The sequence below is a fragment of the Sphingobacterium sp. NGMCC 1.201703 genome, assembly GCF_047784615.1.
Lineage (GTDB): Bacteria > Bacteroidota > Bacteroidia > Sphingobacteriales > Sphingobacteriaceae > Sphingobacterium.
Genome location: NZ_JBLOHD010000002.1, coordinates 692,059 through 782,000, shown reverse-complemented (window position 1 = coordinate 782,000; position 89,942 = coordinate 692,059). Strand labels below are relative to the sequence as shown.

General features: G+C 39.5%; 70 protein-coding genes, 4 tRNA genes and 1 rRNA gene (1 of these 75 running past the window's edge). 48 read left to right on the top strand and 27 right to left on the bottom strand.

What is annotated here, in order from left to right; all coding sequences use genetic code 11:
- The first annotated feature begins 172 nt into the window (after positions 1-172).
- From rrf to ACK8HY_RS08515, 9 genes are all read left to right on the top strand, one after another.
- Positions 173-284, top strand: a 5S ribosomal RNA gene (gene rrf, locus ACK8HY_RS08555).
- Between the two features lie 770 nt (positions 285-1,054).
- Complete coding sequence (ccoN, locus tag ACK8HY_RS08550) at positions 1,055-3,193, top strand: cytochrome-c oxidase, cbb3-type subunit I (protein ID WP_416133367.1); 2,139 nt, start codon at positions 1,055-1,057, stop codon at positions 3,191-3,193.
- A gap of 4 nt (positions 3,194-3,197) precedes the next feature.
- Entirely contained in the window at positions 3,198-3,392 is a 195-nt protein-coding gene (locus ACK8HY_RS08545) for a hypothetical protein (RefSeq protein WP_077432449.1), read from the top strand.
- A 3-nt stretch (positions 3,393-3,395) separates the two neighbouring features.
- Positions 3,396-4,289 (top strand): cbb3-type cytochrome c oxidase N-terminal domain-containing protein, encoded by an 894-nt coding sequence (locus ACK8HY_RS08540; protein ID WP_416133366.1) that lies wholly within the window; start codon positions 3,396-3,398, stop codon positions 4,287-4,289.
- Between the two features lie 15 nt (positions 4,290-4,304).
- Positions 4,305-5,693 carry a cytochrome c oxidase accessory protein CcoG gene (gene ccoG / locus ACK8HY_RS08535; RefSeq protein ID WP_416133365.1) on the top strand — a complete coding sequence of 463 codons (1,389 nt, stop codon included), beginning with the start codon at positions 4,305-4,307 and terminating at the stop codon, positions 5,691-5,693.
- Positions 5,694-5,703: 10 nt separating this feature from the next.
- Positions 5,704-6,126, top strand: coding sequence for a FixH family protein (locus tag ACK8HY_RS08530; protein ID WP_077432452.1), 423 nt, complete (start codon positions 5,704-5,706; stop codon positions 6,124-6,126).
- 9 nt (positions 6,127-6,135) lie between these two features.
- Positions 6,136-6,825 carry a sulfite exporter TauE/SafE family protein gene (locus ACK8HY_RS08525; protein ID WP_077432453.1) on the top strand — a complete coding sequence of 230 codons (690 nt, stop codon included), beginning with the start codon at positions 6,136-6,138 and terminating at the stop codon, positions 6,823-6,825.
- A 57-nt stretch (positions 6,826-6,882) separates the two neighbouring features.
- Positions 6,883-8,346 (top strand): cardiolipin synthase, encoded by a 1,464-nt coding sequence (gene cls, locus ACK8HY_RS08520; RefSeq protein ID WP_077432454.1) that lies wholly within the window; start codon positions 6,883-6,885, stop codon positions 8,344-8,346.
- Positions 8,347-8,464: 118 nt separating this feature from the next.
- Entirely contained in the window at positions 8,465-11,188 is a 2,724-nt protein-coding gene (locus ACK8HY_RS08515) for a carboxypeptidase regulatory-like domain-containing protein (RefSeq protein ID WP_416133364.1), read from the top strand.
- Between the two features lie 354 nt (positions 11,189-11,542).
- Here the strand turns inward: ACK8HY_RS08515 and ACK8HY_RS08510 are convergent, their stop codons facing one another.
- Positions 11,543-12,133 (bottom strand): thymidine kinase, encoded by a 591-nt coding sequence (locus tag ACK8HY_RS08510; protein WP_077432456.1) that lies wholly within the window; start codon positions 12,131-12,133, stop codon positions 11,543-11,545.
- A gap of 230 nt (positions 12,134-12,363) precedes the next feature.
- Between ACK8HY_RS08510 and ACK8HY_RS08505 the strand changes: the two genes are divergently transcribed.
- Positions 12,364-13,353: a hypothetical protein gene (locus ACK8HY_RS08505; protein WP_416133363.1), complete on the top strand. Its 990-nt coding sequence runs from the start codon at positions 12,364-12,366 to the stop codon at positions 13,351-13,353.
- 89 nt (positions 13,354-13,442) lie between these two features.
- Here ACK8HY_RS08505 and ACK8HY_RS08500 read toward each other — a convergent pair whose 3' ends face one another.
- Positions 13,443-14,069 (bottom strand): hypothetical protein, encoded by a 627-nt coding sequence (locus tag ACK8HY_RS08500; protein ID WP_416133362.1) that lies wholly within the window; start codon positions 14,067-14,069, stop codon positions 13,443-13,445.
- Between the two features lie 99 nt (positions 14,070-14,168).
- On the opposite strand from ACK8HY_RS08500, the gene ACK8HY_RS08495 reads away from it, so the two are divergent.
- Together ACK8HY_RS08495 and ACK8HY_RS08490 are read left to right on the top strand one after the other, a co-directional pair.
- Positions 14,169-14,474, top strand: coding sequence for a YbaB/EbfC family nucleoid-associated protein (locus tag ACK8HY_RS08495; protein ID WP_416133361.1), 306 nt, complete (start codon positions 14,169-14,171; stop codon positions 14,472-14,474).
- Between the two features lie 4 nt (positions 14,475-14,478).
- Positions 14,479-15,168: a metal-dependent hydrolase gene (locus tag ACK8HY_RS08490; protein ID WP_317041783.1), complete on the top strand. Its 690-nt coding sequence runs from the start codon at positions 14,479-14,481 to the stop codon at positions 15,166-15,168.
- An 82-nt stretch (positions 15,169-15,250) separates the two neighbouring features.
- Here the strand turns inward: ACK8HY_RS08490 and ACK8HY_RS08485 are convergent, their stop codons facing one another.
- The 3 genes from ACK8HY_RS08485 to ACK8HY_RS08475 all read right to left on the bottom strand — a co-directional run bounded on the left by ACK8HY_RS08485 (position 15,251) and on the right by ACK8HY_RS08475 (position 19,164).
- Positions 15,251-16,072 carry a UDP-2,3-diacylglucosamine diphosphatase gene (locus ACK8HY_RS08485; RefSeq protein WP_077432460.1) on the bottom strand — a complete coding sequence of 274 codons (822 nt, stop codon included), beginning with the start codon at positions 16,070-16,072 and terminating at the stop codon, positions 15,251-15,253.
- A gap of 259 nt (positions 16,073-16,331) precedes the next feature.
- A complete protein-coding gene (locus tag ACK8HY_RS08480; RefSeq protein ID WP_077432461.1) occupies positions 16,332-17,195 on the bottom strand; it encodes an N-acetylglucosamine kinase in 864 nt (287 codons plus the stop codon).
- A 241-nt stretch (positions 17,196-17,436) separates the two neighbouring features.
- Positions 17,437-19,164, bottom strand: a complete 1,728-nt coding sequence (locus tag ACK8HY_RS08475; RefSeq protein WP_416133360.1) for an MFS transporter — start codon at positions 19,162-19,164, stop codon at positions 17,437-17,439.
- Between the two features lie 295 nt (positions 19,165-19,459).
- Between ACK8HY_RS08475 and rho the strand changes: the two genes are divergently transcribed.
- Positions 19,460-20,959: a transcription termination factor Rho gene (rho, locus tag ACK8HY_RS08470; protein ID WP_416133359.1), complete on the top strand. Its 1,500-nt coding sequence runs from the start codon at positions 19,460-19,462 to the stop codon at positions 20,957-20,959.
- Between the two features lie 174 nt (positions 20,960-21,133).
- On the top strand, positions 21,134-21,820 hold the full coding sequence (gene pssA / locus ACK8HY_RS08465) for a CDP-diacylglycerol--serine O-phosphatidyltransferase (protein WP_416133358.1): 687 nt from the start codon (positions 21,134-21,136) through the stop codon (positions 21,818-21,820).
- Here pssA and ACK8HY_RS08460 read toward each other — a convergent pair.
- Together ACK8HY_RS08460 and folK are read right to left on the bottom strand one after the other, a co-directional pair.
- Complete coding sequence (locus ACK8HY_RS08460) at positions 21,817-22,161, bottom strand: Hpt domain-containing protein (RefSeq protein WP_077432465.1); 345 nt, start codon at positions 22,159-22,161, stop codon at positions 21,817-21,819. The two genes, pssA and ACK8HY_RS08460, sit on opposite strands and share 4 nt — an antisense overlap.
- Complete coding sequence (gene folK / locus ACK8HY_RS08455) at positions 22,142-22,645, bottom strand: 2-amino-4-hydroxy-6-hydroxymethyldihydropteridine diphosphokinase (RefSeq protein ID WP_416133357.1); 504 nt, start codon at positions 22,643-22,645, stop codon at positions 22,142-22,144. The genes ACK8HY_RS08460 and folK overlap by 20 nt, the downstream gene beginning before the upstream one ends.
- Positions 22,646-22,766: 121 nt before the next feature.
- Between folK and sppA the strand changes: the two genes are divergently transcribed.
- The 3 genes from sppA to ACK8HY_RS08440 all read left to right on the top strand — a co-directional run bounded on the left by sppA (position 22,767) and on the right by ACK8HY_RS08440 (position 27,071).
- Positions 22,767-24,533, top strand: a complete 1,767-nt coding sequence (gene sppA, locus ACK8HY_RS08450) for a signal peptide peptidase SppA (RefSeq protein WP_416133356.1) — start codon at positions 22,767-22,769, stop codon at positions 24,531-24,533.
- A 111-nt stretch (positions 24,534-24,644) separates the two neighbouring features.
- Entirely contained in the window at positions 24,645-25,835 is a 1,191-nt protein-coding gene (locus ACK8HY_RS08445) for a phosphoglycerate kinase (protein WP_416133355.1), read from the top strand.
- Between the two features lie 393 nt (positions 25,836-26,228).
- Entirely contained in the window at positions 26,229-27,071 is an 843-nt protein-coding gene (locus ACK8HY_RS08440) for an endonuclease/exonuclease/phosphatase family protein (protein ID WP_416133354.1), read from the top strand.
- Here the strand turns inward: ACK8HY_RS08440 and ACK8HY_RS08435 are convergent.
- The gene (locus tag ACK8HY_RS08435) at positions 27,068-29,917 is read right to left on the bottom strand and encodes a hypothetical protein (RefSeq protein ID WP_416133353.1); all 2,850 of its coding nucleotides are present in this window, start codon (positions 29,915-29,917) and stop codon (positions 27,068-27,070) included. The two genes, ACK8HY_RS08440 and ACK8HY_RS08435, sit on opposite strands and share 4 nt — an antisense overlap.
- A gap of 645 nt (positions 29,918-30,562) precedes the next feature.
- Between ACK8HY_RS08435 and mgtE the strand changes: the two genes are divergently transcribed.
- The 5 genes from mgtE (at position 30,563) to ACK8HY_RS08410 (ending at position 33,534) form a co-directional block, all read left to right on the top strand.
- Complete coding sequence (mgtE, locus tag ACK8HY_RS08430) at positions 30,563-31,939, top strand: magnesium transporter (protein ID WP_416133352.1); 1,377 nt, start codon at positions 30,563-30,565, stop codon at positions 31,937-31,939.
- A 258-nt stretch (positions 31,940-32,197) separates the two neighbouring features.
- A tRNA-Asn gene (locus ACK8HY_RS08425) sits at positions 32,198-32,271 on the top strand.
- Positions 32,272-32,320: 49 nt separating this feature from the next.
- A tRNA-Asn gene (locus ACK8HY_RS08420) sits at positions 32,321-32,394 on the top strand.
- 94 nt (positions 32,395-32,488) lie between these two features.
- A tRNA-Asn gene (locus ACK8HY_RS08415) sits at positions 32,489-32,562 on the top strand.
- A gap of 57 nt (positions 32,563-32,619) precedes the next feature.
- Positions 32,620-33,534 carry a PfkB family carbohydrate kinase gene (locus ACK8HY_RS08410; RefSeq protein WP_416133351.1) on the top strand — a complete coding sequence of 305 codons (915 nt, stop codon included), beginning with the start codon at positions 32,620-32,622 and terminating at the stop codon, positions 33,532-33,534.
- On the opposite strand, the gene ACK8HY_RS08405 is transcribed toward ACK8HY_RS08410, so the two are convergent.
- The 3 genes from ACK8HY_RS08405 to murB form a co-directional block, all read right to left on the bottom strand.
- Positions 33,529-33,786 (bottom strand): cytochrome b5 domain-containing protein, encoded by a 258-nt coding sequence (locus tag ACK8HY_RS08405; protein ID WP_416133350.1) that lies wholly within the window; start codon positions 33,784-33,786, stop codon positions 33,529-33,531. The genes ACK8HY_RS08410 and ACK8HY_RS08405 overlap by 6 nt on opposite strands.
- A 32-nt stretch (positions 33,787-33,818) precedes the next feature.
- On the bottom strand, positions 33,819-34,328 hold the full coding sequence (locus ACK8HY_RS08400; RefSeq protein ID WP_077432474.1) for an RNA polymerase sigma factor: 510 nt from the start codon (positions 34,326-34,328) through the stop codon (positions 33,819-33,821).
- Between the two features lie 261 nt (positions 34,329-34,589).
- A complete protein-coding gene (gene murB / locus ACK8HY_RS08395) occupies positions 34,590-35,606 on the bottom strand; it encodes a UDP-N-acetylmuramate dehydrogenase (protein WP_416133349.1) in 1,017 nt (338 codons plus the stop codon).
- A gap of 104 nt (positions 35,607-35,710) precedes the next feature.
- On the opposite strand from murB, the gene ACK8HY_RS08390 reads away from it, so the two are divergent.
- Positions 35,711-36,325, top strand: a complete 615-nt coding sequence (locus ACK8HY_RS08390; protein ID WP_077432475.1) for a TetR/AcrR family transcriptional regulator — start codon at positions 35,711-35,713, stop codon at positions 36,323-36,325.
- On the opposite strand, the gene ACK8HY_RS08385 is transcribed toward ACK8HY_RS08390, so the two are convergent.
- Positions 36,322-37,308: a YpdA family putative bacillithiol disulfide reductase gene (locus ACK8HY_RS08385; RefSeq protein WP_416133348.1), complete on the bottom strand. Its 987-nt coding sequence runs from the start codon at positions 37,306-37,308 to the stop codon at positions 36,322-36,324. The two genes, ACK8HY_RS08390 and ACK8HY_RS08385, sit on opposite strands and share 4 nt — an antisense overlap.
- 30 nt (positions 37,309-37,338) lie before the next feature.
- Entirely contained in the window at positions 37,339-39,531 is a 2,193-nt protein-coding gene (locus ACK8HY_RS08380) for an FUSC family membrane protein (RefSeq protein ID WP_416133347.1), read from the bottom strand.
- Positions 39,532-39,787: 256 nt separating this feature from the next.
- Between ACK8HY_RS08380 and ACK8HY_RS08375 the strand changes: the two genes are divergently transcribed.
- From ACK8HY_RS08375 to ACK8HY_RS08340, 8 genes are all read left to right on the top strand, one after another.
- A complete protein-coding gene (locus ACK8HY_RS08375; protein WP_416133346.1) occupies positions 39,788-42,364 on the top strand; it encodes a phosphoenolpyruvate carboxylase in 2,577 nt (858 codons plus the stop codon).
- 75 nt (positions 42,365-42,439) lie between these two features.
- Positions 42,440-42,985: a hypothetical protein gene (locus ACK8HY_RS08370; protein WP_077432478.1), complete on the top strand. Its 546-nt coding sequence runs from the start codon at positions 42,440-42,442 to the stop codon at positions 42,983-42,985.
- A gap of 394 nt (positions 42,986-43,379) precedes the next feature.
- On the top strand, positions 43,380-44,258 hold the full coding sequence (locus ACK8HY_RS08365; RefSeq protein ID WP_077432479.1) for an exopolyphosphatase: 879 nt from the start codon (positions 43,380-43,382) through the stop codon (positions 44,256-44,258).
- Positions 44,259-44,332: 74 nt separating this feature from the next.
- Positions 44,333-44,416: transfer RNA gene (locus ACK8HY_RS08360), tRNA-Leu, on the top strand.
- Positions 44,417-44,864: 448 nt separating this feature from the next.
- A complete protein-coding gene (locus tag ACK8HY_RS08355) occupies positions 44,865-45,074 on the top strand; it encodes a hypothetical protein (RefSeq protein ID WP_077432480.1) in 210 nt (69 codons plus the stop codon).
- A 5-nt stretch (positions 45,075-45,079) separates the two neighbouring features.
- Positions 45,080-47,776 (top strand): DNA ligase D, encoded by a 2,697-nt coding sequence (gene ligD / locus ACK8HY_RS08350; protein ID WP_416133345.1) that lies wholly within the window; start codon positions 45,080-45,082, stop codon positions 47,774-47,776.
- Between the two features lie 46 nt (positions 47,777-47,822).
- Positions 47,823-48,008 carry a hypothetical protein gene (locus ACK8HY_RS08345; protein ID WP_077432482.1) on the top strand — a complete coding sequence of 62 codons (186 nt, stop codon included), beginning with the start codon at positions 47,823-47,825 and terminating at the stop codon, positions 48,006-48,008.
- 30 nt (positions 48,009-48,038) lie between these two features.
- Entirely contained in the window at positions 48,039-48,302 is a 264-nt protein-coding gene (locus ACK8HY_RS08340) for a SemiSWEET transporter (protein ID WP_077432483.1), read from the top strand.
- Between the two features lie 211 nt (positions 48,303-48,513).
- Here ACK8HY_RS08340 and ACK8HY_RS08335 read toward each other — a convergent pair whose 3' ends face one another.
- The 3 genes from ACK8HY_RS08335 to ACK8HY_RS08325 all read right to left on the bottom strand — a co-directional run bounded on the left by ACK8HY_RS08335 (position 48,514) and on the right by ACK8HY_RS08325 (position 54,838).
- Complete coding sequence (locus ACK8HY_RS08335; protein ID WP_077432484.1) at positions 48,514-49,164, bottom strand: response regulator; 651 nt, start codon at positions 49,162-49,164, stop codon at positions 48,514-48,516.
- Positions 49,165-49,233: 69 nt separating this feature from the next.
- Positions 49,234-52,233 carry a two-component regulator propeller domain-containing protein gene (locus ACK8HY_RS08330; protein WP_416133344.1) on the bottom strand — a complete coding sequence of 1,000 codons (3,000 nt, stop codon included), beginning with the start codon at positions 52,231-52,233 and terminating at the stop codon, positions 49,234-49,236.
- A gap of 190 nt (positions 52,234-52,423) precedes the next feature.
- Positions 52,424-54,838: an outer membrane beta-barrel family protein gene (locus ACK8HY_RS08325; RefSeq protein ID WP_416133343.1), complete on the bottom strand. Its 2,415-nt coding sequence runs from the start codon at positions 54,836-54,838 to the stop codon at positions 52,424-52,426.
- A 611-nt stretch (positions 54,839-55,449) separates the two neighbouring features.
- Between ACK8HY_RS08325 and ACK8HY_RS08320 the strand changes: the two genes are divergently transcribed.
- The 8 genes from ACK8HY_RS08320 (at position 55,450) to ACK8HY_RS08285 (ending at position 65,546) form a co-directional block, all read left to right on the top strand.
- On the top strand, positions 55,450-56,088 hold the full coding sequence (locus tag ACK8HY_RS08320) for a hypothetical protein (protein ID WP_077432487.1): 639 nt from the start codon (positions 55,450-55,452) through the stop codon (positions 56,086-56,088).
- 23 nt (positions 56,089-56,111) lie between these two features.
- Positions 56,112-56,531: a nuclear transport factor 2 family protein gene (locus ACK8HY_RS08315; RefSeq protein WP_077432488.1), complete on the top strand. Its 420-nt coding sequence runs from the start codon at positions 56,112-56,114 to the stop codon at positions 56,529-56,531.
- A gap of 76 nt (positions 56,532-56,607) precedes the next feature.
- Entirely contained in the window at positions 56,608-57,399 is a 792-nt protein-coding gene (locus ACK8HY_RS08310; protein WP_416133342.1) for a hypothetical protein, read from the top strand.
- A gap of 75 nt (positions 57,400-57,474) precedes the next feature.
- The gene (locus ACK8HY_RS08305; protein ID WP_077432490.1) at positions 57,475-58,734 is read left to right on the top strand and encodes an OmpA family protein; all 1,260 of its coding nucleotides are present in this window, start codon (positions 57,475-57,477) and stop codon (positions 58,732-58,734) included.
- 102 nt (positions 58,735-58,836) lie between these two features.
- Complete coding sequence (locus ACK8HY_RS08300; protein ID WP_416133341.1) at positions 58,837-62,037, top strand: SusC/RagA family TonB-linked outer membrane protein; 3,201 nt, start codon at positions 58,837-58,839, stop codon at positions 62,035-62,037.
- A 99-nt stretch (positions 62,038-62,136) separates the two neighbouring features.
- Complete coding sequence (locus ACK8HY_RS08295; protein ID WP_077432491.1) at positions 62,137-63,609, top strand: SusD/RagB family nutrient-binding outer membrane lipoprotein; 1,473 nt, start codon at positions 62,137-62,139, stop codon at positions 63,607-63,609.
- A 25-nt stretch (positions 63,610-63,634) separates the two neighbouring features.
- Entirely contained in the window at positions 63,635-64,132 is a 498-nt protein-coding gene (locus ACK8HY_RS08290) for a lipid-binding protein (protein ID WP_175991921.1), read from the top strand.
- Between the two features lie 103 nt (positions 64,133-64,235).
- Positions 64,236-65,546, top strand: coding sequence for a hypothetical protein (locus ACK8HY_RS08285; protein WP_077432493.1), 1,311 nt, complete (start codon positions 64,236-64,238; stop codon positions 65,544-65,546).
- A gap of 365 nt (positions 65,547-65,911) precedes the next feature.
- Here ACK8HY_RS08285 and ACK8HY_RS08280 read toward each other — a convergent pair whose 3' ends face one another.
- Together ACK8HY_RS08280 and ACK8HY_RS08275 are read right to left on the bottom strand one after the other, a co-directional pair.
- Positions 65,912-66,361, bottom strand: coding sequence for an SRPBCC family protein (locus tag ACK8HY_RS08280; RefSeq protein WP_416133340.1), 450 nt, complete (start codon positions 66,359-66,361; stop codon positions 65,912-65,914).
- Between the two features lie 4 nt (positions 66,362-66,365).
- Positions 66,366-67,037 carry a DinB family protein gene (locus ACK8HY_RS08275; protein WP_254846146.1) on the bottom strand — a complete coding sequence of 224 codons (672 nt, stop codon included), beginning with the start codon at positions 67,035-67,037 and terminating at the stop codon, positions 66,366-66,368.
- Positions 67,038-67,363: 326 nt separating this feature from the next.
- On the opposite strand from ACK8HY_RS08275, the gene ACK8HY_RS08270 reads away from it, so the two are divergent.
- The 9 genes from ACK8HY_RS08270 to ACK8HY_RS08230 all read left to right on the top strand — a co-directional run bounded on the left by ACK8HY_RS08270 (position 67,364) and on the right by ACK8HY_RS08230 (position 79,253).
- The gene (locus ACK8HY_RS08270) at positions 67,364-67,972 is read left to right on the top strand and encodes a TetR/AcrR family transcriptional regulator (protein WP_282253434.1); all 609 of its coding nucleotides are present in this window, start codon (positions 67,364-67,366) and stop codon (positions 67,970-67,972) included.
- Between the two features lie 76 nt (positions 67,973-68,048).
- On the top strand, positions 68,049-70,802 hold the full coding sequence (locus ACK8HY_RS08265; protein ID WP_416133339.1) for a TonB-dependent receptor plug domain-containing protein: 2,754 nt from the start codon (positions 68,049-68,051) through the stop codon (positions 70,800-70,802).
- Between the two features lie 27 nt (positions 70,803-70,829).
- Positions 70,830-72,104 carry a parallel beta-helix domain-containing protein gene (locus tag ACK8HY_RS08260; protein ID WP_077432497.1) on the top strand — a complete coding sequence of 425 codons (1,275 nt, stop codon included), beginning with the start codon at positions 70,830-70,832 and terminating at the stop codon, positions 72,102-72,104.
- Between the two features lie 2 nt (positions 72,105-72,106).
- Entirely contained in the window at positions 72,107-73,183 is a 1,077-nt protein-coding gene (locus ACK8HY_RS08255) for an SO2930 family diheme c-type cytochrome (RefSeq protein ID WP_175991922.1), read from the top strand.
- 39 nt (positions 73,184-73,222) lie between these two features.
- Positions 73,223-74,620, top strand: a complete 1,398-nt coding sequence (locus tag ACK8HY_RS08250; RefSeq protein ID WP_077432499.1) for an aldehyde dehydrogenase family protein — start codon at positions 73,223-73,225, stop codon at positions 74,618-74,620.
- Between the two features lie 24 nt (positions 74,621-74,644).
- Positions 74,645-75,235 (top strand): TIGR00730 family Rossman fold protein, encoded by a 591-nt coding sequence (locus tag ACK8HY_RS08245; protein ID WP_416133338.1) that lies wholly within the window; start codon positions 74,645-74,647, stop codon positions 75,233-75,235.
- Positions 75,236-75,368: 133 nt separating this feature from the next.
- The gene (locus ACK8HY_RS08240) at positions 75,369-77,528 is read left to right on the top strand and encodes a TonB-dependent siderophore receptor (protein ID WP_416133337.1); all 2,160 of its coding nucleotides are present in this window, start codon (positions 75,369-75,371) and stop codon (positions 77,526-77,528) included.
- 7 nt (positions 77,529-77,535) lie between these two features.
- A complete protein-coding gene (locus ACK8HY_RS08235) occupies positions 77,536-78,555 on the top strand; it encodes an ABC transporter substrate-binding protein (RefSeq protein WP_416133336.1) in 1,020 nt (339 codons plus the stop codon).
- Entirely contained in the window at positions 78,552-79,253 is a 702-nt protein-coding gene (locus tag ACK8HY_RS08230) for a class I SAM-dependent methyltransferase (RefSeq protein ID WP_077432503.1), read from the top strand. The genes ACK8HY_RS08235 and ACK8HY_RS08230 overlap by 4 nt, the downstream gene beginning before the upstream one ends.
- Positions 79,254-79,642: 389 nt before the next feature.
- On the opposite strand, the gene ACK8HY_RS08225 is transcribed toward ACK8HY_RS08230, so the two are convergent.
- The 9 genes from ACK8HY_RS08225 to ACK8HY_RS08185 form a co-directional block, all read right to left on the bottom strand.
- Complete coding sequence (locus ACK8HY_RS08225) at positions 79,643-80,437, bottom strand: (Fe-S)-binding protein (RefSeq protein ID WP_077435643.1); 795 nt, start codon at positions 80,435-80,437, stop codon at positions 79,643-79,645.
- A gap of 7 nt (positions 80,438-80,444) precedes the next feature.
- Positions 80,445-81,743 (bottom strand): 4Fe-4S dicluster domain-containing protein, encoded by a 1,299-nt coding sequence (locus tag ACK8HY_RS08220; RefSeq protein ID WP_416133335.1) that lies wholly within the window; start codon positions 81,741-81,743, stop codon positions 80,445-80,447.
- Between the two features lie 282 nt (positions 81,744-82,025).
- Positions 82,026-82,697 (bottom strand): TetR/AcrR family transcriptional regulator, encoded by a 672-nt coding sequence (locus tag ACK8HY_RS08215; protein WP_077432505.1) that lies wholly within the window; start codon positions 82,695-82,697, stop codon positions 82,026-82,028.
- Between the two features lie 453 nt (positions 82,698-83,150).
- Positions 83,151-83,717 carry an OmpH family outer membrane protein gene (locus ACK8HY_RS08210; protein WP_416133334.1) on the bottom strand — a complete coding sequence of 189 codons (567 nt, stop codon included), beginning with the start codon at positions 83,715-83,717 and terminating at the stop codon, positions 83,151-83,153.
- Between the two features lie 104 nt (positions 83,718-83,821).
- On the bottom strand, positions 83,822-84,355 hold the full coding sequence (locus ACK8HY_RS08205; protein ID WP_077432506.1) for an OmpH family outer membrane protein: 534 nt from the start codon (positions 84,353-84,355) through the stop codon (positions 83,822-83,824).
- Between the two features lie 385 nt (positions 84,356-84,740).
- The gene (bamA, locus tag ACK8HY_RS08200; protein WP_077432507.1) at positions 84,741-87,305 is read right to left on the bottom strand and encodes an outer membrane protein assembly factor BamA; all 2,565 of its coding nucleotides are present in this window, start codon (positions 87,303-87,305) and stop codon (positions 84,741-84,743) included.
- Between the two features lie 115 nt (positions 87,306-87,420).
- Positions 87,421-88,158: an isoprenyl transferase gene (locus ACK8HY_RS08195; protein WP_077432508.1), complete on the bottom strand. Its 738-nt coding sequence runs from the start codon at positions 88,156-88,158 to the stop codon at positions 87,421-87,423.
- Positions 88,159-88,394: 236 nt separating this feature from the next.
- Positions 88,395-89,279, bottom strand: a complete 885-nt coding sequence (locus ACK8HY_RS08190; RefSeq protein ID WP_077432509.1) for an NAD kinase — start codon at positions 89,277-89,279, stop codon at positions 88,395-88,397.
- A gap of 51 nt (positions 89,280-89,330) precedes the next feature.
- Positions 89,331-89,942, bottom strand: the 3' portion of a protein-coding gene (locus tag ACK8HY_RS08185) for a CBS domain-containing protein (RefSeq protein ID WP_077432510.1). The gene runs 51 nt beyond the window's last position; only the last 612 of its 663 coding nucleotides appear in the window; its start codon lies beyond the right edge, outside the window; its stop codon occupies positions 89,331-89,333.

Sequence of the window (89,942 nt, the reverse complement as noted above, 5' to 3'; positions counted from 1 at the left end):
GGTACTAATAGCCCGAAGCTTTCTCAAGCAGACAGACACTGTTGTCTTCCTCTTTAATTTTTGCAACACTCTTTCAGTATATATGTCAATATAGTTTGAGCTATAGGATGTGTATTTCCCTGCAAAGGGATCTAAATACTAACATCTGACTACTTGATACTATAAAAAAACTTTAGGTGCCTATATCGGCGGTGTCTACCTCTTCCCATTCCGAACAGAGCAGTCAAGCCCGCCAGAGCCGATGGTATTGCCGTAACAGGTGGGAGAGTAGGTCGGTGCCTTTTTTTACACGGAAGCCCTTGCTGGAAACAGTCAAGGGCTTCTTTCGTTTGTATACTTTTGCCGGAAACCGGCGGTAACAGTAGCCGTAAAACCAACAACAAGAACCGTAGCGGCAAAGACACCAGCAGTCGCATCAGCAACAGCATTCCCTCCGGAGTTTTCTCTTCTCCTCTTTTCTGCAGCCGGCCAGCCGGGCTGGATAGGGAGTTCCGTACAGTCCCTTTATTCCTGCAATTGGATTATTGGACAATCGTTTAGGAGCAAGGGTAACAGCAGTCGTAAAACCAACAAAACCGTAGCGGCAATAGCTGTAGCAGCAAGAGTGATAGCAGCAAGGGTAACAGCAGTCCCACCGGAGTTTTCTCTTCTCCTGCTTTTCTGCAGACGGCCAGCCGGGCTGGATGGGTAGTTCCTACTGCCAATACTATGACTGAGAAGTGCTGCGATATATTCCAAGTTTAGAAACTCCTCTAAATCGTTCCCAGAGAGAAAGTCCTAATTTATCTATCATATACTTTCCACACGCGTGAAGCACACTTTTCTCCTAGATGAAAGTGACAGCCATCACTTTTATTGTCAAAATAAATCGCAATAATTGTTTTTTTTTCTCCTTTTTTGCTTTAAACCGCTTAAAATCAGTGGCTAGGGAGTGGATATCTGTTCATTTGACCTATAGAAGCAAGGTGACGTAGATCACTTCTGCACGCATTGTCTATCATTAGATTGTCATAAAATGCTGCTTACTTTTGATTCAGAATCAACAATTTAAGTAATGCAGTTAGAGCAATTTAATTACGACAATAGAATTGTCAGAAATTTCGGAATCGCTACCATTATTTGGGGGATAGTTGGTATGACCATAGGATTGCTTGTGGCAACGCAGCTTGTTTGGCCTCAGATGAACCTCGGATTGCAATACACCACATTCGGCCGTGTGCGGCCAGTACACACTAATGCGGTGATATTTGCTTTCGTAGGTAATGGTATTTTCATGGGGGTCTATTACTCCTTACAACGTGTACTCAAAGCGAGAATGTTTAGTGATGCTTTAAGTAAGCTCCATTTTTGGGGTTGGCAGTTAATTATTGTCGCCTCGGCTATCACTCTTCCGCTAGGACTTACTTCAAGTCACGAGTACGCTGAAATGGAATGGCCAATTGATATCGCAATTACCCTAATCTGGGTGGTGTTTGGGATCAATATGTTTGGTACAATTATCAAAAGGCGTGAACGTCATATGTACGTGGCAGTTTGGTTCTACATTGCTACATTCGTTACAGTAGCGGTGCTACATATCGTCAACTCCATTCAGCTGCCTGTAGCAGGATGGAAAAGCTACTATGTTTATAAAGGTGTGCAAGATGCGCTCGTGCAATGGTGGTATGGCCATAATGCTGTCGCATTTTTCCTAACGACTCCTTATTTGGGTATGATGTACTACTTCTTGCCGAAAATGGCTAATCGTCCGGTTTATTCCTATAAATTAAGTATCCTGCACTTTTGGTCATTGATCTTTATCTATATCTGGGCCGGCCCTCACCATTTGTTATATACGGCATTACCAAGCTGGGTTCAGTCCCTGGGTGTAGTATTTTCGATTATGCTGATTGCGCCTAGTTGGGGCGGTATGATAAACGGGCTGTTGACACTGCGCGGTGCTTGGGATAAAGTACGGACCGAACCTATGTTGAAATTTATGGTCGTCGCACTGACCTGTTATGGTATGGCAACGTTTGAAGGTCCAATGCTGTCGTTAAAGCAGGTAAATGCAATTGCTCACTTTACAGATTGGATCGTTGCGCACGTACACGTGGGTGCATTGGGCTGGAATGGTTTTATGACGTTCGGTATCCTCTACTGGCTAATACCACGTATTTATAAAACAGAACTTTATTCGAAGAAATTAGCCTCAACCCACTTTTGGATCGGTACACTTGGAATTTTGTTTTATGCTATTCCGATGTATTGGGCAGCAGTCGTACAAGGGCTGATGTGGAAAGAGTTTACACCGGAAGGCGTTTTGAAATATCCAAACTTCTTAGCAACTACATTGGAAATTCTACCAATGCATATGATGAGAGCTTTAGGTGGTGCACTTTACTTATCAGGTGTCTTCCTGATGACCTTCAACCTGATTAAGACGATGAAGCAAGGAAGGCTGATGGCTAATGAGCCCGCCGAAGCGCCAGCTCTATTACCGGTTCAGGTCAATGAACAGTCCCAGCACCGACGTCTGGAACGTAAACCGATCTTATTTATGGTATTGGCACTTATCGCAATCCTAATCGGTGGTATGGTTGAGATGGTTCCTACATTCACCATTTCCAAAAACGTGCCGACAATCGCAAGTGTACAGCCTTATACAGCATTGGAGCTGCAGGGACGCGACCTTTATGTCAGAGAGGGCTGTGTCAACTGCCATACGCAGGCAATCCGTCCTTTTAGGTCAGAAACTGCCCGTTACGGCGAATATAGTAAGGCTGGTGAATATGTCTACGATACACCGTTCTTATGGGGCTCCAAACGCACCGGACCTGATTTGCACCGAATTGGCTCAAAATATCCCAATAAATGGCATTTTGATCACCTTTTGGATCCAACCATCACTTCCCCGGGAAGTATTATGCCTTCATATCCTTGGCTAATAGACCAGCAATTGGACAACGCTATTTTGAAAGATAAAATGGAGGCCCTCCGCAAATTGGGAATTCCTTATACGGACGCTGCGATAGCAAATGCGGAACAGGATCTGCACAGACAGGCACAGAAAATTGCCGACGATCTGAAACAGAATCAAGTCAATGTATTAGCCGACCGTGAGATTATAGCCGTAATTGCTTATTTACAACGATTGGGAACGGATATAAAAGCAGCTCCGAAAGTGGCTCAGGAAGTTAACGCAAATCAATAATACTATGTTTAAACAGATCACAAATTTGAACGGAAGTGAGCTTTACCTTATTGTATCACTTTGGATATTCCTGATTTTCTTTATTTCGGTCACAATCATGTTGTTTCGCATGAAAAAGGACTATGTGAACTATATGAAGGAACTTCCTTTGGAAGAGGAAACCGAAAAGGAAATGAATCATTCACCTGAAAGTATATAGTATATGAGTTTATTATTAGATACTGCACCTACCGTGGTAGAAGCTGTTCAGTCTACCTGGGGTTTTGGTACGGATAATTTATACACAGACATCTTAATTATCGTATTGATTGTCGTGATGTTGGCCCTTCTGGCCTCGGCATTGATGGTCAACCGCGCGATGAAATCCATCATTAGGATTACGATGCCTGAATTGGTCAAAGAAGAACAGCTCAAAAAATTGGCCAATAAGGGATGGTTGAAACGATCCTGGAACAAGATCATGGGAATAAGACCTATTTCAGAGGAAAAGGACATTGTTATCGATCACGAATATGATGGTATCCGCGAACTGGACAATCCCATTCCTATCTGGTTTAATTTTTTATTCTACGGAACGATCTTCTTTGGAGTGGTCTACTTATTCATCTATCAGGTTTCTGGGATCGGTATGAACCAGGACCAGGAGTATGCACATGAAATGGTTGTCGCAGAAAAGGAAAGACAAGCGTATCTAGCTGCTTCTGCGAGTAATGTAGATGAAAATACGGTAGAATATGAACCAGATATGGCGGTTGAAGGGAAAGCAATATTCGCTGCAAACTGTGTCGCCTGTCATGGTGGGAGTGGGGAAGGTGGTATTGGCCCCAATTTGACGGATAAATTTTGGTTGCATGGCGGTGAGATTAAAGACCTCTTCAAAACTATTAAGTATGGTGTGCCGGATAAAGGAATGGTTCCTTGGGAGCAAACCTTGAGTCCAGCGCAAATCGCACAGGTGGCGAGTTACATCGTTACCCTGAGAGATACACATCCTGCCAATCCAAAGGAACCACAAGGAGAAGAAGTGACTTATGGGAATGCTGAGGATGCCGCAAAGCCAAATGATGGCACAGGGACAGAAAAAAAGGCCGAATAGTAAATCAAGATAGCAATGAGTACAGTAGCAGTTAATAATGCCAATAATGGTGGGTCTAAGTCAAAAAAGAGACAGTGGATCTATGCCAAAAAACCGCAGGGAGCACTCTATAAAAAGAGACAATGGGTTGGTTATACACTGCTACTGTTCTTATTTGTGGCTCCTTTTCTTAAGGTAAATGGCGAGCCGTTCTTGATGTTCAATATTATCGAACGGAAATTTTCGATTTTAGGAAACCTTTTTTACCCACAGGACCTTTATATTTTCGTCTTTGGGATGTTGATCGTCATGGTATGCGTGGTCCTATTTACCGTGGTATTTGGACGTGTTTGGTGTGGATGGACATGTCCACAGACGATTTTTCTCGAGCTGATTTTCAGAAGGATTGAATATTGGATTGAAGGGGATTGGCAGCAACAGAAAAAAAGTGATGAAGGCCCCAACACGGATCAGAAACAGATGAAGAAGCTATTGAAGCATAGCATATTTCTGATTATTTCGTTTTTTATATCGAACATCTTTTTGGCTTATATCATCGGTTCAGATGCATTGATTAAAATAATTACCGATCCATTGGATCAGCATATTGCCGGCCTAATTTCCATTATCTTATTCACCTTGGTATTTTATGCTGTATTTGCCTATATCAGAGAAATTGTATGCATTGCAATTTGTCCCTATGGAAGATTGCAAGGCGTCCTGCTGGATGATCAAAGTATTACAGTAGCTTACGATCATAGACGGGGTGAACCCAGAGGAAAGCAGCAAAAAGGTGCTTCCACTAAACAGGGGGACTGTGTGGATTGTAAACTCTGTGTGCACGTTTGTCCAACAGGAATTGATATCCGCAAAGGCCTACAATTGGAATGTGTGAGCTGCACCGCATGTATTGATGCTTGTGATGCTGTCATGGAAAAAATCGGAAAGCCAAAAAAACTGATCGGTTTTTACCCCATGGGGGAGATTGAAGGTACAGTCAAGAAGAAAAGCAACGTGCGGGCGGTGGCATATTCCATTGTTTTGGTGCTGCTGATGTCGGTATTTGGTTTTTTGCTGTTCAATCGCTCTCAAGTTGATGGACGATTGTTAAGGGCAAAAGGAAGTACCTACCAGCTTCGCGAGGATAAGACAATCAGTAATCTTTACGCCTTGGAGTTAATTAACAAATCGGGTAAAGAAATGCCTTTTCGACTGGTATGTGAGGATCCGAGACTCAAAATCCAACTGGTCAACCCCATCCAAAAGCTCAGTAAAGACGGGCATGCTACCTTAAGTTTCTTTTTGATTATCGCGAACAAGGACGTCGAAACATATAAAAGTAATATCAAATTATCCATCTATTCGGGAGATAAAAAAGTGGAGAGTCTAAAAACTACTTTCATCGCTCCTCCTGGAATGAATTAAAAATAAAACAATGAATTGGGGTACAAAAATTTTTTTGAGCTTGGCGGTATTTATGTTGTGCATCGTTGCTGCCGGATTTTACATGGTTACCCATGATACAGACAGCTTAGAAGAGGATGATTATTACGAGCAGGGGCTGAATTACGACAAAGCTTATGAGAAGAAGCAAAATGTGCTGAATATGAAAGAATCGCCAACTGTGGAAATCAGAAAAGATACACTCTACATACATTTTGTCTCCAAAATAAACAAAGGGAAACTATTGTTCCGTAAGCCTTCGGATAATAAGCTGGATAGGGAGTTGCCATTTCAGACAACGGCTAATCTGTTTGTATTGCCTATCTCTACATTCGACAAGGGAATGTGGAATTTGTACGTGGACTGGAAAAGCGAAGGCAGGGATTTTTTATTTGAGGAACATATTTTATTTTAAACCGGGAGCATGAGCTATACCTATTTTGCATTCTTTATGGGGCTATTTGGAAGTATCCACTGTGCGGTCATGTGCGGTCCTCTAATTTTTGCGATTGAGGGCAGGCAAGGCCTGAGTTGGTCTAATTTTTTAAATAAGGTATTGTATCAATTAGGCCGGGTTTTGACTTATGGTGGTCTGGGATTTCTTTTGGGAACCATTGGTACATTTGCACAAATTCAAGGATGGCAACGTGCATTAAGCTGGATCACAGGAATAATATTGGTGCTGATTGCAGTGTTCCAGCTTGTAGGGAAAAACAACCGTACCATTGCCCATTTACAAACCCGTTCGGTGCAGCCGGTTGTCAAGTTATTGTCCCAATGGCTGTACAGACCCGGAGGAAGTTTTGTCGCGGGCATATTGAACGGCTTGTTACCCTGTGGTATGGTGTATATGGCTTTAATGTCAGCAATGAATGCGGATAGTTCGCAACAGAGTTTCCTATTCATGCTCTGCTTTGGATTGGGGACAATACCACTTTTATTTCTGTTTTCCTTTTTGGGGAACTTCTCCAGATCTTTCAAAATTGGCTTTTCGAAATGGATGCCTTTTCTATATTTTCTGCTTGGAATTTGGTTTATACTTCGTGGGGCGAACTTAAATATCCCTTATTTAAGCCCGCTGATTCATATTGAAGGTGCGATAAACTGTGCTTGAAAGCAAACAATTTGTCAGGGCTAAGTATTATATTTGATATTAAACTTAGCACATCATATGGAGGTACTTCATCATATTTTACAAATTGCTTTACAATATTACTGGATTCCCTTACTCATCTTATATATCGGTGTCATCGGCACCATCTTGATTGAAAACCGTAACCCTGCCAAAACGATTGCTTGGATTATGGTGATTGTTTTTCTACCTGTAATCGGTCTGCTCAGCTACTATTTCTTTGGCCAAAAATTTAAGAAAGTTAAAAGAATGAAGCGAATGTACCGCGAGCAATCAAAAAAATTACTCGATGCCTGGCGAAAAGAATCGGAGATTATGGAGGAACATATTGATACCCTGAATGAACGTATAGGGAGTTTGGCCATGGTCTATCGATACCTTAAAAATCAGAAAATATCCACATTCTCGCTGAATAATGATGTCACTCTGTTTATTAATGGTGAAGAAAAGTTTCCGGTATTGATTCAAAAATTGAAGGAGGCAAAACATTCGATTCATATGGAGTATTATATCTGGGAAATGGATGAGATCGGACGTGAAATATTGGATATTTTGGAAGAGCGGGCAAAAGCTGGAGTGAAGGTACGTCTGATTTTAGATAGTTTTGGCGCACCGGATGTGATTAAATATTTACATAGACATAAGCCCGATTTTCTGTTTGAAGCGTTTTTGCCAGTTACCTTTACTTCATTGGCTAACAGCAACTACCGAAATCACCGTAAAATTGTAGTGATTGACGGAAAAGTTGGTTTTGTAGGTGGGATCAATATCTCGGATCGTTATATCAACAATGGGAAAAACGATATTTACTGGCGCGATACAGCGATGATGATCATTGGAGCTGCCGTTAATACCTTACAAATTCAGTTTTGGAACAGCTGGAACCAGACGGATGGGGAATCTTTTGAGTTGGGGAAAGGTTATTTAAATCGATTTCCTGTGACCGATGAAGACGAAAGTGGGGTTGGTTTTACAGCGAGTGACCCGGGGTCTCCTGCTCCTTTTAATATGGAGGCAATTATAGCCGGTATCAACGAGGCAAAGGAGTATGTTCAATTGTGTACGCCCTATTTTATTCCGAGTGATCAACTGACGACAGCGCTGATGCTGGCGGTTTCTTCGGGGGTGCGCGTTGATCTGATGTTACCCGCACAATCTGATTCCTTTTTTGTACAACATGCTTCGTTTTCTTTTATTAAACCATTACTTGAAAGGGGGGTGAATGTATATCTTTATACGAAAGGATTTCTCCATGCCAAAACGATCTGTATCGACAGTAAACTAGCCTATATCGGCACAACTAACCTGGATATCAGAAGTTTTTATATCAATTTTGAGATATCGGGAATAGTCTCCGATAAAGCGCTTTGTGAACGCATGAACAATCAATTTCTTGCAGATATTGAAGCTTCAGATTTAATTACAATGCGTAAATGGATGCAGCGAAGTCGATGGAAGCGAGGAGTGGATTCCATTTGTCGTTTGCTTGCACCTTTATTATAACTGGCTCCTGAGTGCGGTTACAAATGGTATAATAAATGTTAAAAATGCCGGAGTAGGATTGGTCTTTGCTTAAAATTGAATATATTTAGCTATTCTTTTTTTAATTCTAAGACTTTCAATGAAGCACATCAAACTATTGACTTTATCGATAGGGATTTTAGGAATCGGGTCAACCTATGGACAGACTGCACCTACATTGCCTATTAATACGATCGTAGAACGGGTTCAAAAATATTTTCAGGGTTACCCAACAGAAAAAGTACACTTGCACTTTGACAAACCTTATTATGCAGTAGGGGATACCTTATGGTTTTCTTCGTATTTATCACGTAATCTTCCAGAATACGAACCCAGCAAAATTGCCTATGTGGAGGTTTTGAATAGCCGTGACTCGCTGATCCAAACATTTAGAATCCCATTGGATAAAGGTGTTGGAAGTGGGCAGATGGTCCTCGATCCGCAATTCATGACGCAGGATAATTATCGTTTCAGGGCTTATACAAAATGGATGTCAAACTTTGATGCATCCTATTTTTTTAACAAAATAGTTCCGATAGGGGATGTGATCAATAAAAAATTGATCACAAATATCGAGTTTCAGAATAATCTCAATGGAAATAAGAGTCAGGCCGTCATACAATTCAGGGATCGCGCCGGCAAACCGATGATCAATTCAAAGATCAATTGGGAATTTGTCGCCGGATGGGAAACAGTAGACAAAGGGAAAGGTGAAACAGATGCGATGGGTAAGGTGACAATCAGCTTATCGGCAAAGGAAAGGGCTGATTTGGAGAAGGGGCAACTAAAGGTTAGTATTCAGGAAAGCAAAAATGAAAAACCTTTGTCCAGTTCCTTCCTGCTTAAAAATGCCCTTTGGGATGCTGACGTACAGTTTTTTCCCGAAGGCGGAGATTTAATCGCCGGATTTGCCAAGAAAGTCGCCTTTAAAGCTGTTGGATCTGATGGTAAGGGGTTGAAAGTGAAAGGCACAATTCTCGATTCAAAAGGTAAATCGGTTGCAGAATTTGAAGATCTGGGATTGGGTATGGGCTATTTCTCTTTATTGCCCTTAGCTGGAGAGAACTATCAGGCAGTCATAAAATTTAATAATGGACAGGAACGCAAGTATAAGCTTCCCGCGGTTGTTAACGACAAAGCAAACGTTGTATTTGTTAAGCAGGATGAAAAGAATATAGAATTTGCTGTGGTGACCAGCGAGGAGAGTTTTTCTAAAAACCCAGCACAATCTTACTATGTATTGGTTCAGTCCAATGGACATCTTTGTTTTGGCGCTCAGGTAAACTTAAAATCGTCATCTGCCCTGGTCAATATCCCAAAAGAACGTCTGCCAAACGGTATTGCCCAGGTTACCTTATTGACACCGGATGGCAAACCGGTGAGTGAACGCCTGGCATTTGTTCAGAGTGAAAAATTGCTCAATATTCAGGTTACAAGCGATAAGCAAAGTTATAAGGCGAAAGATCAGGTCAACCTGAAACTTTCGGTTGATAATAATGGACAGAAATATCCCGGCAGTTATTCCGTTTCGGTGATCGACGAATCTAAGGTTCCCTATAATGATCAGGCCGATCTCTCCATTGTGAGCAACTTTTTGTTGACTTCGGACCTGAAAGGAAATGTTGAAAATCCAAATACGTATTTTGATGAAAAAAATCCGGATAGAGATAAGGCGCTGGATGCATTATTGATGACACAGGGATACCGCCGTTTTGATTATCCGGCTTTAATAGCCGAAAAGTTGCCGCAGGTTAGTTTTCTTCCGGAACAAGGGATAGAATTGTCGGGAATTTTACGCATGAACACTGGTCGTCCTTATCCGAATGGTGGATTGTTATTGTCGGTACCTTCCCGGAATATCAAAAAAGATGTATATACTGATCAGAATGGTCGTTTCACATTCAAAGATCTTGTTTTTCCCGATTCATCGAAAGTGACGGTAAATGCTAGGTCAAATGACAATTACCGTAGTTTGGTGATCAATATGGATCAGAGTTATTATCCTGAAATCGATAAAAATAACGGTTATAAAAGCTATTTTGTTCCGAATATAGATCAAGCATTTGCTCCCTATCTGGATAATAGCCGTAAAGAATACAGAAAATCTATTTTATTGGATGAGGTAGAGGTGACGGCTGTACAGAAAAAGGTAATTACAAATAAGGATTTCCCTTCAATTTCGGGTTTATCTATGCCCGAACATCGTATTGAAGCGGATCGCTTGACAGGCTGTAATGTGTTGACGATGTGTCTGCAGACTGTCCTGACGGGTATTACCTATGATCCACAAACCTTGAAGTATTATGTTTCGCGTGATTACAATGCTGGAGGGCGTACTCCGGTTCAGTTTTTCTTAAACGGTATGGCCATTGACGAACCCGGCTTAAATAGTATCAATGTTGCGGATATTGAGGGAATAGAAATCTTTTTACGTGACGAGCTGGGAACAGTTTCAAGGATGTATCAAAACAACGGTGTTGTATCGATCTACACGAAGAAAGTTGAGGCCAAGAAACCCCGGATGGCGCTGAGTGAAATCGAGAAACTGTTGCCAAAGTCCAATGTCATCGATATGTTCCCTTTGGGGTATATTAAAGAGCGTAAATTTTATCTGCCAAAGTATGATACACCTGAGAGAAAATCTGCCAACGACCTGCGGACCACAATTTATTGGAACCCGAAAGTATTGGTAACTGAAACAGGAGAAGCAGCAATCCAATTTTACAATGCTGATGGAAATGGTAATTATAAAGTGATTGTGGAGGGAATGGACCAAACGGGAAATATAGGGCGTAAGGTGTTAAATTACCGCGTACAACCTTAAATGAAATAAACAAAAATGTAAAATAGAAATGCTGCTCTTTCTGAAAGGGCGGCATTTTTTTTAATAAAAAAACACCTCCTTGATGGGCAAGGAGGTGCAAACTAACCAATTATAAACCTAAATTATGAAAAGTATTTTGTCGCTTTTGAAAGCGTTTATCTTCTTATTTGTAAAGTATAATTCAAATCTTATGCCAAATTGATCCATCGTCGATTTGGCAGTTTTCTTTAACAAAAAATAACATCGACGGGATGGATGACCGATTATCAATAGTGCAGGTAATAGGCCCCTGGCGGATGCTCAGCAAAAGGTATGAACTGACTGGAATTGTCGTTATCGATTTCTGACCGGTGTTTAGACGCCCGGTTGATCTAGATGATAATAACATTGTCTACAACGCGGCTCATAGGCATCTTTTTCACCGAGAAGTACTGTCTGGGTATCTTCTGTCAGACGATAAGAATAATTTGCGGGAGCTCCGCATTGCATGCAGACCGCATGGACTTTGGTAACATGTTCAGCTACGGCCATTAAACTGGGAATAGGGCCAAAAGGCTGTCCCTTATAATCCATATCCAACCCAGCAATAACTACACGAATACCATTATTTGCCAATTTGACACATACTTCTGTCAATCCGTCATCAAAAAATTGCGCTTCATCTATTCCAACCACTTGGGTAGCCGAACTCAATAATAGTATAGCAGAGGAATTTTCGACTGGAGTAGAGGGGATACTATTGCTATCGTGAGAAACGACCAATTTGTCATCATATCGCTTATCTACGGAAGGCTTGAATATTTCAACATTTAGACGAGCATACTGAGCCCGTTTTAGTCTGCGTATCAATTCTTCGGTCTTGCCCGAGAACATTGACCCACAGATGACTTCAATACTTCCATACCGAGCTGGTCTCGATGTCAGATTATGTTCAGAAAAAAGCATTTGATTAAATTATTTTTTTCGGATAGTCGGCGAACAAGATATTAGTCAATTGACTTCCGATTATATTCTGTTTTAGACATCGCTAATATCGAAATTAAATATTAAATTTGGGTAGCAAAAAAGTGAACGTAAATTCAAATATTTATAAATCAAAGGATTGAGTTTTCCACTTTTAAGGCAATAAATATAGAGGTATTATAAACGATTAATAGGCGATTTCAAATAAAACTATGGGTACTAAAGAGGAAATTTTTAATAAGATAGGTGATTTACTACAGGATTTGAATGCACAATATTTGGTTTTATCAGAAAAAAGCGGTGTTGCTGAAATAGCTGAGCTTGTGAGTTTGGAAGCTAAAGCACAATCTGTTGCAGCTTATATTACTTTACTCAAAACAGATGCCGTGTTAACGGATAAGCAAGTTCAAAATCCGTTGAGAGACTCGGTGATGGATAGCAAAAAAATAGCCTTTAATGACTATTTTACCCCACCCTCTTCTTTGCGGACATCGAGTTCAGTTATTGTCGAACAAGAGCCCCTAGAGAAAGAGGTGGCGCGCAATGACGTGCCTATAAAAAATGAGCCAGTAAAGTCAGAAGAAGAGTATATTGCGTCGGCCAATATCGAAAGTGAAGAAAGCGATGACTTGCCAACAACTCCGTATTCATCAACAACAGTGAGCGAAAGCAGGCCTGCAACACATGAAAATGCTGTAGAACATATTGAAGAAAATCATTACAAAAGTGATGAACCCAAAATAGATCTTATCGACGAGGCACCAGTTATCGTTACATCGGTTGTCGAAGAACCGAAAGAGATCATTATTGAGGAAACCCAGGAAAGCTTCATCCAGGAAGAGATCAATACTGTTGTGGAGGAGACTCCATCCAGGCCACTGACCTTAAATGAGATTATTTCACAACAAAAACAGGCCGGGGTACAGAATCGGGTATACCAGGTCAATCAATCCGGAAGTTCGGATAAGTTGACAGATATTAAAACAGGGATAAGCCTGAATGATAAACTTTTATTTATCAAAGATTTGTTTAATGGCTATAGTTTAGCTTATAGTGAAGCTGTAGAGTTATTGAACAGATTTAGTACTTACGCAGAAGCTGATGCATTTTTGCAGACTAACTACGCGGTTAAGAACCGTTGGGCGGATAAACCTCATACCGTTGAAAAATTATATGAGGTATTACGCAGAAGATACAGCTAGTGTTATCGTTCACATCACAAAAAAAAAGCATCTTTAATCAATTAAAGATGCTTTTTTTATGCGATAGCCCCTAGGCCTATTATATGGTTTTACTTCAATTGAAATTGTAGCCATTCTTTGCCTTCGTGGCCATAAACAAAATATTTTGGCTGCAGGATCTCTGCTAAAGACTCCAATTCCGTTAGGTATTCGTAGCCTGGAATGCGGGCAAAATCAGGCTTTGTCATAATAAATAGCTGATCAAGTTCGATCGCCTTTGAATGCGCAATTGCAGAATCATTTAATAAAAGTGGAATACGGGTAAATACGCTTTCATTACTGTCAATGATAATGATCTTATCAGCTTCCTGAGCAATTGTGGTAGGGATCCCACCTGCGATTTTTATGGATTCCTGTAGATAAGCGGACTGGTTGATCTCCCGAGGATCAATTTGATTTAAAACCAATACCTTGGGTCTGTCAGCTGCTGTTATAAATTTAAGTTTGTGGATGAGGATACTGGTTTCATCTTCTACCTTTTCAATAAGCTCAGTTGTATGGGCATTGATATTTAGTTCTTCTCCAAGCATGCTTATATAGCCAGTTACATCTTCAATACTAACAATTTCTGATTGTATGGACATTAATTTGCTGTATGTTTCCGCGGAGACAGGGGTATTATTTAAATTCAGCTGTTCCAAAAAATGGGCAACTAATTTTTCTTGATTGCTTTGCATGCAGCAAAAATACAAAAAGGCTGGCATTAGCGAAAGTAAATTAGCAATGCCAGGTATGCTAAGATTTTTGTAAATTGGCATCAAATAAAAGTGATAGATATGTTTGACAAATTATTTCAAGCGCAGCAAAAAGCAGAGGAAATCAAAAAGAGGTTGGATACCATTTCGGTATCCGGTGAAGCTGAAGGCGGTTTGATCCGTGTGGTGGCGACTGCCAATAAGGAAATTAAAGAAATTACGATTGATCCTGTTTTTTTGGCTAATGCAGACAAAGAGGAACTCGAGGAGTTATTGGTCGTTGCTCTGAATAAGGCGATAAGCCAAGCGGAAAGTATTAGTCAAGCCGAAATGCAGGCTGCAAGCAAGGATATGTTAGGAGGTTTAGGCGGATTATTTAATCAATAGAAAAATGATGATAAAAGCGACTTATTACGGCCAGTCTTGTGTTGAGTTTGATTTTGATGGAACCAAGGTTTTGTTAGATCCATTCGTAACCTATAATCCATTGGCAAAGGAAATTGACGTAAACGCAATTAAACCAGATTATATCTTTCTGAGCCATGGACATCAAGATCACGTCGCCGATATGGCTACTATCCAAAAGAATAGTAACGCTACGGTATTAGCTATTGTCGAAACAGCTGCCTGGGTAAGGAGACAAGGCGTACCAGAAGACAAAGTTGTTGAGTTCAATCTCGGTGGTACGGTACAGCTTCCTTTTGGTTCTGTAAAGATGGTTTACGCCGCTCATACCAATAGTACGCCTGATGGTCAATATGGTGGATTCCCCGTTGGATTTGTCTTTAACGTAAAGGGTAAGAAGATCTATTTCGCTGGCGATACAGCGTTGACAATGGAGATGAAATTGCTGGCTGATTTAAAATTGGATTGGGCCTTTCTTCCTATCGGTGGATACTATACAATGGATGTGGATGATGCGCTCAGGGCAGCAGAATTCATCAATTGCGCTCGTGTGGTCGGAATTCACTATGATTCATTTCCGCCAATTCAGATCGACAAACAAAAGGCACTGGACAAATTCCAGAACGAAGATATTTCATTGTCACTTCCAAAAGTAGGAGAGACAATAGTATTGTAATAAATCAAAGCCGGGCTAGCCCGGCTTTTGATCACTATAATTTCTGTCAAGATATATTCTATTTTTTACTGCGCTTTTTCTTCTACGATGATATGACGATCTTCTTTAAATCCTCCAGGCTGAAAAGAGGGGTGTCGATGATCTTATTTTTAAGAATTTGCTCCTTATTTTCCTCAAAATAAAAGAGCTTCCACTCGCCGTTTTTGTATTCCAGGCTGCTTAGATTCTCGATCCAATCCCCAGAATTCATGTAGGTGCATGTGCCCTTGCGGGTAATGACTTCCTTTATCTGAGGTTGATGAATGTGGCCACAGATAACAAAATCGTAATTTTTCTCAATAGCCAATTCCGTTGCAGTATGCTCGAAGTCGGATATATATTTAACGGCTTTTTTAACCGAATTTTTTATTTTTTTTGAGAGGGAGTATTTCTCCTTTCCCATTTTATCCAGACAATAATTCATCACATTATTAAGCTGTATCAACTTATCGTAACCCCACCCCCCGAGCTTTGCAAGCCATTTGGAGTGATGGATGGATGCGTCGAAAACATCACCATGAAAAATCCATACCTTTTGATTATTCAGTGAAAGAAGCAGTTTGTTGCTCAGTTTGATATTCCCTAATTTGAGATCAGTAAACTTGCGCAACATTTCATCGTGATTTCCCGTAATATAATGGACTTCAGTACCTGTTGAGCTCATATCGATAATCTTCTTGATAACCTTTAAATGATCTTGTGGAAAATAGCTTTTTTTAAATTGCCAGATATCTACAATATCGCCGTTGAGGATCAATATCTTCGGAGCTACCGATTCCAGGTAAAGTAAAAGCTCTTTGGCTCTACTTCCGTATGTACCTAAGTGTATGTCTGAGAGTACAAGTATATCAAGGCTTCTTTTCATCGGAATAAACTATAAATATTCTTTTTACAAAAAAAAGGTAATTTTATTTTGTACTGATGAAATTCCTGTTATTAAATTATTAAAATATGCTGTAAAATGGTATAAATAAGTTTATTAGAATTTAATATTGGGCTATTTTAACCGTATAAGAGAAGGGTGTTTTTCAACGATCGAAAAAAAGATTTATTGCCAGTACATAAAAAAAGGCGCATCATAAAATGCACCTTTTTCTTAGTATGTTAAAGATTATTTTACTTTTCTATTTAGCAGTTGCTGCCGCTCTGTCGATGTGGAACTGTACCAAATCATCAATAGGGGAACGCAAAATCTTACCTACTTTCATTCCATATTGTTCTGCTTTTTCAGCCAAAACATTTCTGAAATTGTAACCTACAGATCCAATACAATTGAAGGTGTAGCTTTGGTAATTAGGGTATTTGCTCACTAAATTTCTAAAGAAAGCTTCAAATGCTTCGTCGACAATATTACGTGTATATTCGATGTTTACATTATTGTCATATACGAATTTACTGAAACTTGCACAAAAACGATTCGGCATAGGTTTGGTGTAAACCGCATCCATGATTTCATCTTTCGTCATTTTATACGTATTCCAAAACACTTCTTTTACATCTTTAGGCATTAAATTACGTACATAGTCTGCAAGTAATTTTTTACCGATGTAACTACCCGATCCTTCATCGCCTAAAATGTAAGCTCCGGAGTCAATATTTAATGTGATTTCTTTGCCATCATAGAGACAAGAGTTTGTTCCAGTACCCAAAATTGCTGCAAAGCCAGCTTCGGATCCTAGTAATGCCCTTGCTGCGGCAAGCAGATCATGGCCTACTTCTACTTTCGCTGTAGTAAATACGTGTTTGAGTGCATCCACTACAATCTGAGCTTTTTCTTTATTATGGACCCCTGCACCATAATAATTTACTTCCGCAATTTTTTCAAAAGGTAAATCCTGCGGTAATCCTTTTTTTAGGGAGTTTACAATGTATTCACTGTCAACAAAATAAGGGTTGTATCCTTCTGTGTTGAAGTAGATCTTTTTATTTGAATCGTCTAACAAACACCAGTTTGTTTTTGTTGATCCCCCGTCAGCAATGATTATCATTATTGAGTAGTTTTAATTGTGTTTATCGTTATAAAATGAGCAATCAATTCATTAATCAATTCCCCGAAAATACATTTTTTAATTTTAAATATCATAATTTATCCGCGTATTTTTGAAAAAATAAATTTTATGAATTTGCCCATGATATAAAAAAACTGGCTTAACGGTATTGTTAAGCCAGTTTTTGGGTGTTGTAATAAAATTGTTTAAATAGTGTACTATTTACAATTAGTTGATGTCTTTAGTGTGCTCCTTCAGCCTCGATTTCATCGATGTTGATTCCTTGTTTGGTTAAGATTCCCTTGACAAACACAGCAAAGAAAACAATATAACAGAATCCGATTAAAGGTAAAATGTAGGAGTTATGTATTCCAATGATATCTGCTAATTTTCCCTGGATAGGAGGAAGGATACCACCACCAAGAATCATCATGACCAGGAATGCTGAACCCTGTGCTGTATATTTTCCAAGGCCAACGATTGATAAACTGAAAATCGATGACCACATAATTGAACAGGCCAAACCACCTGATAAGAATGCGTAAATAGCGATTGTACCAGACGAGAAAAGTCCGATTAGCATGGCAATAATTCCAAATAAACCGAAAATAATCAATGTGCGCGCTGGTTTTTCCTTACTTAGATAGAAGGCTACAATCTGTAAAATAATACAGATGACATAATAATACAGATGCGACATTTCGAAGCCGGCAAGTGTATTCACGCCGATAATGATCGAGAAAGCAATTAAAGGGACAATAACCAACAGCCCATTTTTAGTCGACTTGCTCAGGTTGAATGCTGTAATGGCACCTGCCCATCGGCCGATCATCATACTTCCCCAGTACATGGATACGTATGGAGTGATCTGAGAAGACTGCAAGTGGCCAAATTCTTTTAAAGTCAGGAGTTCACCTAGGTTACTACCGATAGCGACTTCGATACCTACATAAATAAATAATGCAAGCATTCCCAAAGCCAGTTGCGGATATTTCATTGCTCCCCAGCCTTCCGGATTCTTTTTAGCGCTTCTGTTGGAGAAAAGTAAACCGCCGATAACAACAATTAATGCACCTGCCAACCACATCATACGTTGTGTTTCCAATGGTTTAGCAACTTCTTTAATATGTGCTTTTAATTGATCAATCTGCACTTGATCGGTCAAGCTCGAAACCTGTTGGTGTAATTGTTCGATATGCAGTGCAAGGTCACTTTTGTAACTTAAGAATACTGGTGTGAACATACCAAATAGCAAAACCGTCATGATGATCAAGGTACGTAATGCTTTATTGGCTTTTTCCATTGGCTCGTTGCTAATTCCAGCTGGAACTTTTTTGCTGAAGTTGAAAAGGGCTGCTGCCAAAAGAAACAATAAACCAACGCCAACATATAGGTATACTACTTTATTTAGAGGTAAATTGGCGATTTCAGAATCTGAGATAGGCTCAAATGTTCCAAACAGAGAAAAACCAATCACCAATGGACCAATTGTTGTTCCGAATGAGTTGATGCCGCCACCAAGGTTAACACGGGAAGCTCCCGTCTTGGGATCACCTAATAAAACAGCAAAGGGATTAGCTGCTGTTTGCTGTAAGGAGAATCCCAAAGCAACTACAAATAGACCCAACAACATGCCAATATATAAATTTACCTCAACCGCTACAATCATCGCTGCTGCCCCTAAAGCAGAAAACAGGAGACCATAGACAATACTTTTTTTGTAACCCCATTTACCGACCAGATCTTTACCGCCAATTGAACTAAAGATAAATAGGAGCAATGCACCGATATAGTATGCCGTATAAAAGGCAAAGTCAATAAGCTGCGATTGAAATTGATCCAGGTGAAAATAATTCTTACAGAATGGGATAAATACACTATTTCCCGCTGCAATGAATCCCCAAAAGAAAAACACAATAATCAATGTGTAGAGTGCGGGGTAATTGGTTTTAGTTTGTTGCTGTTCCATATAAGGGATCTAAAAACTTAAATTTTGAAAGGTACGAACTTATGAAAAAAAATATAAAATTCAATCTAAAAATGTTGTTAAATCGTTTTACTAGCTACAATAGTAAATATTTTTTTTGAAATATTTTGAAATAACAAAATTTGTTTTTTTCTTTGTCTAGGTTCTCAAGATTTAATCCACTTCGGGTTTAAAAGAAATCATAAAGTTCTTCATTCACTTAAACAAGGAAACAAGCTTAGGTGTGTAATCAGAATAAAGCTCAAAAGAAAATCCAAAAATCATACACAACACATTAATGGATATTAACGAATTAAACGCTAAACTCGTATCAGAATTGCGCGAGATTGCTAAGTTGATCGGTATCGCGGATGCTGATAAATTGCGTAAGCAAGAATTAATAGAAAGAATTAGCAATACCGGTGGGGAAGAAGAAGCAGCTCCGGCTTCTGTAGAAAAAGTTGCTAAAGTGGAGGAGGATAGTCAGGAACAGGGTGAACGTACCCGTAAGCGCGTAAGAACAGTGAAGACGGCTGAGCCTGTGACGGTAAGAAAACGTGAAGCTGCTGAAAGCGAAGAAAGCATTCCTGCGGCAGAAAATACGCCAACAACAGATAAAGGTTCCCAACCTGAAAAAACATCTCAAACTCCTAAAGCTGAAACTACTTCTTCCAGTACAGATTTCGATAATGTTATCGTTAATGAAGGTGTATTAGAAATTATGCCAGATGGTTATGGTTTCTTGCGTTCATCAGATTATAATTATTTGACCTCTCCAGATGATATTTACGTATCACAATCTCAGATCAAATTATTTGGTTTGAAAACAGGAGATACGGTTCGTGGTTGTATCCGCCCACCAAAAGAAGGTGAAAAATATTTTCCATTGGTTAGGGTAGAAGCTATCAACGGACAGAACCCTGCAGAAGTGCGTGACCGTGTTCCTTTTGACTACTTGACGCCATTATTTCCCGATGAGCGCTTAAATTTAGATATGGGTATGGGTAATTACTCGACTCGTATCATGGATTTGTTTACACCTATCGGTAAAGGACAACGCGGATTGATCGTTGCGCAACCAAAGACCGGTAAGACAAATTTACTGAAGGAAGTTGCTAACGCGATCGCAAAGAATCATCCTGAAGTTTACCTTATCATCTTATTGATTGATGAGCGTCCTGAGGAGGTAACAGATATGGCTAGAAGCGTACGTGCAGAAGTTGTTTCATCTACATTTGATGAGCCTGCTGATCGTCATGTAAAGATCGCTAATATCGTACTGGAGAAAGCTAAGCGTATGGTAGAGTGTGGTCATGATGTGGTTATCCTATTAGATTCAATCACGCGTTTGGCACGTGCTTACAATACTGTTGCGCCGGCTTCTGGTAAAATCTTATCAGGTGGTGTGGATGCCAACGCCCTACATAAACCAAAACGTTTCTTCGGTGCGGCTAGAAATATCGAAAACGGTGGTTCATTGACAATCCTTGCAACAGCTTTAACAGATACAGGTTCTAAAATGGATGAGGTGATCTTTGAAGAATTTAAAGGAACAGGTAATATGGAATTGCAGTTGGATCGTAAATTGGCGAACAAACGTATCTTCCCTGCTATTGACATTACTGCGTCTAGTACACGCCGCGATGATCTATTGACAGATAAAGAAACATTGCAACGTATTTGGGTGCTTCGCAATCACTTGTCAGATATGAATTCTACGGAAGCAATGGAATTCCTGCAAGGACAAATGCGTGGTACTAAATCAAATGAAGAATTTTTGATCAGTATGAATGGGTAATCCCATCAAATTTTAATATTTTAGCCATCATTTTACTAAAATGATGGCTTTTTTGTGTTCGATAAGTTGGGTATAGCTCAACTTCGAAATATTCATATTGATGCGATATTAAACTGCTAACTTAAACATTGGAGCCAGGTTAAAAATTGCAATACGTATATAAATAGATTATTGATGAAAAAACATATTCCAAATCTGCTGACCTGCCTAAATCTTTTTAGTGGTTGTATTGCTGTACTGATGGCGTTGAATGGCGACATAAAAGCTGTTACGATATGTGTACTAGCTTCTGGAATATTTGATTTTTTTGATGGTATGGTCGCAAGACTGCTTCATGTAAAATCATCTATCGGTAAGGAATTGGATTCACTGGCGGATATGGTCAGTTTTGGATTTTTACCAGGTGTCATTATGTTTACGTTGTTACAAAAGGCATTTCCTGGTGGTTCCTTGCTGCCTTATATCGGGTTTATTGTTACCGTGTTTTCGGCCTTACGTTTGGCTAAATTTAATTTGGACGAACGACAAACCTCAGATTTTATTGGACTCAATACGCCAATGAATACCTTTTATGTGCTTTCATTGCCCTATATCGCTGATAGGTATCCCGAACTTATTATAAATCCAATCTTTTTGATTTGTAGCGCACTCTTGACCAGCTACCTGTTGATTAGTGAGATTCGGCTGTTTTCGATGAAATTCAGTTCAATGGACTGGGCGACAAATAAATATCGCTTTATCTTTCTGTTTTTAACCCTAATCTTATTTATAATCGGGCAATTTATGGCTTTGCCAGTGATTCTACTTTTGTATTTTATACTGTCGGCATTGCATTTCAATAAAAAAAACGATCTGGTTTAGATCGTTTTTTCGTATTGTTCGAGTTCAAATAATAATTCCTTCATTTCAATGTTCAGCACCTGAAAAGCTGCCCTGAGCCCCTCTAGCGATTCCTGATTTTTGGCATTCATTTCCAATTCTTCAAATTTGGCTTTTAAATGAAATGCCCCGATATAGTCCATCGTAGGTTTGATGTGATGGGCAGCATCTGCAATTTTTTGATGATCTCCAACATTTAGGGCATTTTGCAATTTATCTAAGTCAACCGGGGTCTGTATAAGATACATGGATACAAACTGTTTGATCAAGTCTGTATTGTCAAACATATTTTGGCTGATCAGGTCAATGTCGATATGATTCATCGTTGCTAATTTTCTTTACGGGTAATTCGTCCTTGCAATTATACAATAAAGATACGTTATTTTTTTTGTAAACAGGGTGTATGTATGTTGGGGCTATCTCTGCTAAGGGCTCCATGGTAAAACGTCTTTCTGAGATAAAGGGGTGTGGTATAGTTAGATTTGGATCGTTGATAATTTCGTCGTTGAAATAGAGTAAATCAATGTCTATGGCCCTTTCTCCCCATTTTTTTAGCCGTATTCTACCCAGATCCAATTCAATCTGTTGGGTAAGATTCAAGCATTCACATGCAGATAAAGGCGAGCTTATTAGGATAACCTGGTTAAGAAATGCTGGTTGGTCTTCAACTCCCCAAGCTGCCGTTTCATAAATTGAGGATTCCTGCAAGATGATTCCGACCTGTTGTTCAAGTTTTTTTCTTGCCTTAGCGAGCTGTTGCAGACGTTCTCCTAGATTGGTTCCCAATAATATAAAAATCTTATTCATATTGCTAAATTACGTCTTTATGAAATAAAATACTGGAGGAATAAAAAATATTGCATTACCTTTAGTGTAAAATAAATCATTCCATTTGCAAGCCTGTATGGTTTGGAATTAATTGTAAAATATGAAATCATTTTTTAAGTATGTATTGGCTACGATCACAGGGATTGTGATATCTTTTGTGATTCTGTTTATTGTTTTTATGGGAATTATCGGAGCGCTTATCAGTTCGGCTTCCTCCGATCAGGAGGTAGTTGTCAAAAGTAATTCGGTGTTATTCCTCTCCTTTGACTATGATATCAATGAACGGAATGACAATAATCCTTTTGGGAGCTTAAATCTGCCCGGTTATTCTACAAAGAGCATCGGGTTGGATGATATTCTGGGGAGAATAAGGTATGCGGCCTCTGACGGTAATATTAAGGGAATTTATATAGATGCGGGCAGCATCGGTACTGGTTTTGCAAGTCTGAAAGCTGTACGGGATGAACTGTTGGCATTTAAAAAAACAGGGAAATTTGTCGTTGCCTACAATGCGGGATACAATCAAAAAGCATATTATGTCGCGAGTATTGCGGATAAGGTGTATGTCAATCCACAGGGAACCATTGATTTTAGAGGACTTGCGAGTTCAACCATGTTTTACAAGGATCTATTGGATAAAGTTGGCGTTGAAATGCAGATTGTGAAGGTGGGGACGTTTAAAAGCGCTGTGGAGCCTTATTTCCTAAATAAGATGAGTGATCCAAACCGCTTGCAGGTAACTTCTTATTTGGGTAGTATATATGACACTTTCATTAATGAAATATCCGCGAGCCGGAATATTCCTGCGGATTCTTTGCGTGGTATAGCCAATGGTTATCTGGTGCGGAATGCGGATGATGCGGTGCGGTATAAACTTGCTGATGCGAAGATATATAAGGATGAATTGCTTTCTGATCTCAGAAAGAGATTGAAAATAGGTGTTAAGGATGAAATATCCTTTGTCTCCCTATTGGACTATAATAAGAAGGTAAAAGAAGATGCGAGTGGATCTGAAGTAGCGGTTCTTTATGCTGTCGGCGAGATCGTGGATGGTGAGGGGACACGCCCGGGTGAGATCGGAGGTGATAAGTTTTCAAGGGAGCTCAGAAAGTTGCGGGAGGATGATGCTGTAAAGGCAGTCGTGCTGCGTGTGAACTCTCCTGGAGGCTCGGCGCTTGCATCAGATGTGATCTGGCGAGAGGTCATTTTAACCAAGAAAGTTAAACCTGTTATGGTTTCGATGGGAGATGTTGCCGCGTCGGGGGGATATTATATTGCTGCTGCCGCAGACTCTATATTTGCGGAGCCAACGACAATTACGGGATCAATCGGTGTATTTGGTGTAATACCGAATTTTCAGAATCTAATGAACAATAAAATCGGTGTTCACTATGATGGTGTGAAAACTGGGAAATTTGCGGATCTGATGACGACTTTTGATCGCCCTTTGACAGCAGAAGAAAGAGATATTATCCAGCGAGAAGTGGATAAAGTATACGCTACATTTACAAAAGTTGTGTCTGAGGGCAGAAAGATGCCGGTAGCGAATGTTGATAGCATTGGTCAAGGCCGTGTCTGGACAGGTACACAGGGCGTAAGCAATAAGTTGGTGGATCGTTTGGGTAATCTTGATGCCGCTATTCAGGCTGCGGCTAAAAAAGCAAACCTAAATAAGTATAAAGTTGCTCAATATCCAGCAAAGGAAGACCCATTCACTTCGATATTGAACAATTCGAAGGAAAAAGTTCAGGCTTGGGTGGCCAAAGAACAAATGGGAGAATACTATCGTTATTTCGAGGTAATAAGGCAGGCGACAGCACAGAGTGGGGTACAGGCTAGGTTACCTTATGCTGTTGAAATCCATTAATGATAATTTAATCCGATAAAAAGGCATTTATTTGATGAAAATAAATGCCTTTTTTCTATATTTAGCTGTTCGTTTGGCAAACGACAGATCCTAAAACATTAAAGTTACATAATGAAAACAGTAGACGATTTAAATTTTGCAGGTAAAAAAGCCTTGGTTCGCGTAGATTTCAACGTTCCTTTGGATGAGAATTTCAATATTACGGATGATAATCGTATTCAGGGAGCTGCTCCGACAATAAAGAAAATTTTGAATGACGGCGGAAGTGTGATATTGATGTCCCATTTAGGAAGACCAAAAGATGGTCCTACTGATAAGTATTCATTAAAACATATTGTTTCTCACCTTGCTGATGTATTAGGTGCGGAAGTTCAATTTGCCAATGATTGTATTGGAAATGAAGCTGTGGAGAAAGCTGCGGCATTGCAGGCTGGCCAAGTATTATTACTTGAGAACCTACGTTTTTATCAAGAGGAGGAAAAAGGGGATGTGGGATTTGCTGAAAAGCTTTCAAAATTAGGTGATGTCTATGTGAATGATGCTTTTGGTACTGCACATAGGGCCCATGCATCAACGGCGATTATCGCGCAGTTCTTCCCAACGGCTAAATATAGCGGTTATTTAATGGCTGCTGAGGTTGGAAATGCAGAGAAAGTTTTGAATAACCCCGTTAGGCCGTTTACAGCGATTATGGGTGGAGCAAAAGTTTCTGATAAAATCCAGTTGATCGAGGCTTTATTGGATAAAGTAGATAACTTGTTGATCGGTGGGGGCATGGCCTACACTTTCATTAAAGCAAGGGGTGGCGAAATTGGTCAGTCATTAGTCGAGATGGATAAACTGGACTTGGCAAATGAATTGGTGAAAAAAGCGAAAGAAAAAGGTGTCAATTTGGTTATCCCTACAGATGCTCAAATTGCTGATGCATTTTCTAACGATGCTAATGTGTATGACGGTCCAAATGATCAGATACCTGCGGATCTCCAAGGCTTGGATATCGGTAAGGAGTCTGCTGCGAATTTTGCGACTATTATCAAGGATTCAAAAACAGTTCTTTGGAATGGCCCTATGGGAGTTTTTGAGTTTGATACCTTTGCAAAAGGTACGAAAGCTGTGGCTGATGCTGTGGTAGAGGCGACCAAAAATGGTGCATTTTCCTTAATAGGAGGTGGGGACTCAGCTGCTGCGGTAAGTAAATTTGGTATGACCGAAGATGTGAGTTACGTGAGTACTGGTGGTGGCGCGTTATTGGAATATATGGAAGGTAAAGTTCTTCCCGGTGTAAAAGCGCTTGAAGACTAAGTATTTAAAATAACATAGGAAGGGGATAACGTTGAGTTATCCCTTTTTTTTGCAGGTGTTTTTAATCGGCTTGCATAATTTCATTAGAAGCTTACTAAGCTCAGTTTATTGATTGGCCGGAACCTTTTGTCACTCCTCATTGTATAGGGGGGGAGCGAATGAGGGGGATGTGTTCCTTATAAATAAATACATTGGGAATAGTTTTTTATTGGTGGAATGTGTAGTTTAACGGTGTGTCAATGCTTTATAAAAAGAGGACTTTGGCTGTCAAGGAGCAGTTTTCTCTGCTAATGTCAGATTTAAATCAATTATCTGTTAAATAACTGTACAGCCTTGGCGAGTATTTACGGTATTTCTTAAATTTATCCTAAGATGATTATATAGGTTTTATTGATGGATGCGAATTACAAAAAAGATAGCGATAGTTCAGGTTTTTTTTCGGTATTGACCTATAATGTAGCGGGGTTGCCGGGGTTTATTTCTTCTGCGATTACGGGTAGAAGCAGGAGTATAGCTGAAATAGGTAAAAAGATCAATCCTTTTGATATCGTGAATGTTCAGGAGGATTTCAATTATAACAATAGCCTTTATTTTGGTGGTAACCAACATCCTTATCGCACTAAGCCCAAGGGACGGGTGCCTTTTGGGGACGGCTTAAATACCTTATCCCGTTTTCCGATGTCGGATGTTGTGCGCGTTCCCTGGAAAAGACGTACCGGAGCCGATTTTTTAACACCAAAAGGTTTTACTTTGGTTAAAGTAGAAATAGTTGCCGGCATATGGTTGGATGTCTATAATGTACATGCGAATGCGCAGAACAATAGACGCGCCTCAAGTGCTAGAAGGGATAATCTTAACCAGTTGCGTGATTATATCGGTGAGCATTCCAGCGAAAATGCACTGATTGTCATGGGGGACTTTAATGCGCATTATAGTTTCGGTGATGATAATCTTCATGATTTTATGGTGTCAACCACATTGGTAGATAGCTGGGTTGAACTCCAGAACGGTGGGCTTGTGCCCGAAGCGAAGCATGTATTTAAGCCGCCGCATATGTTATCTATTGGCAATCAGCATGAGTCAATAGATAAAATCCTCTACCGTAGCAATAGTCGCCTAAGTTTGGCTGCGCGTGATTATAATATAGAAAATAACCTATTTACCAATGTCAGGGGCCTGCCGCTGTCGGATCATTATGCCTTAGCAGCTAATTTTAATTGGGCTATCCATCCTTAATAAGTATAATTTAGACTTACTGTCGGAACGATACGCTGTGTTGCCGTGTGATCGTTGATATATGTTCCTTTTACAACAAACTCAAAATCGGGGAGCGGATATCTGAAGGCATTGAAATCAAATGAAAGGTATGTTCCAAAACTCTTTGGAGCAGCTTCTTTATGTTTGTGAATATTCTGATAATCTGCAAATAGACCGCCTTTTATCCGTTTTATATAAGCTAATGACCCTACTCCCAAATCAGGATAGGCAATAGGAAATCTATAGTTGATCAGCAATGTGTTTTTTACTTTCTCATATTTATAGTAACTGAATCCACTGACCAGCGGAATGTCGTTGATGTATTCATAGATACCTGTTCCGGCCTGAGCGCTTAAGCGGATCTGAAATCCATGGTTATTTGCGAATCCCGGAAAATAGAACAATGTTCGTGCAGATAGAATTTCCCCTTTGGCCTTATTTTCAAAAGGAGTATGTCTATAGGTTATGCTAAAATTCTGTCCCCATCTCGGGTATTGATCCATCTTTGCCATACGGGCATTTCGGTTGAAATAAAGTTGGTAGGTCAATGGAAATGCAGTCTCATAATTGAAGTTTCGGAGGTCATTGCGACTCAGGTTGTAGCGTTTCAGATAGGCTGTTGCAAAATTGAATCCCACGGAATAGTTGTAATCAAGCTTATAAAAAGACAATGGAATGGAAATCTGCGAGGATACGTAATGTTCCCGCCAATCGAATCGAATGCTGCTGTCGGGTCTGTTGGGGAATGTTGCTGCTGCGATCTGACCTCTGTTTTCATAACGTAATGAGAATTTTGGAAAATATTTATTATACGTTAGCTCGGCTGAATAAATTCCTTTCCTGATATCTGTATCATACTCGTAACCAAGGGCAATCTGGGTGGTGTTTAAGATGTTATTTGAAAGCCAGAAGATACCAGGTTTGAAATTGTCGAAACTTTCAAAGTTACTACTGCTTAGTGAAAGGCTGTGGAAGTTAAATGTCCGTTCCAGCCCTTTGTAAGGTGTGATGCTGTACTGCTGGCTGGAGTCCGGTGCTATGGCGGCAATATTGAATATGCTGTCTTTTTGTAATGTATTGGCATAATAATGAGAAAAATAATCCGTCTCCGGCTTGATATCAAAGACTGTGTCCAAATTTGTCTCACTGATTTTATAACCATTATACTGGTAGTTGTTAAAAAGTAGTCGCTCTGTCGTTTTATCATAAAAAGGGTTAAAAGCACCGAATTGGGCTTTCGTAAGCAGCTGTTTTGTTCCTGATTGACGGTTTATCTTATAAATGTTATCGATACCATTGAAGTTTGCTTTTACAAGGATATCCATACCTGAAAGGTATTGAGGTCGTTCGTATTGCTGGTTTCCCCATGAGGTCAGGTTAGTGATTTCGTCATTTTTGAGGTCAATTTCACAGAGCGCTGTTCCCATTTCTGATAGCCGGATTGCAATTACTTTGTCGCCTTCGGTATTAAATGCCGGGTGCTGAAGCTGCTCGGATCCCGCTACTTTTATCCGTTTGATCACAGAGCCGTTTTTAAGGCTTATGAGCGTAAGATAGCTCGTGTTGGATAAATCTACTTCGATACAGGCAATGGATTCGTCTACGGGGCTAAATACGGGTGAATAATATCTGGACTGCTTCGTAAGGCCTTTAATTTTTCCTGTTTTCAGGTTCATTAAATTGATGATGCTATAAGTTCTCTTGTTATATCGAGGATCTTTTCGGAGCTCATCCCATACAATATATTCGCTGTTGATATCGAAATGTGGTGTCAACTGGATGCCAGTTTTTAAAAGTTGTGATTCCGTTTTTTTGTCGTTGTCGTATGTATATATTGCATTTGTTTTTTCTGGGTTTTCCTTAATAAAATAAATCAAATTACCGCTCGATTTTGGCAATAGATTACTGTTGTAATAGCGGTTGTTTTGAGCAGAAATTTCGACGTAATTTTGAGCTAAGTAATCTGCTGTTTTTTCTTTCCATATGGTATCCAATTTTGCGATTGCTTTATGGAACAAATCGTTACTATTTCCCCCAATTTTTTTCTTCAGTACACGGTTGATATTATAAGGATAGAGCGGACGTTTATTGAGTTCGGAAAATAAATCCGCTTCATAGTTTGAGGGTAGTTCAGCCTTTAATGTCGATGTCATGAGATAGCCGATGGTGTAGTAACTGGGGACAATATCTTTAAAGGATCCAAGCAGGTATTTATTGAAACTGTATTTCTGTTGAGACAGGAAATTGGCTTTTATCGGCATTTCAAAAGAAGGTAATCGGCCTCTTCCTCCATTGGAATAAATGGTTTCAGTCAATGTCGCATCACCCTCAAAAAACCAGGAGGGAACTGTTAGCCCGTAGTAAGCTAATGCTAATTGTTCGAAAAAAGGAGCATGTAATTTTCCTGTCAATTTGTCAAACTGGTTTACATGTCTTGACTCATGGAGGATCAGGTTTGGTAGCCATGTCTGGTTGTCGGGTTCGGCTCCAGCAGTACTATAGAGTTCAGATTTTCGAGGGGACAATTGGACAAAACCGTTAGTCTGTAGATTCGTGTTGTGTATAATGAAAGGAATTTGTCGGGGTGTTATTTTATAATTTCTACTGGTTGTACGCAATGAATTGTAGACCTGATTTGCTAGGGTAGGAGCTGCGCCCTTCATCTCTTCGGGAAAAATAAGTTTAAAATTTGGGGTCTCAATTTTGAACCATTTTTGGCTGAGCGGGGCTTGGCTATCTTCAAAAAATTGCGCGAAAATTTTTTCTGAATGTATTGTTAATATTAATGATAGTAATATATTGATAAATATGCTTTTATATTTCATTATTAAGGTGTATTTGTAGTTTGCTATTTTTTTTAGCTAAATATCTTGTTATTATATAAACTATATGTTTTTGTTTTTATGTGTAATTTATTGATTTTTATGTTTTTATTGAATTTATGTTTTTGCTTTTTTTGCTGTATAATAACGGTTAAAAATCAACTTTGATGCTCTTCTTTTCTGCTTTAAATTCATTTTTCAGTTAGCGAAAAGTATGTGACGAATATACTTAAATATTCATCCATAAGATAGTTGGGACTAAAAAATATTTCGATATTTTTTGCGGGTATAAATTTTACGAATATGGCTGGACGAAGATGTTGTGCCCAGAGCGCAGAACTTTTAGATCATTCTTGTTTTGTGTTTGAATGTATAGAAATGAATTTTGGACTGAGGCGCTTTTCACTTGGATGAATCTGCTCTTTTCTCAGGCCAAATTCCGAGCTGCTTCCTGGGATGTTTGTAGGTGACAAAATGTCTTATTCTGATGGAGGTTAAATTGTTTTGTCTGTTGGCGGAGGTCAGATATCAGCACCGTTTTGATATCTTTTTATTATTTATTTTTTTATTCAGAATTTACTTTAAAAAAGCGATTTTTGTAACATATAATTTTGTACCGATGTAGGATTTTAAAATCGAAAGGAAGATATGGAAGAACTGGAAATGCAGGTAAGTCAAATAGAACAGTTGATAGCGAATGGCGATCTTGTTGGGCTGGAAGAATTTCTAAATGAATTGAATATTTCTGAGGTGGAGGAGCTGATTGATGAACTGCCAGAACATGGTCCACTTTTTATCGAATCCTTAAATTTAAATCGTGCTGTAAACGTTTTCCGGATCCTGGATTTTCCTACCCAAAATCGGATTTTCAAAAAACTTTCCAAGGCTAAAATAAGTGCTTTAATTAACGAATTGCCTCCGGATGATCGGACCTCTTTTTTCTCCGAAATGAAGGACGATATTAAGCATTTAATTTTGCTCTTACCGCCCAAAGATCGGGTAGAAGCTCTGGCATTGTTGGGGTATCCCGAGGACAGTGTCGGACGCTTGATGACCCCGGATTATATTACAGTAAAAGCGCATTGGAGTATCGAAAGAATATTGGGGCATATCCGTCGCTATGGTAAGGATTCAGAGACCATAGATGTGCTATATGTAATTGACTCAAATGGTAAGCTGATTGATGATATACGTATCAAAGATGTGCTGATGGCGGAACCCGAAACAATCGTGGGAGACTTGATTGATCACCGCTTGATTTCTTTGAATGCCTATGATCCGCAGGAGGAAGCAATTAATATTTTCCGTATGAACAATAGGGTGGCGCTTCCGGTTGTCGATGGGCAGGGCGTGATGCTCGGAATTATTACGGTCGATGATATCCTGTGGGTCGCCAATGAAGAGTATACGGAAGATATGCAACGTATAGGGGGAACCGAGGCTTTGGATGAACCTTATTTGGACGTATCCATTAAAAACCTAGTGAAGAAGCGGGCCGGTTGGCTGATTGTTTTATTTCTTGGACAGTTGTTGACCGCTACTGTTATCGAGCATTTTGAAGAGCAGATGGCGAGCGCGATTATGTTGTTTGCTTTAATGCCGGTTATTATTTCCAGTGGGGGCAATAGTGGTTCCCAGGCTTCGACGTTGATTATACAGGCTATGGCTTTAGGGGAGGTGACGCTTTCGGATTGGTGGCGTGTGATGCGCAGGGAGATTTTGTCCGGTCTGTTGCTTGGGCTTATCTTGGGTGCTCTGGGGTTTTTGCGGATTATGGCCTGGCAATCCTTTGCCCATAGTTATGGTGAATATTGGGTATTGGTTGCCTTGGTTATTTCTTTGTCGCTGGTCGGTGTTGTCCTTTGGGGATCCCTTATGGGGTCGATGCTTCCTTTTGTGATGAAGCGACTAGGTGCTGACCCAGCAAGCTCATCAGCACCGTTTGTATCAACCTTGGTAGATGTTACCGGTCTTTTAATCTATTTTACAGTGGCCACCCTTATTCTCAAAGGTGTGTTACTCTAAGGCTCGTTTGCATTTGATGCATTGGGTGAAATGGGTAAAGGTGTCGTTAATTGGGCGGTGGTAAATAGTAATTACGCTGTTTGAATTGCATAAAGGAGGTTTTTGAGCATGATTTGGAAAAAGAGAAAATAAATTATTCTAATTGGATTTTAGGAAGTTGTAAAAAATGTGTTCAAAAAATTTGTAGTATTCTAATAATCTTCCGATACTTGCATCACGGAAACGCGATAGGGTCTCCGGAAAAATTGAAGAAAATATTCCTGAATAGCTCAGCAGGTTAGAGCATCTGACTGTTAATCAGAGGGTCGCTGGTTCGAGCCCAGCTTCAGGAGCAATTAAAGACTTACATAACCGGAGTTTTTAAAGTATTCAATTTTTCATTCCTGAATAGCTCAGCCGGTTAGAGCATCTGACTGTTAATCAGAGGGTCGCTGGTTCGAGCCCAGCTTCAGGAGCAGAAAGCAAATAATAATATTATTTGCGAATAATATATAAATGTGCTATTTTTGTGCATTCAATGAGAAAGGAGTTTCTCGGAAAGTTAAACATTCCTGAATAGCTCAGCAGGTTAGAGCATCTGACTGTTAATCAGAGGGTCGCTGGTTCGAGCCCAGCTTCAGGAGCAATATTGAAACCGGCTTTATGCCGGTTTTTTTGTTTACCATGCTTATTAAAAAACTATGAGTTTAGTAATTATTGGTACGGTGGCTTTTGATACCATAGAAACACCGTTCGGTAAAACTGACAAAATTCTAGGTGGTGCCGGTACTTTTGCGAGTTTAGCGGCGTCCTATTTATGTGATCAGATCAAATTGGTCAGTGTTGTTGGCGAAGATTTTGGAAGCCGCAATCTTGAACTTATAAAGGATCGCGGGATCGATGTATCAGGTGTGCAGATTGTGCAGGGCGGACAAACATTTTCCTGGTCAGGAAGATATCACAACGACATGAATAGCCGGGATACGTTAGCGACTGACTTAAATGTACTGGCAGATTTTGATCCGATTATTCCCGACAGTTATCAGGACTGTGAGTATCTACTGCTTGGAAATCTGACCCCGCAGGTGCAACTAACGACTTTAGCGCGCTTAAAGCGGAAACCAAAATTAGTTGTGCTTGACACAATGAACTACTGGATGAATGTTGCCTTAGATGATTTAAAGAAAGTACTTAAGGAGGTTGATGTGCTGACGATCAATGATGCTGAAGCCAGACAGTTGTCCGGAGAGTATTCACTGGTCAAAGCTGCAAAGGTTATTTTGGCGATGGGACCAAAATACCTGATCATAAAAAAAGGTGAGCATGGCGCATTGCTTTTTGGGGAAAATCAGATCTTTTCTGCTCCTGCATTACCTTTAGCAGATGTATTTGATCCTACAGGAGCAGGGGATTCGTTTGCTGGCGGTTTTATCGGTTATCTGGCCAAGGTTAAAACCATCAATTTTACCAATATGAAGAATGCTTTGATCTTCGGGTCTGCGCTGGCTTCTTTTTGCGTGGAAAAATTTGGCACAGAGCGGCTAGTAGATCTTACCGAGGAGGATATACAGAAGCGTCTTAACGCTTTTGTCGCCCTTTCTCAATTTAATCTATAAGTTGTGATTAACATACAGGGTTCCGATTACTGGAAATCTTGAAAATACACTGTCTGAATGAGGAGCATCTTTAAGCTCCTCAGTTAGATCCTGTCCCGCCCAGTGTTCATAGTGCATGCCATTTTTCCAAAGCCTACTGTCGCTGACATCATAGATATAACCTTTATAAGCAATCCATACCTGCGGTTTATCCTGGCCATTTCGCAATGCAAGCTGACTCTTGCTGTATTCAGGTAATCTTTCTTTTTCCATCACAATCTGTAAGAATGCGAAGATAGAAAAAACTAAGCTACTTTATAAGCTGACAGGGATCGTTTCATTAATTTTCGGGCCACATGTATTCTTGTCTTTACTGTTCCGATCGGAATGTTTAAATGTTCTGATATCTCATGGTATTTAAACCCTTCAAAGTAGAGGGAAAAGGGGATATAGTATTCTTCTGAAAGATTGGCTAGGGCCTCGTGAATATCCTCCATGACAAATTTGCTTTCTCCCTGGTTGCTTGAAGCGGATATTAATAAATTTGAATTGGAGATGTCTTCATCTTTAGTGATGAAGGAGTTGGTTTTAACAATCCGTCTATAATTATTTATAAACGTGTTTTTCATGATGGTATAGAGCCATCCCTTTAGGTTAGTGCCTTCTTTGAAATTTTTAAAATAGGTCACGGCTTTGAGGATGGTGTCCTGTACAAGATCATTTGCATCTTCATAGTCGCTGGTAAAATTTCTGGCGTAGAGTTTTAGTGAGTCTGATTGCTCAATAACCATGCTGTCAAATTCATTCTTTGTCATAGCTTAATGAATTATAACTGTTCTTTTTGGGAAACAGTAAGTTTATAAAATGCGGTTCGTTAAGTATGAGGCAAATAATGCGCCAAAATCCTTAAAAATGGATTTCTTAATGTAATTTTAAGGTTATTTTAAGATGTGCAAACGTGTGCGTATATTAACCTTAAGTAAATATGCTTGGCTTCAGATGATGTTGAGCTGGAATAGGGGCTAAATTATTGTTCTTTTAAGTTGCAATATGGCAAAGATGTTTTTTTTGATTCTTTACAATAAATTAACTTCACGCTCGAGCGTAATTCCAAATTTGTCTTGTACATCATTAATAATTTGGACAGAAAGGTCATAAATTTCCTGACCGCTAGCATGTTGTCTATTTATTAGTACAAGTGCCTGATTTTTCCAGACACCGGCTTGTCCATAATCTTTACCTTTCCAGCCACACTGTTCTATTAACCATCCTGCGGCAAGTTTTGTTTGTTGGCCGGGCATTGGATAATGTGGAATCGTTGGATAAAGTCCCAATAATCTTTCAAAAGTGTCGGCGTCGATCACAGGATTTTTAAAAAAGCTTCCGGCATTGCCAACGGTACTTGGATCTGGCAGCTTTTCAACACGGATTTTCGATACTATGGTCGCAATATCAGCTATGGAAGGCGTTGTTATATTTTCTTTTAGTAGTTCAGCTTCAATGGCGCCATAGCTTGTATTTATTTGAGGTGTGAGGCTCAATTTATAGGTCACTTCAGTAATAATAAAACGGCCTTTATGGGCTGTTTTAAAGATGCTGTCACGGTAGGAGAAATCACAATCTTCCTTTTTGAAAATTTTAAATGTACCCAATTGGGTATCGAATGCTTCGCAGCTATGAAAAACATACATTAATTCGGTACCATAAGCTCCGATATTCTGTACGGGGGACGCACCAACTGTCCCAGGGATAAGTGCCATATTTTCTATTCCGGCGTAGTTGTTTCTGATGCAATGCCAAACAAAGTCATTCCAGATTTCCCCAGCTTTTGCTGTGACATACACATCATCAGATTCAACTTTTGACTGTATACCTTTACTGGTCATTCGGATGATATATCCATCAAACGGCTTGGTAAATAAAACATTGCTACCAGCACCAAGAACGAAAAAGTTCTTGGTGAAAAGACCCTGTTTAAAAATTTCGGTCAATGTTTCATTATCATTCACTTCGATCAGGTAATTTGTCTTTTCTTCTATTCCAAATGTATTGAAGGGTTTCAAAGAGATATTCGATTGAATGTTTAATTCCATATTGACTTTAGTTTTCAGAAATTCAAAAAAATCAGCTATCTTTAGCATGATAATCGGTAAAGATAGTATAAACCGTTTATTTAACGATAAAAAATATAAGTTTAATGGGTAACGCAGATGTAAAAAGGATCAAAATTCTGGAAGCTGCAACAAGGCGCTTTGCACATTTTGGAATGGCTAAAACGACCATGTCGGAGATAGCTAAGGATCTTAATTTTTCGAAAGCATTGCTTTATTATTATTTTCCGGATAAAAATAGTTTATACTCTGCTGTTTTTGAGTACGTTATTAACAAAATGATTGAAGAGATCGAAGCGGTCATCGATAAGGGGGGCAACTTTGAAGAAATCATGATGTACTCTATTGATATGCGCGTCAAGGCCATCAATCAATATTATAATCTGTTTGAATATACCATGAAAATGGTCAAGGAACTTCCGGATGAATTGGAGCAAGTGTTCAAAGAGTCCTATCTGCGGGAAGTTGAAATTATTGAAAAAATTCTTAAAATTGGCGTAGAGGCAAAGGAGATTCGTGTGGATGATCTGAATGAAACTGCCCGTATTTTGTTGTATTCGTTGTTTGGCATGCGGATGGGTATCTTGAAGGATATGAAAAATATGCTCTTCCCTACGAAAGAAGAATTTGATCATATCCTCAGTTTACAGAAGAAAATGATGAAAATCTTCTTAAACGGTTTACGGTATCAACAGCATTAAATTGACGTTGAGCGGATATGTTCGATAATCTGCTTAGCGTGAATACGTGAATTTTCAATAAACCAGAGGTGGGTATTTAATCCGCCGCATACGACTCCTGCTAAATATAGGCCTGTTATATTTGTTTCCATCGTCTGCTCATTATGGCATGGGATGCAAGGGGCCTGTTCTGGGATATTAACACCTATTTTTCGTAAGAAGTCAAAATTTGGCCGATATCCGGTCAGCGCAAGTACAAAATCATTTTCAATCTCAACAATGCCTGTTGGTGTTTGAATGGAGGCACTTGTCTCCGTAACACTTGTTAATTGGCTATTGTAAAGCACATCGATTTCTCCAGCGGCAATTCTATTTTCAATATCCGGTTTTACCCAATACTTGACTCTTGGACTAATTTCATTGCCGCGGATGACCAATGTTACTTGCGCACCTTTTCGAAATGTTTCCAGAGCAGCATCAATGGATGAATTGCTCGCACCCACAACAATAACTTTCTGACCGCTGTAGTAATGGGGATCATTGTAATAGTGTCTTACTTTGTCAAGTTTTTCACCGGGGATATTGAGTAACATGGGGATATCATAGAATCCTGTAGCAATGATGACTTTTTTTGTAACGTAGCTGCGTTTGCTGGTTTTTACATTAAAATTGGCATCTCCATTTTTCTGAATATCCAATACTTCTTCAAACAGATGTGTGTCCAGTTCAAATTTTTGCTGGATACGTCTGTAATATTCCAATGCTTCCGTTCTTTTGGGTTTTGGATTCGTCGTCACAAAAGGGATATCTCCAATCTCCAAACGTTCAGAAGAGGAGAAAAAGGTCATATTTTGTGGATAGTTATAGAGCGAATTAACTAAACATCCTTTTTCCAAAATGAGATAGTTGAGATTGGCCTGTTTTGCTTCCAAGGCACAGGCGAGGCCAATGGGCCCACCTCCGACGATGATAATGTCATAGGAGCTTGTTAGATGTTCACTCATAATGTAAATTTCGTGAATTTTTCGGATAAATTAGCCTGCTTGTTTAGATAATTCTGCTGCATGTTCGGCGGCACTTTTGTCATGGAGATCCTGGACAATCTTATTTAAATCCTGAGCAATCTTGTACAAGAACTCCAATTGCTCTTCCAGTAGCTTTCCGTCGGCAGAATTCATGTCACTATTGTCAAAGCGATGGTTTGATATTTCGATTTCCATCGGTAAAAATTCCGCGCTGGAATCTGATGAATAAAGCAATTGAATGGATTGATCCAGGCTGCTTAATACTTTCCGTATAGTCCGGACATGTTCCTTGTTAAGGTAGTTATTATCCATCTGATCCAGATGATTCATCAGTGTCACAGAAAACGAAGCTAGAATATGGTTGAAGATGACAAATTTGTTGACCTCCTTGCTGTATTTCTGCCTTTTTTTAGGTTCCGTCAGCATACGCTGAAAGGTGGAACCCATATTTGCGGTTTCAACATAAACGGCTTTTCGGGCTAACTTATAATCTGTAATTGATGGAGCCTGACCCGCAATTTCTTTTAACGCCTGGAAGATGTAATTGTAATTGGCGATCAGCAGTTTTCGCATGGACTCCTTCACCTGCATACTTTCCCAGTTCGGGAAGATAATATAGCTGGAGAGGAAAGCAATCATGCCTCCGATAAAGGTGTCCAAAATGCGTTCTTTGGTTACTTCAAGGGTATTGGAACTGATGAAACTGAGCATGATCAATACATAAGGTGTCATAAATAGTACCGCGACCACATAATTGACCCGAAATAAGCTATAGGCTGTTAGGAAAAAGAAAACTAGCAGTACAAATAGTATGGTTGGATCATGTATTGTCAATAGGATGACAGCCCCGATCAGTCCACCGATGGTGGTTCCGATAAGACGTTGTATATTACGCTCCTTAGTGAGACCGAAGCCCGGTTTCAGGATTACCATGATTGTCAGTAATATCCAATAAACATTGTTGGTGATCTTGGTGGTCTCAAAAACATAATACGTGATCGACATCACAATTGCCATGCGGCAGGCATGTCTAAAGATCGTAGATTTTAAGGTAAGATTTTCACGGAATTTCTTAAGGTCGATGGCGGAGCTTTGGACAAAACGTTTGGCATCATCGATTTCCTTACGTTTGACTTCATCCGGTTGTAGATGTGAATAGCCATAAATGTTTTTGATACGGCGTACCAGATCGCGCAGGTTGATCAATACTTTACGTAGGGCAAAGGTACTGTATTGGTGTTCTTTATCGAGCTGGTCAATTTTAGCATGAAGGCGTGTGAGGTCCGCATCAAAATCATACAAGGGCTTGGGTTGAATATTTGTATTGAGCTGGTAGGCTAGATTGTCAAGCTCATTGGTGTATTTTAAAATGACGTTTCTAAAATCATCAAGGATGCCTGTGGGGCCAAAGCGTTCACTGATAGTATTGTAATCATAATGTGCCGCCATACTCTGCTCAAATAAGTCAACGATATCATTAAAGATTAATGTCAGGTAACGGCCTACTTTTGTGGTGTCCTTAATAGATCTTTTACTTTGAAACAGCAGATCCCTAACGTTTTCCTGATGTTGATTTACTTCAACTTGTTTGTCGATCAGTTTCAGGTAATTTTTATCGTTGTCAATTTTAGCGTCGTAAAAATTGGCTTTCAGCCGAATATAATCAGCGACATAGCGAATGGTTTCGGCAAGTTCCTGCTCAGCTAAGCGATAGGGGCGTGCCTGCGTGATGGAGAGACTGATTGTGATGTACCAAAGACCGCCCAATGTGTAGAATCCGAGATAGTTGATGGCCTGGTCGAGGGGATAGTGAATTTGTACGTGGATCAGCATCATCAGTATGCACATCAATCCCACATTGGCTGCCCGACTATTGAATACTGCAAACATGGCAAAGATAAAACAGGCTATTCCGATAAAAATAGCGAGGAGGTATACATTCTGATTGACAATATTGGTGAGAATAAATGTCAGGGTGGTCAGTATGGCTCCCGCAAACATTCCTTTGCGTCTATGGCTCGGTGCTCCCGGCGTATCGGACAACCCAACTAATAGGGCTCCCAAAGATACAATGGTTCCGTTGGTAAACTGACCAATGGTGGCGAAGATGAGGACAGGCACAATACATCCGATGGTGATGCGCAGCCCATCCGCAAAATATTGACTGTAGAAAAAACTTTTTATTTCTTGTGTCTGTTTCATAATGTAGCACAAATATACGAGATAAGGCTATATTAGCCTGCGGTTTCCCTATTTGCTGTTATAATATACTAAAAACGAAAAATTACTAAATTTCATTAATATCTTTATAATATTTTGATGTTTTTTTTGATTAATTTATATTTTTTTATTTGTTTAAATATAATATTGCTATATTTGGTGCGTAGGGTATTTCAGATATATTACAAAAACTCAAGAGTCACCTAAACTCTCTTGACCATTTTTCAAAGATTTAAATATGAAGCAAAGTAAAAATGAAGCCGTCTTTCAGGACGAGGTATTGACACGCTTTGAGCTTTTCAAAAGTTTGTTTTTAACATTGCCATTTCAACGTGTTAAAGATACAGGTACTTTATTGCCTTTTTTTGCTAAGCAGTGCGAGAAGGGCGTTGATCAGCATTTGACTCCGGATGAGATTATAAAAAGTTTTTTTGATCAGCATGAAGAGTTTTCTTCGGAGGAACAGCGTATTGACCTACTGTTTCGTTTTGTTCAGTATATAGAACGTCAGGTGGTATTGTTTGATGCAATAGAGGATTCATCCTTTCAGATGGTAGGCCGTGGAGACGATGAAAACGTCTTGGGAGCCCTGATCAAGAATGCGGAGGGGAATGGTGATATGCGGCGGAAAATCGTTTCTAAACTAAAAGATTTCTCTGTCCGCTTGGTCCTTACGGCTCACCCTACGCAATTCTATCCAGGACCGGTATTGGGGATCATCAATGATCTGATTGATGCAATAAAGACCAATGATATCCATAGTATACATTTACTGTTGCAGCAGCTGGGGAAAACACCATTCATCAATAAAAATAAGCCAACTCCGGTAGACGAGGCCGCAAGTTTAGCCTGGTTTTTGGAAAATGTTTTTTATAAGGTAGCTTCTGAGATCCAGTCTTTTATCGATGATGAACTGGATGTAGATACTGAAGAGGTAAAACAGCTGATTGAGCTGGGCTTTTGGCCAGGAGGAGATCGGGACGGAAATCCGAATGTAAGTGTTGAAAGTACCAAAAAAGTAGCCGCTTTATTGCGTACGATTTTATTTAGATGTTATTATCGTGATTTCCGCATTGTAAGACGCCGTATCACGTTCAGGGGAGTAGAAACCTATATGGATAACCTACAGACCCTGTTTTATGAAAATAGCTTTAATCCTGTTGAAAATCCGGCAGATGAAACGGATAATATCATTACAAACTTAAAAGCGATCAAAAATGTATTGGAAGAATATCATAATGGTCTCTTTGTAGAGATTGTCGATGATCTGCTCCGAAAGGTAATGACATTCGGTTGTTTTTTCACAACCCTGGATATTAGACAGGATAGCCGTATTTTACGTGAAGCGACAAATTACCTTATTCAGCAAAATCCGGAGGCGACCGGTGTTCCGTTGAATTACCTGGAACTGAATGAAGCGGATAAACAAAAAGCATTGAAGTTTAAAGAATTGGATTTAAGTGTGGGTGATGATGCAGATCCATTGACCAAAGACACTTCTGGAGTAATCAAATTACTTAAGGAAATCCAACGTTCGGGTTCTGAGCGTGCCGCGCAGCGTTTTATTATTAGTAATTGCCAGCAAGCAAGTGATATCCTCGGATTACGCCAGTTATTTTTGTGGTCCGGTTGGAAGAAAGATGCATTGACGATAGATTTTGTGCCCTTGTTTGAAACAGTGGACGATTTGACCAGAGCTGCCGATGTGATGAAGACTTTATATAGCAATAAAGAGTATAAGGCACATTTGAAACGTAGAGGAAATAAACAGACCATTATGTTGGGCTATTCGGATAGTACAAAAGATGGAGGCTATCTGATGGCGAACTGGTCAATCTATAGGGCAAAAATTGAGCTGACAGCCATTTCGCGTGAATATGATGTGGATCTTGTCTTTTTTGATGGCCGTGGTGGACCTCCGGCGCGTGGTGGAGGTAAAACACAACGTTTTTATGCTTCCATGGGTAAGGAAATCGCCAACGATCATATTCAATTGACGATCCAGGGACAGACAATCAGTAGCCAATACGGTTCGTTGGATACAGCTCGATTTAATATAGAGCAGCTCCTGCATGCAGGGATTATCTCCGATTTAAAGCAACGTGTGGGTGATACCCTGACTAAACATCAGCAAGAGATTATAGATAAATTGGCTGAATTGAGTCATCATAAATTTATGGATCTCCGTACGAATAAATTGTTTCTACCTTATTTGGAAACGATGTCGCCATTGAAAGCACTTTCGTCCATCAATATTTCGAGTCGACCTGTAAAGAGAAATTCAGGACGCGAACTAAGGCTTGAAGATTTGAGGGCGATCAGTTTCGTTACATCCTGGAGTCAGCTGAAGCAAAATATCCCTGGATTTTATGGCGTAGGCACCGCATTGCAATGGGCCGAAAAGAACAACCTATGGAAAGATGTGCAACAATTGTATGTTTCTTCGGGATTCTTCCAGACACTGATCGACAATTGTATGATGTCCATGACCAAGTCTAACTTTGATATCACGGCTTATATGAAGGAAGATGAGGTGTACGGTGAATTTTGGAAAAACCTCCATGCGGAATATCAGATTACGAAAGAGTATCTGCTAAAACTCAGTGGAACATCAAAATTGATGGAGAATTATCCGGTAGATCGCGAGTCTATTCTAGCACGGGAAAGTATTGTATTGCCTCTGTTGGTAATCCAGCACTATGCTATCCGTGCGCTCAATTCCGATAAACTGGATGAGGCACAACGGGAAGATTATTCGAAACTGATTGCGCGGACAATATTCGGTGTTATTAATGCCGGAAGGAATGTTGCTTAATTTTTGTTTCTTTTCGCGGATTAGGTTTCGCAGAAAGTATATTTTATCTACTTTTGTATAGTTAACAAAATTGATATGAAGATTAATAAGTTATTTGTTGTAGCTGCTTGTGCGAGTACTGTATTTGCGTCTTGTGGTGAAACAGCTGCAAATAGACAGCGTCAATATGCTAATGCGTCTTTAGCAGATGGTGATGCTTTTGCAATGATTAAATTCGTTGGTGAGGAAGGAAACTATTTAGTAAACCTTGCTGATGTAGCGGCAAAACAATCAACTTCAGCAGAAGTGAAGAATGTAGCGGCTAAGATTAAGGAAGCTTATGCGACGGTGTTGCCTGAGTTGGACGGTTTGGCTAAAGAGTTGCATGTAGGCGATGCACAACGTGGTGTACCTGCGTTTCAAACTCCGGCTTCAATCGGATCGGATAGTACTGCTGCATTCAATGATAAAGCATTTTTGGCAGTGGTTCTTGCAAAACAGGGCGAAATCAATAGCAGATTGACTCGTGAAGAGCTGAACACCAATCACAATGTCATTCATGTTTCTGAAGAATCGTTGAAAAAAGTTGAAGAAATCTATAAACTGGCTGGTGGAAAAGCTGAAGGCCATGGCCATCACTAAGTAAGTGACTCCATGTGTAAAAAAAGGAATGTTCATCCAGGTGAATATTCCTTTTTTTATGCACTTGTTTGCTCGCTGTTACCAACAGTGAATTAAAGGGGCTATAACAGCATCTATAACACTGCCGGAAAACGGAGAGGGCAGAATAGTTTTTTTTCTGTCTGGAAAATATTCAAAAGCTTTTTTTAGGACTTATTTTAACTATTGTCTTTCAAAATTGACTTTAATTTTGTTGGATAGATGCGTTTTTGGGTTAAAAAAGGGGAATCAAAACCAGAAATAATTTGTTGAGTTGTTAAATTAATAATAACTTAACATTACTATAATACAGTTGTTGAGAACTGTGGTTATTTTAGCATGATTTAATCAAATAATAGATAAGAAACAATATAACGTGAGATACGCTGCTATAGATATAGGCTCCAATGCGGTGCGCCTTTTGATCGCTGATATCATTGGGCAAAAGGATCAATATAATTTTAAAAAAAATACGCTTTTACGGGTTCCTTTACGTCTGGGCGATGACGCATTTATCCATCAGGAAATTTCGCCAAGAAAGGCTGAGAGTTTGATAAAAACAATGAAAGCATTTCGTGAGTTGATGGATGTGTATCATGTGGAAGACTATATGGCCTGTGCGACATCGGCCATGCGCGATGCGAAGAATGGTGCTGAAATTGTTGCAGAAGTTAAGAAGAATGGAATCAATATCGATATCATCGAGGGTGCCAAGGAGGCCGAAATTATCTACAACAGCCATTGGGATAACAAGATGGAAAAGGATAAGGTCTACCTTTATATTGATGTCGGTGGTGGTAGTACTGAACTGTCTTTATTTGCGAATGGCGTCTTGGTTAATTCGAGATCCTTTAATTTAGGTACAATCCGTATTTTGGATAATCAGGATAAAGCAGAAACCTGGGACGAGCTCAAAGAGTGGGTACGCAGCAATACCCATATGTATAAGCAGGTGATCGGGATAGGAACCGGTGGTAATATCAATAAATTGGCAAGATTATCCAATGAGAAACTGGATAAGCCATTGTCTTATGCAAAATTGAAGGCTGTGTACGAACATTTGTCATCTTTCTCTTTAAAGGAGCGCATTATTTTGCTGGGACTCAATGAAGACCGGGCCGATGTCATTATCCCTGCGAGTGAGATCTTTTTAACGATTATGAAGTACGGTCGTCTAAAACAAATCATTGTTCCACGCGTAGGTTTGGTTGACGGCGTAATTAGAACCTTGATCAATAGGAATTTAGTGAAATAAAGCATTAAAAAGCATTTTTCGCCTTGCAAAAGAAGGAAAAATCTTTATTTTTGTGATACCAAAGGCGAATATGAGCCCAGGTGGCGAAATTGGTAGACGCACCATCTTGAGGGGGTGGCGCTCGTATGGGCGTGGCAGTTCGAATCTGCTCCTGGGCACTTAAGGAGACACTAGATTATAGTGATCTCCTTTTTTGTTGTTTATTTCGTTACCACTTTGCACAAATCCATACAAAATCTGTTGAGGAGATTCCTCTTCTTCTTTGGTTGCCAAGTGGACATTTCTAGTTTAAAACAGCCAGGCAATAATATTCCATGCGCTAAGGAAGAAAAACTGATATCCTAAAGGTGAAAACTATAATCCCTAGAAAATTGGGCAATCAATATTCCATGATCATACGATTGGAACAATTGGTCACACTAATCCGGAATCAGGTGTCTTATAGCTGCGAAACCTGCATTTCAATGTCCATTCTACCTATATTCCTTATAAAGAAGTAAAAAGAATTCAACCAAACCTTTTCGAGTCATGTTATAGAAGCAACAGCGGCGGCTTAATATTTGTATTTTTTTATGGACAAATATATAATTCTTAAAACACGAAATCATGGCAGACAGCAAATCTGAAAAAGGAAAATCAGCTAAAAATAGGAGTAGTGGTTCTGAGGATGACGAAATCCAATATTTCAATGGTGAGATGGAGATATGCCCCCAAGGGCTAATAGGAACTATTAGAACGATAAATCGAACAGCTGAAAAGTTGTTGAAGAATTCCAGGGAAAATAGATTGCATATTTTCAAATTACTCATAATATAACAGCTATGGGACTATCTAAATATCGCCAGAAACGTTCAGAAGAGAAAACTCCGGAACCTTTTGGCGGAAAACCAAGTGGTACAGAATTACGCTTTGTGGTTCAGAAACACGATGCTTCACATCTACATTATGATTTTCGTCTCGAAATGGACGGTGTACTAAAAAGCTGGGCGGTACCTAAAGGACCTTCAATGGATCCAAGTGTTAAACGACTTGCTATGATGGTAGAGGATCATCCCTATGATTACCGAAATTTTGAGGGAATTATACCAAAAGGGCAATATGGTGGTGGTACTGTTATTGTTTGGGATGAAGGGAACTATGAACCGGCTGAAGGTAATTTTAAAGATGTACCGGGAAAGGAAAAAGAACTTTTGCATCAACTTTATTCCGGTAAGCTTAAATTCAAACTTAATGGTAAAAAACTCAAAGGTGAATTTGCTTTAGTAAAGGCCCATGGCAGAGGGGAAAATGGCTGGCTTTTGATGAAGCTAGATGATAAATATGCTAGTGAACAGGATATAACCTCGAAAGACAAGTCAGTGATTTCGGGTAAAACGATCGCTCAAATGGAGAAGTCTCCGGATAAGATCTATGGAGAAAATATCATCAAAAAGGACAGTACCGTTAAGGATATGCAGTCGGCAAAAGCTAAAGCTAAGGAACTGATCAGTGACCAGCTGGAAGCTGTTCCCACAGAAACATCAAAAAAGAAATCACATCTTCAAGAGCTATTAAAAGACGCTTCCAAGCAAAAATTCTATTCCCATATTGAACCCATGCTTGCTACCCTGGTCGATAAGCCCTTTGATAATGAAGACTGGGTGTATGAAGTTAAATGGGATGGATATAGAGCGGTTGCTTTTATGAATAAGGGTAAAGTTGAGCTAAAATCCCGGAATGACAAGAGCTTTAATGAAAAATTCTATCCTATCTACGATAAATTAAAAGAGCTGGAATTAGATGCTATCTTGGATGGGGAGATAGTCGTACTCAGTGATAGTGGTACGGCTAACTTTGGGTCGCTCCAAAACTGGCGTAGCGAAGCAGATGGTGATCTGGTGTATTACGTGTTTGATATCCTTTGGTATAAGGGGCAAAATCTAAAAGATTTGACTTTACTTGAGCGTAAAACGATTTTAAAAGAAATCCTTCCGGCGGGTAATAGTATTCTGGTCAGTGAACATTTTGAAACCTCTGGAACGCAGTTTCTTGAGGAAGCTAGGAAACTGGGCCTTGAAGGAATCATGGCCAAAAGAAAGGACGGAATATATCATGTTCATAATCGTTCAAAAGATTGGTTGAAAATCAAAGCGAATAAAAGACAGGAAGTCGTCATAGGAGGGTATACACTGAATGATGATTCCAGTAAATTGTTTAGTAGTCTCCTTGTAGGTATCTATGAAGGGGAGAAACTGATCTATACGGGTAAAGTTGGTACTGGCTTCAATCAAAAGCTTCAGAAGGAAATGATGGAGCTTTTTAAACCTCTTATTGTTTCTAAAACACCTTTTTCGGAAGAACCGGATATCAATAAACCCTCACGTTTTAGACCCAATCCGCCACATGCCACGGTCACATGGCTAAAACCGGACCTTGTTTGTGAAGTGAGCTTTACGGAGTTAACTGGCGACGGAATAATGCGGCATCCTTCTTTTGATGGCATGCGTGACGATAAAAATGCTAAAAAAGTTGTTTTGGAAGAAGAGGCTCCAACAGAAAAAATAGTAGATATGGCAGATAAAATCATTACTCCTAGAGAAAAGGTTGAGCGAAAGACGCTATTGAACCCTAACGATAAAACCCAGGTCAGAAAGATAAACCGTCATGAATTAAAATTCACCAACCTAAATAAAGTTTTCTGGCCCAAAGAAGGAATAACCAAGCGGGACCTTATTAATTACTATTACCAAGCGGCTCCATTTATATTGCCTTATTTAAAAAATCGCCCACAGAGCATGAACCGTTTTCCTGACGGTATTGAAGGTGAAGGCTTTTACTTTAAAAATGTAACGGATACCGCCCCTGATTGGGCGGAAACTTACCTTTACCATAGTGATACAGATGACAAGGATAGGCATTATCTAGTAGGAAAAGACGAAGCTACACTGCTTTACATGGCCAATCTTGGCTGTATTGAGATGAATCCCTGGAGTAGTACAGTCAAAAAGCCTGAAAATCCCTCTTTCTGTATTATTGACCTTGATCCTGATAAAAATTCATTCGATCAGGTAATTGAGGCAGCACAGATTACCAAGAGCATACTGGATGATATGGGTGTATCCAGTTATTGCAAAACCAGCGGTTCTACAGGTCTTCATATCTATATTCCGTTAGGTGGAAAATATAGCTATGAACAGTCCAAAGAATTTGCCAGGGTGATTGTCACTTTAGTTCACAATGAACTTCCAAAATTCACAAGTATAGAACGATCAATTAAAGATCGCAAAGGAAAAATGTATCTGGATTTTTTACAGAATAGGCCCCATGCAACAATTGCTGCTGCCTATTCAGTTCGTCCTAAACCGGGGGCAACCGTATCCATGCCGCTTCATTGGGATGAAGTGAAGAAAGGTTTGAAAATAAGTGATTTTCATATCCTGAATGCCATTGAAAGAATGAACAGTGAAGGGGATATTTTTAAACCCGTACTGGGAAAGGGAATCAATTTAAAAAGTATAGTAGAAAAATATTATAAATAAATTATGCATTTTTCAAGCATAATATATAACCGTAAAACAAATAGTTATGAACGTTAAACGCATTTTTGGAACAATATTGACGGTCCTGGGAATCATTGGCTTAATTTACACGGGTTATGAACTGATCAACAAAAGCAGTGCATACATGGAATTGGCGGTAGTAGGAGTTCTTGGTTTAATTTTCTTTTTCGCGGGTATAGGACTTGTGAAGAATACCAGGGATGAGTCTTAAACTTAAATAGTACAGTTTTTGATTTTAACGATGAATGAAAATCTGTTAGGAATTGCTGCCGGGATATTAACTTCCATATCAATGCTCCCCCAACTTATAAAAGTTATCAAGGAAAAAAATGTTGGTGATTTGTCATGGATCATGATACTGGTTCTTATTTTGGGACTTTCTCTATGGGTATGGTATGGAGTTTTGAAAAATGAACACCCGATTATTATCTCAAATGCATTCGCGGTATTGGTGAATGTTTGCCTTTTTATCTGCTATTTTTTGTATAAAAATAGTGCTGATTAAATCGGGGGCATGACGATTTGGATTTTAATACAGTCTTTGCTGATTATCTTGGAGAGAAAACCTAGTGTTTTTGGAAACTACCTTACCTACATATTTAGGACTTACATATACGAAAAGTTGAAGTCTACCCTAATGATACTGTATTGATGTGTATTTAGCTTTTAGGACGTATTTAAACCTTATTCTATTGCATTGATAAATGCACTATGCTTTATTTGTTATTTTTTTCCTCAGAGGAACTATGTCTTAATGCCTTGACCACGGCCTCGCTTTTGGAGTTGACCTGGAGTTTATCGTAGATCTTTTTGATGTGTGATCGGACGGTATCCATAGAAATAAAGAGTTTATCTGCGATCATTTTATAACTGTATCCATCCACTAGGAGATCCAGAACCTCTTTCTCACGGGCGGATAGATTGAAACTGGATGTTCTGGTGGCCTTTCCATCCGCAAGCATATGCAGTACCTGTGTGGCAATAGAGGAAGTCATGGGTGCACCTCCACTTAAAGCATCTTCGATATATTCAAGAATTTTTGCAGGTGGTGTTTTTTTTAAAATATAACCATTGGCACCGGCCTTTATAGCTTCGAAAACATTGACATTGTCGTCAAATACGGTAAGCATGATGATTTTGCCCTTGAACCCAGACCCCCTTAATAGTTTTAATCCAGAGATCCCATTTATAAAAGGCATGTCGATATCCATTAGAACCAGATCGGGTGCGTGCTTTTTGATATCTTCAAGCGCATTGGCGCAATGGCCATAGGCAGCCTGTACCCGATATTTTGGATCACTGTTGATCAGGATGGACAACACCTCTCTCAATTGGCTGTTATCTTCGTATATAAGGATCTTTGTCATAATCTACACTACAATTTTATGAAAAATTTACAATGGGATCAATCGCATATTGATGTGAATTGCTTTTCCTTAGATTTTCATGATTATTGAAATGCTGGTTCCTGCACCTATGGATGAGGAAATCTTAAGTTCAGCTCCTAAGGCTTTGCTTCGTTGGTTCATATTGAACAACCCATTGCCGGATTGTTGCTGGGTGCAGTCGAAACCTTTGCCATTATCTTTGATGACCATTTCGATATGCGATGCACCCGCTCTGATGCGGATATCCACTAGCGTGGCTTCAGCGTATTTGGAAATGTTATTTAGTGCTTCTTTATAGATCAGGAATAGATTGCGGCGTTGTTCCATAGCTAATTTTATATTCCGTATACTGTCGTCTGCGCTAAAAATACACTGTATTTTCAACGGATCTAAAATCAGGGCAGCATGTTCGCGCATACGTGCCACAATTTTCTGCAGGAGGTCATTATCTGGTTTTATGCTCCAGACAATATCATCCATCGCCTGCATCATCTGTGAACTGTTTGTGCCAATCCTGTCAAGATAGGACTGGACGATATGCTGTTGGTCCGAAAGGTCTTTTTTTGCTACTTCGCTCAGAATATGGATGGAGGTGAGTGTAGAACCGACATCATCATGTAAGTCGCGGGCGACCTTTTCGCGTAGCCGGTGTACTTCCAGCAGCCTTTTTAACCGATAACGGTGTAAAATGAAAATTCCGAGTAAAATAAAGAGAATGATTAGAACGAAAAACCACCAGGTCTGATAGAATGCTGGTCTTATCGTGATCGGCAACCGGGTTATTGCTGAAAATTTACCTTCCTGATTTTCCGAACGTATCATAAAGACGTATTCTCCAGGTGATAATGCAGCAACTCTAACGCCTAATCGAGGATCGCTTAGTATCCAGGAATCTTCTGATCCCTCAAGCCGATAATAATATTTGAAATTGTCACGATCATTATAGGAGAGTGTAGAATAAAAAATGGAAAAATAATTTTGCCAGTTCTCCAATGTGACACCTCCGGCCTTGTTCAATGAATCTACAGATAAATAATTGTCAAAAAGTTTAAAATCGGTAATATGCAGTTTTTTAGGTGCCGCATTATTATTGTTCAATTTTGAAGGGTCGAAGATAAGGATAACCTTGTCGCTGCTAAATGCTATTTTTCCACTTTCAAGCTTGATGCCTCGCATGGGCAGATTAACGATATTTGACGTGTTGATTAGACCATGCTGCTTATTGAAGGAATGGAATTCTTTTTTGTTGGGGTCAAAACGGCAAATACCAGCGGTAGTGCTCATCCAGAGTAGACCTTCATTATCGGTGACCAAGGCCGTGATCATATTCTGTGGCAATCCATTGTTAATATTATATTGCATAATATGACCGTTAGAAAGGTTTAAGATATCTAGACCAGAATATCCTGCTATCGCGAGGAACCTGTTCCCAATAAATTCAATATCCTGAATTTTTGAAGTGCTAAGACCATGGTTTCCGGCTTTGTAGTTTTTTAGAATTTTTCCGGAACCACCATCCAGTTCAAATACGCCCGAGCCACGCGTACCTATCCATATCTTATTACCTTCACCGGGCCGAATGCAGGAAATGGCAGATTTTAAATCAGTGAGTAAAGCGAGTCCACTGCTACTTGTCCTAATTATTTTGCCATTATCTGTTCCAAACCATACCTGACCACCGCTGTCCATGGTAATATGCCGGATGGATTGTCCTTCAAAAACTTTAGGTACTAGAAACTGGGATTTTTTGGTTTTTGTATTAAAAAGGATCAATCTCCCATCTTTACATCCGATCCAGGTATTTCCCCGCTTTGGATCGTATGTCATCGCCCAGATATGCCTGAAATTAACATCCTGTTGTGGTACACCTTTGAATAAGAGTGTACTTAGCTCAGGCTCATGGCTTATGTGTAGTGCGCTGTCATATTTAAATGTTGTTAATTTTTCACCCCAGGAGCTGACCAGAATGCGATTAGAACCGAAGGAAGTTAAATCGGTGATAGCAGCTTTATGGAATATGGTGGAAGTAACGATGTTTCGCACATGATCTCCTATGATGGACATGATGTACAGCCCGTTGTCTGTCGCGACCCACAGGTTGTTGTCGCGGTCTCTAAAAACCTGTGAAACTGTCGTTATCTGTATCCCATAGTCCATGTTTTTTCGATCATAGAATTGGGTAAACTCCTTTTTTTCTTCGTCGAAAAGATTGAAAAGATCTACACCGTAGCTCCATACGATATGGTCGTATTCAAAGCAATCATAAAAATCGTGATAGTTACTGTCACTATTGGGGGCAGATTGTATAATTTTCTTTTGTTGAAAATTAGCATCGGTAAGATAAATCAGCCCGTTCGAGTGGCGTAATTTGGTGTGAATAAAAAAACGGGATTTGGAATCGATGAAAAAGCGGTTTATGTTTTTAAATGACCTGAGGTTGTTATCTGTAAAAAAAGACCTTTTCTTTTGGTCAAAATATCCCATTCCTTGCTTGCCCGATATCCAGACAATGCCCTTTTGGTCATATTGTAGCCAGGTTGGTTCCCAGTCTGCGGGAAAATCAATGATATTTTTGTTGGATTCAAATTTATTTTTCGATTCGTTCAAAGTCAAAATATCCACTCCATGAAGAATCAGAAAGATGTGCTGACCCTGTTGGACGAGGCGAATCTGATAGTTCTGAAAATCTTTGCTGTATTTGTCTACAGCGATTTCCTGTGTCTTGTTCGTGTGGGAATTTAGTAGAAAAAATTTATGCTCCATTCGCACCAGAAGGGATTTCGACTTTGTTGCAATAAGCAATTGGTCAACAGGCAATCCCGGAAGGCCCAAACTCAGGAGCCGGCGGAAACGCATGCCATCATAACGTTGCAATCCATTTTTGGTTCCAACCCAAATGAATCCATCCTCCGTTTGCGTGACGCAGCTCACAAAGTTAGACGCTAAGCCTTCGGTTATGCGGTTGAACGAGATCTCCTTTGCTGTCAACAGCAATGGGAATAAGGTCAATACAGCCATTAGGTATAGGATAAACCTTTTGCTTTTCATTATGGGCGATTATTTTTATAAAAATGCAATAAATCTATGGTTTAATAAAATCGGGGCGCTCTGTAGCAACCATTTATTTCAAAATCATCCAAATAGGTGATCTGTTTTGCTAGTGAAATTTTTCATCTTCCTATAGATCAGAGGCGGAATGACCCTACCAGAAGATATTATGAATGGTTTGCAGCGCGTATTATTCGGCCCGTCGTTTGAGATCCTCGGCTCCCCCGGTTTTTCGGTTTTGTATAGATTTTCCACCTCCAAAACTATAGCTATAGGACAGCATCACTACCTTCGTATCTCTTTTTGAGCTAAAATTTTCCCTGTAATTATTATAAACCGTCAGTCCCTTGTAATAGTTGGTCCAGAAGATGTCTGTAAAAGATACTTTCAATGTACTGTTATTTCGGAATTTTTTCTGGGCACCGATATTGACCGACCAGAGCGGTGAGATACGAACGAAAGCGTAGACTTCGGCCGACTTATAATTTGCAGCAAGCTCTGCCGAATAATTATTGCCTAATCTAAAGTTATTTACTGTATTTATGTCAATATTAAAGTTTCCCTTGTTATTGATCTGTGTTTCTGAGATATTCCCCGTATAAGAGCCGTAATATAAATTGAGGTTTGTATTCAGATCCCACCAAGTTAATACTTTAAAAGGAGCAACGAGGTATAGTCCATAATATGAAGCTGATCTGAGGTTCTCGTCTGTCTGCACCGAAATGTTCTCCCCATCTTCGACTATAGGTTTTACGACCGATGTGATATTATCTGAGGTTTTGCTATAGCTTATTGTGGCCAGGTATTTACTTTTTAGGCTATAAGTCAGTTCGTAATTCAAGGACGTCTGCGCATTCAAATCGGGATTTCCTGTTTTATAGGTTGTGGCGTTGATATAAAATTTAAACGGATTGAGCTGTATATAGCTGGGACGTGAAATTCTCCTGCTAAAGTTTACCTCCAGATTGTTTTCCGAACTAAGATCAAATGTTATTGATGCACTGGGGAACAGCTGTGTATATATTCTTTTATTGACTAGATTCATCGTGACTTGTGTTCCGGTGACATTGCTGTGTTCAGCCCTCAATCCGACAACGGCTTTCATATTTTTCCATTTTTTTGAGAGATTGCCATAGACAGCATGGATGTATTCCTTATAAATATAATGATTAGACTTATTCACATCGAGTTGCGGATTATCGGTACTGTAATCATAGAATACCATGTCGTTATCGGATTTGACAAAACTGGTTTTAATTCCGGTTTCAAATTTCCAATGCTGTTTAAATACTTTTATCGCGTCACTCTTTAAGGAAAAAATGTTTAGGCCGCCGTCTATATCTCCTTGTAGGAGGTAAGGGGCGGGCATGGTTTGGCCCGGCAGGGTTGTTTGGGTGTTAAAGTTTTGGTCAGACTTATTGAAATAGTGGATAAAATCGAGGTCGGTACTTACTTCAGAACCGATCGAGTCTATGGAATATTTGTGGTTTAAGTTAATGCTGCCGTTTCGCCATCTATTTTTTGCGTTGCTTTGGGTTTCTATTTCTTTTGTAAGCACAGATTCACTATTCAGTATAGTCGTTTTACTATTACTGTTGGGAGTCATAATATTACTATTGAAACCGACGGAGATACCGAAGAGATTTTTATCGTTAAGATTATAGTCCAACCCCAGTTTTCCGCTATGATTATGGGAACCTGTTTTTATGAAATTATCCTGAAGATATGCTTTTACGAAATTTTCTTGATTATAAAAGTTTCGGTTCAAGATCAGATCATTTGACATTTCACGATAAGCGAAATTATAGTTGGCAAACAGATTCACATGGTTACTCCTGTGGTTGATATGTAGACTATTGCTGTTTTTGATGTATCTTCCTGTGCCTATTGCCGTAGTTAATGTCCCATTTGTCCCTTTCTTTGTTCCTTTTTTCAGTTTGATATTGATTATAGCTGTACCTGCGGCGTCATATTTTGAGGACGGGTTAGTGATAAATTCAATTTTTTCGATACTGGAGGCTGGGATCCCCCGCAGATAGTCTGCAAGGGCATCGGCTGTTAGTGGTGTGTTTTTCCCATCGATCTGTATAAGTAAATTCCCTTTTCCCCTCAAGCTTATGTTGTCATTGGCGTCAACATTGACCCCAGGTGCTTTTTCTAATACTTCAAAGGCTGAACCACCGATATTTTGAAGACTATTTTCTACATTTAAAATTATTTTTCCTTCCTGTCGCTCTATGTAAGGGCGGACTTTGTTGACAACGACAGTCTCCAATATTTTATCATTTATCATGATTGTGGGAAGTAGTAGCGATTGATCCCGAACCTGAAAAACTTGTGAATTATAGATATCCGCACGGTTTCGACTAATTTTTAAATAATAGGATCCACTGGCTAACCCGTCGAATTTAAATTCTCCGCTAGTATTAACTAACTCGGTTTTTAACAGCTTGCTTTCGAGATTGAATAGATTTACTTCCAAATCAGTGCTGTTCGAGGTAAGCACTTTTCCTGAAAGCACATAATGCACCGTTTGCGGCTGCCCAACGAGTCTAGCGATTTGAAACATGAATATTATCAATAATAGGAAGATGTTTTTTTTCATCGAATCAGTGATTTTAGTGGTCTTTAATAGGGACTGTTTTTATCTACAAAAGTAGTTCGCATTTTTTTTGTGAACTATCACATGTTTGTGGGATTATTTAAATCATTCTTTCAAAGAATCGGGGCTATGGGAAACCCCGATCTTCTTTTTTAACATGGAAATATCCTCGCGACATGTCCTCACATATGAAACTACTATTACTAACTAGTCAATTTTGAGATATTATATGGCTTTTATTTGTCCTGACAATTAGCCTATAAAGATGTTGCAAATTAGAAATAATAGTAAGCCGGATAAATCACATGTTAATGTGATTCGATGATGTCCTATCCATACCCTGATCCCAAGACCCTTCATAATATATATCCAAAATTGGGTAGTAGCTGAGGCTGATGCATAGGCAGTATTGCCTATTAAGATAGTGGATTCTGCTTATTTGTTCGCCACCAGTGCTGTGATAATTTTGAATAATCAAATAGACGATGTGTAAAACCCAACGAATCACCCAAAGATGTGATTTATTGCTGGGTTATAAGAGGTTAATTTTGAAAAAGAAATTTATCATAACAAGATATATTATAACACTAGGTTGAAATTAAATAAGAAAAGAAATGAATGCTAAAGTATCGAAAAAGAAATCAGATGGAATAAAAGGGCTGTTGCTCACCCTTTGTCTACTGTGTGTAAGTGCATTGTGCTGCTGCACATTCTATGGCTGTAAAAAATCAGAAAATGCATCCGAATTGCCTGAAGGTGAATTTGGAAATCATCCCAGATCTACTGTGCCGGATGAGCTGGTGGGGTATTGGATTGCTGGTGTAAGTTCGATCAGTAATTTTTGGGGATACGATGGGGTGTACAAAGGCCCTGCTAATGAAATTGCGGTTGGATACATGTTTTACAAAGATGGCCGGGCCAAGGAATACTTTTACTATACCAGCACATCCACTTATTGCCGTACCCAAGTGCTGGGTTATAAAGAAGGTACTGTAAAAATAGATCCGGCTAATAAAATGTTGGAAATGTTCTACGCAAGCGGTAATTACAGAGGGTATAATAGCTGCGGAACAAGCAATTCTCCCGGATTTGGTGAAACAAAGAAGTATACAGCTGCAGAACTATATCCAGAAAAAAAGAGAACGTTGAATAACTGGACAATCAAAGAGATTGACGGAAAAAAAGTACTTGAAGTTCCACTGGGTGGGGGTGAAGTACAACGCTATGTGAAATCAACTGAACCACAAAAATAATCACTTATAAAAATAGCATAACCATGAAAGGGATAATTAGCACATTGTTTTTTGTAGGCATAATAAGTATTGCAGCCAACGCTGCATCTAAGCCAAGTCCTATGCGGGGTTGGAAAGTTTCCAAAGTTTTAGATGCCTACGTGAAATCTGTCAGTGCGGGGGAATCACAATTGGTCGAGCACCTTTTTACGGATGATCTTGAGTATTACGTGAATGATAGGGCAGAACGACATTCCAAAAAGGAAATTATAAAATTTCTAAAATCAATCAAAGGGCATACCTATGACTGTGAGACAGCCTATAGTGTTCTTGACGAAACCACAACAAACTGCTTAGCTAAAATGACGATGCGGTTCCAAACCTTTACGCGTACGGACTATATCTATCTGAGTTCGACTGACGAAGGATGGAAGGTCTGTAAAATATTGGTTGGGAACGGGTAAAAACAAGCATACACTCTTCGGTCATACATTCTTACCGTATGATAATTTTAAATAAAGTATAAAAATGAATAATACAATGAAACATCAATTCCATTCAAAACAGGGAACTCTGGTCCTGTTATCATTTATAGGCTTGTCCATGTTTTCATGTTCTGACAAGTGTTCGACTTGCGCAGTGGAGCCAGAAAAAATTGAAAAAAAACTAAGTAAAATTGAGATCGACTCGGATAATTATAGTGAATTTAAGTATGCAAATGGCGTATTGGCCGAATTGATCGAGGTAGAAGGGGAAGGGCGGTCAAGATCCAAGATTACCTATGACAATAATAAGAAGCCTATAGCGGTTGAAAATGAGGACGGGAAGATTAAGTTCGTGTATACTGGAAACCTTTTAACGAAGGAGGAGATATCTTATACAGATTCTGAAATGTTCTCCTACAACCAATACGTTTATCAAGGCGAACAGATCAAAGAAATTACCGGTTACGGACTTGTCGAACAGGATGAACCTTATTATAGAAAAAAGTTATTTTATAATCAGAGCGGCGATGTGGAACGTGTGGAGGTTTATAATTTGACAGAAAATAATACACTCGTACCATCGGTAAAAATCAGTTATGAATACGATAATAAAGTCAATCCATATGTGACTACAGTAGGCTCATATCTTGCCCTGTTTACAAATAGCTACAGTAAGCATAATGTTATCAAAGAGGTCACGACCAATGCAGGGGGGGCTCTAAATCAGACAATCACGACAACATATACCTATGACAATGCCGGTTATCCACTTACTGCAATGGAGAAAAAAGTAGAGAATGGTGGCAATCCGGTAGTGATCAATAGAAAATTCGTTTACCAACCCTAAAAAAACTTATTCAGTGGTAATTGAACACAAATAACAGCAGTTTAATCACCAACAATTTTATCCTAACGTATAGCCATGAAAAAGATATTTTTTACTTCAGTTATGCTTCTGCTTGGCGGAAGTGCAATCGCCCAGGGCTTTCTTAATAAGCTTAAACAAAAGGCTGAAAATATGGCCACCAAAACATTGGAGAATGTAATTGATGGCAAGACCAATACCGGTAAGAAGACATCTGTTGAGTCCAATGCTTCTGGTGACGATAACGGACATCAGGAGAATGAGCCAGTTGGAAAAAAAACGGCATTAAGCAGCACAACTACTTACGATTTTATTCCGGGAAGTAAGGTCTTATTAGCGGATGATTTCTCCCAAGACGCGCAGGGACAGTTTCCATTGAAATGGTATACCCGCAGTAAGGGAGAGGTTGTCACCCTCAACAATGCCAAAGGTAAATGGCTCCGGCTTTATCCCGGAGCTTTTGTAAGTCCTGTAGTCAATATTGGCGAAAATGCAACCATAGAATTTGACCTGATTATGGATTGGCCTCTCGCTGGAGGCTACATGGTGCCTGCTTTTAATTTCGCTTTCTATGATCGGGGCAACAAAGGTGAGATCATGTCCTATGATTACCGCCTAAAAAATTGTCTCAAAGTAGGTATTGCTCCTTATCGTTCAGAAGCGGCGGTACAATTGACCTCCTATGAGAATGTCGCAAAGAAACTGGAAACAGATAAATATCGGGTGGCCAATTTTGACAGGAAAGTTGGAAATGTGATTCATGTAGCGATCAGTATTCAGAAAGAACGTATCCGTATCTGGTTAGATAAGGAGAAGGTCTTTGATCTGCCCAATGCAGTGCCGTTGAACAGCAACTTTAACCAGCTCAAGTTGGATATGGGCAGCTCCAATTATACCAACGATCAACTGGGATTCTATGTATCAAACTTCAAAATTGCTGAAGGGAGTGGGGATACGCGCTCCAAACTGCTGAGCGGAGGAAAGCTTGAAACCAGTGGTATTTTGTTTGCCACGAATTCCGCCGAAATAAAGTCTGATAGTGAGGGGACCATCAAGGAGGTGGCGACAGTACTTCGCGAGAACCAGGAAATGAAGATTCGTATCATAGGCCATACGGATGCGGTGGGAAATGCAAGCGCGAATTTGATCTTATCTAAAAAGCGTGCTGACGCTGTCCGCGATATCTTGATCAATGATTATCAGGTAAAAATTACGCAGATAGAAACCGATGGGAAAGGGGATACCGCACCTGTAGCTGATGAATCCAGTGAGCAGAATAAAGCAAAAAATAGAAGAGTTGAATTTATCAAAATTTAATAAGGACCGCTATTAGATAGCCATCGGGACTGTTTTTGAATCATGGTTTATTTAAGATCAAAATCGGTGGCTATACGCAAGCTAAATAAAATCAACAATCGTATGAATAAAAATTTACTTAGTTTTTTGGTAGGTAGCATGATGATGTCGTCTGTTGCTTTTGCGCAGGACAGGAAAGTGAGCGGTCGTGTAACTGCTGCTGACGGGAAGCCATTGGCAGGCGTAACAATTGCTGTACAGGGATCCAATACGACTGCTCAAACCGATCAAAATGGCAATTATACATTATCTGTACCTGTAGGAAAGGTACTTGTTTTTCGCTCGCTTGGATTTGCGGAGCAGACCCTTATTGTAAAAGACGGGCAGTCCGGTTTTAATATTACACTGGAGGACAGCAACAAGGCGCTGGAAGAAGTCGTGGTCACCGCCATGGGTATGTCGAAGCAGAGTAAAGCGCTTGGTTATGCAGCTACTACAGTTAAGGCCAATGATATCGTTGCAGCAAATAATATGAATGCAATGACAGGCCTACAGGGTAAGGTTGCCGGTGTCAGTATTTCAAATTCTGGGACAACGGGCGGATCGACAAAAGTAATTATTCGTGGCGTATCTTCTTTTTCAGCAAATAATCCTTTGTATGTCGTTGATGGCGTTCCCATTAATAATAGTTTTCAGGCAAAGGTTGAATCCAATAGTGGTTATCAGGCAAAAATTGAATCCACAAGGTCTATTGACCTGGGAAATGCCGCAAACGATATAAATCCCGATGACATTGAGTCAATGACAATTTTAAAAGGAGCTTCGGCAACGGCTTTATATGGTTCCCGTGCCGCACACGGTGTCATTATGATCACGACCAAAAAAGGAAAGTTGGGGCAGCATCTTTCAGTTACCTATAATGGAGCCATAAATGTGAGCAATGTACTGATGGTTCCCCAGACACAGCATTTATTTGGGCAGGGCTGGCCAGATTTTGATGCTGCAGAGAACGGTTCATGGGGACCAAAACTAGATGGGATCGAAAGGCCTTGGGGCTCTGCCATTAATGGAGTCCGTCAGACAAAGTCTTTTTCATATGTTAAAGATAACATAAAAAAATTCTACGTTTCGGGGCTGGATGCCACTAATACATTGTCAATATCAGGTGGTGGAGTGCGATCTTCCTACCTATTTTCCTACGGTAACTTTTATCAGCACGGCGTATTGCCGGGGCATCCGGATAAATTGAAACGCAATAACTTTTCTTTTCGTGGGAATACCAACCTCGACAGATTCACCTTTAATTACGGTGTAAACTATGTACGACGTGATTTAAATGCAATTTTCCAAGGGCAAGGATCGGCTGACGGGGGAAAGACAACTTTTCAGGAACTGATACAGACCCCAGTTGATATTGATATTTTGTCTATGGCGGATTATAACAATCCCTATTATAATTATGATAATTACTTTACACCGTATTCGTCAAACCCTTATAAAGCCCTGCTGGATAACGGGACCAAACTTCAGGAAGACCGTGTCTATGGAAATATAGATTTTTCCTATAAGATATTACCTTGGTTAACTGCTGTAGGTAAGCTAGGCGGTGATTTTGGAAGTATCAATACAAAGGATTTTTCTCAACGAATCACGTATACCCCCGGTTCTACATCGGCTGTGCATAAGAAGGCTATTACCACAGGTAGATATGGCGAAAATTATCGGAAGGCAAATCAAATTGATGCAACATTTATGTTCAAGACGGATAAGTCGTTCAATGAAGCGCTTAACCTGTCAGCGAATGTAGGGTATAACTTTAACCAGCAAGGGTTCAGTTATCTCGATTCCTACATTAGTGGTTTGAACATACCGGGATGGTACAGCTTAAAAAATACAAGCGGAACACCAGTTGTGGACAATATTTTCCTGAGACAGCGTCTGATGGGGTTATTTGCAGATGCTACATTGAGTTATAGAAATTACTGGTTTTTAAATGCGTCTTTCCGCTCGGATTGGTCGTCCACGCTCCCAATCAAACACAACAATTATAAATATGGCGGAATTAACACTGCATTGATTTTGACTGATGCTTTTGGGGAACTGAAGTCCGATCTGTTCAATTTTATAAAAGTTAGAACCGCCTGGGGCAAAACAGGGAACGATGCTTCTCCGTATCGTGTTCAAAATACCTATGCGAGCTCCCGTTTAGGTTTAGGATTCGGGGATATCGTATTGCCTTTAAAGGGTACCGCTGGATTACAGCATGGTAAATTGTTGGGTAATGATAATCTCAAACCTGAGATCACCACAGAATTTGAGTTCGGGACGGAGATGAAATTATTGAATAACAGAATTGGGCTGGATGTTTCTTATTATAATAGAAAAACAGTTGATCAGATCTATTCTTCGGCACTACCGCCGGAATCTGGTTTTACGACACGAACTCAAAATATTGGTGATATCCGAAATACAGGTGTTGAAATCGGATTAAATGCTACTCCGCTAAGAATGAAAGATTTTCAATGGGATCTGGGAATAAATTTTACGAAGAATAACAGTAAAGTTGTGAAATTATGGGATGATGTTAAGGAATTTAATATATACTCAGCCTATATGGTGGATTTTGTCGCCCTGATTGGCCAACCGCTTGGTGTATTTAAGGTTCCTGAAGTGATGACAGTCAAGAATGGTGAACATGCCGGTAAAGTAGTTGTGAACGGAACGAATGGGATCCCGTTGACTGAGCCCAATTCCAAACGTACTATAGGGAATTATGAGCCCGATTTTATCGTAGGTTTCAATACCAAATTTACATACAAGGACTGGAGCTTGGCCGGTGTACTGGATTGGCGCAAGGGAGGTTTTTTCTATTCTTACACAGCGCAGCTGAATTACTTTGTAGGAAATGCAACAGAAACTATGTACAACGAGCGCCAACCTTGGCTAATCCCAAATTCTGTTAAACAAGTGGGGGATCAGTATGTGGAAAATGATGTTCAGATCTCGGTGAACAACATTAATAATTATTGGAATCCGAGCAGCACCAATTTTATATATGATCGTGCTGTATTGAAACGCGACTTTGTTAAACTAAGGGAGCTTGTACTCACCTATTCATTGCCAAAGAGCACCCTTGGATCGAAAATCAAGGGAGTTGATTTCAGCCTGGTCGGTCGGAATTTATTCCTCTGGACACCGAAAAATAACAATTTCGTAGATCCGGAATCAACAAATTATGGAAACGATATTATTTCCAATTTTGGTGAGTTTGCTGCTGGTCCAACATTTCGTAGTTATGGAGGTAGTGTTCGCGTACGGTTCTAATTATTTTTTGACACGACCAAATGATCCGCGATTGGCAGGTATAGAGGTAAGGGCAAATAATCGCGGTATAACAGAAGGCCTTTAAAAGACAAATTATTTATGAAAACAATAAAAACATTTGGATACATATTGATAGCGGGTGCATTAATTTTTAATTCGTGCGATAAGGCTTTGGATATCAACAAAGATCCTTATTTACCATCAGAAACCGATGCAGCTCCGGATCTTTTATTTCCGTCAGGCGTTGCATATAGTGCGGCGAAAATAGGCGGTGATCTGGAACTTATAGGTGGTTTTTGGGCACAGCATTATACGCAGAATAACACGTCCAATCAATACAAAAATATTGACTCCTATGCATTGACAATATCTTCTTATAACGGAATCTGGGCGAACCTTTTTGGGGGTGGAATGAAAGATCTGTATATCGCCAAAGAGAAAGCGCAAGCGGCAGGACTCTGGAATTATTATCTCGCGTCATCTGTAATGCTCGCTTTTGACTACCATGTTCTGGTAGATCTGTATGGCGATTTACCGATTAAAGAGGGCTTGCAGGGGGATAAAGGTGGCTATAATCCGAAATGGGATGAGGGGAAAGCTGTCAATGGATTGATATTGAGTCAATTGGACGATGTCTTAACAAAGGTTACCGAGGCCAAGGCACTTCCCAGTATGGGGAATCAGGACCTTGTGTTCTCAGGAGATATCGATAAATGGCGCAAGTTTGCGAAATCATTGAAGCTGAAAGTTTTAATGCGCGATTTTACAACAAACGCTTTGGCGATAAAGTCCCTACTGGAAGAAGGTGACTTGTTGCTCGCGGATGCACGGGTAGATGCATTTGAAGATATCAAAGATAAATCAAACCCACTTTTTGAATCCGATCGACGGGCCCTGAGTACAGGGGCGAATATCCGCGCAAGCAAAACATTATTATCTTATTTGCTGGAAAATAACGATCCCAGGATCGCGGATTTCTATGAAACCAATGATATAAACGGCCAATATACTGCATACGCGCAAGGAAATTATAATGCCACCAGTACTGAATATCCGGTGGGAAGTACCTCAAGGGCCAAATTAGCTGCAACCGATCCCGTATATTTTATGTCCCATGCGGAGGTAGAATTTTTACAGGCGGAGGCCTGGGCACGCTTAAATACTGTAAGCAAAGCACAAAGTCATTATGAATCAGCTGTGAAATTGGCATTCTCCAGATGGGGCAAGGATGCGACAGCCTTTCTAGGAACTGATGGGGCCTACGCGTTTAAACCAGGGGTAGCTGAATTGATGGTGGAGCAGATTATTACCCAAAAATGGATCGCATCAGCACGATGTCAGGCATGGGACGCCTTCTATGACCAAAATAGAACCGGATATCCAGTTGTCAGTACCGTACCGGCTGATGAGCAGAGTTATGTTCCCGGTCAATACACACCTTCATTAAATACTTCATTGGTTGGTAATGAGCTTCCAAGAAGACTACCTTATCCAAAGGTATCTTCGGATAATAATCCAAACACGCCCAAAGCGGTTTCCATTGATACAAAGATGTGGTGGCATAAAAAATAAGTTTAGATTTTCAATAAATAAAGAAATGAAAAATAGCTTTAAATACTTTTTCGTATGTCTTGTGTTAAGCTGTGTTGCTTGCAAAAAGGAGCAGCCCGCTGTGGCGTATTCTCCTATTTTCCCAGTCTCCGGAGAATGGCATACACGCGTATTCCATGAAGATGGTTCTTCGGCGAGTACAAACCTATTTACATTGAGCACGTACAACACTTCAGACAATCTGGCGAATGCGGCCTGGTTTAAGCTAAGTAACGCGGCCCAGCCCTTTGGCCTGTTGGCAAAAGTCAATATAGACCTGCAAAATAGAACTTTTGTGGCAGGTGAATATAAAAATACCCTGGCTGTACCAGCTGCTAATACCGCTGTTACGCTACTTGAGGGGAAGATTTTGTTAAACGCCTCTACACAGCCAAGTAAAACCGTTGCCGACAGTATTTATGTCAGGTATAAAACCGCTGTCAATGGTAAAATCTATATCGTAAAGGGGCACCGGAGGACACAATGGCCGGAGGATCAAAAATAGTATTTATAGGTAATAATGCCTATGAATTTAAGTGATTCAGCTCATGTTTATAGCCAGTAAATGCATCTAATTTTGCTACTGTTGATTATTAAATATTAAAGAAATGAACGTAAAATTTAACTGTTTATATATTTTTCTGATAGGAGTCACTTTTGGTGTGGCACTATTGGGCACATCCTGTAAAAGAGATCCTATTAAGCCTGAGGAAGAACCTGAGACAGAAATTGCGATCACACCCTTGGCGCGTCCGATTGGGGCTATCAAAGGGCAAGCTTCGCGTAAAACCATTGGTCCAGCCGGTGGTGTGCTGTCTTCAGCTGATGGACAATTAAAAATTTCTGTTCCTGCTGGTGCACTCACGGAGGAAAAGTTAATTTCAATACAGCCAATTGTACAGACCAATATCGCGGGTATCGGTTTATCTTACCGCCTGACACCGCACGATGTCACATTTAAGAAGGCGGTAACACTTACCTTCGACTGGAAGACGATAACCGATCAGGTCGGACTGCCACAAACCCTGGGATTTGCCTATCAGCAGCAAGATCAGGTTTGGAAATATGTCGGTGCAAGTAAAACGGATACGGTTCAGAAAACAATCAGTTATGAAACCTCCCATTTTAGTGATTGGTCGTTAATGAATAGGCTTTCATTGGAGCCATATGAAGCTTCTATCGAACCCGGACAGACCCAGGCGGTACGTGCCCTTATCTATACCCAGACAAAATGGGATGATCTTTTGACACCCCTGACCGGCACTGGTCAGGGGACCGAGCCGGGGTATCCTGTTGGAACACCCGCAGCCTTACCTAGCAAATTTATAGATTCTTGGGAGCTTGCGGGACCGGGTAAAATCGTTAAAGCAGATGCCAGTACCGTAACCTATCAGGCACCCGCTAGCGTTAATGGAAGTGCAACAGCCGTGGTAAGCCTCAAATTAAAGGCACCTCGCGCCGGAACTTATCTATTACTGTCCAATATCCAGATTTCAGGTAACGGCTGGATAGAGCTCAGTATTGCTGGTGGGGCACCTGTAAAGTTCCCGGCTTCTTCGGCTGCGAAATCGGGAAATAGCTACTTATTGTCAAATCCTGAAAATGAGGGTGGAGGATACTTTTTACTGCGATGGAATGGTGGTGTAGGCGACTATAAGTATGAAGTGTCCAATGGAGGCAATCATTTTCATTTTCAGACATCAAAAACAACCTACATGAGTAGATATTTTGATGAGATTATTAAAGATATAGTACCTAGTGGTGGACAAATTCAGATTACCAAAATAGATAAAGGTTGGGTTGAAGGGATATTTCGTGTGACGAATGCCGGTTATGGCCCGATGCTATTAGATATAACCTCAGCAAGTGGACGGTTCAGAGCAAAAATTTACGATTCGGCTAAAGCTAACAAGTCATAATTGAATGAAGAAAAAGTAGTTTTGCGAATGATATGAAGAAGCCGGCAGTCAATTAGAAAAGTCATCGTGTTGAACAATAAAGAACGAATAACTGATAATAGTTATGTTAGCATCGGTGTCCATCTGTTCGTTATATATTTGAACTAAAAGGTAAGCGCTGAAAGGTGCTTGGAGATCTGATAAGAATTTGTTTCATATGTTTATTTATGGCCCCGAGTCCCCAGTGGACGTGGGGCTTTTTTGTTTTTGCATTGGTGCGTCATATTATTGCTAGCCTTGTGAGAAAGTAGTGAAATGGAATATTAAAAAAAGCCAAACCCTATCTAAAGGTTTGGCTTTTTCTCTATTTTACCAATATATCCTTTTTATTTCTCGCTGATTTCTTTAAGAATTTGTAGAGCTTTTGGCCAGGCTTCGTCAAAATAATCAAGATACTCCTCATTGGTGTCCACGTCGACCTTTAATAATGTTTTGCCATCGAGATCGGTGAATGTGTAATTCTCCAGTGAGCCCGCCCAGGCCTCAACAGCTGGTCCCTCGGTGATTTCTTGACCTTTATCTAGAATTCCATAATGACGAATGGATATGTATTTATTTGGAATATTTTCGGCGATCTCAGCCACCATACCTTCTTTTTCACCGTCTTTATTGATACCTGTAAAATAAATCTTGGAACCCTTTTCCCAGCTACCTTCAAAGTCAGATGTTGGGTTGAAGGCGGTGGTCCATTTTTTGTACGTTTCTTTACCAAGCATTGTTTTAAACACATGATCGACAGGGGAGTCGATCGTGATCTGATAATTCATTTTCTTCATCTTCTTATTGTTTTGGAAAATTAGGATCTGCTTTTACTTCTTCAATCTGTTTGGTATGTCGGGCACAATGTGCAGCAATAAACATTAAGCCTTGATAACCATCTACAACGCCTGTCGGATAATCGTTAATATGGTTGCGGAGATCTTTGGCATCTGCTTTTTTTATGTAATCAATGACCGGTTGTCTTGCAGTCCGAAAATCAGTTAAAGCTGTCTTCGAGTCTTTGTAAATACCTGTCGGTTGGAGTTCTTTGGGAGCCTGAAACTTATGACTTCGATCAGTAATTGTCGTTTTTAGATTGTCATCAGTCATTTGTACCTCGCTTTTTCTCTCAGGTTGCGGAGCTTTTGTCAAAGATGCTTTTGCCATATCAAATATCATACGTTCAGAGAGTATAATATGTTCCAGGCATTGGCTGATGGACCATTTATCTGGGGCTGCTTTAAATTGTAGCTGAGCTTCGCTAAGACCTGAGACTTGTTTTTCGAGTTCTTTGGTTGTCTGGTCGAAGTATTGCAATAAGGAATCGGTACCTTCTGCCCCTATTGTAAGTGGGGCTTGCTCAATAACTTCGGTGTAATTGTTCTGACCTACACTTTGTTGAGGTACTGGGGTTGACGAAAGGAGTACTGCGCTGAGACCCGCAATCGCTATCATGTTCATAATCTGGTTCATATTTATAATTTTTTAAATTGTTAAACGTCACTTTCTCATTACAATTATAATGCATTTTTGTTTTTTTATTCTTTTCATAAGGCAAGAAAATAACTTCATGAGCGGAGTGTAATTAAAAATTACGTTTTTTGAAATAACGAACCCAAAACTACCTGCGAAATGTTAAATTTAACCTGTAGCAGGAATATGCTGGTTGATATATGCATTGAATATCAGCTTGCTTGCAGAGATTGCTAAATAACAGTATTCATTTTATATATTTTCAATTTTCAAACATTTTAGTAAAATGTTTGAAAATTGAAAATATATAACTAACTTTAATTCAGATGAACAAAAAGGAACAGGTTAAGGAGCGGATTGGTCAGGCCGCAATGGAGTGTTTTGAGCGATATGGTTTAGAGAAGACGACATTGGACGATATTGCGAAAGCCGTAGGATTGAACAAAACTTCGCTTTATTATTATTATAAGAACAAGGAAGATATTTTTATAGAAGTTGCGATCCGCGAGGGTGAGTCTTTTATAAATACATTGCAACAAAGTACCTTAAAGAAAAAAGGAGTGGAGAATCAGATCGGGTTCTATTTAGAATCGCGATTGAATTATTATACGAATGTGCTTAATATGAATAGGGTGTCGGTAGAATCGCTTGACAAGATTTTACCTCGCTTTTTTGAACTATATGATGCGATGATGGTGCAGGAAAAGGATTTTCTGACAAAGCTTTTGCTGCAGGCCATCGCTCGGGAGCAGCTGGATATGGAAGATCCGGAAAATACGGCTTCTGTACTAATCAATTTTGCGAATGCATTAAAACATAGTACGGAGCAACAAGCAATCCTAAAGAAGCAAGTTGAGATCGACTATGCGCAAAGCCTTCGGGATACTAAATTTTTGGTTTCCTTGATTTTCAAGGGGATCAGAAAGCAAGGATGATAACCTGTCTCAGGGAATCATGGATGGGGTAAAGTGAGGCATTGAAGCGAATATTATACGCTAACCAATATAAACTATGAAAAAAATTACCTTATTAATCCAGATTCTCTGTGTCTGCGCCCCCTTTTCTTTGTTTGCGCAACAGACGATAAACGGACGTGTTAGTAATAGCCTGACCGGGGAGGCCGCCTATGCAATTTCTATACGTATAAAAGATAGTAAGGATGGTACCTTTTCGGATGATCGAGGTCGTTTTCAATTGAAAACGAATAAACCTTTGCCCCTAATCCTTTCTATTTCAGCGATCGGATTTGAACCCCGTGAGGTCCTTGTTGAAAGTGCAGCCTCTCCCTTAGAAATTCCGCTGAATGTTTCGCCGATACTGGGGCAGGAGGTGGTGGTGTCCGCTAGCCGAACAGTCCAGACCAAACTTTCTTCCCCTGTGACTATCGAGCAGATCAGCAACAAAGATATCCGTAATTCTGCCCAAATAAGTTATATGGATATGCTTCAGGGTCTGCGGGGAGTCGATGTTACTGTGTCCAGTATTGGTTTCACCAGTGTGACGACACGCGGGTTCAATACAAGCGGGAATACAAATTTTACACAGATTGTCGATGGTATGGACAATCAGGCTCCGGGATTGAATTTTCCACTGGGCTCAGTTATTGGTTTGACCCAGCTTGATGTTGATAATATTGAGCTTTTATCAGGAGCTTCTTCTGCCTTATATGGCTCCCGGGGACTCAACGGAACCATGATTGCAACTGGGAAAAATCCATTCAAATATCAGGGATTAAGTGTATTGGTGACGCAGGGGGTAAATCATATAAACGCTAAAAAGAACAATGATCCTGTTCCCGCATCGCCCTATTATGATTGGACAATTCGCTATGCCAAACAACTGAGCAATAAGATAGCTTTTAAGGTCAATGGTCAATATACCCAGGCAAAAGATTGGGTGGCCAATGATGAGACAAATAAAAATGGCTTGGGTACAGCGCTAACGGATCCCAATTATAATGGTGTCAATATGTACGGCGGAGCGACTTCGGTAGATATCAACCCTTTCCTGGAAGCTGCACTTGCTGAAAATCCAGATTTGGCGCCAATTGTTGAACCCTTGCTTGCCCATTCAAACTATGTTTCCCGGACAGGCTATGCTGAGTATGGGTATCTCGATAATAGGGCGAAGCTTTTTAAGGTAAATGGCGAATTTCGCTATAAGATTTCATCGGATATCGAAGCGATCGCTTCGGCGACTTTTGGCACTGGAAACATCGTGTACACCAATGATACCCGTTATCAGTTAAAAGGATTTAAAGTGGGCCAATATCGTTTGGAGGTACGAAATGACAAATGGTTCCTCCGGGCTTATACCACCCAGGAAAATTCAGGAAAAACACTCGTAGCAGGACCGACGGCCCAATACATCAATGAGTCCTGGAAAACAAGTTACGATGGTAATGTCGGGGGCTGGTATCCGGAGTTTACAGCTGGTCTTCTTAATGCACTTGCCACTGGCACATCGCTTACAGATGCCCATCTCCAAGGACGTACTTTAGCTGACCAGGGCCGGGCAGAACTTGGTAGCGCATTATTCAATAGACTTAAAGATAGCATTAGCAATACGCCAATTTCAGAAGGTGGGACATTGTTTCTTGACCGCAGTAAGTTATATAATGCTGAGGCGCAATATAATTTCTCAGATCATATCAAATTTATGCAGGTCATTGCCGGTGTCAATTGGCGCCTGTATAGTCTCAATTCTAAAAATACACTTTTCCCAGATAAGGATAAACCTATTCATGTCAATGAATACAGTGCTTATCTTCAAATGGCAAAGAGAGTCATGGATGAACGATTAAATATCGCGACTTCTTTTCGGTATGATAAGAATACATTATTCGCTCAACCACGGCTTACATCACGAGCATCATTGGTCTATGAGATGCAAAGACAGAATTATTTGCGTTTCTCTTATCAGAATGCATATAGTTTTCCTTCTAATATTCAGGCGCTCCAAAATACATTGAATGGGTATAATAGTTTTTCCTCCGGAGGATCTTCGCTATTATTGATTGATAACTATCAATTTGACCGCTATCCACCCTATACGTTAGAAAGTGTGCAAAAATTTCAGGTTACAAATGATCCGAAAGTACTTCAGCAATTTAAGTTTGATGATATCAAACCACAGTCAGTCAATGCTTTTGAATTAGGATACGCAGCGATGTTTGGTAAGCGCGTCATGGTTGATGTGCTCGGCTATTTTTCAACATGGAAGAATTTTATCGGTTATGCCAATGTTGCCAATACGCCAGGCACCGAAGATATCAACGCTTTTAAGGATCATGCTACCTATGTTCAATATAATGTCGCTTTTAATGGTGGAGAAACAGTAAATACATACGGGTATGCTGCCAGTGTGAGCGTAGATCTGGGCAAGAATTTTATGACCAAGGCAAACTATTACTCGGACTATCTTAAAAATAAAAACAATAGCCAGATCAATAACTTTAATACACCTAATTATCACTTTAACTTTGAATTTGGAAATAGTGGTTTTGGTAAAAAGCAAGTCTGGTCGTTTAGCACATCACTTCGGTATAAGCCCGGCTATTACTATGTTGTGTCAGGGGGGCTTGCGGCCGGGCAGGTGCCTAGCTCGACTGTGATTGATGCACAGGTGAGCTATAAGCTTATTAAAGCGCGTTCTGGCATTCGTATTGGTGGAACGAATATTACGAACAAATATTATTCTACCGGTATTGCCAACCCTCGCATTGGTGCGGTGTATTATGTCACTTATGCTTATAATATTTTTTAACCAAAATAAATCATAAAAAGATAAATCATGAAAAGAAATGTAGCAAACAGATTCATAATGCTGTTCATTGGGCTCACCTTATGGAGCTGTAAGAATCAGCAAAGTACGGACTATAATGTATTGACTTTTGGTCCGGGGCAGGAGGAAGCGATTGAAGAGGCTTTTCTGTCGATTAAAGATAGTACCAATATACACTTGAAAGCAGGTAAATATCGTTTTGAAAACCTGAGTATCGCCCAGGTAAATCATATTAAAATCGACGGCGAGGGGCATGATAAAACAATTGTTGATTTTTCGGGGCAGACACAGGGGGGAGAAGGGATCCGTATCACTGATGTCAAAGGGCTAACCATCGGAAATATGACGATCCGGGATTCAAAAGGTGATTTATTGAAGATAAACAATAGTCAGGACATCATTATTGCAGATCTACATAGTATATGGAGTTCAGCCGATTCTACCAGCGGTGGATATGGAATTTATCCCGTACTCTGTAAGAATGTGCTGATTGAGAATTGTTATGCCGAGGGAGCTTCTGATGCCGGTATCTACGTAGGACAGACCAAAGGAGTGGTGGTAAGAAAATGTAAAGCATTCAAAAATGTGGCTGGCTGTGAAATTGAAAATACAACAGATGCTGAGGTATATGACAATGAGTTTTATGGCAATACAGCAGGTTTTTTGATTTTCGATCTACCTGATCTATCGCAGCGAGGTGGTCATGTGAAAGCTTATCGTAACAAGATCTATGATAACAATTTCAAGAATTTTGCGAAAGGAGGAAGTTTTGGAACTTTTTGGGGAGTAGGAAACGCCTCTCCCGGAAGTGGAATTATTATCCTTTCCACCTCAAATATTGAAATATATGACAATACAATTGAAAAAAATAATACTTCGGCGATTACTATAGCTTCTGGTTTTGCTGTAGATGAAAAAGCTGCTGAACGTATCAATGCTAACTACTCCCCAATACCGACCCATATTAAGATCCATGGCAACACCATAGAGATGGACGACAAGTTCCCGAAACCGGCTTATGAACATCGTATTGGCCAATTAATTATTGCTACTGAAGCACAGCTGAATGCCGTTGAACCTGATCGCAAAGTAAAAAGAATCCCTGCGATCCTGTACGATGGAATCACCAGTAACATGATGACCAATGGTACTTCCTTAAATCCAGATTCTATTTGTATTGACCAGCCCGGTGAAAATATGTTTGTTTCGGCAGATTTTAAACATGCGGGGCAAGCAGATAAATGGAAACCATCAAGTAATGTGAAACCATTTCAATGTAAATAACCGTGAAAAATATAAAATTGACCATTGGTGTTATCATCGTTTTGACTGTATTCTCCCTAACTTTGCAACAAAGCTGCCGACAGGGGAAAAACAAATCAGAACAAACTAATACATCTTTCGTATTTAAGGAAAAACTGTCTGATTATGGTTTTTTTAAGGGAAGCCTAAGTAGTCTAATGCCGCGAGAGGGGGTGCTTCCGTACGAGCTAAGTACGCCTTTGTTTTCAGACTATACGGTTAAAGATCGTTTTATTGTTCTTCCACAGGGAAAATCAATTGAATATACTGAACAGGGACCTTTGGATTTTCCTGATTCAACCATAATTGTTAAAAATTTCTCCTATATCAATGTTCAGGGACAAAAGGTCGTCATCGAAACCCGCTTGTTGGTCAAAGATCCAATAGATCACAAATGGAAAGTCATGAATTACCTTTGGAATGCGGAGCAAACGGATGCGGTTAAACATATTAGAGGATCGAAACTAGCGATTACTTTGGTCGATAACTCCGGTATTAAACATACAACAAATTATATGGTGCCGAATACGAATGATTGTAAACGTTGTCATAATAATGCATCGAAACTAATGCCAATAGGTCCTAAAGCGCGTAACCTGAATTTTGTGCGTGCGGGCGATTCTGTCAACCAATTGACCCACTGGAGTTCGCTGGGATTGTTGAAAAATATGCCAGACTTAAAGAATATTTCACTACTGCCCGTATGGACCGATACAGAAAAATACAGTATCGAAGAACGTGCCAGAGCTTATTTGGACATCAATTGCGCACACTGTCATACCAAAGGTGGGGACGCATTTAATACAGGGTTATTTCTCAATTATGAGGAGAACGCATCTGCACATCTCGGTGTAGATAAAGCGCCCGTATCTGCCGGAGGAGGGGCTGGTGGTTTAAACTTTGATATCATACCCGGTGACTCAAAGCATTCGATCCTGCTTTATCGGATGAATAGTACCGAACCGGGAACGGCAATGCCCGAATTGGCCCGAAGTATTATCCATAAGGAAGGTGTGGATTTGATCCGCCAATGGATAGATAATATGCCCAGGAAAAAATAAAAATATCATCACCTTTCAATTTATATTAATTAGAACAACATGATTGAGCAAATAGATTCAATATTTCAGCAACAGCAACTCTTTCAAATCGAATTACGACAGAGTGATGCCCAGCAACGGATAAAAAAGCTGCGTAAATTACGTTGTGCGATTGAAAGTAACGAAGATTTAATTTATGAGGCATTGGCGAAAGATTTGCGTAAATCAAGAAATGAGGCGGCAATAAGTGAAGTATTATTTATCTATGGTGAAATCGATTTTGCTATTCGCCATTTGCAAAAATGGATGCGGCCCAAACGCGTAGGGAGATCGGTGACAAACTTGCTGGCAAAAAGTTCAATCGTCTATCAACCCAAAGGAGTGGTTCTGATTATATCGCCATGGAATTACCCCTTTCAGCTTACGATGAGTCCCTTGGTATCTGCGATTGCCGCGGGTAATTGCATCGTACTGAAACCTTCTGAACATAGTCCATACACAGCAACAGTGATTCAGAAGATGATATCCGAATCATTTGATGTGGAAGAGATAGTCTGTATAACGGGTGAAAAATCTACAGCGGAAACTCTTTTGAAGCTTCCTTTTGATCATATTTTCTTTACTGGTAGTTCTTCCGTTGGTAAACAGATTATGAAATCAGCCTCCGACCATTTGAGTTCAGTAACCTTGGAGCTCGGAGGGAAATCACCGGTCATTTTGGATGAAACCGTCCATCTCGAAAAGGCTGCAAATAAAGTGGCCTGGGGAAAATTGATCAATGCTGGTCAGACTTGTATAGCTCCAGATTATGTTCTTATTCCGGAAAAGCGACGTGACGAATTTGTGGGACATTATTTAAATGCGGTCAAAAAAATGTTTTTTTCGAAGGATGATAAAATAGATCCTACTGTCTACGCAAAAATTATCAACCAGAGGCATGCTGATCGTCTTATTGCTTTGATCAATAAGTCGGTTCAAGGAGGAGCCCGATTAGTTGAAGGCGGTGTACTGTCTGAGGATTTAACATTGAGTCCGACATTGTTATTAGATGTTTCATTGGATAATGCGATCATGGGAGAGGAAATTTTTGGACCTATCCTTCCAGTGATAACGTATGGGAAATTGGAAGATGCAATTGCTATCGTAAATCGAAGTGAAAAGCCACTTGCATTGTACGTATTTAGCGAAAACAAACATCATATTCAACGGGTTGTCCAGCAAGTAGCATCGGGCGGCGTTTGTATCAATGATGTACTTATCCATGTTTCCAATCCTCACTTGCCATTTGGCGGTGTTAATGGTAGCGGGCAGGGAAGTTGCCACGGTTTTTTTGGCTTCAAAGCATTTTCACATGAACGCGCTGTGATGCGTCAATCCAGATACGCATTTTCTACAATGATTTATCCACCATATCAAGGGAAAAAAATGATATTTAAATTGCTGAAAAAATGGATTTAGGAAGCTTATTTTTTATACTTGTATATGAATAAAATCAAAAGCATCGTTGTGTTTTGTGCTTCCAGTTTGGGCAATTCAAGCATATATGAAGATCAGGCGAAATCTGTCGGTTATACGTTTGCTCAGCGAAACATTCAGCTGGTATACGGAGGTGGTCGCGCCGGATTAATGGGCGTGGTTGCAAATGCCGCCTTAGAAAAAGGTGGTGAGGTCGTTGGCGTAATTCCCCACTTTCTAAACTCAAAAGAAAGAGAGCATCGCGGCGTAACAAAATTAATTACGGTAGATAGTATGCATGACCGTAAACGGATCATGAATGATCATGCCGAAGGAATAATAGCTTTGCCTGGAGGATTCGGAACCCTTGAGGAACTTTTTGAAATGACTACCTGGGGGCAACTCGGTCTACATCTTAAGCCAGTGGGAATATTAAATATTAATGGGTTTTATGATCATATGATCAAATTTATGGATCATATGGTTGTTGAGGGACTATTAAAACAGGAGAATAGAGAAATGCTGTTGGTAAGCGATTCAATTGAAGATCTATTAGATAAGATGGAAAATTATGCGGCGCCGGAGGTAACGAAATGGATTGACAAAAATGAGATCTGAGCGGATCTTATTGTTTTAATGGCTACTTAATTTCTAAGACAATCTTAATATTACTCTTATGGTTTATTAAGATTGTTCTTATTGAGTTTTAATGTTGTTTTTGGATTTTTGTAGCAAAAATCTTTAGCTAAGTATGTTACAATTCAAAGGCCTTGTTACACCTTTATTAATTGCTGCTCCTTTTTGTCTTAATGCACAGACTATTTCATCTGACACCTTAAAGTTGTTGAAAATTGATGAAATAGAAATTACCTCTAAGTATTACAAGCGGTATAATCCCAAACAATTGTCTGAAGCATTGCGCTTAGAAACCTCTTTATTGAAAGCCCCACAGCATATTCAGGTCATTAATAGCGAGATTTTTCGGGATCAGGCAGTATTAAACCTAAATGAAAGTGCTACGCGTAACGTAAGTGGAACTTTTAGAGAAGAATTACACAATGGTATATCCCCCGATATATATTCGCGTGGCGGCTATATCAGTGCACAACGTAATGGCGTGGATATGCGTCCATTGGGCAAGGGGCCGATAGCCGATGATTTGGCGATTATTGAAAGGGTGGAATTTGTAAAAGGCCCAAGTGGCTTTATGCATGCTATTAGCGATCCATCTGGTTCTTATAACATCATCACGAAAAAACCGACGGGAGAAACTAAAAGAAGTTTCGATTTGCTAACCGGAAGTTTTGGCTTATTGCACGCCGCGGTAGATTTGGATGGACAACTTGATAAGAGCAATAAAATCCAATATCGTTTGAATGTCATGGGCATGCGCAGTAATGGATTTCTTAAATATGATCGAAATAACCGATTATTATTCGCACCCGCATTAAAATATCAATTTAGCGAGCGCACAACAATAACGGCCGAATACATCTATCAACAATTGAATTATCTTCTCCTCAGTGAAGCACAGATGTCCCCTTACGGTTATGGCACACTTCCGAAAGATTTTACCATTACCGACCCTAGTATACGACCTTTTGTAGGTAACGACCATAATGCATTTCTGACTTTTCAACATCGATTTAAGAGCGATTGGCAATTGACAACGAAATTAGCGTATATCCATAGCGGCTATAACGGTACATTGTTCTGGGTGAATGGTGCGAATGCTCAAAATAAGGATATTTTGGATAGAAATCTAGTTTACGATTCGAATAAGTACGGTATCTTTTCTACGCAGGCATACCTGAATGGATATTTTAAAACTGGAAATGTCGGCCACCGTATCATCACTGGAATTGATGTCAATAATAAATCATCCCGAAGTTGGGATACATGGGGCACAGCGACAACAGTCTATCCGCTGTCCATCACGAATCCACAGTATTCGGAAACAATACTTAATACAGGTATAGGTGGCGATTTTGTTTCGGAGAATGATTTTACTTCCGAGGGAAGTAAAATACATCGACAACTTTTCTATGTTTCGGCTTATGCAATGGATGAATTACTTTTTCTGGACGAAAAACTACGGATTTCTCTCGGTTTACGTGTCACTGCATCGAATGGCAAAACAAATGATTATGGTGCAAAGAGTAACTCAGAAGATGTTGTTTTAACCCCACGATTGGGAATCAATTATGCCTTGGATCAAAATACTTCGCTCTACTTCTTACATGACCAGAGTTATTTGCCACAAGCAGGGATTTCCGTGGATGGTACAGCATTAAAACCATTAAAAGGAGTTAACTACGAATTAGGGATTAAACGTGATTGGATGGAAGGAAAATGGAATACAAGTGTTTCTGTCTACCATATCGAAAGAAATCGTTTGATCACACCTGACCCAGTATCCAATCTGATCTATCAGACTGGGGAAAGTAAATCGAGAGGAGTTGAGTTTGACCTTAAGGGAAGACTGGCGAAAGGCCTGAATGCGGTGATTAACTATGCTTACACGGATTCTAAAATCTCTGCTGACGAAATGAAACCCGAAAATATAGATATGGCCACACCTAATCGGGTAAAGCATATCCACAATACCTGGTTGAATTATCTATTGCCTATCGAACGTGTAAAAGGTTTGACGGTATCCTTGGGATACCAGTTGCTCGCCGGCCGAGCTGAGCGTTTTACATCAACGAATCCTATAGCCCTAAAAGATATCTTTCGATTGGATGCCGGAGCAGGATGGAGCAATGATAAGTATCGTATTAATCTAATCGTCAATAATCTATTGAACGAAAAAATGTATTCTACAGCTTGGCGTAATGGTAGTGGAAATATGTACTATTGGGTACAAATGGCACCTATACATGCAAGGCTCTCATTGGGAATAAATCTGTAAAAAAACGATGAAAATAAATTTTATAAAAAAGCTTATAGTGGTCCTATTTCCTATTTGGATAGGCTGTAGTGGCGAAAATCAAAAAGTAAAAGCGAATGGAGCCGCCTTTGAGGTAACCGATGCGCAAGGGCATCTTATTGCGTTAGAGAAACCTGCAGAACGTATCGTATGCTTATACGAACCCGGATTGGACGCGCTATATATGCTGCAGGCTGAGCATAGAATTGTTGGGCTATTTAATGATGTTTATTCCAGTGATGAACTATTTCCCTTCTTTTCGAAAATGGATGCACGAATCTTGGAACGGAAATTACCAGTAGTAGGGACAAATAATCAGGGAAGCGTTGAACAGATTGTCGGACTCAGTCCAGATTTAGTAATCGTACATGCTGGTCAGGTGGATCTGATAGAGGGCTTGCGGAATGCTGGAATGAAGGTGTATGCAACGAAAGCCGAATTGAAAGCGGAGGTGTTTAAAACAGTGGAGGATATTGCCACACTTACAGCGAGTACAGAAAGAGGTATGGAGTTGATTTCCTATGTAAAGCAGAAAGCAGAACTCATCAAAAAAACTTCCGATACGATAGCAAAGAAAAGACGGGTATATTTTACCTGGGCGTATGGACGTGTTTTTTCGACAACAGGTACGAAGAGCATGATGCACGCTTGCCTGGAAATGGCCGGCGTTGAAAATGTCTGTCCTTTTGAGTTGGATCAACCGAATATTAACGCGGAAACATTGATCGGTTGGAACCCTGATATGATTGTCATGTGGAACGATAGTCCACAATTATTTTATAAACGAAAAGAGTTTGCGGATATTCCTGCGATAAAGGAGAAGCAGATTTTTAATCTGTTGCCAATGTTTGCCTACAATCCACATACGTTGAAGGCGCTTTGTACAGCAACGGCAATACATCATTGGGCGTATGGTGATAAGCAATTAGATCAGAAGGGGCAGGTTGAAGAAATTATTACCCATCTTTATGGAAAGCAAAAAGCTGATAAAATTATAGATTTATTATGATAATTGACAGAATTACATCGTATTGGGACAAACAAAGTAAGATTTGGCGTGAAGAGAAAGAGGAGGCTTGGTCCAAACCCGAAACAGCAAATTGGTTGGAGTTTTTCGAAGAATTATTGCTTGACCCAAAGTTGGGTGGAAAGAATATTTTGGAGATAGGGACTGCTTCAGGATACTTTGGTAATATTATGACCAAGGCAGGCTTTGAGGTGACCGCTATTGATCTCTCTCCAAACATGATCAATGAAGCAAAACAGGTTTCTGATGCATTGAATCTAACAGTGGATTATCACGTAATGGATGCTCAAAATTTAGCATTTGATGATGATAAATTTGATCTTGTTTTTACACGTCTTATGACCTGGACGATACCGGATTTATTTAAATGTTATCGTGAAATATTTCGGGTATTGAAGCCCGGAGGAAGGTTTATAAATTTTGACGGTGATTTCGGAGCGACAGTTTTCAGTCAAGAGGGGCATGAAAGATATCCTAAAGAAATTATGGAAGAAGCAAATGACATCAAATCCAATTTGGATATAAGCAAATATAGCCGACCAGAAAGAGATTTATATCTATTGGATAAGGTGGGCTTCATTGATTTAAAAAATGATAATGAAGTTCACAATAAAATCTATTCGAAACCTGAGGAAGAAGATGGATTATTCATGCTAAGTGCTATAAAGCCAATGCCCTAGGCCTTCCTGTTACCATCTGTTTATCTTATTTTAAATAAAAAACTACCTATGAGGCTGTAAATTTTTAGGATTGCGGCCTCATGCGTTTTAAAAAAAATGATTTTTTTTTCAATAGTTCGGATTTGATCAATATTTTCTCGGAAATCATCAATAAATACATGAAAAATGAACGCTAAATTTGAAATGGTTAATTCATTGGTTGAATGGAGGATATCATATATTCCTCTTAGCTAGCCGGTAGCATAGGTACCCTTATTTTAACCGGTAGGGTAACCTATGACGGCTAGTTCTTACCAATGTTGAAAGGCAATTCCTTTCAACAAAAGGAGGCTTGATCTTCGGATCAAGCCTTTATTAATTTATGCTGATGATTGACCGATCGAAACTTTTCAAAGTTTATTTGCACGGGCAGTTATTTCAGCAATATCAAGTACTTCAATTTCGGACTCTTTCTCTTTTATTTTGACCCCATCTTTTAACATCGTCATACAGAAGGGACATGCAGCGGCAACAACTTGGGGCTGTGCGGCTATAACCTCTTCAATACGTTCGATATTAATATCTTTCTTCCCTTGTTCAGGTTCTTTGAACATCTGGCCACCGCCGGCACCACAGCACAGCCCATTGCTTTTGCAACGTTTCAATTCGACAAGTTGCGCATCCAGACTTTCAAGTACTTTTCGGGGTGCTTCGTAAACTTCATTTGCCCGCCCCAGATAGCAAGGATCATGATAGGTTATTTTTTTACCCTTAAATATCGTATTGTCGGCCGGTTTCAACTTACCCTCGTCAATGAGGCTCTGGATCAACTGTGTGTGATGGATAACTTCATAGTTACCCCCCAAAGCAGGGTATTCATTTTTAAGTGTATTAAAGCAGTGTGGACAAGCAGTGACAATTTTTTTGATTTCATAACCATTCAATATTTCGATATTCATCATAGCTTGCATCTGAAATAGAAATTCATTCCCACTTCTTTTTGCGGGATCTCCGGTGCAGCTTTCTTCTGTTCCAAGAATTGCATAGTTGAGCCCAACATGCTGGAGAATCCGACAAATATCACGTGTTATTTTTTGAGCGCGCTCATCAAAACTACCAGCACATCCCACCCAAAATAATATATCGGGAGCTTCTCCCTTAGCTAACAGTTCAGCGACTGTTGGAACTTTTAATTCATTTTCCATCATTAAACTATTGTTGTTGAGTCCAATTCGCACGATCCATTTGTGCATACTTCCATGGAGCACCATTATTCTCAATGTTGCCAAACATATTGTTGATACTTGCGGGGGCCTGAGATTCCTCCATAACCGCAAATCGACGAAGTTCTACGATAATGTCCAAAGGGTTAATATTGACAGGGCATTGCTCGACACAGGCATTACAACTTGTACAAGCCCACAATTCTTCGCGGCTGATATAATTGTCGATCAGCGACTTTCCATCTTCCACAAAGCTTCCATTTACCTTAATGTTGTTACCTACTTCAGTTAATCGATCCCTTGTATCCATCATTATTTTTCGCGGGGATAGCAGCTTTCCCGTAATATTGGCCGGGCAGGAGGAAGTACAGCGACCACATTCTGTACAGGTATAGGCATCCAGAAGGCTTTTCCATGTTAGATCCTGCACATCTTTGGCGCCAAAGCGAGCTACGGTATCTGAAGATGGAGGCGTAAAACTTGGATCAAGCATCGCTTTTACTTCGTTGGTGACAGCGGGCATATTGGATAATTTCCCCTTCGCATCCAAGCTTGAAAAATAAGTGTTTGGAAAAGCCAGAACGATATGCAAGTGTTTCGAATAGGGCAGATAGTTTAAAAAAGCTAATACACCTAATATGTGAAACCACCAGCAAAACCTTTCGATGATATACAGTGTACTAGTAGACGTCGGAAGATAGGGTAATAAATAATGACTTACCGGAAAGGAACCCACAGAACTAAAATGTTCATACCCGTAAAGCTGTAATTTGAGGTCCGTCGCATTCATTAACAGAAAGGCCGACATCAGCAGAATTTCCGTAATCAAAATAATATTAGCGTCTGTTTTGGGCCAGTTGTTCAGTTCTCTACTATTTAGACGATTTACTTTGACAATATTTCTGCGAATAAGGAAGACCAGGCAGGACACGAGTACAGCAAGTGCCAGCCATTCAAATGAACCGATCAAAAAGTTATAGAAACCGCCCAAGAAGGAAAAGATCCGATGCGTTCCGAATAAACCGTCAATAATGATTTCCAGCATTTCGATATTGATAATAACGAAACCCAGATAAACAAATAAGTGTAGGATGGCGGGAGTAATCCGCTTAAACATCTTTTTTTGTCCAAAAGCAACCAAAATCATCGTTTTCCAGCGCTCTGGAGCTCGGTCCGAACGATCTAAATCTCGTCCTAATTTTATATTACTGTAGATCTGTTGCACATTTTTACCAAAGAAAAATAATGCTCCTAAAAAACAAACCGCAAATATTAGCTGACCTATCATATGCTCGAATATTGGTTACAAAAACAAATATACTATAATATTTTATTATGCTAACATAATAAAAATAAATCAAAAAAATAAGCTTATAAAGGTAATTTTCTGAAAAAATATCCCTATTCTTATAAGCACCAACAGCCATGAAAATCAACTGAGGATTCTTTCTGACCAATAGAGAACAGATACTTTCAGAAAAAATAAAGAATAGGAAGAAGGGGTTGGAAAAGTAAGCCCCCGAGAAAGTTGCAATGATTTTCTGGGGGCAAAGATTGTTCGGCTAATGATTTATTCTATACCGGCAAATGCTTGCTTAAGGATTTTTTCAACGGTTTTTTCAATACGGATTTTTCCCTCTTCTGTATTGATGTCAATACCGCAGAAAGTGCTGCCTGTAGATTTGGCCTGTAGTGCTAAGTAATAAATTCCGCTTACTAGTATGGCGAGTGTCGCCCTTATGTCCGTTTCTGAATGCTCAAATTTTGGATCAACGTGTTTAAATAATTCTTCACCAAGAACTTCGCGTCTATCGGCTATATTTTTTAATGCTTTAGTTTTCTCACCCAGTCCCCAATGGATGATTTTCTGTTTGGTTTTATCCTTTAAAAAAGTATTCAATTGGGATTTAAGTAATTCGTTTACCAGAGCGACATCAATATCATTTGGATTCGATATCATTTGCTCCAAAACACCTTTATCGCCAATCTGCCAAAAATCTTTTTGTGTTAAGTAAGCCTCTACTAATTGATCGAGGCCTCCAAAATAATTCCAGATGAGTGCTTTATTTAGGCCGCACTCCAGTGCGATATTCGGGCCGTTCAGCGCATGGTAGCCTTTCTTTTGGATGACTTTTCCCACTGCGGCGATCATCCGCGCTTTGGTACGTTCCTTGTCTCGGATGGGACCCGATGTTACTTTTCTTTCTTTCTTTGGACGATCCTCAGTTACGTTCTTTTTCATTAGAATAATTTTGTTTATTCATTACCAATTTATTTACAAAGGCATTATATTGCCTTTGGCGGTGTTACTAAGAATGAAGCTATCATAGACTCAATCGTATAAGTCTTGAGCTAATTTAAGCCCGTGATAATTTCATACGAATAAAACCATTTTTAGCAACGAAGCTTCCATGAGTTATCCTATTCGTTCGTTAATAAACAAATTTGGACTCATGATGTTTCATTAGGGTAGATGTATATTTTTTCTACAATATCTAAATTTTAGCTGGGAAAAGCAAGAAAATCGTATAACAGATTTTAATTCCTTTTAATAAACTATTTTAGTCGACACGCAGATTGCCATTTAACAAGTTTGCGGTAAATTGTTTTACTTTGGAATTAGCGGGACATGGGCAATAAAAAAGGGACTATTCTTACGAATAATCCCTTTTTTTATGACGTATGTGATACGTTATTATTTTTTTGCTGGTGCAGTAGGCGCAGCTGTTGCCGAAATACCTAATTTAGATTTTACAGCAGCGGTTAAATCCTCACCACCTTGGAAATAAGGAATATTCGTGCTTGAGATATCAAATACATAAGCCATTCCTTTTTCTTTTGCTACAGCGTTGACTGCATCAGCTACTTTTCTTTGGATAGGTGTAATCAATTCATCTTCTTTTTTTCCCAATTCTTCTTGAGCAGTTTGTTGTGATGATTGAATACGAGTTTGCATATCTTGGATTTCTTGTCCTAATTTATTCAATTCAGGATCTAGCGTATCTTTGTTAGCTTCGCTTCTGGTACGTAATTTATCGGTTCCTTCTTTTTGTTTGGTCTGTAAAATAGTGACCATGCCTTGAATTTCTTTGGTTTTACTCTCACTCAAAGTTTTCAATTGAGCTTCCGCTGTTTTATAATCTGGAGTTGATTGAATAATGTCAGCAAAATTGATGTGACCGATCTTTTGCTGTGCATTAGCGAATTGAGTTGAGAAAAATACTGCCACTATAGCAACCGCACCTTTTAATAAGTTTTTCATGCTTTTCATTTTAATCTAATACGCCATCTCTATGGCAATCTTTTTAGTTTTCTAATTAATTACTACTTTTTTTACTTGTGTCCACAATGATAACAAACTCCAGCTTAGTTTGCAAGACTAGGATTAGGTTTATAGCCTAATTTTGTAATGACATCATTACTTTTGTTCAATTTTGAATTTGCATAAAGGAAAGTGGATTCTTTGCCTTTGTCCACGATGAAATCAAAATTCTGTGCCGAAGCAACATCTTGTATCGCTTTTGCTACGCGGTCCTGAATAGGTTTAATTAATTGAACCCGCCTTTTGAAAAGTTCGCCTTCAAATCCGAATTTCTGTTTTTGATAATCTTTCACCTCTTTTTCTCTCGTAACGATTTCATCTTCGCGACGACGACGCATGTCCTCATTTAACAAGGCCTGATCTTTTTGATAAGCCTGATATAATTTTTCTATTTCGGCATATTTTTGATCTACCTCTTCCTGCCATTGTTTGGAAAGGTCATCCAGTTGTTTTTGGGCAGTGGTATATTCGGGAATGTGTTTTAGGATATATTCTGAATCTACATATGCAAGCTGTTGCGCAAATGTCGCTGTAGCACTAACGACTACAAAAGCTATAACTAACAATATTTTTTTCATATTTCCTGTAAGTTTTATAGACTATAATTTAATATTTAACATTCATTTACCTTATGACAATGGCCGAGCCCAAAAGTTTAATCTGAGAAGCCGTCTTAAATAAATTTACCGCTCAAAAATAACAAAAAAGATGCAATCTAACAGATATTTCTCGGGTTTAACACTATTTAACTTGTTGGCCGAGTCCTGTTATACATTTCCAAAGAGCCCATTACGGCTAACCTTTGTTGTTAAAAGCAAACTTCCTTCAAGATAAGAAGATTTAAGCGATATGCAGCGTTCAACTAAATAAATTTAAATGCTATACATAAAAAAAGCTATCGCAGTTTCTGCGATAGCTTTTTACTCCGATGTGGATATATCTTGGTGGCCAGATCAACCTCGGTTAAAATCCGCCCATATTTTGCATAATACTAAAGGTAAAGTTTTGTTTCCAAGTACTGCTCGGTAATCCTGGAATAGGATCGAATGCGTGACCGTAGTCGATCCCCAACATACCAAAGATAGGTAAGAAGATACGTGCACCAACACCTGCCGAACGACGGACCTTAAATGGATTGTATTCCGTGAATTTGTTCCATGTGTTACCAGCTTCCGCAAAAGCCAGTACATACACCGTAGCCTGGTCATTTAACATAACCGGATGACGTAATTCCATTTGATACTTGGTATAGATTGGGCTCCCTGAATTCCGCGCTACGTTAACATTTTGTGTACCTTCTGGAATAATTACACCATTTGCATAACCACGCATTGCAATAATCTCAGATCCTTGAAGGTAATCAAACCCTTGCATACCATCACCACCGACTTTGAACCTTTCGAATGTAGACGTTTCAGTTTTATTAGAATATTTCCCTAAGAAACCAAATTGTGCCTGAGCTTTGAAAACTAATTTTCCGACAATTTTTGCATACCATTGCGAATCGAATTTCCACTTATGGTATTCCGTCCAGCGATAACGTTCCTGAGGAGTACCATTTTTATAATCAATATTATTGAATAGGGAATAAGGAGGCGTCAATTGTACCGAGAACTTGATGTTCGAACCCGAAGTTGGGTAGATCGGAGCATCGATCGAGTTACGGCTAAATTCTTGTGTTAAATTGATATTGTATGCTGTACCGTTATCAAACAAGAAATAGTTGCCATAATTCTGAAGTTTATACCGTTGGAAAGACAATGAAGTATTGGCTTGGAACCAGTTGTCTGGCCACTGTAGGCGTTTACCTAAAGTTGCTGTAATACCCGTCATCCAAATACGGTTCAATTCTGAATCTTTTACGATTTGCTCCCCGGTATAATAGTTGAATCCACCATAGGATGAACTGGAGGTATAAGCACTCAAACCAAAATATATCGGTTTTTTTCCACCTAGCCAAGGTTCCGAGAAGGAGAAGCTATAGGATTGGTAACGTTTACCTGAAGTCTGACCACGCACACTTAATTTTTGGCCATCACCACGAGGAAGAGGTTTCCATGAACTCTTATCAAAGAAGTTACTTGTAGAAAAGTTATTGAAAGTTAAACCTAATGTACCTATGATCTGTCCGGCTCCATAACCTCCTGAAAGCTCTACCTGATCGGATGGTTTCTCCGTTACATTATAAACGATATCCACCGTACCTTCCGCATAATTCAAATTGCTCGGAACTGGATTTGTTTTTTGCTCATCAAAATTCCCTAATTGGGCAATCTCACGAACGCTCCGCATAATTTGCTCTTTTGAGAATTTTTGTCCCGGTTTTGTATAGATCGAACGTAATACCACTCGGTCATTTGTAACATCATTACCTTTTACGATAACGTTGTTAATGGTATATTGCGCGCCTTCATATACACGTAAATTTAAGTCGATGGTATCGTTATATACACGTGTTTGCTCAGGGTCTACGGAGAAGGTCAAATAACCATCATTCATATAGATAGATGAGATGTCATCTGAATTTTTGCCTCCACCTAGTAATTTTGCGTTCAGTTTTTCCTCTGAGAAGACATCACCACGTTTGATTCCTAAAATTTTATTTAATAAGGTATCTGAATATTTTGCATTTCCTGTCCACACAATATTACCTACATAATATTTTGGACCTTCATAAATATCAAATTTGACCAATACATTTTTCTCACCATCGCGAATGATCGTATCTTTTAAGATCTCCGCATCGCGATAACCCTTAGCGGCCATTTTTTTGATCAGGTTTTCTTTTCCCTCTTTGTATTTCTCTTCTTTGAATTTACCCGGACCAAATATGCGGTACCACATTTTTTGTTTAATTGGCTTTGCCATTTTCCGCAAATCTTTTTGTGAAAAATGTTCATTGCCTGTGAAGGTCATCTCTTTGACTCTTACCTTGTGTTTTTTATCTACGTCAGCAATTAAGATCTCATTATTCGCCTGAGCCGAATCCTTAACTGTTTTTAGTGTAATTTCTGGATATAAATAAGCTTTTTCTTTTAGAAAACGTTGAATCGTTGCCCGGGTCGTATTCATCAAGTTTTCGTTGACAATCTTACCGGTATTACTATTTAAACGCTTGCGGACTTCCTCAGTTTGACTTTTGCTCAGTCCGTTAATATCAATACGTGTCAAACGGGGGCGTTCTACTACACGAATGGTTAAGAAGATATTTTCACCTTCAATTTTTTCTGCCCATAATTCGACAGCGTCAAAGAGGCCTTGAGCCATCATGTCTTTTACTACTTTCGCAGTCGCTTCACTTGGTACTTCCAGATATTGACCTACAGACAATTTAGATATTGTAATTAATACGTTCTTATCCAAAAATTGTGTTCCGGTTACATCAACAGCACTAATTACATAGTTTTTAGGGTTGAGATAACTGATTTTTTCGGGATCATTTAAGTTGAACGCACCATTTTGCTGTCCGTAGACAAGTTGCATTGATGAGAGACCAAAAAATAGTATTACGGGTAGTATACGCTTCATTTATCTTGAATTATTGGCGCTAAAGTACACCAATCAGTTGTTAATTTTTGTTAATTAAGAAAATTTAACCAGCTTGTTTTTTATTCAAATCAGTTGACAAATTTAATAAAATCATTTATAACTGCTCACTTGTTTTTCCAAACCTTCTTTCACGCTGTTGATAATCGACAATGGATTTAAATAAATCTTCCTTTGTAAACTCTGGCCACATCTTATCTAAAAAACATAATTCAGAATAAGCAATTTGCCAAAGAAGGAAATTACTGATCCGGAGTTCTCCACTGGTTCTTATCAATAGATCTGGATCTGGTAATCCCCGGGTGTAGAGATTGGCAGAGAAAATGTCATCATTGATTTCCTCGATGCTCAATTCTCCCGCTTGAACTTTTTTAGCTAGATTTCGGGTAGTTTCAACAATTTCCTGGCGGGAACTATAGCTTAAGGCCAGCGTGAGTGTACAGTGCGTGTTATCTTTGGTGGCCTCAATCGTTTCCTGAAGTTTCTTTTGCGCGTTGGAAGGAAGTTTGCTGATATCTCCAATTGCGTTTAATCTGACACCATTTTCCTGGAATGTCTTGATTTCTTTTTTTAAGGAGGAGACCAACAGTTCCATTAAAGCGATTACTTCCAGTTTTGGTCGATTCCAATTTTCCGCTGAGAAAGCATAGAGCGTTAGAAATTTTATGTTGGCCTGAACACATCCTTCTAAAGCCTCTCTCACTGCTTTTACCCCATTTTGATGTCCAAATACACGGAGTTTACCTTTTTGTTTTGCCCAACGACCGTTACCATCCATGATGATAGCAATATGTTGGGGTAATTTAATGTTATCAATTTGATCTAAAAAGCTCATTGTTGCTATATTCAATAAAATTAACACCTTTTAGCCTTTTACAGCGTATTTGTGTGTTAAAACCAGATACTGGCTTTCTGTATATTACCTTCAAACGATGTTTTACCTCCCAAGGTTAAACCGTTTGATCATTATTTTTGGCACCTTATTTTAGGTGCTTTGTGTCTCTTATGCTGTATTATTCCTTCCAAATATCGATTTTTAATTGATAATTCAGAAGCATAATATCATAAAGATTAGTAGTTTCTGACATCTATTCCCCAAAGTAGTTTTTCTCTCAATGTGCTAAAAAAACTCTCCTGCGGAAGACGGATTAGATTGATCGTAAATGGAGCTTGTTTGATTGTCAATTTAACGGAAGTATCGATAGACTCATTTTTTGAGTCACAACTGAGTATGTATTGATTGCTTCGGCTCTCGATTTCCAGCTCAAGGGTGAATTGATTTGAAATAACGATCGGTCTGACGTTAAGGTTATGTGGTGAGATCGGCGTGATTACAAAATTCCCGCTTTCAGGCATAATGATTGGTCCTCCGCAGCTCAACGAATAAGCTGTTGAACCGGTAGGAGTAGCGATAATCAACCCGTCCGCCCAATAGGAATTGAGTAGTTCGCCGTTAATCCGTGCATTGACTGTGATCATTGCAGAGCTATCGTAACGAAATACCGTAATATCGTTAAGGGCATAATGATTACCCTGAAATAGATTGATCTGTTCAGATTCTACCGAAAGAAGTACACGTTTTTGAATATCGTAACGATTGTTTAAGATATCTTCTATTGCATGTTCAAAGTCATTCTTATTGATGGAGGCCAAAAAGCCCAAACGTCCAAAATTAATACCTGCGATGGGAATACCCGAGTCTCTAATGAGTGATACCGCTGATAGCATAGTGCCATCGCCTCCTAAACTTAGCATGAGATCAACGTTGTCTTTAATTTCCTCATATACATGGTAGGTGGGAAAACTAAATCCACATTCAAACTGCGTTGTCAAGAACTTATAAAAAGGATCATAAACCCATATATCGACGTTTTTACCAACGAGATATTTAAATAAGTGCTTCACATGTGCTATAACGGAGGGTTGAAACTCTCGTCCATATATCGCAATTCTCATATTTTTTTGAATTTATGGGGCAAAGATGAGAAAAAAACTAATCTTAATTTATTAAATGTTGATGTAATTCATCAGTTGCTGATAACGATCGGCAGTGTCATCAAATGCGGCAACAGTATTGTGTGTCTCCATAACGATATAATTATGCCTTAAGAATGAATTGAGCAGCGCGTTGATATTGGACTTGTCTACTTTCAGTGTCACTTCAATGGAATCGCTTTCGAGATTTATTTTTGTGGCGCAATTGAGAATTCTACAGTTGTCACTTTCTACCAAATGCGAAATCTGGGATAAAGAAAAATCATGTAACCCTATTGACAAGACAATGATAGCCCCGGATTCATTCTGAGATTGGATCAATGAAATTGCCTTTAAAATATCTAATTGCGTAGAAACACCAATATATTTGTTATCTTGATCCAAAATTGGGACTAATGAACTGTTGTATACAGTTGTCATGACCAATGCATCATATGGATGCTGGTTAAATTTAAGCTGTATTGGTGCAGTGTTAATTTTAATGGAGGAAATAGAAGCTTCTTCATTATCGGCATCCAACAAAACAGACTCATTGACGAATCCAATATATTCATCCCCATTTAAAACAACCAATTCTTTACAAAGCATGTCTTGTAGTTTTTCTAAGGCCTGTTGTATTGAATC

Bases quoted from the DNA above. Each gene is read 5' to 3' on its own strand.
- ccoN (WP_416133367.1), top strand. From the start codon at position 1,055: ATGCAGTTAGAGCAATTTAATTACGACAATAGAATTGTCAGAAATTTC.
- ACK8HY_RS08545 (WP_077432449.1), top strand. From the start codon at position 3,198: ATGTTTAAACAGATCACAAATTTGAACGGAAGTGAGCTTTACCTTATT.
- ACK8HY_RS08540 (WP_416133366.1), top strand. From the start codon at position 3,396: ATGAGTTTATTATTAGATACTGCACCTACCGTGGTAGAAGCTGTTCAG.
- ccoG (WP_416133365.1), top strand. From the start codon at position 4,305: ATGAGTACAGTAGCAGTTAATAATGCCAATAATGGTGGGTCTAAGTCA.
- ACK8HY_RS08530 (WP_077432452.1), top strand. From the start codon at position 5,704: ATGAATTGGGGTACAAAAATTTTTTTGAGCTTGGCGGTATTTATGTTG.
- ACK8HY_RS08525 (WP_077432453.1), top strand. From the start codon at position 6,136: ATGAGCTATACCTATTTTGCATTCTTTATGGGGCTATTTGGAAGTATC.
- cls (WP_077432454.1), top strand. From the start codon at position 6,883: ATGGAGGTACTTCATCATATTTTACAAATTGCTTTACAATATTACTGG.
- ACK8HY_RS08515 (WP_416133364.1), top strand. From the start codon at position 8,465: ATGAAGCACATCAAACTATTGACTTTATCGATAGGGATTTTAGGAATC.
- ACK8HY_RS08510 (WP_077432456.1), bottom strand. From the start codon at position 12,133: ATGCTTTTTTCTGAACATAATCTGACATCGAGACCAGCTCGGTATGGA.
- ACK8HY_RS08505 (WP_416133363.1), top strand. From the start codon at position 12,364: ATGGGTACTAAAGAGGAAATTTTTAATAAGATAGGTGATTTACTACAG.
- ACK8HY_RS08500 (WP_416133362.1), bottom strand. From the start codon at position 14,069: ATGCAAAGCAATCAAGAAAAATTAGTTGCCCATTTTTTGGAACAGCTG.
- ACK8HY_RS08495 (WP_416133361.1), top strand. From the start codon at position 14,169: ATGTTTGACAAATTATTTCAAGCGCAGCAAAAAGCAGAGGAAATCAAA.
- ACK8HY_RS08490 (WP_317041783.1), top strand. From the start codon at position 14,479: ATGATGATAAAAGCGACTTATTACGGCCAGTCTTGTGTTGAGTTTGAT.
- ACK8HY_RS08485 (WP_077432460.1), bottom strand. From the start codon at position 16,072: ATGAAAAGAAGCCTTGATATACTTGTACTCTCAGACATACACTTAGGT.
- ACK8HY_RS08480 (WP_077432461.1), bottom strand. From the start codon at position 17,195: ATGATAATCATTGCTGACGGGGGATCAACAAAAACAAACTGGTGTTTG.
- ACK8HY_RS08475 (WP_416133360.1), bottom strand. From the start codon at position 19,164: ATGGAACAGCAACAAACTAAAACCAATTACCCCGCACTCTACACATTG.
- rho (WP_416133359.1), top strand. From the start codon at position 19,460: ATGGATATTAACGAATTAAACGCTAAACTCGTATCAGAATTGCGCGAG.
- pssA (WP_416133358.1), top strand. From the start codon at position 21,134: ATGAAAAAACATATTCCAAATCTGCTGACCTGCCTAAATCTTTTTAGT.
- ACK8HY_RS08460 (WP_077432465.1), bottom strand. From the start codon at position 22,161: ATGAATCATATCGACATTGACCTGATCAGCCAAAATATGTTTGACAAT.
- folK (WP_416133357.1), bottom strand. From the start codon at position 22,645: ATGAATAAGATTTTTATATTATTGGGAACCAATCTAGGAGAACGTCTG.
- sppA (WP_416133356.1), top strand. From the start codon at position 22,767: ATGAAATCATTTTTTAAGTATGTATTGGCTACGATCACAGGGATTGTG.
- ACK8HY_RS08445 (WP_416133355.1), top strand. From the start codon at position 24,645: ATGAAAACAGTAGACGATTTAAATTTTGCAGGTAAAAAAGCCTTGGTT.
- ACK8HY_RS08440 (WP_416133354.1), top strand. From the start codon at position 26,229: ATGGATGCGAATTACAAAAAAGATAGCGATAGTTCAGGTTTTTTTTCG.
- ACK8HY_RS08435 (WP_416133353.1), bottom strand. From the start codon at position 29,917: ATGAAATATAAAAGCATATTTATCAATATATTACTATCATTAATATTA.
- mgtE (WP_416133352.1), top strand. From the start codon at position 30,563: ATGGAAGAACTGGAAATGCAGGTAAGTCAAATAGAACAGTTGATAGCG.
- ACK8HY_RS08410 (WP_416133351.1), top strand. From the start codon at position 32,620: ATGAGTTTAGTAATTATTGGTACGGTGGCTTTTGATACCATAGAAACA.
- ACK8HY_RS08405 (WP_416133350.1), bottom strand. From the start codon at position 33,786: ATGGAAAAAGAAAGATTACCTGAATACAGCAAGAGTCAGCTTGCATTG.
- ACK8HY_RS08400 (WP_077432474.1), bottom strand. From the start codon at position 34,328: ATGACAAAGAATGAATTTGACAGCATGGTTATTGAGCAATCAGACTCA.
- murB (WP_416133349.1), bottom strand. From the start codon at position 35,606: ATGGAATTAAACATTCAATCGAATATCTCTTTGAAACCCTTCAATACA.
- ACK8HY_RS08390 (WP_077432475.1), top strand. From the start codon at position 35,711: ATGGGTAACGCAGATGTAAAAAGGATCAAAATTCTGGAAGCTGCAACA.
- ACK8HY_RS08385 (WP_416133348.1), bottom strand. From the start codon at position 37,308: ATGAGTGAACATCTAACAAGCTCCTATGACATTATCATCGTCGGAGGT.
- ACK8HY_RS08380 (WP_416133347.1), bottom strand. From the start codon at position 39,531: ATGAAACAGACACAAGAAATAAAAAGTTTTTTCTACAGTCAATATTTT.
- ACK8HY_RS08375 (WP_416133346.1), top strand. From the start codon at position 39,788: ATGAAGCAAAGTAAAAATGAAGCCGTCTTTCAGGACGAGGTATTGACA.
- ACK8HY_RS08370 (WP_077432478.1), top strand. From the start codon at position 42,440: ATGAAGATTAATAAGTTATTTGTTGTAGCTGCTTGTGCGAGTACTGTA.
- ACK8HY_RS08355 (WP_077432480.1), top strand. From the start codon at position 44,865: ATGGCAGACAGCAAATCTGAAAAAGGAAAATCAGCTAAAAATAGGAGT.
- ligD (WP_416133345.1), top strand. From the start codon at position 45,080: ATGGGACTATCTAAATATCGCCAGAAACGTTCAGAAGAGAAAACTCCG.
- ACK8HY_RS08345 (WP_077432482.1), top strand. From the start codon at position 47,823: ATGAACGTTAAACGCATTTTTGGAACAATATTGACGGTCCTGGGAATC.
- ACK8HY_RS08340 (WP_077432483.1), top strand. From the start codon at position 48,039: ATGAATGAAAATCTGTTAGGAATTGCTGCCGGGATATTAACTTCCATA.
- ACK8HY_RS08335 (WP_077432484.1), bottom strand. From the start codon at position 49,164: ATGACAAAGATCCTTATATACGAAGATAACAGCCAATTGAGAGAGGTG.
- ACK8HY_RS08330 (WP_416133344.1), bottom strand. From the start codon at position 52,233: ATGAAAAGCAAAAGGTTTATCCTATACCTAATGGCTGTATTGACCTTA.
- ACK8HY_RS08325 (WP_416133343.1), bottom strand. From the start codon at position 54,838: ATGAAAAAAAACATCTTCCTATTATTGATAATATTCATGTTTCAAATC.
- ACK8HY_RS08320 (WP_077432487.1), top strand. From the start codon at position 55,450: ATGAATGCTAAAGTATCGAAAAAGAAATCAGATGGAATAAAAGGGCTG.
- ACK8HY_RS08315 (WP_077432488.1), top strand. From the start codon at position 56,112: ATGAAAGGGATAATTAGCACATTGTTTTTTGTAGGCATAATAAGTATT.
- ACK8HY_RS08310 (WP_416133342.1), top strand. From the start codon at position 56,608: ATGAAACATCAATTCCATTCAAAACAGGGAACTCTGGTCCTGTTATCA.
- ACK8HY_RS08305 (WP_077432490.1), top strand. From the start codon at position 57,475: ATGAAAAAGATATTTTTTACTTCAGTTATGCTTCTGCTTGGCGGAAGT.
- ACK8HY_RS08300 (WP_416133341.1), top strand. From the start codon at position 58,837: ATGAATAAAAATTTACTTAGTTTTTTGGTAGGTAGCATGATGATGTCG.
- ACK8HY_RS08295 (WP_077432491.1), top strand. From the start codon at position 62,137: ATGAAAACAATAAAAACATTTGGATACATATTGATAGCGGGTGCATTA.
- ACK8HY_RS08290 (WP_175991921.1), top strand. From the start codon at position 63,635: ATGAAAAATAGCTTTAAATACTTTTTCGTATGTCTTGTGTTAAGCTGT.
- ACK8HY_RS08285 (WP_077432493.1), top strand. From the start codon at position 64,236: ATGAACGTAAAATTTAACTGTTTATATATTTTTCTGATAGGAGTCACT.
- ACK8HY_RS08280 (WP_416133340.1), bottom strand. From the start codon at position 66,361: ATGAAGAAAATGAATTATCAGATCACGATCGACTCCCCTGTCGATCAT.
- ACK8HY_RS08275 (WP_254846146.1), bottom strand. From the start codon at position 67,037: ATGAACCAGATTATGAACATGATAGCGATTGCGGGTCTCAGCGCAGTA.
- ACK8HY_RS08270 (WP_282253434.1), top strand. From the start codon at position 67,364: ATGAACAAAAAGGAACAGGTTAAGGAGCGGATTGGTCAGGCCGCAATG.
- ACK8HY_RS08265 (WP_416133339.1), top strand. From the start codon at position 68,049: ATGAAAAAAATTACCTTATTAATCCAGATTCTCTGTGTCTGCGCCCCC.
- ACK8HY_RS08260 (WP_077432497.1), top strand. From the start codon at position 70,830: ATGAAAAGAAATGTAGCAAACAGATTCATAATGCTGTTCATTGGGCTC.
- ACK8HY_RS08250 (WP_077432499.1), top strand. From the start codon at position 73,223: ATGATTGAGCAAATAGATTCAATATTTCAGCAACAGCAACTCTTTCAA.
- ACK8HY_RS08245 (WP_416133338.1), top strand. From the start codon at position 74,645: ATGAATAAAATCAAAAGCATCGTTGTGTTTTGTGCTTCCAGTTTGGGC.
- ACK8HY_RS08240 (WP_416133337.1), top strand. From the start codon at position 75,369: ATGTTACAATTCAAAGGCCTTGTTACACCTTTATTAATTGCTGCTCCT.
- ACK8HY_RS08235 (WP_416133336.1), top strand. From the start codon at position 77,536: ATGAAAATAAATTTTATAAAAAAGCTTATAGTGGTCCTATTTCCTATT.
- ACK8HY_RS08230 (WP_077432503.1), top strand. From the start codon at position 78,552: ATGATAATTGACAGAATTACATCGTATTGGGACAAACAAAGTAAGATT.
- ACK8HY_RS08225 (WP_077435643.1), bottom strand. From the start codon at position 80,437: ATGGAAAATGAATTAAAAGTTCCAACAGTCGCTGAACTGTTAGCTAAG.
- ACK8HY_RS08220 (WP_416133335.1), bottom strand. From the start codon at position 81,743: ATGATAGGTCAGCTAATATTTGCGGTTTGTTTTTTAGGAGCATTATTT.
- ACK8HY_RS08215 (WP_077432505.1), bottom strand. From the start codon at position 82,697: ATGAAAAAGAACGTAACTGAGGATCGTCCAAAGAAAGAAAGAAAAGTA.
- ACK8HY_RS08210 (WP_416133334.1), bottom strand. From the start codon at position 83,717: ATGAAAAACTTATTAAAAGGTGCGGTTGCTATAGTGGCAGTATTTTTC.
- ACK8HY_RS08205 (WP_077432506.1), bottom strand. From the start codon at position 84,355: ATGAAAAAAATATTGTTAGTTATAGCTTTTGTAGTCGTTAGTGCTACA.
- bamA (WP_077432507.1), bottom strand. From the start codon at position 87,305: ATGAAGCGTATACTACCCGTAATACTATTTTTTGGTCTCTCATCAATG.
- ACK8HY_RS08195 (WP_077432508.1), bottom strand. From the start codon at position 88,158: ATGAGCTTTTTAGATCAAATTGATAACATTAAATTACCCCAACATATT.
- ACK8HY_RS08190 (WP_077432509.1), bottom strand. From the start codon at position 89,279: ATGAGAATTGCGATATATGGACGAGAGTTTCAACCCTCCGTTATAGCA.